Source organism: Pseudomonas sp. B15(2017) (assembly GCF_002113215.1).
Taxonomy (GTDB): domain Bacteria; phylum Pseudomonadota; class Gammaproteobacteria; order Pseudomonadales; family Pseudomonadaceae; genus Aquipseudomonas.
This window is the reverse complement of the sequence record NZ_NEJZ01000009.1, coordinates 57,672-170,674: the sequence shown is the minus strand read 5'-3', so window position 1 is coordinate 170,674 and position 113,003 is coordinate 57,672. Positions and strand designations below refer to the sequence as shown.

The 113,003-nt window shown below is 61.1% G+C and carries 107 protein-coding genes and 1 pseudogene (2 of these 108 cut by a window edge); 54 read left to right on the top strand and 54 right to left on the bottom strand.

Going from position 1 to position 113,003, the window contains the following annotated elements:
* Window positions 1–464, bottom strand: the 5' portion of a protein-coding gene (gene murJ, locus CAF73_RS15385) for a murein biosynthesis integral membrane protein MurJ (protein WP_085697534.1). The gene continues 1,075 nt to the left of window position 1, outside the view; the window shows 464 of its 1,539 coding nt (coding positions 1–464); it begins with the start codon at window positions 462–464; the stop codon falls past the left edge of the window.
* 252 nt (window positions 465–716) lie between these two features.
* Between murJ and rpsT the strand changes: the two genes are divergently transcribed.
* Window positions 717–989, top strand: coding sequence for a 30S ribosomal protein S20 (rpsT, locus tag CAF73_RS15375; protein WP_003228351.1), 273 nt, complete (start codon window positions 717–719; stop codon window positions 987–989).
* A 123-nt stretch (window positions 990–1,112) separates the two neighbouring features.
* Here rpsT and CAF73_RS15370 read toward each other — a convergent pair whose 3' ends face one another.
* The 5 genes from CAF73_RS15370 to rplU form a co-directional block, all read right to left on the bottom strand.
* Entirely contained in the window at window positions 1,113–1,577 is a 465-nt protein-coding gene (locus CAF73_RS15370; protein WP_085703158.1) for a CreA family protein, read from the bottom strand.
* Window positions 1,578–1,587: 10 nt separating this feature from the next.
* On the bottom strand, window positions 1,588–2,706 hold the full coding sequence (gene proB / locus CAF73_RS15365; protein ID WP_045121906.1) for a glutamate 5-kinase: 1,119 nt from the start codon (window positions 2,704–2,706) through the stop codon (window positions 1,588–1,590).
* A 137-nt stretch (window positions 2,707–2,843) separates the two neighbouring features.
* Complete coding sequence (gene cgtA, locus CAF73_RS15360) at window positions 2,844–4,067, bottom strand: Obg family GTPase CgtA (RefSeq protein ID WP_085697536.1); 1,224 nt, start codon at window positions 4,065–4,067, stop codon at window positions 2,844–2,846.
* Between the two features lie 193 nt (window positions 4,068–4,260).
* Window positions 4,261–4,518, bottom strand: a complete 258-nt coding sequence (gene rpmA, locus CAF73_RS15355) for a 50S ribosomal protein L27 (protein WP_003228360.1) — start codon at window positions 4,516–4,518, stop codon at window positions 4,261–4,263.
* A gap of 34 nt (window positions 4,519–4,552) precedes the next feature.
* Window positions 4,553–4,864, bottom strand: coding sequence for a 50S ribosomal protein L21 (gene rplU, locus CAF73_RS15350; RefSeq protein WP_003228361.1), 312 nt, complete (start codon window positions 4,862–4,864; stop codon window positions 4,553–4,555).
* 241 nt (window positions 4,865–5,105) lie between these two features.
* On the opposite strand from rplU, the gene CAF73_RS15345 reads away from it, so the two are divergent.
* The 3 genes from CAF73_RS15345 to CAF73_RS15335 all read left to right on the top strand — a co-directional run bounded on the left by CAF73_RS15345 (window position 5,106) and on the right by CAF73_RS15335 (window position 7,006).
* Window positions 5,106–6,074, top strand: coding sequence for a polyprenyl synthetase family protein (locus CAF73_RS15345; RefSeq protein ID WP_085703157.1), 969 nt, complete (start codon window positions 5,106–5,108; stop codon window positions 6,072–6,074).
* A gap of 125 nt (window positions 6,075–6,199) precedes the next feature.
* A complete protein-coding gene (locus tag CAF73_RS15340; RefSeq protein ID WP_007950963.1) occupies window positions 6,200–6,541 on the top strand; it encodes a zinc ribbon domain-containing protein YjdM in 342 nt (113 codons plus the stop codon).
* 207 nt (window positions 6,542–6,748) lie between these two features.
* On the top strand, window positions 6,749–7,006 hold the full coding sequence (locus tag CAF73_RS15335) for a hypothetical protein (RefSeq protein ID WP_085697537.1): 258 nt from the start codon (window positions 6,749–6,751) through the stop codon (window positions 7,004–7,006).
* A gap of 50 nt (window positions 7,007–7,056) precedes the next feature.
* Here the strand turns inward: CAF73_RS15335 and CAF73_RS15330 are convergent, their stop codons facing one another.
* The 3 genes from CAF73_RS15330 to CAF73_RS15320 form a co-directional block, all read right to left on the bottom strand.
* Complete coding sequence (locus CAF73_RS15330) at window positions 7,057–7,674, bottom strand: FKBP-type peptidyl-prolyl cis-trans isomerase (RefSeq protein WP_085689724.1); 618 nt, start codon at window positions 7,672–7,674, stop codon at window positions 7,057–7,059.
* A 126-nt stretch (window positions 7,675–7,800) separates the two neighbouring features.
* Window positions 7,801–8,106 carry a DUF6482 family protein gene (locus CAF73_RS15325; protein WP_085689722.1) on the bottom strand — a complete coding sequence of 102 codons (306 nt, stop codon included), beginning with the start codon at window positions 8,104–8,106 and terminating at the stop codon, window positions 7,801–7,803.
* Between the two features lie 135 nt (window positions 8,107–8,241).
* Entirely contained in the window at window positions 8,242–8,730 is a 489-nt protein-coding gene (locus CAF73_RS15320) for a TIGR00645 family protein (RefSeq protein WP_085689720.1), read from the bottom strand.
* A gap of 163 nt (window positions 8,731–8,893) precedes the next feature.
* On the opposite strand from CAF73_RS15320, the gene CAF73_RS15315 reads away from it, so the two are divergent.
* Window positions 8,894–10,723, top strand: a complete 1,830-nt coding sequence (locus CAF73_RS15315) for a hypothetical protein (protein ID WP_085703156.1) — start codon at window positions 8,894–8,896, stop codon at window positions 10,721–10,723.
* A 19-nt stretch (window positions 10,724–10,742) separates the two neighbouring features.
* Here CAF73_RS15315 and CAF73_RS15310 read toward each other — a convergent pair whose 3' ends face one another.
* Both CAF73_RS15310 and CAF73_RS15305 read right to left on the bottom strand, forming a co-directional pair.
* The gene (locus CAF73_RS15310; protein ID WP_007950969.1) at window positions 10,743–11,072 is read right to left on the bottom strand and encodes a hypothetical protein; all 330 of its coding nucleotides are present in this window, start codon (window positions 11,070–11,072) and stop codon (window positions 10,743–10,745) included.
* Between the two features lie 243 nt (window positions 11,073–11,315).
* The gene (locus tag CAF73_RS15305; RefSeq protein ID WP_085697539.1) at window positions 11,316–13,754 is read right to left on the bottom strand and encodes a Lon protease family protein; all 2,439 of its coding nucleotides are present in this window, start codon (window positions 13,752–13,754) and stop codon (window positions 11,316–11,318) included.
* Between the two features lie 300 nt (window positions 13,755–14,054).
* Between CAF73_RS15305 and CAF73_RS15300 the strand changes: the two genes are divergently transcribed.
* From CAF73_RS15300 to CAF73_RS15285, 4 genes are all read left to right on the top strand, one after another.
* Window positions 14,055–14,543, top strand: coding sequence for a DUF3015 domain-containing protein (locus tag CAF73_RS15300; protein ID WP_007950971.1), 489 nt, complete (start codon window positions 14,055–14,057; stop codon window positions 14,541–14,543).
* Window positions 14,544–14,635: 92 nt separating this feature from the next.
* Window positions 14,636–16,489, top strand: coding sequence for a DUF4105 domain-containing protein (locus tag CAF73_RS15295; RefSeq protein WP_085703155.1), 1,854 nt, complete (start codon window positions 14,636–14,638; stop codon window positions 16,487–16,489).
* A gap of 217 nt (window positions 16,490–16,706) precedes the next feature.
* Window positions 16,707–17,063 carry a hypothetical protein gene (locus tag CAF73_RS15290; protein WP_007950973.1) on the top strand — a complete coding sequence of 119 codons (357 nt, stop codon included), beginning with the start codon at window positions 16,707–16,709 and terminating at the stop codon, window positions 17,061–17,063.
* A 70-nt stretch (window positions 17,064–17,133) separates the two neighbouring features.
* The gene (locus CAF73_RS15285) at window positions 17,134–17,628 is read left to right on the top strand and encodes a GreA/GreB family elongation factor (RefSeq protein ID WP_085703154.1); all 495 of its coding nucleotides are present in this window, start codon (window positions 17,134–17,136) and stop codon (window positions 17,626–17,628) included.
* Window positions 17,629–17,638: 10 nt separating this feature from the next.
* Here the strand turns inward: CAF73_RS15285 and gdhA are convergent, their stop codons facing one another.
* Both gdhA and ettA read right to left on the bottom strand, forming a co-directional pair.
* Entirely contained in the window at window positions 17,639–18,976 is a 1,338-nt protein-coding gene (gene gdhA, locus CAF73_RS15280) for an NADP-specific glutamate dehydrogenase (protein ID WP_085703153.1), read from the bottom strand.
* A 193-nt stretch (window positions 18,977–19,169) separates the two neighbouring features.
* Window positions 19,170–20,834: an energy-dependent translational throttle protein EttA gene (gene ettA, locus CAF73_RS15275; protein WP_085697543.1), complete on the bottom strand. Its 1,665-nt coding sequence runs from the start codon at window positions 20,832–20,834 to the stop codon at window positions 19,170–19,172.
* A gap of 434 nt (window positions 20,835–21,268) precedes the next feature.
* Between ettA and morA the strand changes: the two genes are divergently transcribed.
* The 5 genes from morA (at window position 21,269) to CAF73_RS15250 (ending at window position 29,690) form a co-directional block, all read left to right on the top strand.
* The gene (gene morA, locus CAF73_RS15270; protein ID WP_085697544.1) at window positions 21,269–25,117 is read left to right on the top strand and encodes a cyclic di-GMP receptor MorA; all 3,849 of its coding nucleotides are present in this window, start codon (window positions 21,269–21,271) and stop codon (window positions 25,115–25,117) included.
* Window positions 25,118–25,357: 240 nt separating this feature from the next.
* Complete coding sequence (gene glyA / locus CAF73_RS15265; RefSeq protein WP_085697545.1) at window positions 25,358–26,611, top strand: serine hydroxymethyltransferase; 1,254 nt, start codon at window positions 25,358–25,360, stop codon at window positions 26,609–26,611.
* Window positions 26,612–26,887: 276 nt separating this feature from the next.
* Complete coding sequence (locus tag CAF73_RS15260) at window positions 26,888–28,201, top strand: C4-dicarboxylate transporter DctA (RefSeq protein WP_085608708.1); 1,314 nt, start codon at window positions 26,888–26,890, stop codon at window positions 28,199–28,201.
* Between the two features lie 49 nt (window positions 28,202–28,250).
* Window positions 28,251–28,955, top strand: coding sequence for a FadR/GntR family transcriptional regulator (locus CAF73_RS15255; RefSeq protein ID WP_085697546.1), 705 nt, complete (start codon window positions 28,251–28,253; stop codon window positions 28,953–28,955).
* Between the two features lie 24 nt (window positions 28,956–28,979).
* Window positions 28,980–29,690 carry a GntR family transcriptional regulator gene (locus CAF73_RS15250; protein ID WP_085703152.1) on the top strand — a complete coding sequence of 237 codons (711 nt, stop codon included), beginning with the start codon at window positions 28,980–28,982 and terminating at the stop codon, window positions 29,688–29,690.
* A gap of 122 nt (window positions 29,691–29,812) precedes the next feature.
* On the opposite strand, the gene yjiA is transcribed toward CAF73_RS15250, so the two are convergent.
* From yjiA to CAF73_RS15235, 3 genes are all read right to left on the bottom strand, one after another.
* Complete coding sequence (gene yjiA / locus CAF73_RS15245; RefSeq protein ID WP_176247737.1) at window positions 29,813–30,787, bottom strand: GTPase; 975 nt, start codon at window positions 30,785–30,787, stop codon at window positions 29,813–29,815.
* Between the two features lie 161 nt (window positions 30,788–30,948).
* Window positions 30,949–31,146 (bottom strand): YbdD/YjiX family protein, encoded by a 198-nt coding sequence (locus CAF73_RS15240; RefSeq protein ID WP_003228401.1) that lies wholly within the window; start codon window positions 31,144–31,146, stop codon window positions 30,949–30,951.
* Window positions 31,147–31,161: 15 nt separating this feature from the next.
* A complete protein-coding gene (locus tag CAF73_RS15235) occupies window positions 31,162–33,228 on the bottom strand; it encodes a carbon starvation CstA family protein (RefSeq protein WP_085697548.1) in 2,067 nt (688 codons plus the stop codon).
* Window positions 33,229–33,387: 159 nt separating this feature from the next.
* Here CAF73_RS15235 and CAF73_RS15230 point away from each other — a divergent pair, with 159 nt between their 5' ends.
* Window positions 33,388–33,744: a PilZ domain-containing protein gene (locus tag CAF73_RS15230; protein WP_085697549.1), complete on the top strand. Its 357-nt coding sequence runs from the start codon at window positions 33,388–33,390 to the stop codon at window positions 33,742–33,744.
* Here CAF73_RS15230 and radA read toward each other — a convergent pair whose 3' ends face one another.
* Both radA and CAF73_RS15220 read right to left on the bottom strand, forming a co-directional pair.
* Window positions 33,745–35,112, bottom strand: coding sequence for a DNA repair protein RadA (radA, locus tag CAF73_RS15225; RefSeq protein WP_085689697.1), 1,368 nt, complete (start codon window positions 35,110–35,112; stop codon window positions 33,745–33,747).
* 146 nt (window positions 35,113–35,258) lie between these two features.
* Window positions 35,259–35,586, bottom strand: a pseudogene (locus CAF73_RS15220) (catalase); the annotation flags it as partial.
* Between the two features lie 399 nt (window positions 35,587–35,985).
* On the opposite strand from CAF73_RS15220, the gene mscL reads away from it, so the two are divergent.
* Complete coding sequence (gene mscL / locus CAF73_RS15215) at window positions 35,986–36,399, top strand: large-conductance mechanosensitive channel protein MscL (RefSeq protein ID WP_085703151.1); 414 nt, start codon at window positions 35,986–35,988, stop codon at window positions 36,397–36,399.
* A gap of 32 nt (window positions 36,400–36,431) precedes the next feature.
* Here the strand turns inward: mscL and CAF73_RS15210 are convergent, their stop codons facing one another.
* Window positions 36,432–37,208, bottom strand: a complete 777-nt coding sequence (locus CAF73_RS15210; RefSeq protein WP_085703150.1) for a ferredoxin--NADP reductase — start codon at window positions 37,206–37,208, stop codon at window positions 36,432–36,434.
* A gap of 295 nt (window positions 37,209–37,503) precedes the next feature.
* Between CAF73_RS15210 and CAF73_RS15205 the strand changes: the two genes are divergently transcribed.
* Window positions 37,504–38,211, top strand: coding sequence for an autoinducer binding domain-containing protein (locus tag CAF73_RS15205; RefSeq protein ID WP_085703149.1), 708 nt, complete (start codon window positions 37,504–37,506; stop codon window positions 38,209–38,211).
* A 176-nt stretch (window positions 38,212–38,387) separates the two neighbouring features.
* Window positions 38,388–39,512: a class I SAM-dependent methyltransferase gene (locus tag CAF73_RS15200; RefSeq protein WP_085703148.1), complete on the top strand. Its 1,125-nt coding sequence runs from the start codon at window positions 38,388–38,390 to the stop codon at window positions 39,510–39,512.
* 69 nt (window positions 39,513–39,581) lie between these two features.
* On the opposite strand, the gene CAF73_RS15195 is transcribed toward CAF73_RS15200, so the two are convergent.
* From CAF73_RS15195 to CAF73_RS15185, 3 genes are read right to left on the bottom strand one after another with little or no spacing between them, the layout of a single operon-like run.
* Window positions 39,582–39,749 (bottom strand): DUF2474 domain-containing protein, encoded by a 168-nt coding sequence (locus tag CAF73_RS15195; protein WP_007950992.1) that lies wholly within the window; start codon window positions 39,747–39,749, stop codon window positions 39,582–39,584.
* A 58-nt stretch (window positions 39,750–39,807) separates the two neighbouring features.
* Window positions 39,808–40,815 carry a cytochrome d ubiquinol oxidase subunit II gene (cydB, locus tag CAF73_RS15190; RefSeq protein WP_085697554.1) on the bottom strand — a complete coding sequence of 336 codons (1,008 nt, stop codon included), beginning with the start codon at window positions 40,813–40,815 and terminating at the stop codon, window positions 39,808–39,810.
* Window positions 40,816–40,818: 3 nt separating this feature from the next.
* On the bottom strand, window positions 40,819–42,255 hold the full coding sequence (locus tag CAF73_RS15185; RefSeq protein ID WP_085697555.1) for a cytochrome ubiquinol oxidase subunit I: 1,437 nt from the start codon (window positions 42,253–42,255) through the stop codon (window positions 40,819–40,821).
* Between the two features lie 389 nt (window positions 42,256–42,644).
* On the opposite strand from CAF73_RS15185, the gene CAF73_RS15180 reads away from it, so the two are divergent.
* The 3 genes from CAF73_RS15180 (at window position 42,645) to CAF73_RS15170 (ending at window position 44,571) form a co-directional block, all read left to right on the top strand.
* The gene (locus tag CAF73_RS15180; protein WP_085703147.1) at window positions 42,645–43,883 is read left to right on the top strand and encodes an MFS transporter; all 1,239 of its coding nucleotides are present in this window, start codon (window positions 42,645–42,647) and stop codon (window positions 43,881–43,883) included.
* Between the two features lie 107 nt (window positions 43,884–43,990).
* On the top strand, window positions 43,991–44,269 hold the full coding sequence (locus CAF73_RS15175; RefSeq protein ID WP_085697557.1) for a type II toxin-antitoxin system RelE/ParE family toxin: 279 nt from the start codon (window positions 43,991–43,993) through the stop codon (window positions 44,267–44,269).
* A 14-nt stretch (window positions 44,270–44,283) separates the two neighbouring features.
* Window positions 44,284–44,571, top strand: a complete 288-nt coding sequence (locus CAF73_RS15170) for a HigA family addiction module antitoxin (protein ID WP_045121630.1) — start codon at window positions 44,284–44,286, stop codon at window positions 44,569–44,571.
* A 5-nt stretch (window positions 44,572–44,576) separates the two neighbouring features.
* Here CAF73_RS15170 and CAF73_RS15165 read toward each other — a convergent pair whose 3' ends face one another.
* Together CAF73_RS15165 and CAF73_RS15160 are read right to left on the bottom strand one after the other, a co-directional pair.
* A complete protein-coding gene (locus CAF73_RS15165) occupies window positions 44,577–45,128 on the bottom strand; it encodes a DJ-1 family glyoxalase III (RefSeq protein WP_085703196.1) in 552 nt (183 codons plus the stop codon).
* A gap of 67 nt (window positions 45,129–45,195) precedes the next feature.
* Complete coding sequence (locus CAF73_RS15160; RefSeq protein ID WP_085703146.1) at window positions 45,196–45,645, bottom strand: DUF4879 domain-containing protein; 450 nt, start codon at window positions 45,643–45,645, stop codon at window positions 45,196–45,198.
* Window positions 45,646–45,865: 220 nt separating this feature from the next.
* Between CAF73_RS15160 and CAF73_RS15155 the strand changes: the two genes are divergently transcribed.
* Complete coding sequence (locus tag CAF73_RS15155; protein ID WP_085697559.1) at window positions 45,866–47,161, top strand: NCS2 family permease; 1,296 nt, start codon at window positions 45,866–45,868, stop codon at window positions 47,159–47,161.
* On the top strand, window positions 47,158–48,237 hold the full coding sequence (gene trmA, locus CAF73_RS15150) for a tRNA (uridine(54)-C5)-methyltransferase TrmA (protein WP_085703145.1): 1,080 nt from the start codon (window positions 47,158–47,160) through the stop codon (window positions 48,235–48,237). Before CAF73_RS15155 ends, trmA begins: the two co-directional genes overlap by 4 nt.
* A 55-nt stretch (window positions 48,238–48,292) precedes the next feature.
* Here trmA and CAF73_RS15145 read toward each other — a convergent pair whose 3' ends face one another.
* Window positions 48,293–48,739, bottom strand: coding sequence for a hypothetical protein (locus CAF73_RS15145; protein WP_085703144.1), 447 nt, complete (start codon window positions 48,737–48,739; stop codon window positions 48,293–48,295).
* Entirely contained in the window at window positions 48,736–49,164 is a 429-nt protein-coding gene (locus CAF73_RS15140; RefSeq protein WP_085703143.1) for a DUF4160 domain-containing protein, read from the bottom strand. The genes CAF73_RS15145 and CAF73_RS15140 overlap by 4 nt, the downstream gene beginning before the upstream one ends.
* 203 nt (window positions 49,165–49,367) lie before the next feature.
* On the opposite strand from CAF73_RS15140, the gene CAF73_RS15135 reads away from it, so the two are divergent.
* The 3 genes from CAF73_RS15135 (at window position 49,368) to CAF73_RS15125 (ending at window position 51,719) form a co-directional block, all read left to right on the top strand.
* Window positions 49,368–50,279 carry a LysR family transcriptional regulator gene (locus CAF73_RS15135; RefSeq protein WP_085703142.1) on the top strand — a complete coding sequence of 304 codons (912 nt, stop codon included), beginning with the start codon at window positions 49,368–49,370 and terminating at the stop codon, window positions 50,277–50,279.
* Window positions 50,280–50,418: 139 nt separating this feature from the next.
* Window positions 50,419–50,868: a type II 3-dehydroquinate dehydratase gene (gene aroQ / locus CAF73_RS15130; RefSeq protein ID WP_064382130.1), complete on the top strand. Its 450-nt coding sequence runs from the start codon at window positions 50,419–50,421 to the stop codon at window positions 50,866–50,868.
* Window positions 50,865–51,719, top strand: coding sequence for a shikimate dehydrogenase (locus tag CAF73_RS15125; protein ID WP_085703141.1), 855 nt, complete (start codon window positions 50,865–50,867; stop codon window positions 51,717–51,719). The genes aroQ and CAF73_RS15125 overlap by 4 nt, the downstream gene beginning before the upstream one ends.
* 117 nt (window positions 51,720–51,836) lie before the next feature.
* Here CAF73_RS15125 and CAF73_RS15120 read toward each other — a convergent pair whose 3' ends face one another.
* A complete protein-coding gene (locus CAF73_RS15120) occupies window positions 51,837–52,514 on the bottom strand; it encodes a TetR family transcriptional regulator (RefSeq protein ID WP_085703140.1) in 678 nt (225 codons plus the stop codon).
* 102 nt (window positions 52,515–52,616) lie between these two features.
* A complete protein-coding gene (quiC, locus tag CAF73_RS15115; protein WP_085703139.1) occupies window positions 52,617–54,518 on the bottom strand; it encodes a 3-dehydroshikimate dehydratase QuiC in 1,902 nt (633 codons plus the stop codon).
* Window positions 54,519–54,791: 273 nt separating this feature from the next.
* On the opposite strand from quiC, the gene CAF73_RS15110 reads away from it, so the two are divergent.
* The gene (locus CAF73_RS15110; protein ID WP_085687864.1) at window positions 54,792–56,129 is read left to right on the top strand and encodes an MFS transporter; all 1,338 of its coding nucleotides are present in this window, start codon (window positions 54,792–54,794) and stop codon (window positions 56,127–56,129) included.
* Window positions 56,130–56,238: 109 nt separating this feature from the next.
* Here the strand turns inward: CAF73_RS15110 and CAF73_RS15105 are convergent, their stop codons facing one another.
* The 3 genes from CAF73_RS15105 to CAF73_RS15095 all read right to left on the bottom strand — a co-directional run bounded on the left by CAF73_RS15105 (window position 56,239) and on the right by CAF73_RS15095 (window position 58,957).
* Window positions 56,239–57,117, bottom strand: coding sequence for a DMT family transporter (locus CAF73_RS15105; RefSeq protein WP_085703138.1), 879 nt, complete (start codon window positions 57,115–57,117; stop codon window positions 56,239–56,241).
* Between the two features lie 66 nt (window positions 57,118–57,183).
* Window positions 57,184–57,999, bottom strand: coding sequence for a sugar phosphate isomerase/epimerase (locus tag CAF73_RS15100; RefSeq protein WP_085703137.1), 816 nt, complete (start codon window positions 57,997–57,999; stop codon window positions 57,184–57,186).
* A 181-nt stretch (window positions 58,000–58,180) separates the two neighbouring features.
* Entirely contained in the window at window positions 58,181–58,957 is a 777-nt protein-coding gene (locus tag CAF73_RS15095) for an IclR family transcriptional regulator (RefSeq protein WP_085703136.1), read from the bottom strand.
* Window positions 58,958–59,134: 177 nt separating this feature from the next.
* Between CAF73_RS15095 and CAF73_RS15090 the strand changes: the two genes are divergently transcribed.
* From CAF73_RS15090 to CAF73_RS15080, 3 genes are all read left to right on the top strand, one after another.
* Window positions 59,135–60,832 carry an FAD-dependent oxidoreductase gene (locus CAF73_RS15090; protein ID WP_085703135.1) on the top strand — a complete coding sequence of 566 codons (1,698 nt, stop codon included), beginning with the start codon at window positions 59,135–59,137 and terminating at the stop codon, window positions 60,830–60,832.
* Window positions 60,833–61,015: 183 nt separating this feature from the next.
* Window positions 61,016–61,903, top strand: a complete 888-nt coding sequence (locus tag CAF73_RS15085) for a neutral zinc metallopeptidase (RefSeq protein ID WP_085697571.1) — start codon at window positions 61,016–61,018, stop codon at window positions 61,901–61,903.
* The gene (locus CAF73_RS15080; RefSeq protein WP_085703134.1) at window positions 61,904–62,857 is read left to right on the top strand and encodes a hypothetical protein; all 954 of its coding nucleotides are present in this window, start codon (window positions 61,904–61,906) and stop codon (window positions 62,855–62,857) included.
* Window positions 62,858–62,926: 69 nt separating this feature from the next.
* Here the strand turns inward: CAF73_RS15080 and CAF73_RS15075 are convergent, their stop codons facing one another.
* The 3 genes from CAF73_RS15075 to CAF73_RS15065 all read right to left on the bottom strand — a co-directional run bounded on the left by CAF73_RS15075 (window position 62,927) and on the right by CAF73_RS15065 (window position 65,065).
* Window positions 62,927–63,520 (bottom strand): HAD family hydrolase, encoded by a 594-nt coding sequence (locus CAF73_RS15075; protein WP_085703133.1) that lies wholly within the window; start codon window positions 63,518–63,520, stop codon window positions 62,927–62,929.
* Window positions 63,517–64,386, bottom strand: coding sequence for an acyl-CoA thioesterase II (gene tesB, locus CAF73_RS15070; RefSeq protein ID WP_039771793.1), 870 nt, complete (start codon window positions 64,384–64,386; stop codon window positions 63,517–63,519). The genes CAF73_RS15075 and tesB overlap by 4 nt, the downstream gene beginning before the upstream one ends.
* Window positions 64,387–64,495: 109 nt before the next feature.
* Window positions 64,496–65,065 carry a GNAT family N-acetyltransferase gene (locus CAF73_RS15065; protein ID WP_085703132.1) on the bottom strand — a complete coding sequence of 190 codons (570 nt, stop codon included), beginning with the start codon at window positions 65,063–65,065 and terminating at the stop codon, window positions 64,496–64,498.
* An 82-nt stretch (window positions 65,066–65,147) separates the two neighbouring features.
* Here CAF73_RS15065 and CAF73_RS15060 point away from each other — a divergent pair, with 82 nt between their 5' ends.
* Window positions 65,148–66,068: a histone deacetylase gene (locus CAF73_RS15060; RefSeq protein ID WP_085703131.1), complete on the top strand. Its 921-nt coding sequence runs from the start codon at window positions 65,148–65,150 to the stop codon at window positions 66,066–66,068.
* Between the two features lie 280 nt (window positions 66,069–66,348).
* The gene (locus tag CAF73_RS15055; protein ID WP_085703130.1) at window positions 66,349–67,590 is read left to right on the top strand and encodes a TIGR03862 family flavoprotein; all 1,242 of its coding nucleotides are present in this window, start codon (window positions 66,349–66,351) and stop codon (window positions 67,588–67,590) included.
* Window positions 67,591–67,628: 38 nt separating this feature from the next.
* Here CAF73_RS15055 and CAF73_RS15050 read toward each other — a convergent pair whose 3' ends face one another.
* Together CAF73_RS15050 and yedA are read right to left on the bottom strand one after the other, a co-directional pair.
* Window positions 67,629–68,969, bottom strand: coding sequence for a DEAD/DEAH box helicase (locus tag CAF73_RS15050; protein WP_085697577.1), 1,341 nt, complete (start codon window positions 68,967–68,969; stop codon window positions 67,629–67,631).
* Between the two features lie 65 nt (window positions 68,970–69,034).
* Window positions 69,035–69,985, bottom strand: a complete 951-nt coding sequence (yedA, locus tag CAF73_RS15045) for a drug/metabolite exporter YedA (RefSeq protein WP_085703129.1) — start codon at window positions 69,983–69,985, stop codon at window positions 69,035–69,037.
* A gap of 163 nt (window positions 69,986–70,148) precedes the next feature.
* Between yedA and CAF73_RS15040 the strand changes: the two genes are divergently transcribed.
* Entirely contained in the window at window positions 70,149–70,601 is a 453-nt protein-coding gene (locus CAF73_RS15040) for an Lrp/AsnC family transcriptional regulator (protein WP_085703128.1), read from the top strand.
* Window positions 70,602–70,750: 149 nt separating this feature from the next.
* Here CAF73_RS15040 and CAF73_RS15035 read toward each other — a convergent pair whose 3' ends face one another.
* The 3 genes from CAF73_RS15035 to CAF73_RS15025 form a co-directional block, all read right to left on the bottom strand.
* On the bottom strand, window positions 70,751–71,356 hold the full coding sequence (locus tag CAF73_RS15035) for a PolC-type DNA polymerase III (RefSeq protein ID WP_085703127.1): 606 nt from the start codon (window positions 71,354–71,356) through the stop codon (window positions 70,751–70,753).
* A 40-nt stretch (window positions 71,357–71,396) separates the two neighbouring features.
* Window positions 71,397–71,876, bottom strand: a complete 480-nt coding sequence (locus CAF73_RS15030; RefSeq protein WP_007958730.1) for an NYN domain-containing protein — start codon at window positions 71,874–71,876, stop codon at window positions 71,397–71,399.
* Window positions 71,877–72,142: 266 nt separating this feature from the next.
* Complete coding sequence (locus CAF73_RS15025) at window positions 72,143–72,901, bottom strand: DUF2076 domain-containing protein (RefSeq protein ID WP_085697581.1); 759 nt, start codon at window positions 72,899–72,901, stop codon at window positions 72,143–72,145.
* Between the two features lie 178 nt (window positions 72,902–73,079).
* On the opposite strand from CAF73_RS15025, the gene CAF73_RS15020 reads away from it, so the two are divergent.
* Both CAF73_RS15020 and CAF73_RS15015 read left to right on the top strand, forming a co-directional pair.
* Window positions 73,080–73,754, top strand: coding sequence for a YciC family protein (locus CAF73_RS15020; protein ID WP_085697582.1), 675 nt, complete (start codon window positions 73,080–73,082; stop codon window positions 73,752–73,754).
* Window positions 73,755–73,828: 74 nt separating this feature from the next.
* A complete protein-coding gene (locus tag CAF73_RS15015; protein WP_085703126.1) occupies window positions 73,829–74,905 on the top strand; it encodes an endonuclease/exonuclease/phosphatase family protein in 1,077 nt (358 codons plus the stop codon).
* A gap of 2 nt (window positions 74,906–74,907) precedes the next feature.
* Here CAF73_RS15015 and CAF73_RS15010 read toward each other — a convergent pair whose 3' ends face one another.
* The 5 genes from CAF73_RS15010 to CAF73_RS14985 all read right to left on the bottom strand — a co-directional run bounded on the left by CAF73_RS15010 (window position 74,908) and on the right by CAF73_RS14985 (window position 80,822).
* The gene (locus CAF73_RS15010) at window positions 74,908–75,744 is read right to left on the bottom strand and encodes an ABC transporter ATP-binding protein (protein WP_085703125.1); all 837 of its coding nucleotides are present in this window, start codon (window positions 75,742–75,744) and stop codon (window positions 74,908–74,910) included.
* Window positions 75,732–76,535, bottom strand: coding sequence for an ABC transporter permease (locus CAF73_RS15005; protein WP_007958721.1), 804 nt, complete (start codon window positions 76,533–76,535; stop codon window positions 75,732–75,734). Before CAF73_RS15005 ends, CAF73_RS15010 begins: the two co-directional genes overlap by 13 nt.
* Window positions 76,536–76,545: 10 nt before the next feature.
* The gene (locus CAF73_RS15000) at window positions 76,546–77,523 is read right to left on the bottom strand and encodes an ABC transporter substrate-binding protein (protein WP_085703124.1); all 978 of its coding nucleotides are present in this window, start codon (window positions 77,521–77,523) and stop codon (window positions 76,546–76,548) included.
* Window positions 77,524–77,925: 402 nt separating this feature from the next.
* Window positions 77,926–79,296 (bottom strand): aspartate aminotransferase family protein, encoded by a 1,371-nt coding sequence (locus CAF73_RS14990; protein ID WP_085703122.1) that lies wholly within the window; start codon window positions 79,294–79,296, stop codon window positions 77,926–77,928.
* Window positions 79,297–79,328: 32 nt separating this feature from the next.
* Window positions 79,329–80,822: an aldehyde dehydrogenase gene (locus CAF73_RS14985; protein ID WP_085697588.1), complete on the bottom strand. Its 1,494-nt coding sequence runs from the start codon at window positions 80,820–80,822 to the stop codon at window positions 79,329–79,331.
* Between the two features lie 240 nt (window positions 80,823–81,062).
* Between CAF73_RS14985 and CAF73_RS14980 the strand changes: the two genes are divergently transcribed.
* Window positions 81,063–81,977 carry a LysR family transcriptional regulator gene (locus CAF73_RS14980; RefSeq protein ID WP_085697589.1) on the top strand — a complete coding sequence of 305 codons (915 nt, stop codon included), beginning with the start codon at window positions 81,063–81,065 and terminating at the stop codon, window positions 81,975–81,977.
* A 3-nt stretch (window positions 81,978–81,980) separates the two neighbouring features.
* Here the strand turns inward: CAF73_RS14980 and hrpB are convergent, their stop codons facing one another.
* Window positions 81,981–84,500: an ATP-dependent helicase HrpB gene (gene hrpB / locus CAF73_RS14975; protein ID WP_085703121.1), complete on the bottom strand. Its 2,520-nt coding sequence runs from the start codon at window positions 84,498–84,500 to the stop codon at window positions 81,981–81,983.
* Between the two features lie 108 nt (window positions 84,501–84,608).
* On the opposite strand from hrpB, the gene CAF73_RS14970 reads away from it, so the two are divergent.
* Both CAF73_RS14970 and CAF73_RS14965 read left to right on the top strand, forming a co-directional pair.
* Window positions 84,609–85,028 (top strand): polyribonucleotide nucleotidyltransferase, encoded by a 420-nt coding sequence (locus CAF73_RS14970; protein ID WP_085703120.1) that lies wholly within the window; start codon window positions 84,609–84,611, stop codon window positions 85,026–85,028.
* 15 nt (window positions 85,029–85,043) lie between these two features.
* Window positions 85,044–85,940 (top strand): cation diffusion facilitator family transporter, encoded by an 897-nt coding sequence (locus CAF73_RS14965; RefSeq protein WP_085703119.1) that lies wholly within the window; start codon window positions 85,044–85,046, stop codon window positions 85,938–85,940.
* Here the strand turns inward: CAF73_RS14965 and CAF73_RS14960 are convergent.
* Window positions 85,934–86,974: a DUF6515 family protein gene (locus tag CAF73_RS14960; RefSeq protein ID WP_085703118.1), complete on the bottom strand. Its 1,041-nt coding sequence runs from the start codon at window positions 86,972–86,974 to the stop codon at window positions 85,934–85,936. The genes CAF73_RS14965 and CAF73_RS14960 overlap by 7 nt on opposite strands.
* Window positions 86,975–87,428: 454 nt before the next feature.
* On the opposite strand from CAF73_RS14960, the gene CAF73_RS14955 reads away from it, so the two are divergent.
* Together CAF73_RS14955 and CAF73_RS14950 are read left to right on the top strand one after the other, a co-directional pair.
* Window positions 87,429–87,908: an Lrp/AsnC family transcriptional regulator gene (locus CAF73_RS14955; RefSeq protein ID WP_007909658.1), complete on the top strand. Its 480-nt coding sequence runs from the start codon at window positions 87,429–87,431 to the stop codon at window positions 87,906–87,908.
* A gap of 107 nt (window positions 87,909–88,015) precedes the next feature.
* A complete protein-coding gene (locus CAF73_RS14950) occupies window positions 88,016–88,225 on the top strand; it encodes a DUF2788 domain-containing protein (protein ID WP_003228500.1) in 210 nt (69 codons plus the stop codon).
* Here CAF73_RS14950 and CAF73_RS14945 read toward each other — a convergent pair.
* The 4 genes from CAF73_RS14945 to CAF73_RS14925 form a co-directional block, all read right to left on the bottom strand.
* On the bottom strand, window positions 88,220–88,786 hold the full coding sequence (locus CAF73_RS14945; RefSeq protein ID WP_170929720.1) for a pseudouridine synthase: 567 nt from the start codon (window positions 88,784–88,786) through the stop codon (window positions 88,220–88,222). The genes CAF73_RS14950 and CAF73_RS14945 overlap by 6 nt on opposite strands.
* Before the next feature lie 141 nt (window positions 88,787–88,927).
* Window positions 88,928–90,427 carry an AMP nucleosidase gene (gene amn / locus CAF73_RS14940; protein ID WP_162130486.1) on the bottom strand — a complete coding sequence of 500 codons (1,500 nt, stop codon included), beginning with the start codon at window positions 90,425–90,427 and terminating at the stop codon, window positions 88,928–88,930.
* A 170-nt stretch (window positions 90,428–90,597) separates the two neighbouring features.
* The gene (locus CAF73_RS14930) at window positions 90,598–92,247 is read right to left on the bottom strand and encodes an acyl-CoA dehydrogenase family protein (protein ID WP_085697595.1); all 1,650 of its coding nucleotides are present in this window, start codon (window positions 92,245–92,247) and stop codon (window positions 90,598–90,600) included.
* Between the two features lie 95 nt (window positions 92,248–92,342).
* Window positions 92,343–94,691, bottom strand: coding sequence for a hybrid sensor histidine kinase/response regulator (locus tag CAF73_RS14925; RefSeq protein WP_085697596.1), 2,349 nt, complete (start codon window positions 94,689–94,691; stop codon window positions 92,343–92,345).
* Window positions 94,692–94,995: 304 nt separating this feature from the next.
* On the opposite strand from CAF73_RS14925, the gene CAF73_RS14920 reads away from it, so the two are divergent.
* The 4 genes from CAF73_RS14920 to CAF73_RS14905 all read left to right on the top strand — a co-directional run bounded on the left by CAF73_RS14920 (window position 94,996) and on the right by CAF73_RS14905 (window position 98,516).
* Window positions 94,996–95,793 (top strand): hydroxymethylpyrimidine/phosphomethylpyrimidine kinase, encoded by a 798-nt coding sequence (locus CAF73_RS14920; RefSeq protein ID WP_085697597.1) that lies wholly within the window; start codon window positions 94,996–94,998, stop codon window positions 95,791–95,793.
* 24 nt (window positions 95,794–95,817) lie between these two features.
* A complete protein-coding gene (gene thiE / locus CAF73_RS14915) occupies window positions 95,818–96,441 on the top strand; it encodes a thiamine phosphate synthase (protein ID WP_085697598.1) in 624 nt (207 codons plus the stop codon).
* A 10-nt stretch (window positions 96,442–96,451) separates the two neighbouring features.
* The gene (gene hemL, locus CAF73_RS14910; RefSeq protein WP_085697599.1) at window positions 96,452–97,735 is read left to right on the top strand and encodes a glutamate-1-semialdehyde 2,1-aminomutase; all 1,284 of its coding nucleotides are present in this window, start codon (window positions 96,452–96,454) and stop codon (window positions 97,733–97,735) included.
* Window positions 97,736–97,961: 226 nt separating this feature from the next.
* Window positions 97,962–98,516, top strand: a complete 555-nt coding sequence (locus CAF73_RS14905) for a tetratricopeptide repeat protein (protein ID WP_085703115.1) — start codon at window positions 97,962–97,964, stop codon at window positions 98,514–98,516.
* A 111-nt stretch (window positions 98,517–98,627) separates the two neighbouring features.
* Here CAF73_RS14905 and CAF73_RS14900 read toward each other — a convergent pair whose 3' ends face one another.
* Window positions 98,628–98,957 carry a DUF1820 family protein gene (locus tag CAF73_RS14900; protein WP_085697601.1) on the bottom strand — a complete coding sequence of 110 codons (330 nt, stop codon included), beginning with the start codon at window positions 98,955–98,957 and terminating at the stop codon, window positions 98,628–98,630.
* A 132-nt stretch (window positions 98,958–99,089) separates the two neighbouring features.
* On the opposite strand from CAF73_RS14900, the gene miaB reads away from it, so the two are divergent.
* From miaB to lnt, 5 genes are all read left to right on the top strand, one after another.
* A complete protein-coding gene (gene miaB / locus CAF73_RS14895; RefSeq protein ID WP_085697602.1) occupies window positions 99,090–100,418 on the top strand; it encodes a tRNA (N6-isopentenyl adenosine(37)-C2)-methylthiotransferase MiaB in 1,329 nt (442 codons plus the stop codon).
* A gap of 123 nt (window positions 100,419–100,541) precedes the next feature.
* Window positions 100,542–101,546 (top strand): PhoH family protein, encoded by a 1,005-nt coding sequence (locus CAF73_RS14890; protein ID WP_085703114.1) that lies wholly within the window; start codon window positions 100,542–100,544, stop codon window positions 101,544–101,546.
* Complete coding sequence (ybeY, locus tag CAF73_RS14885; RefSeq protein ID WP_085697604.1) at window positions 101,539–102,033, top strand: rRNA maturation RNase YbeY; 495 nt, start codon at window positions 101,539–101,541, stop codon at window positions 102,031–102,033. Before CAF73_RS14890 ends, ybeY begins: the two co-directional genes overlap by 8 nt.
* 5 nt (window positions 102,034–102,038) lie before the next feature.
* Window positions 102,039–102,878: an HlyC/CorC family transporter gene (locus tag CAF73_RS14880; protein ID WP_007909641.1), complete on the top strand. Its 840-nt coding sequence runs from the start codon at window positions 102,039–102,041 to the stop codon at window positions 102,876–102,878.
* A gap of 14 nt (window positions 102,879–102,892) precedes the next feature.
* Window positions 102,893–104,416: an apolipoprotein N-acyltransferase gene (gene lnt, locus CAF73_RS14875; RefSeq protein WP_085697605.1), complete on the top strand. Its 1,524-nt coding sequence runs from the start codon at window positions 102,893–102,895 to the stop codon at window positions 104,414–104,416.
* 74 nt (window positions 104,417–104,490) lie between these two features.
* Here lnt and CAF73_RS14870 read toward each other — a convergent pair whose 3' ends face one another.
* A complete protein-coding gene (locus tag CAF73_RS14870; RefSeq protein ID WP_085697606.1) occupies window positions 104,491–105,270 on the bottom strand; it encodes a YdcF family protein in 780 nt (259 codons plus the stop codon).
* 105 nt (window positions 105,271–105,375) lie between these two features.
* A complete protein-coding gene (locus CAF73_RS14865; RefSeq protein ID WP_011336088.1) occupies window positions 105,376–105,699 on the bottom strand; it encodes a hypothetical protein in 324 nt (107 codons plus the stop codon).
* Window positions 105,700–105,953: 254 nt separating this feature from the next.
* Between CAF73_RS14865 and leuS the strand changes: the two genes are divergently transcribed.
* From leuS to CAF73_RS14840, 5 genes are all read left to right on the top strand, one after another.
* Window positions 105,954–108,560, top strand: a complete 2,607-nt coding sequence (leuS, locus tag CAF73_RS14860; protein ID WP_085703113.1) for a leucine--tRNA ligase — start codon at window positions 105,954–105,956, stop codon at window positions 108,558–108,560.
* 87 nt (window positions 108,561–108,647) lie between these two features.
* Entirely contained in the window at window positions 108,648–109,253 is a 606-nt protein-coding gene (gene lptE / locus CAF73_RS14855; protein WP_085697608.1) for an LPS assembly lipoprotein LptE, read from the top strand.
* Window positions 109,254–109,292: 39 nt separating this feature from the next.
* Entirely contained in the window at window positions 109,293–110,330 is a 1,038-nt protein-coding gene (holA, locus tag CAF73_RS14850; protein ID WP_085703112.1) for a DNA polymerase III subunit delta, read from the top strand.
* Window positions 110,331–110,468: 138 nt separating this feature from the next.
* A complete protein-coding gene (arfA, locus tag CAF73_RS14845) occupies window positions 110,469–110,633 on the top strand; it encodes an alternative ribosome rescue factor ArfA (RefSeq protein ID WP_007958672.1) in 165 nt (54 codons plus the stop codon).
* 61 nt (window positions 110,634–110,694) lie between these two features.
* Window positions 110,695–112,017, top strand: coding sequence for a lytic murein transglycosylase (locus CAF73_RS14840; protein WP_085697609.1), 1,323 nt, complete (start codon window positions 110,695–110,697; stop codon window positions 112,015–112,017).
* A gap of 117 nt (window positions 112,018–112,134) precedes the next feature.
* On the opposite strand, the gene CAF73_RS14835 is transcribed toward CAF73_RS14840, so the two are convergent.
* On the bottom strand, window positions 112,135–113,003 hold the 3' portion of the coding sequence (locus CAF73_RS14835) for an LD-carboxypeptidase (RefSeq protein WP_085703111.1). 82 nt of this gene lie beyond the right edge of the window; only the last 869 of its 951 coding nucleotides appear in the window; its start codon lies beyond the right edge, outside the window; the stop codon is at window positions 112,135–112,137.

Genomic DNA, 113,003 nt, shown 5'->3' with positions numbered 1-113,003 from the left:
TTCCAGGTATTGAGGATCGCCCCCGCCAGCGAAGACAGGGAGATCAGCAATATATAAGGGAAGGTCACTCGCAGCAGGTCGGAGGTCAGCTGGAATTTCTCCGGTGTATCGGTGAAACCCGGCGCCGTGGCCCAGATCACCCAGGGCGCGGCAATCATGCCCAGCGCGGTGACCAGCGCCAGTACGAGTGTCAGCAGGCCGGAAACGTAAGCAATAAAGGTGCGGGTCGCCTCTTCGCCCTTCTGGCTTTTGTATTCGGCCAGGATCGGCACAAAAGCCTGGGAAAACGCCCCCTCGGCGAAAATCCTGCGCAGCAGATTGGGCAGTTTGAAGGCGATGAAGAAGGCATCGGTCGCCATTCCGGCGCCGAAGGTGCGGGCGATGAGCGTGTCGCGAACAAACCCGAGAATCCGGGAAAGCATCGTGATAGAGCTGACGGCGGCCAACGATTTGAGCAGATTCATTGAAGGAATGTGTGCCTGTCGATAAACAGCAGGCGAATAACGCGCCCACTTGTGCGATACTCCGCGCCGCAACAGCACAGAGCCAAAGCTCGCGAGTTTACAGGTCACACGCCGGAAAGAAATATCCCGTCGCACCACGCCTACCACTTAGCGGAACGTTTCAAGCGCCCTTGACAAGACTTCAACTCATCGGCATGATTCGCGGCCTATTTTGTTTGCTATTTCCTAAAAAGTCTTTCGAGGAGCTCGACGGTGGCCAACTCACCTTCCGCCAAAAAACGTGCAAAACAGGCTGAGAAGCGTCGCAGCCACAACGCCAGCCTGCGTTCCATGGTTCGTACCTACATCAAGAATGTAGTTAAAGCCATCGACGCAAAAGACGCTGAAAAAGCTCAAGCTGCATACGTTCTGGCTGTGCCAGTTATCGACCGCATGGCCGATAAAGGCATCATCCACAAGAACAAGGCTGCTCGTCATAAGAGCCGTCTGAATGGCCACGTCAAGGCACTGAAAGAAGCTGCCTAAGCGACGTAGTCATTAAAAAACCGACCTCAGGGTCGGTTTTTTATTGCCTGCGATTTGCCCCCACTCCAGCAAAACACAGGCAAAAAAAGAGGAGCCAGCCGGCTCCTCTTTGTTTACGCGCGATTAATGAGCCGCCGCCCACGGCAGAATCGGGATCGCCGTCACCGCATTCTGCGGACTGCCTTCGATCAGACGATCGCTGTAGACCAGATACACCAGCGTGTTGCGCTTCTTGTCGAGGAAACGCACCACCTGCATGGTCTTGAACACCAGCGAAGTGCGCTCCTTGAACACCTCTTCACCATCCTTCAACTCACCCTTGAAGTTGATCGGACCGACCTGACGGCAGGCAATGGACGCCTCGGCACGATCCTCGGCCAGACCCAACCCACCCTTCACACCACCGGTCTTGGCGCGCGACAGGTAGCAGGTCACACCCTCAACCTTCGGATCATCGAATGCCTCGACCACGATCCGGTCGTTCGGCCCGACAAATTTGAACACCGTCGACACCTGACCGATTTCCTCGGCCGAGGCCAGCAATGGCAGCACCATCAACAAGCCCAACAATCCTTTTGCCATGCGCATCGCGTTTTCCTTACACCAGAATCAGATTGTCACGGTGAACCAGTTCCGGCTCAGCCATGTAACCCAGCAAACCGACAATCGCATCCGACGACTGACCGATGATTTTTTGTGCTTCCAGCGCGCTGTAGTTGGCCAGGCCACGGGCAATCTCACGCCCGTCCGGCGCCACGCAAACCACCATTTCGCCACGACGGAAGCTGCCCTGAACCAGCTTGACACCGACCGGCAGCAAACTTTTATTGCCTTGGGACAAAGCGGAAACCGCGCCATCATCCAGCACCAGCGTGCCGCGGGTTTGCAGATGACCGGCCAGCCACTGCTTGCGCGCCGCGAGCATGCCGCGCTCGGGCGACAGCAACGTACCAATCCGCTCACCCGCCTTCAGACGGTCAAGCACACGCTCCAGACGCCCGCCAACAATGATGGTGTGTGCCCCGGAACGCGCCGCCAGCCGCGCCGCACGCAGCTTGGTCTGCATGCCGCCACGACCCAGCGCACCGCCAGTGCCGCCCGCCACTGCATCCAGCGTCGGATCATCGGCGCGCGCTTCGTAGATCAGCTGGGCGTCCGGATTATTGCGCGGATCGGCGTCAAACATGCCGTCGCGATCCGTCAGGATCACCAGCAGATCAGCCTCGACCAGGTTTGCCACCAGCGCTGCGAGCGTGTCGTTATCACCGAAGCGAATTTCATCGGTAACCACGGTGTCGTTCTCGTTGATCACCGGAATGACTTTCAGCTCGACCAGCGCACGCAAGGTGCTGCGGGCGTTCAGGTAGCGCTTGCGATCGGACAGGTCGTCGTGAGTCAGGAGAATCTGCGCAGTGTGCCGACCATGCTCGGCAAAGCTCGACTCCCAGGCCTGCACCAGACCCATCTGACCGATGGCTGCAGCAGCCTGGAGCTCGTGCATCGCACTGGGTCGAGCGGTCCAGCCGAGGCGACTCATGCCCGCCGCCACAGCCCCGGAGGACACCAGCACCAGTTCGACGCCAGCCTCATGCAGAGCCACCATCTGCTCGACCCAGACACCCATTGCTGCGCGATCCAGCCCCTTGCCATCCGCCGTCAGCAAAGCGCTGCCGATCTTCACGACCCAACGCTGCGCACCTGTCACCTTGCTCCGCATCATCTTCAACCTTAGCTTGAGGGCAGCGCGACCTGACACTGCCCGTAACGTTATTCGTGGTTCTTCGTGACCAACAATCGATTTCCGGATACTAAAACGCCGCTCGATTGAGCGGCGCTTAAGTTTACTGCAACGAATCAGTCACGCACGTAAATGATTTCCGGACCGTCTTCGTCATCCACATCTTCTTCGTCCCAATCATCCTCGCCGATGTCATGGACCGACTTCACGCCGCTGCGACGCAGGGCACGCTTGTCATCCAGCGCCTGCAACTGGGCACGGGCCTCGTCTTCGATGCGCTGATCGAGATCAGCCAGCTCTTCCTTGTAGGCCGGGTCATTGGCCAGGCGATCGGCACGATCTTCCAGGTAACGCATGATGTCGCGCGTCAGGCGCTCGGTGCCTTCTTTGGCGATGGCCGAGATCACGTAGACCGGACCTTCCCATTGCAGGCGCTCAACGATTTCCTTGACGCGCTCTTCGTGCTCCTCCTCGAGGATCTGGTCGCACTTGTTCAGCACCAGCCAGCGATCACGCTCCGCCAGGGACGGGCTGAACTTGATCAGCTCGTTGACGATCACTTCAGCAGCGTCCGGCGCACTGCTTTCATCCAGCGGAGCCATGTCCACGAGATGCAGCAACAGACGGGTACGCGCCAGGTGCTTGAGGAAACGGATCCCCAGGCCGGCACCATCGGAAGCGCCTTCGATCAGCCCCGGGATATCGGCGATGACGAAGCTTTTCCAGCGATCGACACTGACCACACCCAGGTTTGGCACCAGCGTAGTGAACGGGTAATCGGCAACTTTCGGCTTGGCAGCCGAAACCGAACGGATAAAGGTACTTTTACCGGCATTCGGCAGACCCAGCAGGCCGACGTCAGCCAGAACTTTCATTTCCAGTTTCAGGTCGCGCTGCTCGCCCGGCTTGCCCGGGGTCGTCTGACGCGGCGCACGGTTGGTACTGGATTTGAAACGGGTATTGCCCAGACCGTGCCAGCCACCCTGAACCACCATCAGCTTCTGACCGGATTTGGTCAGGTCGCCGATGACTTCCTGGGTAGCCGAGTCGATGATCGTGGTGCCAACCGGCACGCGCAGGATCAGGTCTTCGCCCTTCTTGCCGGTGCAGTCGGTGCTGCCACCGTTGGAACCGCGCTCAGCCTCGAAGTGACGGGTGTAACGGTAATCCACCAAGGTGTTGAGGTTTTCGTCGGCCATCATGAAGATGGAACCGCCGTCGCCACCGTCACCACCGTTCGGGCCACCATTTTCAATGAATTTTTCCCGACGGAAACTCATGCAACCATTGCCGCCGTCGCCAGCCTTTACGCGGATCGATACTTCATCAACAAACTTCATAACCAACGCCTCTCGCCGCACGGACGAGCCGAAAAACAATCAAGACATAAGACTCTTGCAAAAATGAGCGCAGCGACCCCAAACCACGACCTGCATCGCACGCCGGCAGCCCATACAAACAGCTTTGCAAGAGACTCACCCCACAAACGAAAAAGCCCCGTCGCAAGACAGGGCTTCTCCAGCACTCTCGCAGTTAGGCTGCGACAACGCTCACGTAACGACGACCGAAGGCGCCTTTTACTTCAAACTTGATCACGCCTTCGATTTTCGCGAAGAGGGTGTGATCTTTACCCATGCCAACGCCGTAGCCAGCGTGGAATTGGGTGCCGCGCTGACGAACGATGATGTTGCCGGCCTTGATGACCTGGCCGCCATACATCTTCACGCCAAGGCGTTTGGCTTCTGAGTCGCGACCGTTACGGGTACTACCACCAGCTTTTTTGTGTGCCATGAGTTCAATTCTCCTAGTGAGGAATTAGGCTGTATTAAGCCTGAATACCGGTGATTTTGATCTCGGTGAACCACTGGCGGTGGCCCATACGCTTCATGTGGTGCTTACGGCGACGGAACTTGATGATGCGGACTTTATCGTGACGACCTTGGGAGATCACTTCAGCCTTGACGGTTGCGCCAGCAACAACAGGTGCGCCGATGTTCACGTCGTCGCCATTGGCGACCAACAGAACGCGGTCAAAAGTCACGGATTCGCCAGTAGCGACTTCCAGTTTTTCGATCTTCAGGTATTCACCTTCAGCGACCTTGTATTGCTTACCGCCGGTAACGATTACTGCGTACATGGTATTTCTCCGATAATCCTGCTCACCCAGCTCTTTATAAGAAGAGGTATTGGCTGGCATGGCTGCATGGGGCTGGAACGGCCCAAGTGCAATTGCGTAAGGCAGGTGCTGCCCAGGAAGTTCAGGGTGCGCGATTGTACGCAAGCCTTCGAAGTCATGCAAGGGGCCGTCCATCGCGCCTTGACAGGCCCGGACGTGGGTCCTAGCATGCCGCGCAACCCTTCTGGAGCACCTGTCGCTGATGCAACCCCAAGCTTTCTACCGCGCGGTGGCGGACGATTTTAGCGCCGTCGACGGCATCATCAAGAAGCAGCTGACTTCCCGAGTGCCGCTGGTATCGAAAATCGGCGATTACATCACGTCGGCCGGCGGCAAACGCCTGCGTCCTTTATTGGTGCTGCTGTGTGGCAAGGCCCTGGGTCGCGAAGGCGACGACATGCGCCTGCTGGCTGCCACCATTGAATTCCTGCACACCGCCACCCTGCTGCATGACGACGTGGTCGACATGTCCGGCATGCGCCGTGGCCGCTCCACCGCCAACGCCATGTGGGGCAACGCCCCGAGCGTACTGGTCGGCGACTTCCTGTACTCGCGCTCGTTCGAAATGATGGTCGAACTGGGCTCGATGCCGGTGATGAAGATCCTGTCCCAGGCCACGCGCATCATCGCCGAAGGCGAAGTGCTGCAGCTGTCCAAGGTTCGCGATGCCAGCACCACCGAAGAAACCTACATGGAAGTCATCCGCGGCAAGACCGCGATGCTCTTCGAAGCCTCGACCCACAGCGCCGCGGCGCTGGCAGGTGCCACCGCCGAGCAGAGCGAAGCCCTGCGCACCTTCGGCGATCACCTGGGCGTGGCGTTCCAGCTGGTAGATGACCTGCTCGACTACAAGGGCGACGCCGAAACCCTGGGCAAGAACGTCGGTGACGATCTGGCGGAAGGCAAGCCGACCCTGCCGCTGATCTACACCATGCGCGAAGGCACGCCAGAGCAAGCCGCACTGGTACGCCAGGCGATCCAGAAAGGTGGGATCGAAGACCTGGAAAGCATCCGCATCGCCGTGGAAGCGTCCGGTTCGCTGGAATACACCGCGCAACTGGCCCGCGATTACGTGGCCCGTGCGATCAAGTGCCTCGACGCGCTGCCGGCCAGCGAATACCGCGATGCACTGGTTGAACTGAGCGAGTTCTCGGTCGCCCGCACGCACTGATCAGCATCGCGTCATCAAAAAACCGCAGCCTCCGATGGAGCCTGCGGTTTTTTGTTGCCTGCCATCGGCGGCTAAAACCCTATACAATGTGCGACTTTTAGCGATCCCCTCTCCAAGGAGCCTTAGTGAGCACGTTGCCACCCTGCCCGAAATGCAATTCCGAATACACCTACGAAGACGGCACCCAACTGGTGTGCCCGGAGTGCGCCCACGAGTGGTCTGCCGGCGGTGAAGCCGAAGTGGCGTCCGATGATGCCGTGAAGAAAGATTCGGTCGGTAACGTCCTGCAGGACGGCGACACCATCACCGTGATCAAGGACCTGAAGGTCAAGGGTACCTCCCTGGTGGTCAAGGTCGGCACCAAGGTCAAGAACATCCGCCTGTGCGATGGCGATCACGACATCGACTGCAAGATCGACGGCATCGGCCCGATGAAACTCAAATCCGAGTTTGTCAGAAAAGTCTGAGTCTGCTGTCTTCCATCCCGCGCCCGCCGTGGGATGGAGCTTCACCCTCCCCCACGATCCCCAACAAATCCTCGCAACAGCCAAACGCCAGCCGTTTTGACCTTACGCAATCTTTACCCGCAAAAAATCACAAACCGCCAATAGGCGCTTGCTATTTGACGAATAAGAATTATTCTCATTGAAACCTTTTCAATGGAGATGAGACCCATGACTTATTTGATCGACGCCTGGCTGGATCGCCCGCACCCGTACCTCAGGATCCTGCATAGGGAAACCGGTGAGGTCTGCGCCGTACTGGAAGAAGAAGCCCTGCACGAATTGCAGGATCAAGGGGATCTGGACGTCAACGGCCTGAGTTCCAGCGAGCCATTGGTGCTCAAGGAGCTGGTGCGCAATCTGTTCCTGTTCTGCTATGCCCGGGCCTTGCGCCCGACCAGTGAACTGCACAACAAGATCGAAGTATGAGAACGGCGAAGCAACCCTGCACAAGCCACGCTTGTGCAGGGTAACGGGGGTTACAGAACGTCGAGCAGCTCGACGTCGAACACCAGAACGCTGTGCGGCGGGATGCTGCCAACGCCTTGAGCGCCGTAAGCCAGTTCGCTCGGCACGTACAGACGCCATTTGCTGCCGGCATTCATCAGTTGCAGGGCTTCGGTCCAGCCAGCGATAACGCCACCCACCGGGAATTCAGCCGGCTGGCCACGCTCGTAGGAGCTGTCGAACACAGTGCCGTCGATCAGCGTGCCGTGGTAGTGAGTACGTACGGTGTCTTCACGGGATGGCTTGGCGCCTTCGCCCTGAGTCAGCACTTCGAATTGCAGACCGGAAGCCAGCGTGGTGATGCCGTCTTTCTTGGCGTTTTCAGCCAGGAACGCACGGCCTTCACCAGCGGCGGCTTCAGCCTTGGCAGCGGCTTCGGCTTGCATGATCTCGCGGATCACTTTGAAGCTGGCGGACAGCTCTTCCTGACCCACGCGGCTTGGCTTGCCGGCGAAGGCGTCAGTCAGACCGGCCAGGATGGCGTCCAGGCTGACACCCGGTGGCGGGTTGTCGCGCAGCTGGTCACCCAGTTGACGGCCGATGCCGTAGCTGACGCGGGTTTCGTCGGTGGACAGATTTACTTCGGACATGACACTGCTCCGCTGTGCGGACGGCCTCAGGACATGCCGTGCGTACACAGCGCGTCCCGGCGCGCCCGGAACCAAAAGGGCGAGCAGACTAGCACAGATGTTCCGGCATTGATCAGGCCCCAGGGCCTACAGCGCGGATCGCCAGGCCAGCGGCACCTTCAGGCTTTCTTCGGCACTGGCGCCAAGACCGCACATTTCATCGTGCACCGAGGTGTGCACCAGGTTGAACGGCAGCACCGGCAAGTCATGCAGCACATCCCGGGCATGCTCGACCGAACGCAGCGTCAGCATTTTCCCCTGTGCATCGCTCAGCGGGTACGCCGCGCCATGCATCCGGGCTTCGAGCAGATAGATTCCGCCTTCCATGGAGATCAGATTCAGTTCGTCGACCTTTCTGGCGACGGCAAACGCATTCAACTCTTGCAGGTTCATGAACGCACCTCACGCGGTGGCGAGCCTTGAGACCTACAGGGATATGCCTCGGCGCCACAAAGCACAAGCCACAAACGACACCGCCCGTCTGTTTCGCAACAAACGGGCGGTTTTGTTACAGCAATCGTCAGCTCATCAGTGCTTGGTGAGCTTGTCCAGGTAACCCATGGCAAACGCCGAGACCACGAAGGTCATGTGGATGATCACGTACCACATCAGGTGCTCGGGATCGACGTTCTTGGCGTCCATGAAGATCCGCAGCAGGTGGATCGAGGAGATTGCCACGATCGACGCCGCCACTTTCATCTTCAGCGACGAGGAGTCCATGGTGCCCAGCCAGCTGAGCTTCTCTTTGCCTTCATCGATGTTCAGTTCGGAGACGAAGTTCTCGTAGCCGGAAATCATCACCATCACCAGCAAGCCGCCGACCAGCGCCATGTCGATCAACGACAGCAGCACCAGAATCAGCTCGGACTCGGCCATGGAGAAAACGTTGGGAATGACATGAAACACTTCCTGGAAGAATTTCAATGCCAGCGCCAGCAGCCCGAGGGACAGCCCGATGTAGATCGGCGCCAGCAGCCAGCGCGTGGCGTACATTGCATTTTCGATAAAGCGTTCCATTGACTCTCACACAAGAAGGGTTGAAATCGGCGGCGAGTATACCAGCCGCCCATGACAGCCAGAAACCGCCCGGAAATCCGCCACCTGCGTGTGTGTGTCAAAGTTTTTCTGCTAGTGTCCAAACCATTGACAGCCCAGCGACAGTGGACAGGACGACTGGAAAATGGATGTGCGATTGCCGATAACGACTGCCGGAATTTGCTTCGCCCTGTGGCTTGGCGGATGTTCGCCCGGCGATGAAAAGCATGCCGTCAGCCTTGAAGAAAAGACCGCCCGGTTCGAGCAATCGCTGGACGCTATCACCGATCCGAAACTCAAGGATGCCGTGACCGAACTCGGCGGTTCGCTGTTGCTGCTCGAACGCGCGCAACAGAAGCTCGACAACAAACCGCCCCGGACCGAATACGGCGAAGACGCCCTCGGCGTACTCCGGCACTACCCGACACCCCAGGCACTGGTCGACACGTTCATCAATGGCCTGTTTGTGTTGCACAAGGATTCCAGCTCCGATTACCTCACCGATCTGCAACCGGTGTTCCCTTTCGTGCTCAACATCCCCGGCGGCTTTCTGTTCCCCCATGGCGTGGAATGGCAATCGGTAACCCTGAGCAACAAACGGGTCATTGCCTATCAGCCGGAATGGTCGGAAACCGATCCTGGCATTCAGCTGAGCCCATCCAGCTCCAACGTCACCAACCCCGATGACCTGACCGTTACCTACCCGTTTATCGAAGGGTTGAATGTCGACAAGAAGAATCTGCCGCGCCCGGTCAGCCTGCAAGGCCAGGTGGAAGTCATCGCCCCGAAACGCCTGCACAGTTTCAATCTGGATAAAAAGGACGTCGGCCAGACCCGCTCCGACGGCAACCTCAGCGTGACCTTGCTGAAACTTGACACGCACTACGCCGAACTGGAGTTCAGCAACCAGTTGCCGCTCGCCCCGGAAGTCGCCAACACCCGGCTCAATCCGTTGATCGTCCAGGCCCGCGACTCGACGGGCCAGTATCTGGTGCGTGCCGGCGCCATCAACGAAAACCCCGAACAGGTGGCGTTCTATCAAAAGCAGCTGGCTTATCTGCAACAGCAGAAAGCCTGGAGCGAGGCGCTGGAAAAAAAACTGGACGATGAACAACGGGCCTTTGAGCAACAGCACCCGCGCCACTACAACAAGGTGTACTTCAACGGCCCGATCGACACCCTTGAAGTCAGCCTGCTGGATTTTTCCGAAGCGACCGTCACCCGCAAGGCGCTGGATCTGCCCGTGCGCGAGTTCGATCCGCACACCACGGAAAAAACCGTGCAGCCACTAGACCTGCCGATCACCGTCTACGACGACCAGGCGCCCGACTGGCTCAAGGGCGCATCCCTGACAGAAGAACAGCTGAAAAGCGGCGTTCATATCCGCCAATCGGTCGAAGAACCAAGCGCCGCGCGCATCGAGTTCGACCACCGCAAAACCTTCAATGATGAAATGCTCGGCGACGACTTCAGCCCCGGCGAAAGCCCGGTGACGTTTTTCACTGAAAAACACAACGGCAAACTCGACGAGCCCATCGAACTGCCGCCCGAGGCATACCAGGTCGATCCGCTACAGGCGACCATCACCTACGACCTGAATCTGTTCCCGGAAACCCCGGCGATTGCCGTCGGCTCGATGCCGTTGTTCCTGGCCACAGTGGACAAAAAGGCTTATGAAGCCAAGGCCCTGCCCAAAGGTCTGGAAATCAGGAGCAACGCCTTGGTGGTGGATTTGAAGCGATTCCCCGCCAACGAATGGCGATTCTTCGTCAAGGACGACAGCGGACATTACCTGAAGCAGATTCTGTCGGTCAGTCACGACGCGAGCGCGGAAGGGCCGGCGTTATTCGGCGTGCATTATTTCTACGGCCATCCGACGCACGTGGAAACCTACCAGCGAACCGACCTCACCACCGTGCAATACGGCTTCGAGGTCAAACTCGACAAAGCGCAGACCCAGGGCGCAGCGCCCTGATCGGCACCGTTGATCGACGCTAATGGTCGAAAGTGCCGATGCTGCGTCCGCGTCCACCATTGATCTGTCGCAACTGCGCCTGCAGATGCAACGACCAGATCTGTGGATCATTGGCCAGTTCATAGCCGTGCATCGTCAGGCTTTCAACGATGGTGTCGAGAATCGACTCGGCGGCGATCGGCCCGTGAAACGGGCCCTGAGCCTTGATGGCGGAAGGTTGTTCACCGGCCATGCCGGCGGCGAAGAGCAGCGTCCACATGCCGTTATCGCCGGCCAACGGCTTGATGGCGCATTCGATACGGGTCACAAGACCCAGGCATTGACGGGTGAGGCAGAGGTTGCGCGACATGGCGGCGACCCTCGGTAAAGCCGGTGTTCAGCCCTTGCTGAAGAGCTGTTTCGATCCAGTGATACTGTCGATGTCCTTGAGCAGAGAATAGAAGAAAAGTCCGGCGCGCAAGCCGCACAGAACCAGAAGGCGCCGAATGGTCATTGTGTGAATATTGACGCCAGAGTGATGGCACTTTTGCCGACGTTCGCGACAAAACAAAAACGGGAGCACAAGGCTCCCGTTTTATGATCGCCGCCTGACTCAAGCCGGTTTGGCCTCAGCCAGCGCCTCCTGCGCCAGTTCCTTCTCGGCCTCTTTCAAATCGTCTTCGCTGATCATCTCGGCAATCACTCGCAGGCGCTCCACCACCCGCGCATTGACGCTGCCTTCGGGGAATTCGCCTTCCTCGTTCGGCTCACCGGCCGGCTCGCCCACCAGCAGGCTCAACGCTTCATCGGCCTGACGCACCGCGTAAACGTGGAACTGCCCGGCACGCACTGCCGCCAACACCTTCTCGTCGAGCATCAGCGTGGCGACGTTGGCCTGCGGAATGATCGCACCCTGCTCGCCCGTCAAACCGCGCGCTTCGCAGAGACGGAAGAAGCCTTCGATCTTCTCGTTGACCCCGCCCACCGCCTGCACCTCACCGAACTGGTTGATCGACCCGGTGATCGCGAAGCACTGCTTGAGCGGGGTTTTCGACAACGCCGAAATCAGCGTACACGCCTCGCCCAGCGACGCACTGTCGCCATCGACGTAGCCGTAGGATTGCTCCAGCGCGATGCTCGCGGAAATCGCCAGCGGGAATTCCTGTGCATAACGGCTGCCCAGATACCCGGTGAGAATCATCACGCCCTTGGAGTGGATCGGCTGACCGAGGTTGACCTCGCGCTCGATGTCGACGATGCCGCTGCCGCCCGGGTACACCGTGGCGGAAATCCGCGCCGGCACACCGAACGCCGAGTCGCCGACTTCAAGCACAGTCAAACCGTTGCATTTGCCGACCGCCGCGCCGTCGGTGTCGATCAGAATGATCCCCGCCAGCATGTCGTCGAGAATCCGCGCCGAGACACGACCGGTGCGGGTGGCCTTGGCCTTGAGCGCACGCTCGATGTGGCCGGCGTCGGTCATTTCATCGTTGGCCAGATGCCGGATGAAATCCGCCTCGCTGACCAGCTGGAACAGATCGCCGATCCGCGCCGACAAACGCCCCTGATGCTCGGCCAGGCGCGCACTGTAGGTCGCCAGACGCGCCACCGCGTCGGCGGTCAGCGGCGCCATGCCTTCTTCCGAAGTACGGGTTTTCAGCAACTGGGCGAACTGCTCCAGGCTTTCGTCGACCATCGGGATGTCTTCGTCGAAGTCCACCAGAACGCGGAACATCTCCTGGAAGTCCGGATCGAGGTCTTGCAGCGTGTAATACAGCTGGCGCGCACCGATGATGATCACTTTGACCTGCAACGGAATGTGCTGCGGGTTGAGCGTCATGGTGGCGAAACGGCCCATTTCGCCCAGCGGCGACTCCATCTTCAGCTTGCGCGATTGCAGGGCGCGCTTGAGCGCATCCCATACGAACGGCTCGCCGAGCATTTTTTCTGCTTCAAGGATCAGGAAACCGCCATTGGCGCGGTGCAACGCACCCGGACGCAACTGGCGATAGGTGGTGTAGAGCGCGCCCTGATCGGTGGTGTATTCGATGCGACCGAACAGGTTTTCGTAGGTCGGATGCGGTTCGAACACCACCGGCGCACCGCCGCTGGCCGGATGACCGACCACCAGACTCGGCGCGTATTGCTCTTCCAGCAGCTTGCGCGCGACCGCGTCGGTCTTGCTGTCATCGACCAGTTGCTCGACCACGGTTTTCAGCAGATACACCTGCATCGCTTGCAGGTAACCACAGACGGCAGCGTTTTCCGCGTACTTTTCCGACAGCGGTGCGAGCAAGGGCTGCAAGGCCAGGGTGATGGTTTCTTCGTTGAGCTGACGCAGCTGGTTGTTCGACTCGCGCTTCCATTGCGGCAGGCTGGCGAGTTCTTCGTTCAGACGCTCTTCAAGGCTGGAAATATCATCGTGAAAGCGTTCGCGCTCGGCTTCCGGCAACTGGGCGAATTCAGCTTCATCCAGCGCCTTGCCTTCGAGCATCGGGGTAAAGGCGATGTTGCTGCTGTCGCGATACAGGGCGACGTCTTTTTCCAGGGCCAGGCGCTCGATGACGTCCAGTGCCTTGTCGTAGCGCTGGTTGAAGGCGCGATCGATGGCGCTCTTCTTCTGCTGGTAGGACGGGTGCTCGAAAACCGCAGGAAAGGTCGCCAGCAGGTTGTCGATCAGGCCGTTGATATCGCCGATGAACGCAGCGGCGCTGCCGGACGGCAACTCCAGGGCGCGAGGTTCGCGCGGCTCATCGAAATTGTTGACGTAGACCCAGTCCGCCGGGGTCTGCAGGCGTTTGCCTTCGGCTTTCAGGTAGCGTTTGACGAACGAGAAACGGCCGGTGCCGGGCTCGCCCATGACGAATACGTTGTAACCGGGGCGTGGCATGGCCACACCGAACTGCAAGGCTTCGACCGCACGTTCCTGGCCAAGCACACCGCGAAAGGGCTCCAGATCATTGGTGGTAGTGAAGCTGAACTGTTCAGCGGAAAACGGACGGGTCAGCGCTTCGGGCGCTAGACGCAAGCTGGCAGCAACAGGATCAGGCATCGGGCTTCCTTAACAATCAGGCGGGGCAGATAGCGGCATTCTGGCGCTGCCCGTGCCCCACTGGCAAGGCGCGCCACACCACAAAGCATAGACAACCGGCCTGCCTGCACTCGGGCCCCGCCAAACCGGGGTTTATTCCAAATATTGTGCAAAAACTCACGGAACCCTCGGAACGTGCCTAAACTCCAAACTGCGCGGCTGGAACTAATACCGGCCCACTGGCTTCGTCTGGATCTGTTTCGTACAGAGCTTGGGGGCCAGAACCCTGTCCATTGGTATGCACATAAAGAGAACAAAGCTATGAAACGGATTCTTCTCGGTACTCTCTTCACCGCTGTATCCATCAACGCGATGGCGCAAGCTCCAGGGGGCCCGGATTGCGGTTGGGGCAACATGCTGTTCGAAGGTCAGCGTGGCACCCCGGCTCACTTCCTGGCATCCACCACCAACGGCACCTCCGGCAATGCCACCTTCGGCATGACGTCCGGCACCAACGGTTGCTCCACCAACGCTTCGCTGACCTACGGCGGCAAATCCTGGTTTGCCATGAATGGCATGATGAACGAGCTGTCCGAAGACATGGCAAAAGGCAACGGCGAAGCGCTGACGACCTATGCCGTGGTACTGGGCGTGGCGCCGGAAGACCGTGCGCACTTCGCCGCCGTCACTCACGAGCACTTCCAGCAGATCTTCAGCAAGGCTGACGTGACCGCCGAAGACGTGCATACCAACACCCTGGCCGTCCTGAAGGCAGACCCACGTCTGGCCAAGTACGCGACTCAGGCTTAAGCTCGACCCACCCGCTTCCTTCGGGAAGCGGGTTTTATTTTTTCGGCCCGCCCTCCTTGGGTCTTTGTTTCTTTCGACTTAAGTTGCCATTTATGCTCAAACGCCTTGCCTGGCTGGCGCTGTGTGTCTGCGCCCCGCTGTCCGCCGCGCCCCACATCGACCCTCAACGTTTGCAGCAACTGGCCAACGACCGTTTCTGGATTTCCCTCGGTCATTACGAAACCGCCAAACTCGGTGGCTGGCGCAGCTACGTCAGCGACAAAAAATTCTTCCTCGCCCCCGATGGCAACAAACACCCCGACCATGAACTGGCGGCCACCGTACAAGCGCTGTACGCCCCCGCCAGTCTCGGTGAGCAACACGCCCAGTGCATCTACCCGGCGCGCACGCGCTGGCTGAAAGACCAGCTCAACCTGACCGACCTGCCGACGCCGGACTGCGCCGAATTCAAGAAGTGGTTCAAGGACGTCTCGCCCCACAGCGCGGTGATGATTTTCCCGGCGGCCTACCTCAACAGCCCGTCGTCGATGTTCGGCCACACCCTGCTGCGCATCGACCAGGCCGACGTGCAAAGCGACAAGACCTCGCTGCTCAGCTACGCGATCAACTTCGGCGCCTACATCGAAGGCTCGGACAACAGCATTCTTTACGCCTGGAAAGGCTTGATGGGTGGTTATCCGGGACTGTTCGCGCTGGTGCCCTATCAGGAAAAACTCTCGGAATACCGCAGCCTGGAAAACCGCGATCTGTGGGAATACCGGCTCAATCTGACGCAAGCCGAAACCGCGCGGATGGTCGAACACGTGTGGGAGTTGAAGCAGATCCAGTTCGACTATTTCTTCTTCGATGAAAACTGCTCGTATCGCCTGCTCGAACTGTTGCAGGTGGCGCGCCCGAGTCTGCGCCTGACCGAACAATTCCCGCTGACCGCGATCCCCACCGACACCGTCAAAGCGGTGAAGGAAGCCGGGCTGGTCGAGCACATCGAATATCGTCCGTCCCGCGAGCGCGAACTGCTCAGCCGTGCCGCCCCCCTGAGCGGCGAGGAACAGGAATGGGTGCTGAAAGTCAGCGCCGATCAACAGCAATTGCAGGATCCGACCTTCAAGGCCCTGCCCCGGGATCGCCAAGCGCTGATCATCGACGCGGCGTATCGGCTGGAACGCTACCGCGCCAACGGCCAGGAACGTGATCCGCAGCGGGCGCAGCGCAGTTTCGAATTGCTGCGGGCGATCAACAAAAACCCGGCGCCGGAGCTGCAAATTCCGCAACCGGGCCTGCCCGAAGACGGCCACGAATCGCGCACCTGGCAGGCAGGTCTCGGCACTCGCGGTGACCGCGCGTTCGGCGAGTACGGCTTGCGCATGGCCTATCACGACCTCAACGACAACGCCGAGAGTTTCCCCCTTGGCGCGCAGATCGAAATCCTGCAAATGAAGCTGCGCCAGTACGAAGGCAATCACTGGCAATTCCAGCAACTGGATCTGGCGACCATCCGCTCACTGACGCCGCGCAACGCGCTGTTGCAGCCGCTGTCGTGGCAAGTCACCGGGGGTCTTGAACGTGTGCCGGGCAAGCATGACGACGAAACCCTGGTCAGCCACGTCAACGGTGGCGGTGGCGGAACCTGGGCGCTGGGTGACGATGTGCTGGGGTTCGCCCTCGGCACCGTGCGCGTCGAACACAACAATGATTTCGCCGAGTTCGTTTCTCCCGCAGGCGGTTTCAATACCGGCGTGTTGTGGAAGAACCCGCTGGGCAATCTCAGCGTGGAGGCCAAAGGCGATTACTTCTTCAATGGTGAAGTGCGCCGTAGCCTGAGTCTGAATCAGCAATGGGAGTTGTCGCGCAACCTCGGCCTGCGCCTGAGTGCCCAGCGTGAATTCAGCCACCTGGCCACACCGGAGACCGAGGTGATGCTGGAAGTGAAGTGGTATCACTACTGATCCCGAACATTTCCCTGAACCTGTGGGAGCGGGCTTGCCCGCGATAGCGAATGATCAGTCAACAGAGATGTTGAGTCTGATGGCCTCATCGCGGGCAAGCCCGCTCCCACAGGGATCTCCACTGGTTAACGAATTACTTACAGGCCTTTCACCAAAGCCCGACGAATCATCTTCTAGACTTTCCCCATAAGCCGGAAAACCGGCCCGGGAGAGTGTGATGTGGCGGTGTGCGGTTTTTGCGGGTGTATTGCTGTTGTTGGGTGGCTGTCAGAGCACCCACGAAGATTTGATTGCCAAGGGTTATCCACCGGCGTTCGCCGACGGTTTCGATGACGGTTGCATCAGCGGTCGTCAGGCGGCCGGTTCGATCAGCGGCGAGTTTCGCAAGAACGTGCCGCGTTATCTCAAGGACAAGCAATACGCCGAAGGCTGGAGCGACGGCTTCCGGCAGTGTCAGGCAATGCTGGAAAACAAGGATCGCGAACAGTATCGCAACGAGCACTGGGACGAACGCGAGCGCGCCTGGCAGCAGGAAAAGGATCAGGGTGCCGCGCGGGCTTATCGTTCGCAGTAGGTCGTTTCCAGACATCCGGCGAAACCTTTTGCCTGCGACCATGGCCCAACGGCTATAACAGGAGCCCATCATGAGTCGCGCTTTCGTCAACGAAGAGAACGCCGCTGCGCAAGCCGATCAGCCGGTCGAACGGCAGGTCAGCACCCAGCCCAATTACGTCACGCCGCAAGGGTTTGCCCAGTTGCAGGCCAAGGTCGCCGAACTGCAAACCCTGCACGCCGAAGAGGCCGCCAGGGGCGAACAGGCCGACAAGCAGCGACTGGCCGACCTCGAACGGGATTTGCGTTATTTCAATCAACGGGTCGCCAGCGCACAGGTCGCGGCCGTTCCGACCTCGACCGACAAAGTGCAGATCGGCAGTTGGGTGACCTACGCCGACGAACATAACACCGAGCGTCGGGTGCAATTGGTCGGCGAAGATCAGGCCGATGCGGCCAACGGCCTGATCAACTGGGCCTCACCGCTGGGCCGTGCGTTGCTTGGCGCGCGGCTCAACGACGAAGTGCTGTGGCAGCGCCCGGCCGGCGATCAACTGATTGAAGTGATCCGCATCGAGCGCTCGTGAACCCCGTTGCTTAAACCACGCCCTGGGCGAGCATCGCGTCGGCGACTTTGACGAAGCCGGCGATGTTCGCGCCTTTGACGTAGTTGATCCGGCCGTTTTCCTCACCGTAATGCACGCAGGCGTGGTGGATCGACTGCATGATCCCGTGCAGTTTGCTGTCCACCTCGCCGCCCGTCCACAGCAGGCGCATGGCGTTCTGCGACATTTCCAGCCCACTGACCGCCACGCCGCCGGCATTGGAGGCCTTGCCCGGCGCGAACAGAATGCCGGCCTCGATAAAGATATCCACAGCCTCAAGAGTGGTCGGCATGTTCGCGCCCTCGGCCACGCAGGTGCAGCCGTTACGCAACAAAGTGCGGGCGGATTCGGCGTCGAGTTCGTTCTGAGTCGCGCATGGCAGCGCGATGTCGCACGGCAACGACCATGGCAGCTGACGCGCACGGAACTCCAGGCCGAAGGCGCAAGCCAGTTCGCTGATCCGCCCGCGCTTGACGTTCTTCAGTTCCAGCAGCGCCAGCCATTGCTCTTCGCTCAGGCCGGCCTCGCAATACAGCGTGCCCTCGGAGTCGGACAGGGAAATCACCTTGCCGCCCAGATCCATCACTTTGCGAGCCGCGTACTGCGCAACGTTGCCGGAACCGGAGATCGCCACGCGCTTGCCTTCAACGGCCTGCTCGCGGCGCTTGAGCATTTCCTCGGCGAAGTACACGCAACCGAAACCGGTGGCTTGCGGGCGAATCAGGCTTCCGCCATAGGTCATGCCCTTGCCGGTCAGCACGCTGGTGAACTGATTGCTCAGGCGCTTGTACTGACCGAACAGGAAACCGATCTCCCGCGCACCGACACCGATGTCGCCGGCCGGCACGTCCACGTCGGCACCGATGTGGCGATACAGCTCGCTCATGAACGCCTGGCAAAAACGCATGACCTCGGCGTCGCTTTTGCCCTTCGGATCGAAGTCCGAACCGCCCTTGCCACCACCCATCGGCAGCGAGGTCAGGGAGTTCTTGAAGGTCTGTTCGAAGGCGAGGAATTTCAGTACGCCCAGGTTCACCGAAGGATGGAAGCGCAAGCCGCCCTTATACGGGCCGATGGCGCTGTTCATCTGGATGCGGAAACCGCGATTGACCTGGACCTTGCCTTGATCGTCGACCCACGACACCCGGAATACCACCGCCCGCTCCGGCTCGCAGATGCGCTCCAGAATCCCCGAGGTCAGATAGTGCGGATTGGCTTCGAGAAACGGCCACAGGCTGCGCAGGACTTCTTCGACAGCCTGGTGGAATTCGGGTTGATCCGGATCGCGTTTTTTCAGACGGGCGAGGAAGGATTCGACGGATTCGATCATGGGAAAAGTCTCGGCAAATTTGTTGTCGTTGGAGGAGATTGAGCCGGACTGTAACAAACGACATGTACACAGCAACAGACAAAAATGTCGCATTTATGAAAACAAATAGTACACACGCTATAAAACAGTCTGCATTGCAGGCAAAAAAAAGCGGAGCCCGAAGGCTCCGCTTTTTCATGCAACCAACCTGTAATCAGGCCAGTTTCTTGTGGCGTACCCGGTGTGGCTGGGCCGCTGCTTCGCCGAGGCGCTTTTTGCGATCGGCTTCGTACTCGGTGTAGTTGCCTTCGAAGAACACCGCTTGCGAGTCGTCTTCGTACGCCAGGATGTGAGTCGCGACGCGGTCAAGGAACCACCGATCGTGAGAGATCACAATGGCGGCGCCCGGGAAGTCCAGCAGGGCTTCTTCCAGGGAACGCAGGGTTTCAACGTCGAGGTCGTTGGACGGTTCGTCGAGCAGCAGGACGTTGCCGCCCTCCTTCAGGGTCAGCGCCAGGTGCAGACGACCGCGCTCACCACCGGACAGGTCCTTGACGAACTTCTGCTGGTCGCCGCCCTTGAAGTTGAAGCGACCGACGTAAGTACGCGACGGGATCTCGTAGTTTCCGATGCGAATCTGGTCGGAACCGTCGGAGATCTGCTGGAACACGGTCTTGCTGCCATCCAGGTCTTCGCGACTCTGATCCACGCAGGCCAGTTGTACGGTTTCGCCGATCTCGATGCTGCCGGAGTCCGGCGTTTCCTTGCCCATCAGCATGCGGAACAGGGTCGACTTACCGGCACCGTTACCGCCGATCACGCCGACGATGGCGCCTTTGGGCATCGAAAACGACAGGTTGTCGATCAACACGCGATCGCCGTAGCCCTTGGTGACGTTCTTGAATTCGATGACCTTGTCACCCAGGCGCGGACCGGCAGGGATGTAGATCTCGTTGGTTTCCGAACGCTTCTGGAATTCCTGCGACTGCATTTCTTCGAAGCGTTGCAGACGAGCCTTGGATTTGGACTGACGGGCCTTGGCGCCTTTGCGCACCCACTCCAGTTCTTCCTTCATGGCTTTTTCGTGAGCCGATTGCTGCTTGGATTCCTGGGCCAGACGCTCGGACTTGGCTTCCAGCCAACCCGAGTAGTTGCCCTCGTAAGGAATGCCCGCGCCGCGGTCGAGTTCCAGAATCCAGCCGGCGACGTTGTCCAGGAAGTAACGGTCGTGCGTGATCGCGACCACAGTGCCCGGGAAGTCGTGCAGGAAGTGTTCGAGCCACGCAACGGAGTCGGCATCCAGGTGGTTGGTCGGTTCGTCGAGCAGCAGCATGTCCGGAGCGGACAGCAGCAGACGGCACAGGGCCACACGACGCTTTTCACCACCGGACAGGTGCTCGACCCTGGCGTCCCAGGCCGGCAGACGCAGCGCATCGGCGGCGACTTCCAGTTGACGCTCCAGGTTGTGACCATCGCTGGCCTGCAGGATCGCTTCGAGCTTGGCCTGTTCGGCGGCCAGCTTGTCGAAGTCGGCATCCGGGTCGGCGTAGGCAGCGTAGACCTCGTCCAGACGCGCTTGCGCATCCTTGATCACGCTGACCGCTTCCTCGACCACTTCACGTACGGTCTTGGTCGGATCCAGTTGCGGCTCTTGCGGCAGGTAACCGATGTTCAGTTCCGGCATCGGGCGCGCTTCGCCTTCGAACTCGGTGTCGACGCCGGCCATGATTTTCAGCAGCGTGGATTTACCCGAACCGTTGAGGCCGAGTACGCCGATCTTGGCGCCGGGGAAGAAAGACAGCGAAATGTTTTTCAGGATTTCCCGCTTCGGCGGAACAACTTTGCCCAGCCGATGCATGGTGAAGACGTATTGAGCCATGGAGAACCTTGGGTCAGTGACTGATGAATGATTGGAGCGCAGGCGATGCCCGGCCAGACCGATGCGCGTCGTTCACTTGACCACTTGATGGCCATCAATGCGTGCGCGCGGAAAAAGTCTGAGTCTAGGAGCTGGGCCAGACGCTGTTAAAACGTAACGAGCGAAGGAAAGACAAGGCGGAAACAGGCGAGGACGCGGAGTTTACGGGTTGTAAATGAGCAGTCCGAGCCTGTTTTCAACGCAGTATTTCCGAGCGCAGTAGTTTTAACAGTGTCTGGGCTCCCGCGTAACCGGCAAAGCTACCTTAATGACAGAAGGCAGTCCAGCCGAGTGGGGCTGGCACTTCGCCACAACTCAAGGCATGCTAGCCGCCCCTTGGGCGTCCGGCTTATAGTGCACGTCGCGCCAGTCCAGCCAGACCGCAGGATTACAGTTTGTCCAACGTCACTCCGCCAGCCTCTGTGAGCAGCACCCAACCGGCGCCCGGCTCGCCCCTGCGCGGAACATTGAAAGGCGCGCTGGCGACACTGGTGCTGATGCTGCTGGCGCTGCTGTTCTGGCAGTTGCTCGATCAACTGCACGAAACCCAGAAAAACCAGCGCCAGTACACCATCGACTACACCGCCGACCTCGCCGCTCAGGTCAGCCTGAACATGGCGCTGAACGCGCAGATCGCCCTCAATCTGCTACCGATCGTCGAACAGCCCCAGTCGGCCGACGAACAGCAGGCGCTGCTGCGCAAGCTTCAGCAATCGTTGCCCGACCTGCGCAGCCTCGCGCTGCTCACCCCGTCCGGAAAAATCCTCAGCGACAGTGCCACCGACAGCCACGACGCAGATTACCTAAGCGATCTGGTGCGCCGCAGCCGCGCTCAAGCCCATTATTTCAGTAACGCCGACGACGGTTCGGTAGTGCATCTGTTACTGCATCAGGCCAGCGGCAGCACGCGCGGTTACTGGGCGCTGCGCCTGACGCCGACCTTCTTCGACGCGCTGACCAAACAGGGCGACAGCGGTATCCGCCCGTTGTGGCTGGTGGAAAACCGCGTCAATCATCAGATCATCAGCCGTGACAAAGCCCTGCCGTCCACCAAGACCAGCACCCTGACCCCGGACGATCTGGCCAACAGCGTGCTGACCGTGCCGCTGAGCAGCAGCGACTGGCAACTGCGTGGCCTGTTCGACCGCCAGCATGTGCTCGAACAACTGCTGCCGGCGTTCATCGGCAAATGCCTGTTGGGCCTGGCGCTCTCGCTGCTGCCGTTTATCGCATTGCTCAACATGCGTCGCCGTCAGCGCCAGGTGCATGAAGGGCGTCGGCGTTATCAGGATATTTTCGAAGGCACCGGCGTGGCGTTGTGCGTGCTCGATCTTTCGGGGCTCAAGCAGGTTTTCGAGAAAGCCCAGATCCAGACCAGCGACCAGCTCAAGGCCTGGCTCGACCAGCCGGCGCAGCGCCAGCAATTGCTCCACGAATTGCGGGTCACCGAGGTCAACCAGGTCGCGTTGCAATTGCTCAACGTCAATTCTTGCGATCACGCCTGGCAACTGTTGATCGACGGCCAGCCGCACAGTCAGTGCGCCATCGGCAATCAGGTACTCGACGCCGTGCTTCAGCAGCAAAAGCAGCTGGAACTGGAAATCAAACTGCCGGACATCAATGGCCGCGACCAGCACCTGTGGCTGGTGCTGCGCCTGCCTGAGGAGCAGCACGATTACAAAGCCGTGATCCTGAGCATCAATGACATTACCAGCCGCAAGCTGATCGAGCTGTCGCTGCTGGAGCGCGAAGGTTTCTGGTCGGACGTGGTGCGCACCGTGCCGGATCATCTGTACGTGCAGGATGTGATCAGCCAGCGGATGATTTTCAGCAATCACCACCTCGGCCAGACCCTCGGTTACAACCGCACCGAACTGCATCAGATGGGCGAGTACTTCTGGGAAATCCTCCTGCACCCGGAAGACGCCGACTATTACCACCGCTCGCGGCAGATGCAGCGTCACGCCGGTTACAGCCAGTTGTTGCAATGCCAGCTGCGTTTCCGTCATCGCGACGGCAAGTGGCGGCGTTTCGACATTCGCGAACAGGCGCTGGCGCGGGACAAGCACGATCAGGTCACGCGGATCATCGGCGTGGCCAAGGACATCACCGAGCAGATCGAAGCCAGCGAATCGTTGCGCGACAGCGAGCAGCGCTACCGGATGCTCGCCGAAAGCATCAGCGACGTGATTTTCTCCACCGACAGCAAACTCTCGCTGAATTACGTCAGCCCGTCGGTGCAGGCGGTGCTGGGCTATGACGCCGAATGGATTTTCCAGAACGGCTGGCAATCGACCATCGCTAACCCGCAGCAATTGAGCGGCATCTATCTCCTGATGGATCGGGTCAGCAAAGCCTTGGGCAAACCCGAGCAACTGGTGATTTTGCGTAGCCAGGTGCAGACCCAGTTGTTCCTGTTCGACTGCCTGCGCGCCGATGGCCGCAAGATCCCGATCGAACTGCGTCTGGTGCTGGTGTGGGACGAGCACGGTGCGTTCGAAGGCGTGCTCGGGGTCGGTCGCGACATCAGCCAGCAGCGCCGTGCCGAAAAAGACCTGCGCATGGCGGCCACGGTATTCGAGCACTCGACCTCGGCGATCCTGATCACCGACCCGGCCGGCTATATCGTCCAGGCCAACGAGGCGTTCAGTCGGGTCAGCGGTTACGCGGTGAGCGAGGTGCTCGACCAGTTGCCGAACATGCTGACCGTCGACGAACAGCAGGACGCGCACCTGCGCTACGTGCTCAAGCAGTTGCATCAGCACAGCACCTGGGAAGGCGAAGTCTGGCTCAAGCGCCGCAACGGCGAGCATTACCCGGCATGGGTGGGCATCACCGCCGTGCTCGACGACGAGGGCGACCTGGCCAGTTACGTGTGCTTCTTCAGCGACATCAGCGAGCGCAAGGCCAGCGAGCAGCGGATTCACCGCCTCGCCTACTACGACGCCCTGACCCACCTGCCGAACCGCACGCTGTTCCAGGATCGGCTGCACACCGCGCTGCAATCGGCCGAACGGCAGAAGTCGTGGGTGGTGCTGATGTTCCTCGACCTCGACCGTTTCAAACCGATCAACGACTCCCTGGGTCACGCGGCCGGCGACCGCATGCTCAAGGACATGGCGACACGGTTGCTGGCCTGTGTCGACGATGACGACACCGTGGCGCGGATGGGTGGCGACGAATTCACCCTGCTGCTGCAACATCGCTCCAGCCGCGAGATGGCGCTGAACCGTGCAATCCACGTGGCCGAGCAGATTCTCGCGAGCCTCGTTCGGCCGTTCGTGCTCGAAGGTCGCGAGTTCTTCGTCACCGCCAGTATCGGCATCGCCCTGAGCCCGCAGGACGGCAACGAACTCAGCCAGCTCATGAAGAACGCCGACACCGCGATGTATCACGCCAAGGAGCGCGGCAAGAACAACTTCCAGTTCTATCAGGCCGACATGAACGCCAGTGCGCTGGAGCGTCTGGAACTGGAAAGCGATCTGCGCCACGCCCTCGAGCAAAACGAATTCGTGCTGTATTACCAGCCGCAGTTCAGCGGCGACGGCAAACGCCTGACCGGTGCCGAAGCCCTGCTGCGCTGGCGTCATCCGCGTCGCGGGCTGGTGCCGCCGGGAGATTTCATTCCGGTGCTCGAAGAACTCGGGCTGGTGGTGGACGTCGGCGACTGGGTGATCAGCGAGGCCTGCCGCCAGCTCAAGACCTGGCACCAGAGCCGCGTGCGCGTGCCGAAGGTCTCGGTGAACATTTCCGCCCGGCAGTTCTCCGACGGCCAGCTCGGTACGCGGATCGCCACGATTCTCAAGGAAACCGGCCTGCCGCCGGCGTGCCTTGAACTGGAGCTGACCGAAAGTATCCTGATGCGCGAAGTCAGCGAAGCGATGCAGATCCTTGCCGGTCTGAAGAACCTCGGCCTGAGCATCGCGGTCGACGACTTCGGCACCGGTTACTCGTCGCTGAACTACCTCAAGCAATTCCCGATCGACGTGCTGAAGATCGACCGTACCTTCGTCGACGGACTGCCGTCCGGCGAGCAGGACGCGCAGATTGCCCGGGCGATCATCGCCATGGCTCACAGCCTGAATCTGGCGGTGATCGCCGAGGGTGTGGAAACCCATGAACAACTGGACTTCCTGCGCGAGCATGGCTGCGACGAGGTTCAGGGCTATCTGTTCGGACGGCCGATGCCGGCGGGACGGTTCGAGGCGCAGTTCAGCAATGATGCGCTGTTCATGTTCGACTGAAGATCAGCGGCGCGATCTTCGCGAGCAAGCTCGCTTCCACAGGGATTGATGTCGATCACAAAATCGCGGGCCGGCCTCGGTTATTGTGCGACCCGGCTGGTCAGCGAAAAGGCCGGCACGGACGCCACATATCTGGTCATGAACGCCACTTGTCTGCGACATGATGTCGTTTCATATGCCATCCAAAACCCGTTGGGTTAGAATGCCCCCCTTTTCTGCCCCCGATCCTTGAGGACCGCCATGTTCAGCCGTGATTTGACTATTGCCAAGTACGACGCCGATCTTTTTGCCGCCATGGAGCAAGAAGCCCGGCGCCAGGAAGAACACATCGAGCTGATCGCTTCGGAGAACTACACCAGCCCAGCGGTGATGGAAGCTCAAGGCTCGGTTTTGACCAACAAATACGCCGAAGGCTACCCGGGCAAGCGCTACTACGGTGGTTGCGAGTACGTCGACGTTGTCGAGCAACTGGCCATCGACCGCGCCAAGGAACTGTTCGGCGCCGACTACGCCAACGTTCAGCCGCACGCGGGTTCCCAGGCCAACGCCGCTGTTTACCTGGCCCTGCTGTCGGCCGGTGACACCATCCTGGGCATGAGCCTGGCGCACGGCGGTCACCTGACCCACGGCGCCAGCGTTTCCTCCTCCGGCAAGCTGTACAACGCCATCCAGTACGGCATCGACGCCAACGGCCTGATCGACTACGACGAAGTCGAACGCCTGGCTGTAGAACACAAGCCAAAAATGATCGTGGCCGGTTTCTCTGCCTACTCCCAGGTTCTGGACTTCCCGCGCTTCCGCGCCATCGCCGACAAGGTTGGCGCCTACCTGTTCGTCGACATGGCTCACGTGGCCGGTCTGGTCGCCGCTGGCGTCTACCCGAACCCGGTTCCGTTCGCTGACGTCGTGACCACCACCACCCACAAGACCCTGCGCGGTCCACGTGGTGGCCTGATCCTGGCCAAGGCCAACGCCGACATCGAGAAGAAGCTGAACTCCGCGGTATTCCCGGGCGCCCAGGGTGGCCCGCTGGAGCACGTGATCGCCGCCAAAGCGATCTGCTTCAAGGAAGCACTGCAGCCTGAGTTCAAGGCTTACCAGCAACAAGTGGTGAAAAACGCCCAGGCCATGGCCGGCGTGTTCATCGAGCGCGGTTTCGACGTGGTTTCCGGTGGTACTGAAAACCACCTGTTCCTGCTGTCGCTGATCAAGCAGGAAATCTCCGGTAAAGACGCCGACGCCGCTCTGGGCAAAGCGTTCATCACCGTGAACAAGAACTCCGTGCCAAACGACCCACGCTCCCCGTTCGTCACTTCCGGCCTGCGCTTCGGTACTCCGGCTGTGACCACTCGCGGCTTCAAGGAAGCGGAGTGCAAAGAGCTGGCTGGCTGGATCTGCGACATCCTGGCTGACCTGAACAACGAAGCGGTGATCGACGCCGTTCGTGAGAAAGTCAAAGCCATCTGCAAGAAACTGCCGGTATACGGCGCTTAATCGCGACGTTAAACCCGCAGCATGAAAAACCGGCCATCACTGGCCGGTTTTTTTTCGTCTGCGAAAAAGTTTTCCACACCAAACGGCTCAAGGTCGGGGCCTGGCGCCTAACTGGTCAGACCGGTCATGCCAATTCGTCATTTTTCACTTGCGATCCGCAAAAAACAGCGCCTAGACTGCACCCGCACTGGACATACCGGTAAGACCACAATAATTAAGTCCTGAATCCGATGCGCCCCGCGCAAGGCAGCCAGGACACCGACCAGGATTCCTCCCATGCTCAGATGGTGCTCGCGTTCAATCTTCCTCCAAGTGGTTCTCGGACTGGTGCTCGGCATCGTCTGCGGGCTGACCCTCCCTGAATACTCGGCCCAGCTCAAACCGCTCGGCGACGGCTTTATCAAACTGATCAAGATGCTCATCGGCCTGATCGTGTTCTGCGTGGTGGTCAGTGGCATCAGCGGCGCCGGCGACCTGAAGAAGGTCGGGCGCATCGGCCTCAAGTCGGTCATCTACTTCGAAGTGCTGACCACCATCGCCCTGGTGATCGGTCTGGTGTTCGCCTTCAGCACCGGGATCGGCAGCGGCGCCAACATCCATCTGGAGCAACTTTCCGCCGCCGACATGGGCGACATCGCCGAGCGCGGCCAGCACATGCACACCACCACTCAGTTCCTGATGGACCTGATCCCGACTTCGGTGCTCGGCGCTTTCGCCGATAACAACATCCTGCAAGTGCTGCTGTTTTCGGTGCTGTTCGGCAGCGCGTTGAATCTGGTGGGCGAAGCGGCTTCCGGGATCTCGCGGCTGATCAACGAACTGAGCCATGTGATCTTCCGGATCATGGGCATGATCGTACGTCTGGCACCGATCGGCGTGTTCGGCGCCATCGCCTTCACCACCAGCAAATATGGCCTCGATTCGCTGCAACACCTGGGCAGTCTGGTCGGTTTGTTCTACCTGACCTGCATCGCCTTCGTCGCGTTGATTCTCGGTCTGGTGATGCGCCTGTCAGGCCTGCGCATGTGGCCGTTGCTCAAGTACCTGCGTGAAGAGTTGCTGATCGTCATGGGCACCGCGTCCTCCGACGCCGTGCTGCCGCAGATCATGCGCAAGCTTGAACATCTGGGCATCGGCAGCTCGACTGTCGGGCTGGTGATTCCTACCGGTTACTCGTTCAACCTCGACGGTTTTTCGATCTACCTGACCCTGGCCATCGTGTTCATTGCCAACGCCACCGGCACGCCGCTGGCCATGACCGACCTGCTGACGATTTTGCTGGTGTCGCTGATTACCTCCAAAGGCGCCCACGGCATTCCCGGTTCGGCGCTGGTGATTCTCGCCGCCACGCTGACGGCCATCCCGGCAATTCCGGTGGTCGGTCTGGTGCTGGTACTCGCCGTGGACTGGTTCATGGGTATCGGCCGGGCGCTGACCAATCTGATCGGCAACTGCGTCGCCACCGTGGCCATCGCCCGCTGGGAAAAGGACATCGACGTGCAACGGGCGAACAAGGTGCTCAACGGCGAGCAGGGCTATAACTTTCAGCCGAGAAAAACGGTCGCTCAAGCGGCGGCCAAAGAATTCTGAATGAGCGCCGTGCCTGCGCCAATGCAGGCACGGCTCATGGAGCGAACACGTGATTACTACATCAACCGTCGTCAACTCAGTGGTCGAAAAACTCCGGGCCGCCCTCGCCCGGGGTCAGTGGCGCTCCGGCGAGATGCTGCCGGGCCAGCGTGAACTGGCCGAACAACTGGGCATCAGCCGCCCGAGCCTGCGCGAAGCAGTGATCGTGCTGGAAACCCTCGGCCTGGTGCGCTCGATGCCGGGCAAAGGCGTGGTCGTGCTGGACGCTCAGGCCGGTGACAGTCAAAGCCACGACAGCGCTGTGGCCGGCGCCAGCCTCGAAGACGTGCTGCAACTGCGCTACACCCTTGAACCGTTCATTGTCGGTCTGGTGGCGCAGTCGATCAGCAGCAAGGAAGTCGGGCAATTGCGCCTGACCCTGATGGACATGCGCGAAGCCCTCGAAGCGGGCGACAGCGAAGCCGGGGTCAGTGCCTACATCGCCTTCCACGAAGAACTGTTCACCCTGACCTCGAACCCGATTTTCCAGAGCGTGGTGCAACAGACCAGCAACGCCCTCAAGCAAAGTGCCGAAGTGCTGCGCAATTCACCGGAGCACCTGGCCGAACGCCTTGAAGAAAACGAAGCCGTGGTGCGCGCGATCCGCAGCAAGAACAGCGCACAGGCCAGTGCCGAAATGCGCCGGCACATCCTGCGTGAAGGCCAGCGGATGGGCATCGCGCTGAATATTCCGGATGACAACCTGAGCCACTGAAACGCCTCACACTGGAGACCGGCCATGAACAGTCTTGCCACGCCGTCGCACCCTCGCCCGACCTCGGCGCCCCTGCCCTTCTCCCGCCTGCACGCGCCGGTGGACGATCTGTATCCGCGCCTGCTCGACGCGATCCTCGAACAGCGCCTCGATACCGCCAGCCGTTTCACCGAAGAAAGCCTGAAGCAGATGTTCGGTGTCAGCCGCGCTGATGTGCGTCGGGTGCTGACCCAGTTGTCCCACGAACAGATCATCGTGCTGCGGGCCAACCATCGACCGCGAGTGGCCGCGCCGGACGCCGAGCAGACACGTCAGGCGCTGCACGCCCGGCGTCTGACTGAAAACACGCTGGTGCGATTGGCTTGTCAGCATGCGCAGGCTGAAGACCTGAAACGCCTGCGCGCCCTGATCGAGCGTGAGCGCCAGGCTGTGGATAAAGATCGACGCGGTGCGGCGATTCGTCTGTCCGGGGAGTTCCATTTGCAACTGGCGAAGATGGCCGGGAATGCACCGCTGGCGCATTTTCTCGGCACACTGGTGCCGCTGACCTCACTGGCGATTGCGCGATGCGGTAAGCAGACGCACAGATGTTGCGCGTGGGAGGAACATCTGGCGTTGGTTGAGGCGGTGGAGCGCAGAGATCTTTCCAAAGCCGACAGGTTGATGAATCGACATCTGGATCATCTTGAGCAGACCTTACTAGGCTCATCCCTCGAACATTGTGTTGCCGGTTGAACCGCCATCGCTGGCAAGCCAGCTCCAACAGGGTTTGAGGCGACCAAAAACATTGTGCCCGCCGCTTGACCTGTGGGAGCGGGATTGCCCGCGATGACTGCATCACAGGCACCGAACAGCCTTCAGCCTGCCGCCACCCTGGCAAACCCCGCGCGGATTTTCTCTTCCGGCAAATCATCGGCGATAAACACGATCACGCTTTCCCGCGCCTCGCCCTCGGCCCACTCGGTGTCCCAGTCGAAGCCGTAGAGTTTCAGCACGCCCTGAAACACCAGCCGACGATCTTCGCCCGCTATGTTCAACACGCCTTTGTAGCGCAGCAATTGCTTGCCGTGCTCTTCCAGCAGTTCATTCATGAATTCGCTGAGCTGATCGATATCCAGCGGCTGATCGGTACGCAGCACCAGACTGGAAATCCGGTCGATGGACGGCGCCTTGCTCACCGGCCGCAGACTCACCCCGCCGCCGAGATCGGCATTCAGATTGAAACCGCGCACATCGAGCAATTCAGCCAGATCGATGTTGCCGTGTTCGACCACGCGAATCGGCGCACGACGGTTGATGCGGGTCAGGCGTTCGCTGAGCGCAGTGAACGCTGCCTCGTCCACCAGATCGGTCTTGCTCACCAGCAAGCGGTCGGCAAAACCGATCTGCGCCTGGGCGATGGTCTGGGTCAGGTGCAACTCGGCATGAGCTGCGTCGACGAGAGTGATGATGCCGTCGAGCAAATAGCGCTCGCGCAATTCTTCGTCGATGAAAAAGGTCTGCGCCACTGGCGCCGGGTCAGCCAGGCCGGTGCATTCAATGACCAGGCGATCGAAAGCGATTTCGCCGCTGTCCAGCCGTTCGAGCAGCAGGTACAGGGCCTTGGTCAGATCGGTGTGAATGGTGCAGCAGACGCAGCCGTTGGCCAGCGTCATGACTTGCACCGGCTCGTCGCCGAGCAATTGGGCGTCGATGCCGGCGTCGCTGAATTCGTTTTCGATCACGGCGATTTTCAGGCCGTGCTCGGCTTTCAACAGGTGGCGCAGCAAGGTGGTCTTGCCGGCGCCGAGGAAACCGCTGAGCACCGTTACAGGTATTGGAGAAGACAACATCGATCCCCTTCACAAAATTGATGAACAACACAAAACAAATGTGGGAGCGGGCTTGCTCGCGAAGGGGTCGTGTCAGTCGACATCATTGCTCAATGACACACCGCTTTCGCGGGCAAGCCCGCTCCCACAGTTGGGGACTACATCAACCGAAGGCTGTCAGATCAACAGCACTTCGGCCCACCCTTGCCACCGTAACGGGCTTCCTGACGTTCACGAAAGAACATCTCGTAGCTCATCACCGGCTTGTCCGGGTGTTTGGTCTGCATATGCTCGACGTAGGTGTCGTAGTCGGGCATGCCGACCATCAGGCGCGCGGCCTGACCGAGGTATTTACCGAGGCGACTCAGGTCATTGAACATGCTGCAATCCTCTGGTTACGCGTCCGGCAGGGCCTGGAATGGCGATTCTTTGTCCGTACGCTCTTTTTTGCCCCAGGCGGCGATGCCGACCTTGAGCGCATAGAACAGGATGCTGAATACCACGAACAGGAACAGCGCGGTCAGTGTTGCGTTGGTGTAGGCGTTGAAGATCACGTGCTGCATCTGCTCGACGCTCTTGGCTGGTGCGAGCACCTGGCCTGCGGCCAGCGCATCGTTGTACTTCTTGGCCAGCGACAGGAAGCCGATCGCCGGGTTGGCGTCGAACAGCTTGATGAAGCCCGCCGTCGTGGTGCAGATCAGCAGCCAGGTGGCCGGCAGCAGGGTGACCCAGATGTAGCGCTGGCGCTTCATCTTGATCAGAACCACGGTGCCGAGCATCAGCGCGATACCGGCCAGCATCTGATTGGAGATACCGAACAGCGGCCACAGGGTGTTGATACCACCCAGCGGATCGATCACCCCCTGATACAGCAACCAGCCCCACATCGCCACACAACCGGCGGTGGCGATCAGGTTGGCAGTCCAGGATTCGGTACGTTTCAGTGCGGGTACGAAGGAACCGAGCAGGTCCTGCAGCATGAAGCGACCGGCGCGGGTACCGGCATCGACAGCGGTCAGGATGAACAGCGCTTCGAACAGGATCGCGAAGTGGTACCAGAACGCCATGGTGTTTTCACCCGGCAGGACACTGTGCAGGATCTGCGCGATACCGACCGCCAGGGTCGGCGCACCACCGGCACGGGCCAGAATGGTGGTTTCGCCGATGTCATGCGCTACGGCTTGCAGGGCATCCGGGGTAATCGCGAAGCCCCAGTTGCTGACTGCAGTCGCTACAGCCACCACATCACCGCCGACCACGGCAGCCGGGCTGTTCATGGCAAAGTACACGCCTGGCTCGATCACCGAGGCCGCGACCATGGCCATGATGGCCACGAACGATTCCATCAGCATGCCGCCGTAACCGATGTAACGGGCGTTGGTTTCGTTATCCAGCAGCTTCGGCGTGGTGCCGGACGAGATCAGCGCGTGGAAACCCGATACCGCACCGCACGCGATGGTGATGAACAGGAACGGGAACAGGCCGCCCTTCCATACCGGGCCGGTGCCGTCGACGAACTGGGTCAGGGCCGGCATTTTCAGCTCGGGCATGGTCACCAGGATGCCGATCGCCAGGGCGACGATGGTACCGATCTTGAGGAAGGTGGAGAGGTAGTCACGCGGGGCAAGGATCAGCCACACCGGAAGAACGGCGGCGACGAAGCCATAACCGATCAGCATCCAGGTGATTTGCACGCCGGTGAAGCTGAAGGCCTTGGCCCAGACCGGATCGGCGGCAATCTGCCCGCCCAGCCAGATAGAACCGAGCAGCAGCAAAACGCCGATGACCGAAATCTCGCCGATGCGGCCCGGACGGATGTAGCGCATGTAGATGCCCATGAACATCGCGATAGGGATGGTCGCCATTACGGTGAAGATGCCCCACGGGCTCTCCGCCAAGGCTTTCACCACGATCAGCGCCAGCACCGCGAGGATGATGATCATGATCAGGAAGCAGCCGAACAGGGCGATGGTGCCGGGGATGCGGCCCATTTCTTCACGCACCATGTCGCCCAGGGAACGGCCGTTGCGACGGGTGGACATGAACAGGACCATGAAGTCCTGCACCGCGCCCGCCAGCACCACGCCGGCGATCAGCCACAGCGTACCGGGCAGATAGCCCATCTGCGCCGCCAGTACCGGGCCGACCAGCGGCCCCGCGCCGGCGATGGCCGCAAAGTGGTGACCGAAGAGAATGTGTTTGTTGGTCGGAACGTAGTCCAGACCGTCATTGTTGAGCACGGCGGGGGTGGCCCGACGCGGATCGAGTTGCATCACATTGTTAGCGATGAACAGACTGTAGTAACGATACGCAACCAGATAGATGGCCACGGCGGCGACCACAATCCACAAGGCGTTGATCGCCTCGCCTCGGCGCAATGCCACTACGCCCAGGGCGCACGCTCCTACGATTGCCAGCAGCAGCCAGGGTAAGTGGCGTAGCAGGCTATTATTATTTTTCATTTTATTATTCCAGCCAGGGTGGACAAGAAAGACAGCCACCCCGAGTTTAGCGCTACTGGCGGCAAAGGCCATACCCCGACATTGGTCTGACGCCCCGCCGTACTGGCAGCGCTCGATGAGGCGGGTCTATAGTCAGCGTACTTTCAAGAGGATTGCGCCATGAGCGAGCGTCGCCGCTTCAAACGTATTGCGTTCGATGCCAAGACCGAATTGAGCCAGGGCGAGTACATCTGGCCGGTGAAATTGATCGACCTGTCGCTCAAGGGCCTATTGATCGAAAAACCGGAACCGTGGCTGGGGGATGAAACGCAGGACTTTAACGTCGACATTCATTTGAGCAACGACATCGACATTCAGATGGATGTGCAACTGGCGCACGACGATCATGGCCAACTGGGTTTCCAGTGCCGGCACATCAGCCTGGAATCGATCCAGCGCCTGCGACGCCTGATCGAACTCAACCTCGGGGATGAGGCCGAGCTCGAACGGGAGCTTGGCGCGTTGATGGAACTCTGATTACTCGAACAACGAGTCCAGCGCCTGCTCCAGCCGCGTCACCGCTATGATCTGCAACCCTGCCGGCGCTTCCTTCGGCGCGTTGCCCTTTGGCACGATCGCGCGCTTGAAGCCGTGCTTGGCGGCCTCCTTCAGACGCTCCTGACCGCTCGGCACCGGGCGCACTTCGCCGGACAGACCGACTTCACCGAACACCAGCAAGTCGTGGGGCAGCGGACGATTACGCAGGCTCGACATGACGGCGGCCATCAACGCCAGGTCGGAGGCGGTTTCCAGTACTTTCACCCCGCCGACCACGTTGAGGAACACGTCCTGATCGTGGGTCGGAATGCCGCCATGACGATGCAGAACAGCCAACAACATCGCCAGACGATTCTGGTCCAGACCCAGGGTGACTCGACGCGGGTTGGCCAAGTGACTGTCATCCACCAGCGCCTGGACCTCCACCAGCATCGGCCGGGTGCCTTCCCACGTCGCCATGACCACGCTGCCCGGGACTTCTTCCTGAGCACGTGTGAGAAAAATCGCCGAAGGGTTGGAGACTTCTTTCAGGCCCTTGTCGGTCATGCCGAATACGCCGAGTTCATTGACCGCGCCGAAACGGTTTTTCACCGCCCGCAGCAAACGCAACCGACCGTCGGATTCGCCTTCGAAATACAGCACGGTGTCGACCATATGCTCCAGAACGCGCGGCCCTGCGAGCGCGCCTTCCTTGGTCACGTGGCCGACCAGGAAAATCGCCGTACCGCTTTGCTTGGCGTACCGCACCAGCAGTGCCGCACTTTCGCGCACCTGGGACACGCCACCCGGTGCCGATTGCAGTTGTTCGGTGAAGATCGTCTGGATCGAGTCGATCACCATCACCTTGGGCTTTTCCTGGCGGGCGGTGGCGATGATGGTTTCGATGCAGGTTTCGGTCATGACCCGCAATTGATCCTGGGGCAGGCCCAGGCGACGGGCGCGCATGGCAACCTGTTGTTGGGATTCTTCGCCAGTGACATACAGCGCCGGCATGTTCTTGGCGAGGTTGCACAGGGTCTGTAACAGAATCGTCGATTTGCCGATGCCAGGATCACCGCCGATCAGTACCACCGAACCGTCCACCAGGCCACCGCCGAGCACTCGGTCGAGTTCGCCGGAGGCTGTGGAAAAACGTGGAATTTCTTCGATGCTGACTTCGGCCAGGGTCTTGATCTGGGCCTGCTGCCCGGCCCAGCCGGTGCGCCCGCTCGGAGCGGCGGCACCGCCGCTCTCGACCATGGTTTCGGTCAGGGTATTCCAGGCGCCGCATTCGCCGCACTGCCCGGCCCACTTGGGAAAGGTTGCGCCGCACTCGGTGCAGCCGTACATGCGCTTGGCCTTGGCCATCTGAACCCCCGGCAAAAACCGCGATGATAACGCAGCCATCACCCATCAGCGCGGCGCATCGGGACAGATTTCTCCGCCGGCCAGACGCGCGACGGTGCTGCCGGTCAATTGCCGGAAATTGAAAGATCTCGCCGTCACTCGACCAACTCAAGAGAATCGAAATCAAACTTGGACAAATCTTGCGAATTCAAAACTTGAATGTACAAGTTCTATTTTAAAGTTTTCCTTGTAAATATTTGTTACCAATTGTCAGTCACACTTCTGTAATTCCGGCCCTCAACTTGCACAACTTGTTGCGGATGCCCTGCAAACTTTTCCAGTGAAACTTCAAATAGTGCAAATCACCTTTGTTATTGACCAATCTGTAGGCATGCACACTGTTCCCGTCCACCTCCCGATAACGGGCTGGTGCCCCTGAGTTGGAATACAACTGGATCAATGTGCGGGTGGTTTCGGTACATGGGAGAAGAAGTCGCCGACCGCCGGACCGTTGTCACGGGCAGCGGTGTAGCGTTCACGGAAAAGGTCAATAAGCTGGCGACCAATACACCAACGCTGCGCGGAATAAACCCCTGAATAAAGTGTGGAATTACTTCAGATTCCTTTGTTTTTGAGGCGCATCCAGGTGCGCCAGACACAGGCCAGGAGCTCGGTTCGCCACACCTGAGAAAGATCGCTACGCCGTGATTGAACGTTTTTTCTTCAGGATCAGCCGCTTGCAGCGTATTCCGCGCGCGATTGGTGGCACTTTGCAAACTAATCGAGAATTGATGTGTCGATAAAAACGGGCTTTGTAAGAAGGTGTTACGCGCAGGACGCGTTATGCTGATTTACACTGCGTACACCAAACTCATCTGTAACAAGGAAATAACTATGGGCGTGCTCAGCGAGTTCAAGGCCTTCGCGGTCAAAGGCAATGTGGTCGACATGGCCGTTGGTATCATCATCGGCGCAGCCTTTGGCAAGATCGTTTCGTCGTTCGTCGGCGATGTAATCATGCCGCCAATCGGCCTGCTGATCGGCGGGGTGGATTTCAGTGACCTGGCTATTACGCTGAAAGCCGCCGAGGGCAGTGCCCCTGCGGTGGTGCTGGCTTACGGTAAATTCATCCAGAGCGTTCTTGATTTCGTGATCGTCGCCTTCGCGATTTTCATGGGCGTCAAAGTCATCAATCGCTTGAAGCGCGAAGAAGCCGTGGCGCCTACCTTGCCGCCGGTACCGACCAAGGAAGAAGAACTGCTGGGCGAGATCCGCGATCTGCTGAAGGCCCGGAACAACCGGCCTTGAAGACTGAAACGGCGCCTGAGGGCGCCGTTTTCTTACCAGTAGTTTTCCACCGCTACCTGCCCCGGTCGCCGAGTCAGGCTCAAGGCCATGCCGCGTTGCTTGAGCAAGGCCCGGGTGTCATCGATCATCTGTGGATTACCGCAGAGCATGACTCGCGAATGCGCCGGCGTCAGCTCGACGCCTGCCATCCTCTCCAGCTCGCCATTTTCGATCAGCGTGGTGATGCGCCCGTTGAGAGCGCCGGCATACGGTTCACGGGTGACCACCGGAATAAACTGGAATTTATGAGCATATTCAGTCAGATAGTCGCGCTGCGTCAGCTCGGCAATCAGCTGCTGATAGGCCAGTTCCCGAGCTTCTCGCACGCTGTAGACCAGGATGATTCGTTCAAACTTCTCCCACACCTCAAAGTCCTGAAGGATCGACAGAAACGGCGCCACCCCCGTTCCTGTGGATAACAACCAGAAATCGCGGCCATCAATGAAGCGATCCAGCGTCAGATATCCAAAGGCCTGGCGCTCGATCAGCAAGCTGTCGCCCGCCTTCAGCCGGCTCAGTTCGCTGGTGAATTCGCCGCCTGGTACCACGATGGAGAAAAATTCAAGAAACTCGTCGTAAGGCGAAGACACCATCGAGTAGGCGCGCCACACCGTGCTGCCGTCCTCACGAGTGACTCCGATCCGCGCGAATTGCCCGGCGCGGAAACGGAAACCGACATCCCGCGTGGTACGAAGGGTAAACAGGTTCGGGGTCAGCGGTTGAACATCGAGCAATGTCTGACGGCTGTATTTTTCGCTGCTGGCTGTCATTGGGTCACTCCATCAACAAGGACCCGATTGTCACGCATTAATCAATATTGAAACACTGACAGTTTGTAATGGCATGCAATAGTGTCACTGCTCTAAAAAATCTAATTAACTCAAAAATCAAAGATGATTAAATGATTTCTGACATATAGATATTTTTTAGATATTCCAATTAGACACCCCGCCCAAGAACAAAAAAAACTAAACGGCTACGTAGGAAGCGTCCTACACTCCAATCCGTGCTGAATAAATTGGATCCAACAACCAGCACCCCAGCGTTTTTTGGAGAAGAGCCAAAATGGAAAGGTGGAAGGAATTTCAGATTGAACAAATGACGCGCGCGAAGGAAATCGAGAATGCTTTCCCGATTTTGAAAAATTTTGCCAACAATATTGGCTTCCAGTTTTGTGGCATTACAATATCGCGGCCTGCCTCTCAATCTTTTAAACCGTTTTGCATCAATAACTTCACGCCTGAATGGAACGCAGAATACGAAGAAATTTACAGCATTGATGATCCAATAACAGCATATTGCTATCAGTCTATGTTGCCATTTCTCTGGAGCAGAAAAGCGTTCTCAAAGGCACCCCTCATGTGGAGCGCGCTTCAAAATCATGGAATGGGACATGGCTGGTCGCAGTCGTATCACAACGAAGAACATGGCGTGTGCTGCACAATCAGCCTGGCAAGAACCCATTGCGAAATTTATGCCCTTGAGTTGTACAACGAATACGGAGTGTTGCAATACGTCTTGCAGCATTTGAGTGAGTTGTTCGTCACTGCCCTCCCGCCAATGCCGGCCAAACCACCACCCGTGCGATTGTCCATACGCGAGATCGAGATCGTCAGGCTGTGTGCCTTGGGCAAGACCGCCTGGGAAATCGGCCAGATTCTGAATGTAGCCGAACGAACCGTGAACTATCACATCAAAAACCTGATCATCAAGTTCAATACCTGCAACAAGATTTCAGCCGTCATCGCCGCCGCCAAGGCCGGATATCTCTAGATCAATCTCGAACACCGCCCTGAAATCAGACGAGTATTACCAACAAAAAAAACGTACCATTTGCAGCCTTCCTGAGTGATGTCGCAGGTCTTTCGCGCCGCTGTCCACTCGGTCGGTTCCGCCGCACGATACCCTGAGCCGCGGGACACCCCTCGATTACCCAGAGTCCCCGCCCCATGCCTTTGCTCGATACGCCCTTCGCCCAGCTTGATCTGATCCGCCAGCCCGAACAGCAGAACGAACCGCTGCAAGCTTTCGATGCGGCTGACGAATACCTGCTCAATCATCTGGCCGAACAGAATCTGCCGGCGGATACCCGAGTATTGGTGCTCAACGACAGTTTCGGCGCGCTGGCCATCAGCCTCGCAGGCAAAGTGCAGATCAGCACCAGCGGTGATTCGTTCCTGGCGTTTCAGGGGCTGGAAAAAAACCTGCTGCGCAATGGCCAGGTGTTTGATGCTCTCCGAGGCGTTCCCGCCAGCGAACCATTGGTCGGGCCGTTCGACCGGGTACTGATCCGCGTACCGAAAACCCTGGCGCTGCTGGAAGAGCAATTGATTCGCCTGCAAGGCCAATTGGCACCCGGTGCGCAAGTGGTAGCAGCGGCGATGGTCAAGCATTTGCCCCGCGCCGCCGGTGATCTTCTGGAGCGCTACATCGGGCCGGTCCAGGCTTCGCTGGCAGTGAAGAAGGCGCGCTTGCTGATTGCCACGCCCGAGGCCAAGGCACCCGCCGTCTCGCCCTACCCGACCCGTTATCGCCTCGACGAGCCGGCCATCGAACTGCTCAACCACGCCAACGTGTTCTGCCGTGAAGGGCTGGACATCGGCACCCGCGCCTTCCTTCCGCATCTGCCAAAAAACCTCGGCTCGGCACGAGTTGCCGACCTAGGCTGCGGCAACGGCGTACTGGCCATCGCCAGCGCCCTGCAAAACCCCGAGGCGCATTACACGCTGGTGGACGAATCGTTCATGGCCGTGCAATCCGCCGCCGAAAACTGGCGTGCGGCGCTGGGCGACCGTGAAGTGATCGTGCGCGCCGGCGACGGTCTGGCCGGGCAGCAAGCACAATCGCTGGACGTAGTACTGTGCAACCCGCCATTCCATCAGCAACAGGTGGTTGGCGACTTCCTCGCCTGGCGCATGTTCCAGCAGGCCCGCGAAGCGCTGGTGGTTGGCGGTGCGCTGTACATCGTCGGCAACCGTCATTTGGGTTATCACAACAAACTGGCGCGGCTGTTCCGGGGCGTCGAGCAAGTCGCGGCCACACCAAAGTTCGTGATTCTCAAGGCGCGCAAATAATCCGGGCAAAAAAAACCCTCCGGTCGGAGGGTCAAGAATCCGTGCCGCAAGGCAACGGGATGGGAAGTCTCAGTGCGTGGTCAGGCCTGCTGCATTCATGAACATGCGCATCAGGCTGGCGACGATGAACAATGCGCCGACGCTGCCGACCCAAATCATGGCCAACCAGCCAAGCCGCTGCCACAGCGGCTTTTTTTCGGCTTCTTCAATGTCGTGCAGGGAATGTTTGCCGGTCATGCTTGCATCCTCCGGTTGAGGGGAGATGGCGCCGCTCTCGGCGCCATCGTGATCACGCCTAGTGATAACCGTCTTCGTGGGTGACCTTGCCGCGGAACACGTAGTAGCTCCAGAAGGTGTAACCCAGGATGAACGGGATGATGAACAGCGTGCCCACCAGCATGAATCCCTGGCTTTGCGGCGGTGCGGCGGCGTCCCAGATCGAGATCGACGGCGGCACGATGTTCGGCCACAGGCTGATGCCCAGACCGCTGTAGCCGAGGAAGATCAGCACCAGGGTCAGCAGGAACGGCATGTAGTTGGCATTGCGTGCCACCGCGCGAATCAGACCGTACATCGTCACCAGCACCAGAATCGGCACCGGCATGAACCAGAACAGGTTCGGCATGCTGAACCAGCGCGTCGCAATTTCCGGGTGGGCCAGCGGCGTCCACAGACTGACGATGCCAATTACCGCCAACAGCACGAAGGCCAGCGGACGCGCCAGGTCATGCATCTGTTCCTGCAGCTTGCCTTCGGTCTTCATGATGAGCCAGGTGCAACCGAGCAACGCGTACGCCACCACCAGCGCGGCGCCGCAGAACAGCGTGAACGGCGTCAGCCAGTCCAGTGAGCCGCCGGCGTATTGCCGGTTGACCACGGGCAAGCCATCGATGAACGCGCCCAGCGCCACGCCCTGGAAGAACGTCGCCGCCACCGAACCACCGATGAATGCCTTGTCCCACAAATGACGCTTGTCGTCCTTGGCCTTGAAACGGAACTCGAACGCCACGCCGCGGAAAATCAGCCCGATCAGCATGAAGATCAGCGGCAGGTACAGCGCCGACAGCACCACCGAATAGGCCAGCGGGAACGCGCCGAACAACGCCGCGCCGCCCAGTACCAGCCAGGTTTCATTGCCGTCCCATACCGGGGCGACGGTGTTCATCATTACGTCCCGGTCGGTCTTGCCGGGGATGAACGGGAAGAGAATCCCGATCCCCAGGTCGAAACCGTCCATCACCACGTACATCATGATCCCGAAGATGATGATCACGGCCCAGATCAGCGGAAGATCAATACCCATGACTCAAATCTCCTTGGTCAGGCTGCGGTCGTGTTCGGCGCCATCGTCGTCGGCAGCGGACAACGGACGGGCCGGCGTGCGTTTCTGGCCAGGGCCACCTTCGTTGGTTTCCTTGCCTTCGTCGGTTTTCGGTCCTTTGCGCACGAGGCGCATCATGTAGCCCAGCCCCGCACCGAACAGCGCGAAATACACCACCACGAACATGATCAGCGTGATGCTCATCTGCATGAAGCTGTGGTTGGAGGACGCATCCGCCGTGCGCATCAGCCCGTAGACCACCCACGGCTGACGACCGATTTCAGTGGTGAACCAGCCCGCCAGGATCGCGATCAGGCCGGACGGCCCCATCCACAACGCCAGGTACAGGAACGGCCGCGACGTGTAGAGCGTGTCGCGCTTGCGCAGCCACAGGCTCCAGAGGCCGGTGAAGATCATCAGGAAACCGAGGCCGACCATGATCCGGAACGACCAGAACACGATGGTCGAATTCGGCCGGTCTTCAGGGGGGAATTCCTTGAGCGCCGGCACCTGCTTGTCCAGCGAGTGGGTCAGAATCAGGCTGCCGAGGTACGGGATCTCGACCGCGTATTTGGTTTTCTCTTCCTTCATGTCCGGCCAGCCGAACAGGATCAGCGGCGTCGCCTCGTTGCCGACGTTTTCCCAGTGGCCTTCGATCGCAGCGATTTTCGCCGGCTGGTGCTTAAGGGTGTTGAGGCCGTGGAAGTCACCGATGACCGCCTGGATCGGCGCAACGATCAACGCCATCCACATCGCCATCGACAACATGGTGCGAATCGCCGGGTTGTCCTTGCCGCGCAACAGGTGCCAGGCCGCCGAGGAGCCGACGAAGAACGCCGTGGCGACGAACGCGGCAGTCGCCATGTGCATCAGGCGATACGGGAACGAAGGGTTGAAAACGATTGCCAGCCAGTCGGTTGGAATGACCTGCCCGTTGACGATCTCGAAGCCCTGCGGGGTCTGCATCCAGCTGTTGGAAGCGAGAATCCAGAAGGTCGAAATCAACGTGCCGATGGCCACCATCACCGTGGAGAAAAAGTGCAGGCCGCGCCCGACCTTGTTCCAGCCGAACAGCATCACGCCGAGGAAACCGGCCTCGAGGAAGAACGCCGTGAGCACTTCATACGTCAGCAACGGCCCGGTAACGGAACCTGCGAAGTCCGAGAAGCGGCTCCAGTTGGTGCCGAACTGGTAGGCCATGACCAGGCCCGAGACCACGCCCATGCCGAAGTTGACGGCAAAGATCTTCGACCAGAAATGGTAGAGGTCACGGTAGGTGTCGTTGCGGGTTTTCAGCCACAGGCCTTCCAGCACCGCGAGATAGCTCGCAAGACCGATCGTGATCGCCGGGAACAGGATGTGGAACGAGATGGTGAACGCGAACTGAATTCGGGCGAGATCCAGGGCCTCTAAACCGAACATAAGCTTTCCTCTATCAGATAACGGTTCCAGGACTGGCGGCCTTGAACCACTGCCCCCACGGGTATGGAGTGCGGCGAACTCGGATTCGTTCTTCTTTTTACAGGCATCGCGACGCAGGGAGTCTGCCGACGGGTCCGCGATCATCTCCACGAAGGGTCTTGATCTGGATCAATCAACGTTGAAAGAGTAGTCCCATTTCCGACGGAGAACCGCGTGGTCTTTTGCCGCGTGACAAGTTGCCTCACAGCCCTGGCAACGCCGCGAAACATCCTTGGCCACGTACTCTCGGAAAAATCGATGTCTGGCTAACTAAATTTTCTGTCATAGCAACTTCCTGTTACAGACTGGTGATAATCTCGCGATTCCCCTCGATCAAGACCGGCCCGCAAATGCCCAGCCAAGAGCCCTTGCTGTTACGTCACCACCGTCCCTTTCTTGCTTTCTGGTTTGCCCGGATCTTCACCGCCAGCGGTTTTCAAATGCTCACCGTGGCGATCGGCTGGAACCTCTATCAACTGACCGGCAACGTGCTCGATCTGGGTCTGGTCGGGCTGGTGGAATTCGCTCCACGTGTATTGTTCATGCTGCACACCGGCCACGTTGCCGATCGCTACGACCGGCGCAAGGTCGCGGCGATCTGTCAGTCGTTGCAAGCCTTGATCGCTCTGGCACTGGCCATCGGCAGCGCCACCGACCATGTCACCCGGGAAATGATCTTTATCCTGGCGTTCCTGCTGGGCGCCGCGCGCTCCTTCGAAATGCCGACCACCCAGGCGCTGCTGCCGAGCATCGTGCCCGGCACGCTGTTCCCACGGGCCGTCGCCGCCGCGCAGTCGGCGCAGCAATCGGCCACCATCGTCGCCCCGGCGCTTGGCGGTCTGCTTTATGCCTTCGGCAGCGTTTGGGTCTATGGCCCCACCGTCGTTCTGTACGTCATCGCGTGTACCTTGATGCTCAACCTGCCCGCGCGGCAAACACCGCTGAACAAAGGCAAGGCGACACTGGATTCGTTGCTGGCGGGGATTCGCTTCATTCGCAGCCGCCCGGACATTCTCGGGGCGATTTCGCTGGACCTGTTCGCGGTGCTGCTCGGCGGTGCAACGGCCCTGTTGCCGGTGTTCGCCAAGGACATTCTGCTGACCGGGCCGTGGGGATTGGGATTGCTGCGCTCGGCGCCGGCGGTCGGGGCGTTGATGATGTCGTTGTTTCTGGCGCGGTTTGCCGTTGAACGCAACGTCGGTCGGGTGATGTTCACTGCCGTCGGCGTATTCGGTGTCGCCACCATCGCGTTCGGTCTGTCGACTTCGTTCTGGTTCTCGTTGACGGTGCTGGTGGTGCTCGGCGCGGCGGACATGATCAGCATGGTGATCCGCGCCTCGTTCGTGCAACTGGAAACCCCGGATGAAATGCGCGGCCGGGTCAGCGCCGTGAACGGCCTGTTCATCGGTGCCTCGAACCAACTGGGCGAATTCGAATCCGGCCTCACCGCCCACTGGTTCGGCACCGTACCGGCAGTGGTGATGGGCGGGATCGGTACGCTGGTGGTAACCGGGACCTGGATCAAACTGTTCCCGACCCTGGCCAACCGCGACCGAATGCATGTGCCGGTGGAAGAGGTGAAGGCTTAGCTGCACCGCTGCCACCTGCGGAATAAACCCGCCAAGCATAATCAGCTCGAAAAGATGCGGTACATAGATACCGCATTGAGTGTAATGTATCGCCTTACACTCGCTTCATGATCAAATCCTTTCAGCACAAAGGCCTTCGCGGCTTCTATGAAACCGGTTCGACTCGCGGGATTCGTGCCGATCACGCTAAACGGCTGTCGCGCATGCTGCAGTTCATGGATCGGGCCGCCGTTCCGGGGGATCTGGATCTTCCCGGTTGGCGTCTGCATCCACTGAAAGGGGAGCTTTGCGAATACTGGTCACTCAGTGTGTCCGGGAACTGGCGGGTTATCTTTCGATTTGCAGGGTCGGATATCGAACTGGTTGATTATCTGGATTACCACTGACAGGAGGCAGGCTCATGCCCATGCACAACCCGCCACACCCCGGTGAAACACTGCTGATGGATGTATTGCCGGAGCTTGGTATCAGCGTCACCGAATTGGCTCGGCATCTTGGATTCGCTCGTCCCCACCTTTCTCGTGTCCTGCACGGGCATGCGCCGATCAGCCCGGATCTGGCCGTCCGTCTGGAACGCGCGGGGATTGGCAAGGCTCGTATGTGGCTAGGCGTTCAAACCGATTACGACCTTTGGCAAGCCGAGCACCGTGAGCAGCCAGCCATTCAACCAATCGCTGCTCACGCCTGACGCTCTCAGGCCAATAACTCCCCCGCCACCTTCGCTCTGACGGCCTTGCCCGCCAGTTGCTCGACCAGTGTCAGGGCGAACGCCAGTGCTGCGCCGGAACCCTGGGCGGTGATGCAATTGCCGTCGACCACCACCGGTTGATCGACAAACGTGCAACCGGAGAGGTTATGGCTGGTGGCGGGCAGGCAGGTCATGCGGCGTTGACGCAATACACCGAAGCTTTGCAGCGCGATCGCCGGGGCTTCGGCGATCGCGGCGAACAGGCGTCCGGCGCTGGCTTGATCCTTGAGCAATTGTTGCAAGGGCTGGTGGGCGGCAAGGTGTTGTGCGCCGACCGCGCCACCGGGCAGGACGATCAGGTCGAAGGTCTGGGCCAGCACATCAATGAGCATGCCGTCGGCAGTCAGGCGCGTGCCTCGGGCACAGGTCAGCATGCGCCGGCCCTCGATGCTGGCCGCCACCACTTCGACGCCAGCGCGGCGCAGCACGTCGATCAGGGTTACGCATTGCAGATCATCGATGCCCTCGGCGAGGGTAATCAGGGCTCTAAAGGTCATGGGCGCCATCCGCTGGGTGATCTTTAAAGCGTAGTCAGCTTTGCCCTGCCTTGGTCGGCGACAGCCGTTACTTGATGTAAAGCTGGGTCGACATCGTGTTGCGCGGGGCGTTGATCGACGTGTTGCTGAAGGTAAAGGTGCCTTCCTGACGGGCTGCCAGATCGAAGGTGTACAGCGAACCGACGGTTTTCGCACCTGGCGTACATTCGGTCAGGTTGCCGTTATCAAAAGCACAGACCGGGCTCCGGGTGCCGTTCACTTCGAAACCGTCCAGCGCTGCCTGAGGCTGGCTCTGGCCGTAGCCGATTTCCAGCACATAGACCTTGATGCCCGGCGCGCTGTGATCGCAACGGGTCTGCACCTGGCCATCGGTAATGTCTTCGAGCCCGCAGGACAACGACTGAACCTTGATGACTTTCACCTCGCTCAATGGCGGCGCCGATGCCGCAAGTGCCGCCGATGCAGCGGCCAGCAGCAAGGCCATCAATCCAGCGCTCTTCATCCAACCCTTGGTCATGCGATCCATCCCCGAAAAAACAGCGCGCAGTATGGCGTACTTGGCCGTGGTGCAAAACTTCGCCGACGATCGACACCAACATCCGCCATCTTCCTCACGCTGCTGGTATGATGCGCGGCTTTTTCCGGCCCACCACAATTTTCCAGGCGCTTGCGACGGTCTGTGCTTTGCTGTTGAGGTCGATACATTCACGGCGCCACGCGCGCCACGGGGAGCAGACATGCTGGAAAGGCTGTTTCAACTCAAGGCACACAACACCAACGTGCGGACCGAGATTCTGGCGGGCGTCACGACCTTCCTGGCCATGGCCTACATTCTGTTCGTCAACCCGAGCATCCTCGGCGAGACCGGCATGGACAAAGGCGCGGTGTTCGTCGCCACGTGTCTGGCAGCCGCCATCGGCTCCACGGTCATGGGCCTGATCGCCAACTACCCGATCGCCCTTGCGCCAGGCATGGGTCTGAACGCCTTCTTTACCTACACCGTCGTGCTGCACATGGGCCATACCTGGCAAGTGGCGCTGGGCGCGGTGTTCATTTCGGCCGTGTGCTTCTTCCTGCTGTCGATCTTCCGCATCCGTGAATGGATCATCAACAGCATTCCGCTGCCTCTGCGTTCAGCGATTGCCGCCGGTATCGGCCTGTTCCTGGCGCTGATCGCCCTGCACAACGCCGGCATCGTGGTCGGCAACCCGGCGACCATGGTCGGCCTCGGTGACCTGAAACAACCGGCCCCGATCCTCGCCACCCTCGGTTTTGCCCTGATCGTTGCCCTTGAAGCGCTGAAAGTGCGCGGCGCGGTGCTGATCGGCATTCTGGTGGTGACCATCGTCTCGATCGTAATGGGCTTCACCCCGTTCGGCGGCGTGACTTCGATGCCACCTTCGCTGGCCCCGACGTTCCTGCAACTGGACATCAAGGGTGCGCTGGACATCGGTCTGGTCAGCGTGATTTTCGCCTTCCTGTTTGTCGACCTGTTCGACAACTCCGGCACCCTGATCGGTGTCGCCAAGCGCGCCGGCCTGATGGGCAAGGACGGCCACATGCCGAAGATGGGCCGTGCGCTGATCGCCGACAGTACCGCTGCGATGGCCGGCTCGCTGCTGGGCACCTCGACCACCACCAGCTACATCGAATCCGCTGCGGGCGTGAGTGCCGGCGGCCGCACCGGCCTGACTGCTATCGTCGTCGCGATCCTGTTCCTGCTGGCGCTGTTCTTCTCGCCACTGGCCGCCAGCGTACCGGCGTTTGCCACCGCGCCGGCGCTGCTGTTCGTCGCCGTGCTGATGACTTCGGGCCTGGCGGAAATAGACTGGGAAGACATCACCGTCGCCGCGCCGGTCGTGGTCACCGCCCTGGCGATGCCTTTCACCTATTCCATCGCCAACGGCATCGCCTTCGGCTTCATCGCCTGGACTGCGATCAAACTGCTGTCCGGCCGCGCCCGTGAGCTGAACCCGGCGCTGGTGATCCTGTCGATTCTGTTCGTGATCAAGCTGGGTTGGTTCAACGCATGACTTTTGATTCCCAGGCCTACGCCGCACAACTCGAAGACAAGGTCACGCGCCTGCGTGACCTGCTGGCCCCGTTCGATGCGCCGGAGCCAGCGGTGTTCGATTCGCCGCTGCAGAACTTCCGCCTGCGCGCCGAATTCCGCCTGTGGCGCGAGGGCGGTGAGCGGCATTACGCGATGTTTTCCCAGGACGACAAACGCACGCCGATCCTCATCGAAGAGTTCCCGATCGCCAGCCTGCGCATCAACCAGTTGATGCCGCAATTGAAAGCGGCCTGGCAGGCCAGTGCAGCGCTGAGCCACAAGCTGTTTCAGGTGGAGTTTCTGACCACCCTGGCCGGCGACGCGATGATCACCCTGTGCTACCACCGTCCACTGGACGAACACTGGCACGCGGCGGCCACCAAGCTGTCGGCAGACCTGGGCGTCAGTATCATCGGTCGCTCCAAGGGCAAGCGCGAAGTGCTCGGCCTCGATTACGTGGTCGAGAAACTCGACGTCGGCGGTCGCACGTTCAGCTATCGCCAGCCGGAAGGTGCGTTCACCCAGCCCAACGGCACCGTGAATCAGAAAATGCTCAACTGGGCATATGAAGCACTGGGCGATCGCAGCGACGATCTGCTGGAGCTATATTGCGGCAACGGCAACTTCACACTGCCGCTGGCAACACGCGTGCGCAAAGTGCTGGCCACCGAAATCAGCAAGACCTCGGTCAACGCTGCGTTGAGTAACCTGGCTGAAAACGCTGTGGACAACGTTACGCTGGTGCGCCTGTCCGCCGAAGAGCTGACCGAAGCCCTGAACGAAGTTCGTCCGTTCCGTCGCCTGCACGGCATCGACCTGAAAAGCTACGAGTTCGGCAGCGTGTTCGTCGACCCGCCACGGGCCGGCATGGATCCGGACACCTGCGAGCTGACCCGTCGCTTCGACAACATCCTGTACATCTCCTGCAACCCGGAGACCCTGGCGGCCAACATCGCCCAGTTGCACGACACGCACCGCATCACTCGCTGCGCGCTGTTCGACCAGTTCCCGTGGACCCACCACATGGAATCCGGCGTGCTGTTGACCCGGCGTTGATCGCAGGTGCCAGAAACAAGAAAGCCGTCCTGACCGACGGCTTTTTTGTGCCTGTTCATGGCACGGGATCGGCTTTGCGCGGGCGCCCGCCCTTCCTGCCGTTGGCCCGTGCGGCTTCAGCTTTCGCGGTGCTGCTCTGGCGGCCATTACGGGAGGCGATCACCGAGGCGGCCATGGCCATCAATGGCTGACTGGCGGAGATCATGCCGGCGATGGAAACCTGCAGGTCCTTGCCGTCGTGGCAAAGGGCGGTGCCGGCGAAGCCTACGTTCAACCCGCTGAAGTCTTCGGGTTCGAAATCATCGAATTCACGGTAGAGATTCACTGGCAGCAGCACGCCACTGTCGTCCTCGAAGCGAATCACCAGACACGGTTTCTCAAAGGCCACCGACACGGCTTGCAGGCTGCTGCGTCGGCGCACGCCACCACGGTCGACCGCTTCGTCCAGACGTTTTTCGGTGACGGGCCGATCCGCGTGCAGCGTGGCTTTGACTGTTTTCATAATTCTATTTCCACTCCTTCGTTGGCGCCGACCAGGGCCAACAGGGTTTTGTTGACCTCAGCCTCGTAATGCGCCGATCCGATCCTGAAACTCGTGCTGGTGACCTCCCGCAGCACCGCCACCTGATTCGACTGCCCGTCCCACCACTGATTGTCGAGGCAGGCGGTGCGCAATCGAGTCCACCAGATCCAGCGCGCCCGCCGCAGATGATCGGTTTCACGCAGCGACTGGCGCAGCCCTTCAAGCAGGCTGACCGGCGGTCGATGCGACAACGGCACCACATCCCACAGTTCAACGCCGTTGTGCCAGAAACTGAATTTGAAGCGGGCGCTCCAGGCGCCTGCATCCACATGTGCGTGGGGCGGACAATGTTCGTCACGCAACATGATCACCACTGACAGTCCTTTGTAACTGCATACCTTCATGCTAACCCATCCGTTAGGTTTAAAAGTTTCAACACTTGCCATTCCCTGGCAAATCCGACCACCGGCGCCCAGGCCTGCGGCAGCCACTACCTTTCGAGCCTAGTGCGGGAGCCGCAAAAGCCCCGCGCAAAATGGTAAGCAGTTCTTTCGCAGCGACCGCGTATTTGCTACATACGAAGACTCATTCCCCGGTGTAATCAATCATGCAGCGACACTTCGACGATCTTCAGCTGGGCAGCATCGAGTTGTTTTGCCTGGCCGCCGAGTGCGGCAGTTTCACCGGTGCGGCGCAGGCGGCTTCGGTGACGCCGGCAGCGGTGAGCCGCTCGGTATCACGCATGGAAGAACGCCTGGGCGTGCGGTTGTTCGCGCGCACCACCCGCAGCGTAAAACTGACCGACAGCGGCCGGCGCTATTACGAAGAATGCCGTCAGGCGCTGGCGCAACTGGTGGAGGCGCAACGGGAAGTCATGGGCCGACAGCAGGAACCGTCCGGCACCCTGCGTATCAGTATTCCTACGACCTATGCCCATCACCGGATCCTGCCGCTGCTGCCTGCCTTTCGTGCGCGATTCCCGCAGGTGAAAGTCGACATGCACATCAGCAATCGCAACATCGACTTCGTCGGCGAGGGTTACGACATGGCGATCCGTGTGCGTGCGATTCCAGACTCAGGCCTGATCGCCCGCCATCTGGAAGACGCGGCGCTGGTGATGGTCGCCAGCCCCGACTACCTGAAACGTGCCGGCACGCCGCAGACCCTCGAAGACCTCGAACAGCACGAGTGCATCCAGTACGAACTGCCCAGCAGCGGGCGGCGGATCACCTGGCTGTTTTACGACGAAGACGCGCCACGGGAAATCCTCGCCGAGGGCAATTTCTGCTGCTCGGACGATGTGCTCGGTGGCGTGACCCTGGCCAGGCACGGTGCCGGGTTGTTCCAGACCTATCGCTTTATCGTCGAAAAGGAACTGGCTGACGGCTCGCTGATTGAAGTGCTCAAACCCTACAGCGGACGCTCGCGCCCATTCACCTTGCTGTACCCGCAGAATCGCCACATGCCGCTGCGTGTCAGGGCTTTCATCGATTTTCTGGTCGAGCAGTTGCCGAACTGAATCTCGCCTGTGTGCGATCACCGCACACAAAACCGGGCTGTCGATGCAGAGCAATTGATTAAAGTAACCATCTAGTACAATTTAACTCCACAGGTCGAAAACTCGGCCCAAGCCAAAAACAATAAGTGGAGTTTGCCTCATGCCCCCTATCGTTCTGGTGCTCAACGGCCCGAACCTGAACCTGCTCGGCACCCGTGAACCGGCGACCTACGGTCACGAAACCCTGGCCGACATCTCAGCCCTGTGCGGGCGCGCCGCTGAAGAGTTCGGCCTGGCCGTGGAGTTTCGCCAGACCAACCACGAAGGCGAACTGCTCGACTGGATTCACGGCGCCCGCCAGCGCTGCGCCGGCATCGTCATCAACCCGGCCGCCTGGACACACACTTCGGTCGCGATCCGCGACGCCCTGGTTGCCAGCGAATTGCCGGTGATCGAAGTGCACCTGTCCAACGTCCACGCCCGCGAGCCGTTCCGTCATCACTCGTTCGTCTCGGCCATCGCCACGGCGGTGATGTGCGGCTTCGGCAGCCACGGCTATCGCCTGGCCCTGGAACATTTCAGCCAGCGGCTGAAGGGGCGATCCGCATGAATCGCAACAACGTGATACTCGCCGGACTGATCGGCGCCGGCATCCAGGCCTCCCGCACCCCGGCCCTGCATGAGCATGAGGGCGACGAACAGGGCCTGCGTTACCTGTACCGGCTGATCGATCTCGATCAACTGCAACTGGACAGCAACGCCCTGCCCGACCTGCTGCTGGCCGCCGAGCGGATGAACTACACCGGGCTGAACATCACCTTCCCTTGCAAGCAGGCAATCATCCCGCTGCTCGATGAATTGTCCCCGGAAGCCCGAGGCATCGGTGCCGTGAACACGGTGGTGCTGAAGGACGGCAAACGTGTCGGCCACAACACCGATTGCCTGGGTTTCGCCGAAGGTTTTCGTCGCGGACTGCCAGACGTCGCCCGCGAACGTGTAGTCCAGATGGGCGCTGGTGGCGCAGGCGCGGCAGTGGCTCACGCCTTGTTGAGCGAAGGCGTACAGCAACTGAGCATTTTTGATGTGGACATGGAGCGCGCCGAATGTCTGGCCGACAACCTCAACCAGCATTTGGGTGCCGGTCGGGCGGTTGCCGGGCTTGATCTGGCGAGCACGTTGAGTCGGGCCGACGGCCTGGTAAACACCACGCCGATGGGCATGGCCAAATTACCCGGCATGCCCGTGCCGGCGGCATTGTTGCGACCCGAGTTGTGGGTAGCGGAGATCGTGTATTTCCCGCTGGAAACCGAACTGCTGCGCAACGCCCGCGCCCTGGGTTGCCGAACCCTGGATGGCGGCAACATGGCGGTGTTTCAGGCAGTGAAGGCGTTTGAGTTGTTCAGCGGCAGGGTGCCGGATGCGCAACGGATGCTCGCGCATTTTCAAAGCATGAAAGGTTGAATCGCACCTCTGCTCCCTGTGGGAGCGAGCTTGCTCGCGAACGCTTACCGTCAGCCAATAAATGTGCTGTCTGACACACCGCTTTCGCGAGCAAGCTCGCTCCCACAAAGGGCGCCGTCACGCCTGCAAGTAGCGCAGTACCGATTCGCAAATCATCTCGCGATGACGCTGCTTGATGCTTTCGTCCGGCAGGTCGATCTGAAAGATCTCACCGAACGTGTGACGGTTCGACACGCGATAGAAGCAGAACGAACTGATCAACAGATGCACGTCCAGCGCGTCGAGCCCGGCGCGGAAAACCCCTTCTTCAGCACCACGGCGCAGAATCTCCCCCAGGGAATCGAGGATGGTGTTGTTCATCGCCTTGATCGCGTCGGAACGCTTCACGTACTCGGCGTTGTGGATGTTTTCGATGCTGACGATCCGCACGAAATCGACGTTGCGATCGTGGTGATCGAAGGTGAATTCCACCAGGCGCCGGATCGCCTCCACCGGCTGCAGCTCGGCCAAGTGCAGGCGGTTTTCGGTGTTGCGGATATCGCCGTAGAGCTTCTCCAGCACCTCGACATACAACTGCTCCTTGCTGCCGAAGTAGTAATAGATCATGCGTTTGGAGGTGTGGATGCGCTCGGCGATCGCGTCCACGCGAGCACCGGACAGCCCCTGCTGGACGAACTCGACGATCGCCTCCTGGAGGATGTTCTCGCGGGTTTTTTCCGGGTTGTTCTTGCGACTCTTGCGCGGCTCTACCGCTGATGAAACGGGGGCTGCGGAAAGTTCTGAAGTCATTGTCATTGCGGGCTCACGGCCATCACTGCACAGGCTGGCGATTATGGGCCGCGCGGCACAGTGAAGGAAGCCGCGCGACCCGGGTTTAATCCCGCGTTTACGAATTTCCTACAACTTCGCCTGGCGAACTGCGCCACTGCGTGATTTGGCCATCGCCGCCAACCGCACCGCAACGTTGGCCGCGCCGTAACCGGCATAACCGTTCTTGCGCTGGATGATCTCGAAGAAGAAGCGCCCTTCGAACGGCTCGGTATAGACGTGAAACAACTCGCCACCCTGAGCGTCGCGGTCATACAGCACGTTGTAGTACGCCAGCTCGCTGAGGAATTCGTCATCGAAATCGAAACGCGCCGCGAGGTCGTCGTAATAGTTCAGCGGGATGTCCAGCAGCGGCACCCCCGCCTCTTTCGCCCGGCTGACTTCGGCGAAGATATCGTCGCAATCGAAGGCGATGTGATGCACCCCGGAGCCGCGATAACTCGACAGCGCGTGTGAGATCGCCGTGTTGCGGTTCTCGGAAATGTTCAGCGGCAGACGGATCGAACTGTCGCGGCTGCGCAGCGCGCGACTCTTCACCAGCCCGTACGGATCCGGCAGCACCACTTCGTCATCGGCCTCGAAATCCAGCAGGCTCTTGTAGAACAGCACCCAACTGTCGAGGCTGTCTGCAGGCAGCGCCATGGCCATGTGATCGATGCGCTTGAGGCCGCCACGCGCCACTGCATCCGGCAGCAGATTGAAGTCGGTGCCATAGACATCCGCCTCCTGATCCACCAGATAAATCAGGCTGCCGTCCGGCGCACGCACCGCCGCCAGTTCCAGCTCGTTGGGGCCGACCAGTCCGCGATATGGCTGACCTTTATAGGCGACAGCGCGGGCCAGCGCGCTGGCGCTGTCCTTGACCCGCACGGCAGTGGCACACAGCGACGGGCCGTGGGCCTCGAAAAAACTGTGGCCGAACGAATAGGGTTCGGAGTTGAGGATCAGGTTGATATCGCCCTGACGCAACAGGCTGACGCTCTTGGAGCGATGCTGGCCGGCCTTGACGAAACCCAGCCGTTCCAGCCAGTTCGACAGCTTGGCGCCGAGGGCTTCGTCGACGGCGAACTCCAGAAACTCGATGCCGTTGTATTCGCTGGCCTTCGGCGTTTCGAAGAGGATTTCGCGGTTATCCACAGGACGGATTTCCTGCTCCAGACGCTGGCGGGTTTTCTCCTCCAGGTACAGCAGCGAACGCAGACCGTCGGCCGCATTGGCCCGAGGCGGCGCGGCACGGAAGCCGTCGTTGAAGATTTCCAGCGACAGCGGCCCGGTGTAGCCGCTCTGGATGATGGGTGCGAGGAAGCCCGGCAGATCAAACTCGCCCTGCCCCGGAAAGCAGCGGAAATGCCGGCTCCACTCCAGTACGTCCATCGCCAGGATCGGCGCGTCGGCCATTTGCACGAAGAAAATCCTGTTGCCGGGAATCTCGGCAATCGCCCGCGGATCGCCCTTGAGCGACAGTGTGTGGAAACTGTCGAGCAACACGCCGAGGGCCGGATGATCAGCCTGACGCACGATGTCCCAGACCTGTTGATAAGTGTTCACATGACGGCCCCAGGCCAGCGCTTCATAACCGATGCGCAGACCACGAGCGCCGGCGCGCTCGGCCAGCAGACGCAGGTCGTCGATGAGGATCTGTTGATCGCCGATACTGTCGGGGGAGGCATTGCTGCAGACCAGCACCAGGTCGGTGCCCAGTTCCTGCATCAGGTCGAACTTGCGCTCGGCCCGCTCCAGATTTCGCTCCAGACGATCGCGGCGGCAGCCTTCGAAATCGCGGAACGGCTGGAACAGGGTGATGGCGATTCCAAGGTCGGCGCACATCTGCCGGATTTCCCGGGGACTGCCGTCGTAATACAGAAGATCGTTCTCGAAAATCTCCACCCCGTCGAACCCGGCGGCGGCAATGGCTTCGAGCTTTTCCGGCAGGGTTCCGCTCAAGGAGACGGTGGCAATGGATCGCTGCATGTTTCAACTCCCGGTGGAGACGTCGGCTACGGAAATTGCGCCGCTTTTATAGAGTGAGCGAATTATTGGTCCCGGTTTTTCATTGAGCAATTTAAACTGTACTAGCCGGTTAGTTTTGCGTGCGATTATCGAACACAATGCCGGTTTGGCGAATTGACGATTTTTCGTCCACTGCCCAACATCCGTCTCACCTTGAGTCCGGAACTGAACCACCGGTCGCAGCGTGCACAACAAAAGCACACCAAATAACAAATCCAAAAACGGGTGGAACACATGATTCCTTCACAGACTTCCCGCATGGCTCCGGCCATGAGCACTGCCACGGGTGGCATCGGCGACAAGATCCGCGGCGCCATGGCCGTCGGCAAGACCCGTTGGGGCATGCTGGCGCTGGTGTTTTTCGCCACCACCCTGAACTACATCGACCGCGCCGCCCTCGGCGTCATGCAGCCGATCCTCGCCAAGGAAATGAGCTGGACGGCGATGGACTACGCCAACATCAACTTCTGGTTTCAGGTCGGCTACGCGATCGGCTTCGTGCTGCAGGGAAGGCTGATCGACCGGGTCGGCGTCAAACGCGTGTTCTTCTGCGCGGTGCTGCTCTGGAGCCTGGCCACCGGCGCCCATGGTCTGGCGACCTCGGCGGTGGGCTTCATGGTCTGCCGGTTCATCCTAGGCCTGACCGAAGCGGCCAACTACCCGGCCTGCGTGAAGACCACGCGCCTGTGGTTCCCGGCCGGCGAGCGCGCCGTGGCCACCGGCATCTTCAACGCCGGTACCAACGTCGGCGCGATGTTCACCCCGATGCTGCTGCCGCTGATCCTTCACGTGTGGGGCTGGCAGGCCGCGTTCCTGTGCATGTCGGCACTGGGCGGGATCTGGCTGCTGTTCTGGGGCCTGAAGTATTTCAACCCTGAAGATCACCCGAGCGTGAAGCAGTCGGAGCTGGACTACATTCAGAAAGAAGTCGAACCGGAACAGGCCCGCGTACCGTTCTCGCGAATCCTGCGCATGCGCGGCACCTGGGCCTTCGCCCTCGCCTACGCGCTGACCGCGCCGGTGTTCTGGTTCTACCTGTACTGGCTGCCGCCATTTCTCAATCAGCAATACAACCTGGGCATCAACGTCACCCAGATGGGCATTCCGCTGATCATCATTTACGTCACCGCTGACTTCGGCAGCGTGGGCGGCGGGATTCTGTCTTCGTTCCTGATCGGTCGCGGCATGAACTCGATCAAGGCGCGGCTGCTGTCGATGTTCCTGTTCGCCTGCTGCATCATCGGCGTGGTGATGGCTGCCGGATCCGCCAACCTGTGGATCGCCGTCGCCGCCATCTCCCTGGCCATCGGCGCGCATCAGGCCTGGACTGCCAACATCTGGAGCCTGGTGATGGACTACACGCCCAAGCACATGATGAGCACCGTCTTCGGTTTCGGCGGCATGTGCGCGGCGATCGGCGGGATGTTCATGACCCAGATCGTCGGCCACATCCTGACCGTCACCAACAACAACTACACCGTGTTGTTCACCCTGATCCCGGCGATGTACTTCATTGCCCTGACCTGGATGTACTTCGTGGCACCGCGCAAGATTCCTACCGTTACCGAGTAACCTGCCCTTCCTTGTGGGAGCGAGCTTGCTCGCGAATGCGGACTGACATTCAGCACTGACGTTGAATGACACACCGCCTTCGTGAGCAAGCTCACTCCCACAGTGTTTTTCAGCGCCGGCTCTGCTGCCACGCTGCCGCCAGTCCGCTGCAACAGATCACCGCAATCCCGATCACCGTCATCAGGGTCGGCGTGTGCGCAAACAGCAACCAGCCCAACAACCCCGCGAACACGATCTGGCAATAACCGAACGGTGCCAGCAACGCCGGCGCGGCATGGCGGAACGCCTGGGTCAGAAACAGGTGTGCGGTCATCCCGCAACTGCCCAGCGCCAGCATCAACAATCCGTGCCCCAGGCTTGGCACCTGCCAGAAGAACGGCACCAGCGCACTCATCACCAGCGTGTTGCACAACCCGGCGAAAAAATTACTGGTGGTCGGGCTGTCGACTTCCGAGAGTTTGCGGGTGAGCAACTGATAGAAGCAGAAAAACAGCGCCGAACAGAACGGCAAGAGAATCGCCGGAGTAAACAAGTCACCGCCCGGATGGACGATGATCAGCACACCGATGAACCCGCACACCACCGCGATCCACTGACCGCCCGTCACCCGTTCCTTGAGCAGCGGTACCGACAGCGCCGTCACCAGCACCGGCGCAAGAAAGTTGACTGCCGTAGCCTCGGCCAGCGGGATGTACAGCAACGCCGTGGTGAAAAACAGGCTGGTGCCCAACAGGCACAACGCCCGCGCCAACTGCCATAACGGGCGTTTGGTGCGCAGCACACGCAGCCCGGACTGCGGCAGGAAAATTCCCGCCATCAGCAGCGTGTGCACCAGATACCGCGCCCACACCACCATGACGATCGGATAAAAACCCGAAAGGTATTTCGACAGCGCGTCGTGGCTGGAGAACAGGAAGGTTGCCACGACAATCAGCAAGATCCCCTTGAAGGGTTGGTTGACACCGGAAAGCGGAGTGCTGACGGTCATTGGCTCTCTCTGAATAAAAAATAAACGGTGACGAGGACGCAGTTGCCCTCGCCCCTTGAAGCAGACTTAAAGCCGGGCCAACAATTCCCGCGTCCGGTCGATTGCCATTTGCGCCCGCTGCAAACCACTCACGCCTTGCTCCAGCAATTTGACCGTAGGAATTTCCAGGCTCAGGGGAAGGTTAGCCGCAAGACTGTGCAACAAGCCGATCAAGTCACAATCGCCCTCGCCGGGAAACCGTCGTTCATGGCGGGCCTGACGCAAGATCTCGGCCATGTCCGTCGGCCTCGGCCCGGCCACATCGCACAACTGTGCATAGCGCAGCCGCGAGACCGGCACACCGGCCAGATCTTCCAGCCGCGATCCGGAACGGTCGAAGTGAAACGCATCGATCAGCACCGCCCCATTTTCGCGCCCGGCATTGTCGACGATGCGCAACGCCTGTTCGAGATTGCGCGTATCGGTCCAGGGCATGAACTCCAGATGCGGATGCAAACCGTACGGCGCCGCCAGATCGCAGAGTGCCGCAAAATGATCGGTGAGCCGTTGTTCGTCGGGATCGTTGCCGGCGACCAGCAACTCGCTGGCACCGAACTCCGCGCCGACGCTGAGCAGCTTCTCGAAATCCGCGACCACTGTCTGCGGTTTCAAACGCAGGATTTCCACGTCGAGCACGCCAATTCCGGTGTCACGCAAACGCGCCAGCGTCTGACGCCGCAAATCGCCGTCGGCTACCAGCGCGAAGTGATATTCCTCTGGCGTCGCCGGCTCCAGACGCAGACCGACATGGCTGTACCCGGCACGGGCGGCGACCTCGACCATCTCGGGTGGCGAGAGCTCCAGCACGGTCAGGCTGGCCAGGGACAGAATTCGCTCGCTCATGGCCGCGCCTCGGCCAACTCGGGTGACGTAGCGGAGCGAATGCCGATTCGAAGGGGCGAGTTCAAGGGGCGATCCTCTTGTGATTGTTGTGGGAAAAGTCACTCCCGCAACAATTTAGAACCCGGTTCCAGATTCTCCCACCCGCCCGACTGAAAAGTGGGCGAACAGCGCACAACATTGTTTAAACGAACAACTCCGACGCCAGGCTGGCCGCCGACAACTCCTCGGTAAACGTCAGCAACAGCGGCGCCAGTTCATGCAACCGCGCCCCCGGCATTCGGGCGCTCGGCCCGGCGATACTGAGCACGCCAATCACCCGGCCATCGGCGGGATGTTTCACCACGGCGGCAATTGCCGAAGTGCCCACCGCCGAACTTTCCTCTACACAGGCATAGCCCTGTTCCCGGGCGACGCGCAGGCGTTCGAGCAGTTCAATATTGGAGCGCGGCGCATTGGGCCCGATATCCGCCGGCACTTCCGCACCCTGGCGCTCGACCAGCGACAACGCTTCGGCGTCGCTCATGCACGCCAGCCATGCATGGCCCGACGCGGTGTAAAACAGCGGCGCATCGCGGCCCATGTCCGGGTCGTAACGCAGGCCGATACGGGCGCCCTGGGCCTTGGCGATCCAGGTCTGGCGCTCGCCGTCGATCACCCCCAGGCGCACCAGTTCACCGGTTTCCTGAGCCAGGCGATCGAGCACTGGTTGCACAATGTCGGCCCCGCTGCTGGACAGGTACTGAAAGCCCATCGCAACCAGTTTGGTCGACAGGTGATAACGCAACGTCTCCTGGTTCTGCCGCACGTAACCCAGACGGATCAGCTCGGCGAGCAGGCGGTGCGTCGCGCTCTTCGGAATGTCCAGTTGATCGGCCAGTGCCTGCATCGGCAACCCGCGCGGATCACTGGTAAGGCTTTCCAGCACGCTGAAAACCCGTTCGATTTGACTGCCGGCCATGGTGCGCTCTCGGTGAAATTTCGCCGATTCTAGAAGACATCCCGAGGAATGCGAAATCTGGAACCCGGCGTCCGATAACCGCCCACTTTGCGCGTCAGTCGGTTGATCTGCTTCGCCCGCGCTGGTTATTTTCTGGAACCTGATTCTAAAAATAATTGATTACTGGAGCCTTTCCTGATGCCTGCCCTTCCCGATATCGACTGCGACGTTCTGGTGGTTGGCTCCGGCGCCGCCGGTTTGTCGGCCGCCGTGACCGCCGCCTGGCATGGCTTGAAGGTCATCGTGGTGGAAAAGGATCCGGTGTTCGGCGGCGCCACCGCGTGGTCTGGCGGCTGGGCGTGGGTGCCGTGCAATCCGCTGGCCCGTCGCGCCGGGATCGTGGAAGACGTGGAATTGCCGCGCACTTACCTACGCCACGAACTCGGCGAGCACTACGACCCGGCCATGATCGACGCCTTCCTTGAAGCCGGCCCACGCATGGTGGCGTTCTTCGAACAGCACACCGCGCTGCAATTCGCCGACGGCAACGCCATCGCCGACATCCACGGCGAAACTCCGGGCGCCGGTACCGGTGGACGTTCGGTAATTGCGGCACCCTATGACGGACGAAAGGCCGGACGCCTGCTCAAGCGTCTTCGTACAACGATGCGCGAAACTTCGTTCATGGGCATGCCGATCATGGCGGGGGCGGATCTGTCGGCGTTTCTCAATCTGACTCGCTCGTTGTCGGCGGCCTGGCACGTGACCCGACGCTTCACCCGCCATCTGCTGGACCTGGCGCTGCACGGCCGGGCGATGCAATTGGTCAACGGCGTGGCGCTGGTGGCGCGGCTGGCGAAATCCGCCGAAGACCTCGGCGTACTGCTGTGGGAATCGGCGCCGGTAACCGAACTGCTGCGCGACGAATCACGCATCACCGGCGCTCGTGTGAACACCGCGAAAGGCCCGGTCAATGTCCATACCCGCAAAGCCGTGGTGCTCGCCGCGGGCGGATTTGCCAATGACGTCGAGCGGCGCAAAGCGCTGTTTCCCCGCACGCCCACCGGCCATGAACATTGGGCGTTGCCTCCGCTGGCAGTCAATGGCGATGGCCTGCGACTGGGTGAAACCGTCGGAGGCCGGGTCAACACCGATGTGGCCTCACCAGTGGCCTGGGCGCCCGTCTCGCAAGTGCCGCATTCCGACGGCAGCATCGGCCATTTCCCACACATCATCGAACGCGGCAAACCGGGGATCATCGGCGTACTGCGCAACGGCCAGCGCTTCGTCAACGAAGCCAACGGCTATTACGACTATGTCAGCGCCATGGTCGCCGCCGCCCCCGAAGGTGAAGAGGTTGCGTCCTGGCTGATCTGCACCCGCGCCTTCCAGCGTCGCTACGGGCTCGGCATGTCTCGGCCGTTTCCGGTTCCGGTGTCAGGCTTTATCCGCAGCGGCTATCTGAAAACCGGAAATACCCTTGACGAATTGGCCACTGCTTGCGGCATCGATCCGGATGGATTACGCGCCACTCTCCATGACTACAACCACCATGCCCGTCACGGCGAAGATCCGCTGTTCGGTCGCGGTTCGACCCCGTACAACCGCAAACAGGGCGACCTGGCGCAAAAACCCAACCCGTGCGTGGCGCCTATCGAACAAGGCCCGTTCTACGCGGTGAAGGTGCAGCCGGGCTGCTTCGGCACCTTCGCCGGGCTCAAGATCAATCCGCACGCGCAAGTGCTCGACGCCAATGACCAACCTATCGCGGGGCTTTACGCGGCGGGTGGCGACATGGCCAGCATCATGGGCGGGCATTACCCGGCGGGCGGGATCAACCTCGGCCCGGCCCTGACTTTCGGTTACGTCGCAGCCCGGCACATGGCGGGCACCTGACCCGGCGAAAGAAAACCGCCGGCGAATTGAATTCCCGGCGCCCGCGCTCGTCAATAACAGGCCCGACCTCGTCACCCCGAGGCCGGGCCTTTGTGCGTGTGTGCGAATAGACGGACGACCGGACTGGCGCCACACTCACACACCAGCAACACTCATCACCACGATCAGACAGAGGATTCCCACATGCTATGGAAAAAAGGCCGACGCAGTGACAACGTCGTCGATGCCCGTGGCGATGACATGGGCGGTGGCGGCGGCATGCGCTTCGGCGGTGGCAAGGGGCTGAGCCTCGGGGCGATTCTGCTGATCGTCGGTATCGGCTGGATCACCGGGCAAGACCCGCTGCAGATCCTCGGCCAGCTCACCGGGCAGATGACCGAACAATCGGCCCCCACTTCGCAAACCCGTCAGGCACCGCCGGCCAACGATGAACAGGCCGAATTCGTGCGCTCGATCCTCGGCGACACCGAAGACACCTGGGGCGCGATCTTCCAGCAGGCTGGCCGGCAATATAAGGACCCGACTCTGGTGCTGTTCAGCAACCGGGTCAATTCCGCCTGTGGTCTGGCGACCTCGGCCACTGGCCCGTTCTATTGCCCGGCGGACCAGAAGGTCTATCTGGACATGACGTTCTTCCAGGAGATGGCCCAGCGCTTCAAGGCCGCCGGCGACTTCGCCCAGGCCTACGTGATCGCTCACGAAGTCGGACACCATGTGCAGACGCTTCTCGGCGTCTCGGCAAAAATTCAGACAGCCCGCCAGCAAGGTCGGCAGATGGAAGGTGACGGCGGTCTGCTGGTCCGTCAGGAACTGCAGGCCGATTGCCTGGCCGGAGTCTGGGCCTACAACGCTCAAAAGCGTTTGAACTGGCTGGAACCGGGCGACATCGAAGAGGCCTTGAACGCGGCGAACGCCATCGGTGATGATCGCCTGCAGCAACAGGGTCAGGGCCGTGTGGTGCCGGACTCGTTTACTCACGGTACGTCGGCGCAAAGGGTGCGCTGGTTCAAAACCGGATTCGCCCAGGGCCAGGTCGGCCAGTGCGATACCTTTGCGGCGAAAAACCTGTAAATGCATAAATGGCTGTTGGCTTTACTGTTCATCGGCGGCACCGCCCAGGCGGCCGGCGTCGACGCAATCAGTCCCGGGCGCCTGCAATTGCAGGCCGGCGAAATGGCGGTGGGCATCGGCCCGGCGCCGGCCAAAATCGAGCGCGTGCTGATCGTCATTCATGGCCGTCTGCGCAACGCCGAGACCTATCGCAAAAGCGGTGAAATCGCGGCGGAACTGGCCGGGCAAACCGCCAACACCCTGGTAATCGCCCCGCAGTTTCTCAACGAAAGCGATGTGTCGCTCTACTCGTTACCCGCCAGCGTGCTGCGCTGGCAAGGCAACGACTGGATGGGCGGCGGATTATCCACAGGGCCGAAACCGCTGAGCTCCTACGCTGCACTGGACGAAATCGTCGGGCGGCTGAGCGATCGCAAGCAGTTTCCGGACGTGAAGCAGATCGTGATCTTCGGTCATTCCGGTGGCGCGCAGGTGGTGCAGCGTTATGCACTGCTGGCCCAGGAACAACCGGCGCTCAAGGCCGAAGGCATTCGCTTGCGTTACGTGGTGGCCAACCCGTCGTCTTACGCGTACTTCAATGAGCAACGCCCGGTGGCCTTCGATCATGCGAAGTGTCCGGGTTTCAACCGCTGGAAGTACGGTCTGATGGATCCGCCGATCTATTCGGGTGGGCAAACGCCCGCGCAGCTTGAAGGCCGTTACGTCAAACGCGAGGTGATTTATCTGCTGGGCCAGCAGGACACCGACCCGCAACACCCGGCGCTGGACAAAAGCTGCGCCGCCAAAGCCCAGGGGGCTTATCGACTGGAGCGCGGCAAGCTGTTTTTCGGTTACTTGCTGCGTCGTCACCCTGAAGGGGTCAATCAGCGCCTGATCGAAGTGCCCGGCGTCGGGCATGACGGCAACGGCATGCTGACCTCGCCGGAAGGCCAGAAAGCCCTATTCGAGCAATAGTCTGGTGTGGCTTGATCTGGCCCCATCGCCGGCAAGCCAGCGATGGGACCCGCTCCGACAATCCATGAATCAAGCGAACAACATCCGCCGCAACTCGACACAATCCTTCGCATGCCAGTCCGTCAACTCCGGCCACGGATTGTCCGGCAGGTTCACCAGCACCGTGTGGGTGCCCGCCGCCCGGCCGCAATCAAGATCAAACCGGTAATCACCGACCATCACCATCTCGCTCGCCGACACTTGCCAGGCATCGGCCAGTTTCAGCAGGCCCTCGGGATGCGGTTTTGGCTGTGCTTCATCGCGGCCGAGCACATCCTCCACCGCGAAGCAGTCGGCCAGGCCGATGGCCTCCAGCGTCACATGGGCCAGCTCCCGCGCATTGCGGGTCAGGACGCCGAGACGATAACCGCGCGCGTGCAGGTCGCGCACCAGTTCCACCGCACCGTCTGCCGGGGTCGAGCCGAGCGCCAGATCGCGCTCATGTTCCAGCAGCCAAGCGTGTTTCGCCGCCGCTTCATCGGCGGGCAGCGCCGCGAGGTGGGTGAGGATGTCGTCCTCCGGCGGGATCGAAAGCGCCACGCGGATCGCCGCGAAGTCGTGCACGGCGACGGTCAGGGTGCCGTCCATGTCGAACACCCAGTGCCGCACATCCGCCAGGTTCATGCCCAGTCCTTGCGATGACGGATCAGGCCTTCCTGCGTCACCGACGCCACCAGTTGCCCGGCGCGGTTGAACACGCTGCCACGGGAGAACCCGCGAGAGTTGCCGGCCCACGGGCTGTCCATGGCGTAGAGCAACCAGTCATCGGCACGCAGATCATTGTGGAACCACAGCGCGTGGTCGAGGCTGGCGACCTGCATGTCTTTCTGCCAGACCGATTTGCCGTGGGGCAGCATCGAGGTGGTCAGCAGACCGAAGTCCGAGGCATAAGCCAGCAAATATTTGTGCAGCGCCGGGATGTCGGCCAATGCGCCGTCGGCACGGAACCACACGTATTTGATCGGATCCGCCGGTTGCGGGTTGTACGGATCTTTTTCGGTGACCGGGCGCACTTCGATCGGTTTCGGGCACAGCAGCTTTTCGCGCATGTGCTCCGGGATCAGGTGCGCGCGTTGCTGGGTCAGTTCCAGCTCCGACGGCAGGTTTTCCGGGCCGACCACTTGCGGCATCTGGCTCTGGTGTTCAAAGCCTTCTTCGTCGTACTGGAACGACGCGCTGCAGGTGAAAATCGGGTGGCCCTTCTGGATCGCGGTCACCCGGCGGGTGCTGAAACTGCCGCCGTCACGCACGCGGTCAACCGAGTAGACCACCGGCAACTTGGCATCGCCCGGACGCAGGAAATAACCGTGCATCGAATGCACATGACGCGCTTCTTCAACGGTCTGACTGGCCGCCGACAGCGACTGGCCGAGCACCTGGCCGCCGAACAACTGGCGAAAGCCCAGATCCTGGCTGCGACCACGGAACAGATTTTCCTCGATCGGTTCGAGGGTCAGCAGATCCACCAGATCTTCCAACACTTGGCTCATTCAGACTCTCCTCACACAAAGCAATGCCGCGCAGTCTTGGCTGCGGCGGGGGATTCAGGTTCTGGCCCGGCCCCTCAGGGTGCCGGCCATTGTAAACGTCCGCGCCTGCTTATCCATGCAAGGTTTCCAGCCACTGCTCCCTCGTGATGCGGTACAACACATGCCGCCGTAACGGGTGACCGTCCGCGAGACGCGGGTGGTCGAAATCATCCTGCGGGGCGTGGTGCATGCCGATCGCCTGCATGACTTTCTGCGACGGCAGATTGGTCTCGCTGGTGAACGACACCACTTCATCCAGCGCCACCCGGTCAAAGCCGCAACGCAGAGCGGTCCAGGCCGCTTCGCTGGCATAACCCAGGCCCCAGTGTTCCTTGGCCAGGCGCCAGCCGATTTCCACCGCCGGGGTGAACGGCGCATCGAAGCCGACCACGCCGAGCCCGGTAAAACCGATGAACTCGCCAGTGTCCTTGCGCTCCAGCGCCCACAGGCCATAACCGTGTTCGGCAAAATGCCCGCGCACCCGACCGATCAGCGCGGCGCTTTCCAGCCGGCTCAAGGGCGCGGGGAAGTAGCGCATCACCTGCGGGTCGGCGCACATCGCCGCAAACGCCGGCAAATCCTCGTCCTGCCATTGGCGCATCAACAGCCTTGCGCTTTCCAGCTCCAGTATCGGTTCCATCCTGCCCCTCCGCTTGATGCCGCCAGTCTACATCGCTGTTAGGCTTTGCACTCTTTCCTGCAGCCTCTATGAATAGTCCACCATGCCGTTGCCGCTGATCTACCACGAAGACTACAGCCCGGAATTTCCGGCGGATCACCGCTTCCCCATGGACAAGTTCCGCCTGCTGCGCGATCACCTGGTGGACAGCGGCCTCACCCGCGATGAAGACCTGCTGCGCCCTGAACTGTGCCCGGCCGACATTCTCGCCCTGGCCCATGACCGCAGTTATATCGAACGCTACATGAGCGGCGAGTTGTCTCGCGAGGACCAGCGGCGCCTCGGCCTGCCATGGAACGAAGCCCTGGCCCGACGCACGGTGCGGGCCGTCGGCGGTTCGATTCTGGCGGCCGAGAAAGCGCTGGAACATGGTCTGGCCTGTCACCTGGCCGGCGGCACCCATCACGCCCATTACGACTACCCCGCCGGCTTCTGCATCTTCAATGACCTGGCGATCATCAGCCACTACCTGCTGCAAAGCGGCCGGGTGAACCGGGTGCTGATCTTCGACTGCGACGTGCATCAGGGCGACGGCACTGCGCGGATTCTGCACGACACCCCGGAAGCGATCACCGTTTCCCTGCATTGCGAAAAGAACTTTCCTGCACGCAAGGCCGAAAGCGACTGGGACATTCCGCTGCCCAACGGCATGGGCGACGCCGATTACCTGAAAGTGGTCGACGATGCGCTCAACTACCTGCTGCCGCTGTATCAACCGGATCTGGTGCTGTATGACGCCGGCGTCGACGTGCACAAGGACGACGCCCTCGGTTACCTGCAACTGACCGACGAAGGCGTTGCCGCCCGCGATGAAAGCGTGATGCGCCATTGCCTGGGCCGCGACATCCCGGTGGTCGGAGTGATCGGCGGCGGTTACAGCAAGGATCGCCACGCCCTGGCCCGCCGCCACGGCATCCTGCATCACAGTGCGCAGCGCGTCTGGCAGTCATCGGGTTGTCATTGAGTTGTGCTGCGTTACCCACAATGGCTGTGGAACGGCCTGTGGATAACCTGAGCGAAAGGGACTACAGCCCAAGCTGAACATGGCCTGCAGCGCGCTGGTTGTTTTTTGATCAGGCCTTTCGATCATCACAAATCCCTGTGGGAGCGAGCTTGCTCGCGATGGCGTCAGTACATTCAACATTTAACTGAATGACTCACCGCTTTCGCGAGCAAGCTCGCTCCCACCCGGTTTCTGCGCTGTTAGAATGCGCGCCATATTTCGTCAGACCGCAGCGCACGCCATGACCCAGATTCACGCCACCTATCCCGCTCACGTCGCCATCATCGGCGGTGGTCCCGCCGGCCTGATGGCCGCCGAAGTGCTGAGCCAGGCCGGAGTCCGCGTCGATCTGTACGACGGCATGCCCTCGGTGGGCCGCAAGTTCCTGCTGGCCGGGGTTGGCGGCATGAACATCACCCATTCCGAAACCTACCCGGCGTTCCTCTCGCGCTACGCCGAACGTGCCCCGAACATCGCCCCGCTGCTGCGCGCCTTCGACGCCGACGCACTGTGCCGGTGGATTCAGGAGCTGGGCATCGAAACCTTCATCGGCAGCTCCGGCCGGGTGTTCCCCACCGACATGAAAGCCGCGCCGCTGCTGCGCGCCTGGCTCAAGCGCCTGCGCGACAGCGGCGTGGTTATCCACACCCGCCACCGCTGGCTCGGCTGGGATGAAAACGGCGCGCTGCGCATCGACAGCCCGGAAGGCGAGAAAACCCTCAACCCCGACGCCACCCTGCTCGCCCTCGGCGGTGGCAGTTGGTCGCGACTGGGCTCCGACGGCGCGTGGATGCTGGCGCTGGAGCAACGCGGCGTAGGACTGGCGCCATTGCAGCCAAGCAATTGTGGCTTCGAGGTGCAGGCCTGGAGCGAAGTGATGGTCAGCAAATTCGCCGGCGCACCGCTGAAAAATATCGCCATCGGTTTGAACGATGATGTTCCTCGCCTTGGCGAATGCGTGATTACCGCGACCGGCATCGAAGGCAGTCTGATCTATGCGCTGTCGGCACCGATTCGTGAAGCGATCAATGTGCACGGTGCAGCGACTGTTCACATCGACCTGCTGCCCGGCCGGCCTGTGGATAAATTGCAGGCGGCGTTGAGCAAACCGCGGGGTTCGCGCTCGATGGCCAAGCATCTGCATAGTCAGGTCGGAATTGATGGGGTGAAAGCGGCGTTGTTGCGCGAGCTCACTGATGCTGCGACGTTTGCCGATCCGGCGCTGTTGGCCAGGGCGATCAAGGCGTTGCCGCTGATGCTGGTGAAAACCCGACCGCTGGACGAGGCGATCAGCAGTGCTGGTGGCGTGACATTCGAGGCGATGGATGAGCGCTTGATGCTCAAGGCGTTGCCGGGGGTGTTTTGTGCGGGGGAAATGCTGGATTGGGAAGCGCCGACTGGGGGGTATCTGCTGACGGCGTGTTTTGCCAGTGGCCGGGCGGCCGGAGCTGGAATGCTGGACTGGTTGAAACAGCGTAACTGATCGTTCCCGCATGGCGCGGGAACGATCCGATCTGACGCTTAAGGCTTACGCTTGCGCGGCCCGGTGTTGAACACCGGCACCTTGCGCACAGGCTTGATCGAAGGCTCCGGCGCCTGAGTCTCGCCGCTGTCCACCCACTTGCCCAGATTGCGCTTGCCACCGCCGCCACCGGAAGCTTTCGGCTTCTTCGGTTTTTTCGGCTTCTTGATCACCTGGCCACTGGCATCGGTGTCCGGCACACGGTGCTCGGGCACGAAATCTGGCTCGACCTCACGCTTCAACGTACTGCGGGTCAGCATCTCGATCGCCGACAACATGTTCACTTCATCGGCACACACCAGCGAGATCGCCTGACCAGTCGAACCCGCGCGGCCAGTGCGGCCGATACGGTGAATGTAATCCTCGGCAACGATCGGCAGATCGAAGTTGACCACCAATGGCAGGTCTTCGATATCCAGACCACGGGCCGCCACGTCGGTGGCCACCAGAATCTGCACTTCGCTCATTTTGAAACGGTCCAGCGCCCGCTGCCGGGTCGCCTGCGGCTTGTCGCCGTGGATGCCGTCGGCGTTAACGCCCAGACCTTGAAGTTTTTCGACCAACGCATCCACACCGTTGCGAGTCTTGGCGAACACCAGCACCTGCTTCCACTTGTTCTTGCGCATCAGGTGCACGAACAGTTCCGGCTTGCGCTTCTTGTCCACCGTGACAATCCACTGCTTGACGGTATTGGCGGCCACGTTGCGCGGGCTGACTTCGATGCTCAGCGGATCGTTGAGCATCTGCCCGGCCAGCAGGCGGATGTCATCGGAGAAGGTCGCGGAGAACAGCAGCGTCTGACGTTTTTTCGGCAACGCGCGGTAAATGTTCGCCAGCTCTTCGGAAAAGCCCAGGTCGAGCATGCGGTCGGCTTCGTCCAGCACCAGGGTCTGCAACTGGTTGAACTTGAGCGCGTTCTGACGGAACAGGTCGAGCAGACGGCCCGGAGTGGCGACCAGCAGATCGACGCCGCCGCGCAGCTTCATCATCTGCGGGTTGATGCTGACGCCGCCGTACACCGCATAAGTGCGCAATGGCAGGTTTTCAGCGTACTGGCGCACGGCTTCGTGGACTTGTTCGGCCAGTTCGCGGGTCGGCACCAGAATCAGCGCGCGAACCGAGTTGGCAGCGACTTTCGGCCCTTCCATCGCCAGCAATTGCAGCAGCGGCAAGGCAAAACCGGCGGTCTTGCCGGTCCCGGTCTGGGCCGCGGCCATCAGGTCGCGACCGGCCAGCACCGCCGGAATGGCTTGCGCCTGCACCGGCGTCGGGGTCTGGTAGCCGAGCTTCTCGAGGGAGCGCAGCAAGGGTTCGATCAGGCCAAGGTTGGCGAAAGTCATGGGAGTACCGTAGGAAAAATCAGAGCGGTTGTGCAAAACAAGTATGCGATGACGCGCAGTTTACCCTAATTCCCACGCTGCTCCGTCGCTATGGCCGTCGTTGGGGCAGCCGGCTCGCTGACCACCGGCAACTGCCGAGGACGCCGCCACTGCGGCAGACCGATCAGCACCACCGCGCCGATGATCACCAGCATCGCCAGCGCCTCTTCGATGCCGATGGTCTCGCCGACAAACACAATCCCCAGCAACACCGCCACCGCCGGGTTCACATAGGCATAACTGGTGGCCGCCGCCGGGCGAACGTTTTTCAACAGATACATGTAGGCGTTGAAGGCGATGATCGAGCCGAAGAAGATCAGGTACGCCAGCGCCAGCCAGCCTTCCAGCGGCGGCATGGCTTGCAGGTGTTCGCCGCTGGCCGCGCTGCCGATCAGCAGCACCGCACCGCCCACCAGCATTTCCACGGCACTGGCCATCGCGCCCTGGGGCAATGGCAGGTGTTTGCTCCACACCGAGCCGAACGCCCAGCTCGCCGCGGCAAAAATCAGCAGCGCTGCGCCCAGCGGGCTCGATTGCAGGTTGGAGCCCATGTTGAGCATCGCGATGCCGATAATCCCCATCACCACCCCGGCCCACTCCAGACGGGTGTTGCGCGCCCCCCAGAAATAACCGCAGAGCAAAGTGAACAGCGGCACCGTCGCCACCGCCAGCGCAGCAACGCCCGATGCCACGCCGCTGTGTTCAGCCAGCGTCACCGCGCCGTTACCGAAACTCAGCAACAGAATCCCGATGATCCCCGCCGCTTTCCACTGCGCCCAGGTCGGCGCCGGTGCCCCGCGCCAGCGCAGGAAGGCGTACATCAGGCTGCCGGCAATCACGAAGCGCACACCGCCGAGCATCAGCGGCGGCCAGTATTCGACACCGATGCGGATCACCAGATAGGTCGATCCCCAAATCACGTACAACGCAAAAAACGCAGCGATCAACGGCAAGGAAAAACGGCGCAGGGCAGACATGGGCAACTCGAAAGTCAGATTCAGGGGATTGGTTATTCTAGAAAGGCCAACCGCTAAAAATAAGTTACAAAACCTGTTTATAGCGCCGGTACACTTTTGAAAACACGGAGATCGACGGCCGAAACCGCGATTTCGAAAGTCTGCCATTTTCAGGAGTCCGACCTTGGACAAATACGACCGCATGCTGCTCAGCGCCCTGCTCGAAAACGGTCGCGCGTCCTACGCCGACCTCGCCCGCAAAGTGAACCTCTCCGCCCCCGCCGTCGCCGAGCGCGTGGCCAAACTCGAGGCCAGCGGCGTCATCACCGGCTACTCGGCCAAAGTCGACATGGCCAGGCTCGGCCTGCCGATCCAGTGCGTCATCGAACTGCGCCTGAACCAGCACGGCAATCCGAAGGTGTACGAGGAGCTGATCAGTATCCCGCAACTGACCGAATGCCACCGCGTCACCGGCGACCCGTGCGTGATCATGCAGGCCGCCGTGGGCTCGATGACCGAGCTGGAAGAGCTGATCAATCGGGTGGCGAAATTCGGGTTCAGCAAGACGTCGATCGTGTTGTCGAGTGCGATAGAGAAGCGGGTGCCGCTGGGGCATATCGAGGGCAACGGAAAGTAACCTTCCCGTCCCGCTCGTTCCCACGCTCTGCGTGGGAATGCCTCAACGGACGCTCTGCGTTCGGCTTTGGAAGGGACGCGGAGCGTCCCGGGCTGCATTCCCACGCGGAGCGTGGGAACGATCAACAGGGAAATGTGTTTGCCTGAAAATCAGCGATAGCGCTGGAGGTGTTCGCCGACTTTAGCGGCCGGCACTTTCTGCAATTTGCACAGCAGGTCGTGCGATAGCTCCCGCACGCCGTGCTTGTGCCGCAACTCATCCGCCAGATGCGCCAGCAAGTTCGCCGCCATCTCCGCATCCGCCATCGCCCGGTGCGCCTGGCCGGTGTGCGGCAATTGGGCAAACGTGGTGAGCGTGCCGAGCTTGTGGTTCGGCGCCGCCGGCATCAGGCGGCGGGCCAGCAGCAGCGAGCAGGCAAAGTTCTGCAAACGGGTGCGTTTGATCCGGCCCAGTTCGAAGTCCCAGAACTTCTGGTCGAACGCGGCGTTGTGCGCCAACAGCGGGGTGCAGCCGACGAATTCGTTGACTTCGTTCATCACCTGTTCGGCCGACGGCGCGGTGCGCAGCATGGCGTTGCTGATGCCGGTGAGTTGTTCGATAAAGGCCGGGACGCGTACGCCGGCGTTCATCAGGCTCTGGTAACGCTCGACGATGCGGCCGTTTTCCAGCATGACCACGGCGATTTCCGTGGCCCGGCAACTGCTGCTCGGCGAGATGCCGGTGGTTTCAAAGTCGATGACTGCAATGCGTTCCAAACCGGGTGGTACTCCGTCCAGATCAATTCTTGAGCAGGGCTCAGTTTTTCAACAGCAGCGCGCCTTCGATCGGCACGTAACGGCTGGCGGCGCGGATCAGCGAGTTGGCGGTCAGGCCGGGAACGCCGTAGGCCACCGCTTGCACGCCGTGTTTGTTGATGATGCGTTCGAGCAGCATGTCGAAATCGCCGTCACCGGAAGCCAGGACGATTTCGTCGACGTGGTCGGCGGCGTCCATGATGTCGAGGGTGATGCCCACGTCCCAGTCGCCCTTGGCCGAGCCGTCGCTGCGCTGGATGTAGGGTTTGAGTTTCACGGTGAAACCGAGGTTGCGCAGGATCTGCTGGAACTGCTGCTGTTTGCTGTCGCCCCGGTCGATGGCATAGGCGTAGGCCTCGACGATCTGCCCGTGCTGGCTGACATCCGCCCACAGCGCCGCGTAGTTGAAGTGGCAACCGTAGGCCTGGCGGACGGTGTAGTAGAGGTTCTGCACATCGGCGAACACTGCGATTTTTTTCACCGGAGTTCCTGTGAGCGCTGACGCGCATGAGCCGGATCAGGCACCAGGCCCGAAAAAGGCGCTCAGTATGCCAGCCCGAAGGAAGGTTCCGCGAATAATCGGCCCGGGGCGCTCAGGCGCCCCGGACGAATGGTGAGAAGACTTGTCCCTGTGGGAGCGAGCTTGCTCGCGATAGCAACGCTTCAGTCGCCGAAAACATCGGCTGAACGGACGCCATCGCGAGCAAGCTCGCTCCCACAGGTCAATGTCACGCCCTGGAAGACGGATCAGACGAAGGAATCGTCGTCATCGAAGAACGATGAGTTGTCATCGCTGTAGTCGGTGTCGGCAAAGCCGCCCTGGTCATTACCCCAGGAGTCGTTGTTGGCCATGCGCTGGTCATCGCCCCAGCCATTGCTGCTCTGGTCATTGACCTGAGCCGGCTCTTCCTTGATGACTTCGACGATTTCCTGCGGCTGCTGGTTGTGATGGAACAGGCTGCTGATACCTTGTGCCAGCATCACGCCACCCGCCACGCCGGCAGCGGTTTTCAGGGCGCCGCCGAGAAAGCTGCTGCCGGCCGCCGGGGCTGCTTGCTGCTGGCCATAACCCGGTGGTGGCGCGCCGAAGTTCTGTTGCGGCGCGGGCGCACCGAAGTTCTGCTGCGGTGCCGGCTCACGCCAGCCGCCGGAGGACGTCGGGGCGCTCTGGGTCGGCGCCGGGCGCGAGCTGCTGCCACCGAAGATGCTCGACAGGAAGCCACCGCCGCTGGAGGCCGGCGGCGCGCTCTGCGCCTTGGCCGATTGCAGTTCGGCCTGCAATTGCTTGACCTGTTGAGTCAGTTGCTTGTTTTGTTCGTCGAGGCTCTTGAGGGCAGCCTCCTGCACCAGAATCGCCTGGGTCATGAAATAACCTGCGGCCGGCTGGCGCGTCAGGTGTTCCTTGATCCGCGCCTCAGCCTGGGCGTCGCGCGGGGCTGCCTCCGTTTCGGCCTGCTGCAGCCGGGAAAACAGTCCATCGATCAGGGTTTGTTCTTCGCTGTTCATGGCGACCTCGTAGATTGCCGGGGATAACGTTGCCCTCGTCCACGTCGGAGGAGGCGCCCCTCTGTAATGGAGGCAGCAACAGAATGTTTCAATAACCTTTACCGAACGTTTACGTTTGCGCAGCGAAACGGATCATCGGTTAAAGTGAGCCACTGTTTTTGACCTGCGATACCGACTGATGAATGCCTTCGATGTGCTGCGCGACTCCCTGTATTTCTTCAAACGCAATCTGGGCCGGATCGTCCAGTTGTGTCTGCCGCTGGTGATTTTCGAAGCCGCGCTGCAACAGGTGGTCGACCATGCCAGCGACCCGGACGGTTACTCGGCCATCAGCGTGATCGTCGGCCTGCTGGTGTATCCGTTGTACACCGCCGCGCTGATCCTGTTTCTCGATGCCCGCACCCGCGGCGAATCCCCGCAAACCCGCGATTTGCTGGCGATGGCCGCTCGCCTGTGGCCGCGCTTTGCCGTTCTTACCGCGCTGAACACGTTGCTGATCCTGCTCGGACTGTCGCTGTATTTCCTGCCGGGGCTGTGGCTGATGGTCACTCTGGCTTTCGGTGAATACCTGCTGGTGCTGCGCGGCTATGGTCCGTTGCAGGCGATGAAGGAAAGCCTGCGTCTGAGCCGTGGGCATTTTCTGCGGATTCTGGTGTGCATCCTGTGTGTGATGGGGCCGCTGTGGTTGCTCAAAGGCCTGACTTTGCAGGTCTATCCCGATCCGCAGAATCCGTTGATCGCGGTGCTGATCGACAGTGGCCACAGCTTCCTGCAACTGTTCACCAGCGTGGTGCTGTTCCGCCTGTTCATGCTGATCAGCGAATTGCCCGACAAACGTGACGGAATGGTCTGACCGCTCGGCGCTTGGGTGACGCGGCAGGTCTCGGGTATGCTCGGGACCACTTCCGTATCGCTACAAGCCGAGCCATGACCCGTCTACTGCGCTACATCCTGTTGCCCCTATTGCTCGCCTTCGCCCTGATCGGCACGCTGATCTACAGCCTGACCTGGCGCCCGGACGCCCGGGAAACCCTGCCGGTCAGCTGCACCGGGCAACCGCCGACGCTGGTGCCCGGCCAGGCTTTGAAGGTCATGACCTGGAACGTGCAATACCTGGCCGGCAAGCGCTACGTGTTCTGGAATGATCTGGCGCAAGGCGACGACGAAGCCCCGACCCCGGAAGACATGGCGTTCAGCCTCGATGAAGTGGCGCGGGTGATCCGCGACGAACAGCCCGACGTGGTGCTGTTGCAGGAACTCGATGACGGCGCCAAGGCCAGCGACTATCAGAACCAGCTCAAGCTGCTGCAGGAGCGTCTGACAGACCTCTACCCGTGCAGCGCTCACGCCTTTGACTGGAAGGCCGATTTCGTCCCGGATCCGCACATTTTCGGCAGCGTCGGCCGGCAACTCGCCACCCTCAGCCGCTACCGCATCGAACACGCCGAACGCCTGCAATTGCCGATGCAGCCGGCGAACATCATCAGCCGTCAGTTCAAGCCGAAAGACGCCTTGCTCGCCACCACTCTGCCGCTCAGCGATGGCGGGCAACTGGTGGTGTTCAACACCCATCTGGATCGCGCCACGCAGCCGGACGACACCTTGCAGGCACAGGTGACAGCGGTGGCCAAGGTCCTCGACAAACACGAAAGCCACGGCACGCCGTGGCTGATCGGTGGCGACTTCAACCTGTTGCCGCTCGGCCAGTACCGGCGTCTGCCGGTCGAACAGCGCACGCCCTACGCCGTGGACAGTGCGCTGCACCTGTTGTGGGACAGATACCCGATGATCCCGACCAACAACGAAGCCGGCGGCATCGACCGAGCCAAATGGTTGACCCACTACCCCAACGATCCCGGCCTGAATGGTCCGGATCGCACGGTCGATTACCTGTTCTACAGCCCGAAGATCAAGCGGGTCGAAGCCACGGTGCGGCAGGACGATACCTTGCGCATTTCCGATCATTTGCCGGTGATTGCGAAGTTCCTCCTGCCACCCAACTGACCTCAATGAGCCTCTTCGAGATCGTCGTGCAACAACCCGAAGATCTGCCGTTTCATGTCGATGAACGAGCGCTCCATCACCATGTCCAGCGTGCGCGGACGTTCGATCGGCACATCGAGAATCTGCTTGATCCGCCCAGGCCAGGCGCCCATCACATACACCCGGTCGCCCAGCAGGATCGCTTCGTCGATGTCGTGGGTGACGAACAGCACGGTCTTCTTGCTGTTGCCCCACACCCGCAATAACAGTTGCTGCATTTGCAGACGGGTCTGGCTGTCGAGGGCACCGAAGGGTTCGTCCATCAGCAGGATCTGCGGGTCGTTGGCCAGAGCCCGGGCAATCGCCACCCGCTGCATCATGCCGCCGGACAGCTGTTTGGCGTAGTTGTCGGCAAATCCCGACAGGCCGACTTCGTGCACATAGTGATCGACGATCTCCTTGCGTTTCGCTGCCGGCATGCCCCGGCGCTTGAGGCCGAACTCGACGTTCTGCCGCACGGTCAGCCACGGGAACAGCGTGTAGCTCTGGAACACCATCCCGCGATCCGCGCCGGGGCCCTGCACTTGCTGACCGCCGACGTAAATATCGCCGGACGTCGGCTCGGCCAGGCCGGCGGTGAGGTACAGCAGGCTCGACTTGCCGCAGCCCGATGGCCCGACCAGCACCGCGAACTGCTGATCCGGCACTTCGAACGACACTTCTTCAAGCGCGGTGAAGGTTCCGCCGCCGGGCTTGGTGTAGCGCAGGCTGACCTTGTCCACCTGCAACCTTGGCGCAGCGTGTGCCGGTACAGCGACCGGCTCGATGAAACGACGGTTGGCAGCGGTTACTGAGCCCATGCGGCAATCCTCAAACGCAAGAAGCGAAACAGTTGATCGGTGACCAGGCCGAGCAGGCCGATGATCGCGATGGCGAGAAAAATCACATCCACCTGAAAGCCGCGCATGGCCTTGAGGCTCAAGTAACCAAGGCCGCTGGACGCGGCGACCAGTTCGGCGACCACCAGATACGTCCAGGCCCAGCCCATGGTCACCCGCAAGGTGTCGAGCACGCCGGGCAACGACGCCGGGGCGATCACATGCAGCACCGCGTCACGCCGGTTGGAGCCGAGGGTGTAGGAGGCGTTGATCAAGTCCTTGGAGATGCCTTTGGACACGTCGGCGATCATCACCAGTTGCTGGAAGAACACGCCGAAGATGATCACCGACACCCGTTGCTCCAGACCGATGCCGATCCACAGAATGAACAGCGGCACGAACGAGGTCACCGGCAGGTAGCGGATGAAGTTGACCAGCGGTTCGAGGAAAGCCTGGACGATACGGAAGCTGCCCATCAGCAAGCCCAGCGGCACCGCCACCAGCGACGACACGATGAAACCGACCATCACCACTTCGACACTGGCCCAGACATGCTGGCCAAGAGTGCCGTCGCGGCTGAGGCGCACGGCGGCCTCAACCACCGCGCCGGGCGTGGGCAGGAACATCCCCGGCACGATGCCGCCGTAGGACAACCCGGCCCACAGGCCGACCAGCAACACCCAGGCCAGACCGCTGGCGCTCCACACCACCGGCACCGGCAATCCGGTCTTCGGCGTGATGCAGCGGCTCAGCCATGAATTGCGCTTGAACATGACTAGTCTCCTAGAGCGGGCTGACGAAACGGTTATCCACCAGATCGTCGTTGCTGACGTTGTAGGGCTTGCCCTGCAATTCGCTGGCGGTTTCGTTGGCCAGTTTGATCAGCGGTGCGCTGTCACCCGGCGCGCCCGGTTTGCCCAGCAACTTCTCGCTCATGGCCTGATCGTAGAAGCGCACGCCTTGCGCGGCGGCGGCCAGTTCCTTCGGATCGGACAGGTAACCACCGACGCCCTTGGCCATGATTTCGTAGGCTTTCTGTGGATGATCCTTGGTGTACTGCACGGCTTTGTAGAGACCGGCGACCAGCGCCTTGACGTCCTCCGGCTGCTTCTCGATCACCGTGCAGTTGAGCGCCACCACATCGACGATCACGCCCGGCGTACTGCTGCTGTCGATCAGCACCTTGCCCTGCTGCTTGTCGCGCACCATCGACAGATGCGGCTCCCAGGTCACGGCGGCCGGCACGCGACCGGCGATGAATGCGGTGGCGGCATCGTCGGCGGTCATGTTCTGCACGGTGATGTCGCTCATGCTCATGCCGTTCTTTTTCAGCAGGTACGAGAGCCAGAACTGCGAGGTCGACCCTTCGTTGACGGCCACGGCCTGGCCCTTGAGCTCTTGCAGGCTCTTCACGTTTTTACCCACCAGCACGCCATCGCCGCCATGACTGTCATCCAGCGCCGCCACGGCCTTGAAGCAGAACTGCGGACGGTACTTGAGCACTTCATCAATGGTAGAAGCCGAGCCGGACAATTGCCCGGACGCCTGGGCGGCCATGTACATCGACGCCTCTTCGACCACTGGCAATTCGACGGTCAGGCCGTTTTCCTTGAAGTAGCCCAGATCCTGGGCCAGGTACAGAGTGCCGTAACCGACCCACGTGGTATGGCCGATCGACAAGGTGCCGGCCTGAGCGGCGGTGACACAGAGGGCGGAAATCGCCAGAGGACATGCAAGACGGGTAAACAAGGACTTGTTCATGGAGCACTCCCAACGCTGTTGATTTAGTTGTCATGGGCAGTACGGCCAGCCGGGGTGTCGCGATTGCACGCTGCGGTCTCTGTCGGACTCTGGCGGGCAATGCCCTGGCTGGCGAAATCGATGTTGACCCAGGCTTGGCGTCAGGAAAACGAGGAAATAGTTAGACGCGAACGATGAAAAAACTGGGTAGTGCGCACCGCGAAAGGGCGCGTCGGGCGGGGATGCCCGAGGTGGGTGCAGATTGGGAAAAAGTCTGGCGAAGATCGTTCCCACGCTCTGCGTGGGAACGCAGCCCAGGACGCTCTGCGTCCCATTCGAGAGCTGGAACGCGGAGCGTCCCTTGAGGCATTCCCACGCAGAGCGTGGGAACGATCAGGACACGGAACGAGCGATCCGGGGGGGTTAGAGCCGGCCGTATTCCTGCGCCGTACGATCCAGCGCTTTCAAGGTCTTGCCCACCAGCTCGTCAATCTCTTCACGGCTGGCAATCAACGCCGGCGCCATGATCATCCGCCCCAGGGTCGAGCGAATGATCACTCCCTCTTCAAACCCGATCGTGCGGCAGCGCCAGGCGATGTCGTTTTCATTGGCAAAGCGTTTGCGCGTGGCCTTGTCTTCCGCCAGTTGCAGCGCCGCGACCATGCCCGTGCCCTGAATGTCACCTACCAGCGGATGATTGCCGAACACCTCGCGCAGGCACTGCTGCAGGTACGGGCCGATGTCATCCTTGACCCGCGTCACCACGCCTTCATCGCGCAAGGCCTTGAGGTTGGCAATCGCCACCGCCGCCGCCACCGGGTGCCCGGAATAGGTCAGGCCGTGGGCGAACACGCCGCCCTGCTCCACCAGCACGTCGGCCATTTTCTTCGACAGGATCAGGCCACCCATCGGAATGTAACCGGAGGTCAAACCCTTGGCGATGGACAGGGTGTCCGGCTCGAAACCGAAATATTCGTGAGCGAACCATTCGCCGGTACGACCGAAGCCGCCGATCACTTCATCGGCGCACAACAGCACGTCGTACTTGCGGCAGATGCGCTGGATTTCCGGCCAGTAGCTTTCCGGCGGGAAGATCATCCCGCCCGCGCCCTGGAACGGTTCGGCGATGAAGCCGGCGACCTTGTCGGCGCCCAGTTCGAGGATCTTCGCTTCCAGCTGCTGCGCCGCCCGCAGGCCGAATTCCGCCGGGGTCAGGTTGCCTTCGTGGGCGAAGAAGTACGGCTCGTCGATGTGCGCGATGTCGGGAATCATCCCGCCCATTTCGTGCATGAACTTCATGCCGCCGAGGGCCGTCGCCGCGAGGGTCGAACCGTGGTAGCCGTTCCAGCGGCCGATCATGATTTTCTTCTCGGGCTTGCCCAGCACCTGCCAGTAACGGCGCACGGTACGGATCAGCACCTCGTTGGCCTCGGAGCCGGAGTTGGTGTAGATCGCGTGGCTGTAGTGCCCCGGCAGCAGGCTGAACAACAGCTCGGAGAGCTCGATCACCTGCGGGTGGGTGGTGTGGAAAAACATGTTGTAGTACGGCAACTGCTCCAGCTGCCGGCTCGCCGCCGCGTTCAGGTCTTTTCGCCCGTAACCGAGGTTGGTGCACCACAGCCCGGACATGCCGTCGAGGTAGCGCCGACCGTCGTTGTCCCACAGGTGCAGGCGATCACCGCGCACCATCACCCGTGGGCCTTCGTCGTTGAGGGCCTTCTGGTCGACGAACGCATGAATGTGGTGCGCTGCATCGGCGGCCTGGTAGTCGCGGGTTTCACGTGAGGTGGTCATCGCCGGATCTCCTTTTTTGTTGTGAGCGGCTGTCATGAGCGCAGTTGAAACCAGGTGGTTTTCAACTGGGTGTATTTGTCGAACGAGTGCAGCGACAGATCGCGGCCGAAACCGGATTGTTTGCCGCCGCCGAACGGCACGGTCACGTCCAGCGCATCGACGCTGTTGACCGACACCGTACCGGCTCGCAATTGCCGCGCCACTCGATGGGCGCGGTGCAGATCGTCAGTCCACAGCGACGCCGCCAGACCGTAGACGCTGTCGTTGGCCAGTTGCAAGGCGTGGGCCTCGTCATCGAACGCAGTCACCGCCAGCACCGGGCCGAACACTTCTTCGCGAAACAGGCTCATGTGCGGCTGCACGTCGGTGAAAATCGTCGGCTGAACGAAGTTGTCCGAGCCGTTGAAACTCAGCTGCCGCCCGCCGCAGACGCGGGTCGCGCCTTCACGCTCGGCCTGATGAATGAAGCGCAGAATGCTTTCGGTCTGACGGGTATCGACGATCGCCCCGGCCGCACTCGCCGGGTCCAGCGGATCGCCCGGCTGCCAGCGCTCGGCCTGAGCCTTCAGTCGCTCGACGAACTCATCGTGAATCGAGCGCTCCACCAGCAACCGCGAGTTGGCCGAGCAGACTTCGCCCTGATTGAAGAAGATCCCGAACGCGGCTTTCTGCGCCGCCAGATCCAGATCCTTGCAGTCGGCAAACACCAGGTTGGCACTCTTGCCGCCGCACTCCAGCCACACCTGCTTGAGATTCGACTGCGCGGAGTACTGCATGAAATATTTGCCGACCTGAGTCGAGCCGGTGAACACCAGACAATCCACATCCGGGTGCAGGCCCAACGCTTTGCCGGCCTGTTCGCCGAGACCCGGCAGCACGTTCAATACGCCGGCCGGTAGCCCGGCTTCCAGCGCCAGCTCGGCCAGACGCAAGGCGGAGAACGGCGATTGCTCGGCAGGTTTGAGGATCACCGAGTTGCCCGCCGCCAGCGCCGGTGCAAGTTTCCACGCGGCCATGTCCAGCGGGAAATTCCAAGGCACTACCGCAGCGACCACGCCCAGCGCCTCGCGGGTGATGGTCGCCAGCACGTTCGACGCACTGGGAGCGACCTGATCGTAGAGTTTGTCGAGGCTTTCGGCGTACCAGCGGAACACCCCGGCGGCGCCCGGCACGTCGATGTTGTAAGCGTCCGTCACCGGTTTGCCCATGTTCAGCGAATCGAGCAGGGCCAGCTCTTCGCGATGGGCCAGAATCAGATCCGCCAGCCGCAGCAGCACCTGCTTGCGCTCGGTCGGTGAACGCCCGGCCCACGTGCCAGCTTCGAACACCTGTCGCGCATTCTGCACCGCCGAGTCGACATCCTTTTCACCGCACGCGGCGACGTCTGCCAGAAACTGGCCGGTGGCCGGGTTGATCGCGGCAAAGGTCTGCCCCGATTGCGCCGCACGCAGTTTGCCGTCGATCACGGCCTGGTACGGATAGCTCAACGCAGCGGCCTTGCGCTGCCAGTCTGCAAGCTCGAACACGGTGGTTGCTCCTTGGACTTTTGTTCTTTTGTAAACAGTGCGGGATCGATAGTCGCTCAGGCCCGCGCGCGCTAAAACCAGTAAAAATGTCTTCGCAGACAATAAAAAAGGTAACCAGCCGACAGCCCCTTCGCGCGCGTATGGGGCTATTGTTCAGGGACAAAAAAAACCGCTGACAGAACGGAGGCCGGCGGCTTACAAATTGCTTGGATGTGAAATCCGTTCGCTTTGAGGTTCACCGTGGCCGCTTACAACCTGCGTCAGTTGAAATACTTCATCACTACCGTCGAATGCGGCAGCGTCGCCGAAGCGTCGCGCAAGCTGTACATCGCGCAACCGGCGATTTCCACGGCAATCAAGGGGCTGGAAGACAGCTTCGGCGTGCAACTGCTGATCCGCCATCACGCTCAGGGCGTGTCTCTGACACCGAGCGGCGCGCGTTTTTTCCGCAAGGCCCAGGAACTGCTGCGCATGGCCAAGGAGTTCGAACAGAACGCCCTCGCCGACAACGATGTGGTGGCCGGGCAGATCGATATCGGCTGTTTTGAAACGGTGGCGCCGCTGTATTTGCCGCAACTGATTGCCGGCTTCTCGGCGCTCTATCCGGGGGTGAAAATCCGCATCCGCGACGGCGAACAACAGGAACTGGTCCAGGGCCTGACCTCGGGCACCTTCGACCTGGCAATCCTGTACAAGCACGACCTCGACGCCACCATCGAAACCGAGCCCTTGATGCCGGCCCAGCGGCCTTACGCGCTGCTCCCGGCAGATCACCGCTTCGCCCAGCTCAAGCAGGTTTCGCTGCGGGACTTGTGCCTGGAACCGATGATCCTGCTCGACGTACAACCGAGCCGCACCTACTTCGTCAGCCTGTTCGAAGAACTAGGCCTGTCGCCACGCATCGAGTTCAGTTCGCCCTCGATCGAAATGGTGCGCGGCATGGTCGGCCAGGGCTTCGGCTTCTCGATCCTGGTCACCCGCCCGCATTCGGAATGCACCTACGACGGCAAGAAAGTCGTGTGCGTGGACATCGTCGAAGACGTCACCGGTTCAGGCCTCGTGGCGGCGTGGCTCAAGCGCGGACAACTGACCAAACCGGCGCAGTTGTTTGCCGATTATTGTCGGGAACAGCTGACGGCGAAGGCTGGTCGCTGACCCTCACGTACCGCGCGGTTTGGCTCGTGCAGTGGCTTCGGCCACCAATGGGTCATCCGGCCAATAGTGTTTTGGATACCGCCCCTTCAGATCCTTCTTCACCTCGGCATAGGTGCTGCGCCAGAAGTTGGCCAGATCCTGCGTCACCTGAACCGGGCGCCGAGCCGGGGATAGCAGGTGCAGTTTGACCACCTGCCGACCGCCGGCAATGCGCGGTGTGTCGGCGAGGCCGAACAACTCCTGCAAGCGCACGGCGAGAATCGGTGGTTGTTCGCTGTAGTCGAGGCGAATCGACGAACCCGACGGCACACTCAGGTGATGCGGTGCCTGTTCGTCGAGTTGTTGCGGCAGTGGCCATGGCAGCAGATTACGCACGATGCTCGACAGGTCGAGGTTGGCGAAATGGCTGAGGCGCGAGACTTTGCCCAGATAAGGCATCAGCCAGTCTTCGAGGGTTTTCAGCAGCGTCGCGTCGCTGACATCCGGCCATTGACTGTCGCCCCTGGCGTCCAGATCGAGCTGGCGCAACAGCGCGACTCGCGCCTGCCATTGGCGCAGTTCCGGGGTCCACGGCAGCAGTTCCAGCCCCTTGCGCCGCACCAGATTGACCAGCGCCTGGCTGCGGGCGTTTTCGTCGAGACCGGTCAGTGGTTCGCGGCTGAGGATCAGTTCGCCAACCTTGCGCTGACGCTCGGCGCGCAACACGCCTTCGCGTTCGTCCCAGTCCAGTTGATCGACGGTGTGCACCTGTTCGGCCAGCACCGAATCGAACAGCGTCGGATCGAAATCCGCCGCCAGATAAATCCGTTCTTCACGTTGACCTTGGCGGCTGCCGAGGTCGGCGATGACGATCCACGGCTCCTTCATAAGGCTGTCGGCTTCGGCGAACAACGCCGCGCGGCCGTTGGCCAGACGATATTCGGCACCTCCGGCACGCCGCTGCTGGGCGACGCGATCCGGGTAGGCCAGTGCCAGCAAGGCGCCGAGCCAGCGTGGATGATCGGGATCGCTGACCGGTTCGCTCGGTTGCCCGCGCAGGTAGCCGCGATATTGCCGCGCCAGTTGCCGGGCGCGCTGCACGCCGCCCTGGGCACCGCGCGCCGCACGTTCTTCGCCGGACAGCAGCGCCAGACGACTGTGCAGATCCGCTCCGGCGCCGCGCAAAATGTCGCGCTCACCGAGCAACGCGGCAACGTCGCACGCCATGTCCGCCAGCCCCAGCGCCTGACCGCGCAATAGCAAATGGGCGATGCGCGGATGGGCCGGCAATTCAGCCATGGCCTGACCATGACGGTTGAGACTTTCACCGTCCAGCGCACCGAGGCGCTGCAACAAATCCTGAGCCTGTGCATACGCGGCGGCTGGCGGTACGTCGAGCCAGATCAGATCACTCGGCGCCACGCCCCAGCGTCCGAGTTGCAAGGCCAGCCCGGCCAGATCCGCCGAGAGGATTTCCGCACTGCCATAAGCCGCCAGTTGTTCGTGCTGATCCTGCGACCACAGGCGATAACACACGCCCGGCTCCAGACGCCCGGCCCGGCCCGCGCGCTGGGTGGCACTGGCTTTGGAGATACGTTGAGTGTCGAGGCGAGTCATGCCGCTGCCCGGATCGAAACGCGGCACCCGCGCCAGCCCGGCGTCGATCACCACGCGCACGCCGTTGATGGTCAGGCTGGTCTCGGCGATGTTGGTGGCCAGCACCACTTTGCGCTGGCCTGCGGGCGCCGGGTCGATGGCAGCGCGTTGCGCATTCAGGTCGAGTTCGCCGTGCAACGGACAGAGCAGGATGTCGCTGCCTTCACCGATGGCGTCCGACAGTTGCTGATGAACACGCCGGATTTCCGCCTGCCCCGGCAGGAACACCAACAGGCTGCCGGTTTCATCGTGCAGGGCTTCGAGTACCGTTTGCGTGACGCGTTGATCGATGTATTCGCCGGGCTGGAACGGCCGGCCCCAGCGCATCGTCACCGGGAACATCCGGCCTTCGCTGCGCAGGATCGGCGCGTCGTCGAGCAAGCCGGCCAGACGTTCGCCCTCAAGGGTGGCGGACATCAGCAAAATCTTCAGCGGCTGTTCAGCTCGAAACAGCTCGCGACCGTTCAGACTGAGGGCCAACGCCAGATCGGCGTCGAGGCTGCGCTCGTGGAATTCGTCGAAGATCAGCAGACCCACGCCTTCCAGCGCCGGGTCGTCCTGCAAGCGCCGGGTGAGGATGCCTTCGGTGACCACTTCGATGCGCGTGGCGGGACCGACCTTGCTGTCGAGGCGGATGCGATAACCGACGGTTTCACCGACCTTCTCGCCCAGCTCGCTGGCCAGCCGTTCCGCCGCTGCGCGGGCGGCCAGCCGACGCGGTTCGAGCATCAGAATGGTCTGCCCGTTCAGCCACGCTTCATTGAGCAGGGCCAAAGGCACGCGGGTGGTTTTACCGGCGCCGGGCGGTGCTTCGAGCACGGCTTCATGGCGTGTCGCGAGGGCTTCACGCAGGGCGGGTAAAACATCGTCGATTGGCAAAAAATTCATGCTGGCTCCAAAACAGAGGGCCGAGTATAACGGCGAACTGCCAGGCGTTCGTCAGGGTCTTAACTTCACACGACGACGCTTCGTCAACAGATGACTCAGGAGATTCCCATGCGCTTACCTTTTCGCCTGATCGGCGGTGTACTGGTTGCCACCCTGCTCACTCAGATCACCGCGTGCGGTTCGATTTTCTATCCCGACCGGCGCGGCCAGATCGACGGCAAGATCGACCCGGCGATTGCCGTGCTCGATGCCGTGGGCCTGTTGTTCTATATCCTTCCCGGCGTGATCGCGTTTGCCGTGGACTTCACCACCGGCGCGATCTATTTCGAACCGGGCCGCACGGCGCAAGTCGATCCGGCCAAGCTCAAACAAGCCATCGGCCCGGACGGTCAAGTCGATAACCTCAAGTTGCAGGCTATTCTCGAAACAGAACTGGGCCGCAACCTGCCGCTGGATGACCCGCGCCTGATCCGGCACAAGGGCAGCACCCAGCAACTGGCGATGTTTGGCCTGCAACCTGCCGCATAAGGAATAGACGTACCCATGACCTCCAGCCCCGAACACGCCCGCCTGCTGCGGCTGGCGACCCGCGCCTCGGTGGCGGTGGCCTGTACGCTGATCATCGCCAAAGCCATCGCCTGGTGGCTGAGCGGTTCGGTGAGCATGCTCGCCGGCCTCACCGACTCGGCCCTCGATGGCGTCACCTCGTTGCTCAACCTGCTGGCGGTGCACTACGCGTTGCGCCCGGCGGATGACGATCACCGTTATGGTCACGGCAAGGCCGAATCCCTGGCGGGCATGGCGCAGGCGCTGTTCATTGGCGGCAGTGCGCTGCTGATTGCGTTTCAGGCTTATGAGCGCATCCAGCAACCGGAACCGCTCGGCGCGCCCTGGATAAGCATCGGCGTGATCGTGTTTTCGCTGCTGCTGACAGCGGCGCTGTTGATGTTGCAGCACCGGGTGATCAAACAGACCGGCTCCAATGCCGTGCGCGCGGACTCGCTGCATTACCGTTCGGACATGCTGCTCAACGGCAGCATCCTGATCGCCCTGATCCTGGCGGGTCTGGGCTTTCATCAACTGGATGCCTGGTTCGGTCTGGGGATTGCCGTGTACATCCTGTGGAGCGCAATCCAGATCGCCCGAGAGAGTTTTTCGGTGCTGATGGATGAAGAGCTGCCGGTGAATGTCAGTCAGCACATGCTCGAGCTGGCGTGCGGTGTGCCGGGCGTTTTGGGCGCACATGATCTGCGCACACGGATTTCCGGCAACCACTGGTTCGTCCAGTTGCACCTGGAATTGCCGGGGGAGCTGACGCTGTCAGTCGCTCACGGCATCAGCGATCAGGCCGCCGATGCGATTCACAAAGCCTACCCGCGGGCCGAAGTGCTGGTGCACGCCGACCCGCAGGAAGTGGTCAAGGCCGCCCAGGCTCAGTAGTTGACCTGATAACCACGACTGCTCAGGCAATTGCCCTGGGCCTGGCGGTAGGCCTGCACCACTTCGGGCGCCGGTTGATAAGTCGCGGTGCGCGGGTTGAAGCCGCTCTGCTGCACCGCGTATTGATAACACTCGTAGCCATCGCGCTGAACCTGCTCCGGTGACTGGCCGTTGGCCGGATACGCCTCCACGTCATAACCATTGCCGGTCGGCTGCGGTGGCTGCTGTACCGGCGGCTCGACCACCACGTAATCCTGGGTCGCTTCCTGATAGGCATAGTACGAGCCGGCAGCGAGGAACAGCAGCGAACCGCCGATCCATACCTCACGGGCGTAATCCGGCAGGTACTGAATGCGAATCCCGCGCGGCGGCTGAACCACGATGTAGCGCGGACCTTGCGGGCGATACCAGTAGCCGCCGGAGTAGAAATAGTCCTGGCCGCGATACGGCACGCGGTATTCACGATCCGGGAAACGGTCGATCACATGGCCCGGCCGGTATTGCGGGCCCGGCCCCCAGCCATTGCCATGCCCGTCGGGGCGACCCGGCCAGCGATTGTCATTGGGGCGGCCGGTCTGCCAGTTCTGGTGATAGCCGTTCTGCGGGCGCTCGTCGCGGTAGTAGCCCTGACGGGGTTCCTGGGTCTGGCGCACGGTGTCGGGACGCGGCTGAATCGGCAGGTCATTGGCCGGCAGTTGCGGCGGCGGTGGCGGCTGGCGTACCGGGTTGGGATTGTAGGCCGGACGTGGCTGATTCTGCCACTGGCCATTGTTCGGTTGGCCGTGGTTCTGCTGGCCGTTGTGCTCGAACTGGCGGCTGTTGTCGCTACGAATAATGTCGTTGTTCTGCCGCTGCGGATTGTTCTGACCGTGCGGCTGATTGCCGCCGCCATGTCCCTGATAATTGCCCTGATGCTCCGGCCCGCGTCCGCCGCCGTCGGGGCCGCGATTCTGCGGCTCATCCGCCAGCGCTTGCGCACCGACACTCACACACAGCAAACCAACACTGGCCAGACGCCAGATGCGCGACTTCATGAAATTCCTCACTGCGGGCCAGAGCCTGTAATAGAAGGTCTTGTAGCTAAGACCGGGGACGAGCACACCGGGTTCTGCTACAGGTTATCAGTCACGTCATTTATTTATTGAGCGAGATGGGCCAAATCGCGGGCAAGAAAAAAGGGAGACCCGTCGGCCTCCCTTTCAGAGAACTTCGTCCTGGCTCGACGCTTTTGACGTCGGCTCACCTCACGCCGTCTTCTGGACAGTGTGCAGCTCGGGGGCCGGCACAACCCCGGTGGGGGTCGCGGCCGCGGCGGGCCGGATTGGGCGGGCCGCAGTGGACTGTGTTACCGAGCAGTGATTCTGGTGATAAGGATAGGCGCGGAGCCGCGACAGATGATTGCGAAGATTGCTCAAATAAACACCACTTGCGCAATTTTTAACCCTGGATAGATAATCCGCCGCAATAGTTAAGACAAAGGACCGTTTGATGAGCAAACTCGACCGTTACGACCTCAGTATTTTGGCGGAATTGCAGCGCGACGCCCGCATCTCCAACCAGGAACTGGCCGAGCGCATCGGTCTGTCGCCCTCCCCGTGCTCGCGCCGGGTCAAGCAACTGGAGGACGACGGCTACATCTCCCGTCAGGTCGCTCTGCTCGATCGCAAGATGCTCGGCTTGAGCCTGACCGCCTACGTGCTGATCGGCATGGACCGGCACACGCCGGAGCGTTTCGAGAACTTCGAAGCGGCGATCCGCACCTTGCCGCAAGTGCTGGAATGCAGCCTGGTGACTGGCGTGGATGCCGACTATCAGCTGAAAGTGGTGGTGCCGGACATGGATCACTATCAGAAACTGCTGCTGGGGCACCTGACACGGATCGAAGGCGTGACCAGTGTTCGGTCGAGTTTTGTGCTGAATCAGGTGCTCAACAGTACCGAATTGCCGCTGACTCATCTGCGCAGCTGAAATCGACGAATGACTGCGGCACACCGACGCAGGTCAATGCTGCGTCGTTCGCCGCTGACGTATACTCCCGGCCGCCCTTTTAGCCGCATGCGTGCCGGAGATGCCCGATGGATCCAGCAGTATTTGAAGAGTGGATGATGACCGGACTGGTCAGCATCCTGATCATTTTCATGGGTTTCATCGTCTGGGATCTGGCGAAGAAGTCCAAGGCCGGGCGTTTCGGCTCGTTCATTCTGTTCTTCGTGCTGGGCCTGGGCGTGGCCGCGTTCATCATCAAGAGCGTGGTGATCGGCCTGATCGAATCCGGCGCCTTATAAGCGCGCCGGCACTTCTTTCCATTGGCCCTGATCGAGCCCTTCGATCGTCCAGTCACCAATCCTGACCCGCACCAGCCGCAACGTCGGCAACCCGACCGCCGCCGTCATCCGCCGCACCTGGCGGTTGCGCCCTTCGCGAATCACCAGTTCCAGCCACGTTGTGGGGATGGTCGCGCGAAAGCGTACCGGTGGGTTGCGCGGCCACAGCTCAGGCTCATCCAGTTGCCGCGCTTCGGCGGGCAAGGTCATGCCGTCATTCAATTCGACGCCGTCACGCAGGCGCTGCAACTGCTCGGCCGTCGGCACGCCTTCGACTTGCACCCAATAGGTTTTCGCCAGTTTGTGCCTGGGGTCGGCGATCCGCGCCTGCAACTGGCCGTCGTTGGTCAACAGCAGCAAACCTTCGCTGTCACGATCCAGCCGTCCTGCCGGGTAAATGCCCGGAATATCGATGTAATCCTTGAGCGTCGCCCGCCCATCTGCGTCGCTGAATTGCGTCAGCACATCGAACGGTTTGTTGAACAGGATCAGCTTCGGCTCGGCGGGCGGTGCCTTGGCCACACGGCGCGGGGCTGAATAGGACGGCTTCGCGCCGGGACGGCGGGAAGGTGGACGCGGGGGACGGGACATAAGTGAGAAGACATTTAGCGATCAGGGCTGACAATGCTAGTGCCCCGACCGCCAAATGACCACGACAAACCGTTAGCGGAACGGCGGCTCGTCGAAGCTGCGCAGTTTGCGCGAGTGCAGCGAGTTGAGTTCGGTGCGTAGCAGGTCCACCGCTTCGATGCCGATCTTCAAGTGCTGGCTGACCGCACGCTCGTAGAACGCGTTGGCCGAACCCGGCAGCTTGATTTCACTGTGCAGCGGTTTGTCCGAAACGCACAGCAACGTGCCGTACGGCACCCGCAGACGATAACCCTGGGCGGCAATGGTGCCGCTTTCCATGTCCACCGCCACGGCGCGGGACAGGTTGATCAGCGGTCGCTCCTGTGCCCAGCGCAATTCCCAGTTACGGTCGTCGTAGGTCAGCACGGTGCCGGTGCGCAGACGCTTTTTCAGCTCCTCGCCTTTTTCGCCGGTGATGTTGGCCGCCGCTTGCTGCAACGCCAGCTGCACCTCGGCCAGGGCCGGGATCGGAATGTTCGGCGGCACCACCCGGTCGAGAATCCCGTCGCGACGCATGTAGGCGTGAGCCAGCACATAGTCGCCGATGGTCTGCGACTGACGCAGGCCGCCGCAATGCCCGATCATCAGCCAGCAATGCGGGCGCAGCACGGCCAGATGGTCGGTGATGTTCTTGGCGTTGGACGGACCGACGCCGATGTTGACCAGGGTCACGCCGTGGCCATCGCTGGCGATCAGGTGATAGGCCGGCATCTGGTAGCGGTGCCAGACCACACCGGCGGCAATGGCCGAGGCTTCGCCATGATCCATGCCTTTTTCGATGATCACGTTGCCCGGCAACACCATGCGTACAAAACGCGGGTCACGGCGCAGTTGCTCCAGACCGTGGACGATGAACTGGTCGACATAACGGTGGTAGTTGGTCAGCAGGATCCACGGCTGCACATGGCGCCAGTCGCTGCCGGTGTAGTGCACCAGACGACGCAGCGAGAAGTCGACGCGGGCCGCATCGAACAGCGCCAATGGCAACGGATCGGTGTTTTCCCAGTCGTAGAGCCCGTCGGCGATGCCATCGGTGGCGGCAGACAGGTCGGTACTCGGGAACACTCGCGCCAGCACGGCAGCGGTGACACCGGAGCCGGCCAGCTCATCGCCCTGCTCGACCACGTACGGATAGGGAATGTTCTGCTCGCTGACCCCGACTTCCACCGTCACGGTGAAGTCGTGCATCAGCGGCGTGAGCTGTTCCAGAAGGTATTTGCGAAACGCCGCCGGGTGGGTGACGGTCACGCTGTAGGTGCCCGGCAACTGCACCTTGGCGTAGGCGCGGGTGGTCTGCGGGACTTCGCCCTGGCAGTGGTAGGTCAGACGCAGTTCGGGATAACGGAACAGGGCACGTTGCTCGGCGTCGGGCTCGACGCGATCCTTGAGGTAACGCTTGAGGGCCGAGTTCAGCGCCGTGGTGGCCCGCTCATGCAGCTCGGCGAGACGATCCACGGCCTGTTCGGCGGTTTGAACGACAATAAACGCTTCGGTCACGATCAGCTTCCTGTGTTCTGACTTGCAGAGCTTCATCTTGCCTGCATCGTGGCGTCACGGAAACAGTGGCGTTGTGGCAATTCATCAATCTGACAGGTACAGGCGGGCCTGTGGGAGCGGGCTTGCCCGCGAAGGCGTCAGCACAGCCAGCATTAATGTTGAATGTACCGGTTCCTTCGCGAGCAAGCCCGCTCCCACAGGGTGTTTCAGAAACCTTGCGGCGTCGAGCGGGCAACAATGGCTTCGACATCCAGCCCACGGGGCAACGCGCCGTAGACCCGCCCGCCTCCGCTCAGACGACTGGCAATGAACGCATCGCTGACCGCCGAATTCCCGGCCTCCAGCAGCAACTTCGCTTGCAGCCCGAGGGCAATGTCTTCGGTCAGTTGCCGCGCGCGGTACTGAATGTCGCTGGTGTCCTTGAACTGCGCCTGCAATTGCTGAATGTGCGCAGCCAGTCGCTTGTCGCCATGGCCGTCGCCCAACTCGCTGAACAACACATCAAGCACGCCCGGCTCTTTCGACAACGCCCGCAGCACATCGAGGCATTGCACGTTGCCAGAGCCTTCCCACGTCGAGTTCACCGGTGCCTCGCGGTACAGCCGCGGCAGGATGCTCTCCTCGACATACCCGGCGCCCCCCATGCATTCGGCGGCTTCGTTGATCATTCCCGGCGCACGTTTGCAGATCCAGTATTTGCCCACCGCCGTCACCAGCCGGGCGAACTGCGCTTCATGGCGATCATTCAGATGATCCAGCGCCTTGCCCATGCGCAGGCTCAACGCCAGCGCGGCTTCGCTTTCCAGCGCCAGATCGGCCAGCACGTTCTGCATCAGCGGTTGCTCGCTGAGCAGCTTGCCGCCGACTTTGCGGTGGGCGCAGTGATGGCTGGCCTGGGTCAGCGCCTGCCGCATCAGCGAGCTGGAGCCGACCATGCAGTCAAAACGGGTCATCGCCACCATCTCGATGATCGTCGGCACGCCGCGCCCTTCCTCACCGACCATCCACGCCAGTGCGCCTCGGAATTCCACTTCGCTGGAGGCGTTGGACTGGTTGCCGAGCTTGTTTTTCAGGCGCTGGATATAGAACTGATTGCGCGTGTCATCCGGGCGATGGCGCGGCAGCAGGAAGCAGGTCAGGCCCTTGTCGGTCTGCGCCAGCGTGAGGAATGCATCGCACATCGGCGCCGAACAGAACCACTTGTGGCCCACCAGTTCATAAGCCTGACCGGGGCCGCTGGCGCCAACTGGATAAGCCTTGGTGGTGTTGGCCCGCACATCGGTGCCACCCTGTTTCTCGGTCATCGCCATGCCGATGGTGACACCGGCCTTATGGGCCATGCCGACATTGCGCGGATCGTATTCGGTGGCGAGGATTTTCGGCAGCCATTGCTCGGCCAGATTCGGTTGTAAACGCATCGCCGGCACGCTGGCGAAAGTCATGGTCAACGGACAGCCACTGCCGGCTTCGGCCTGGCTGTGCAGGTAGGTCATGGAAGCGCGGGCAACATGGGCACCGTCCTGTGGATGAGCCCAGGGCAACGACGTCAGGCCATGTTCGATGGCGGTGCGCATCAGCTCGTGATACGCCGGATGAAATTCCACCAGATCGATGCGATGACCGTAGCGGTCATGGCTGGCGAACACCGGTTTGTTCTGATTGGCGAGGAACCCGGCCTCCATCAGCGGCCCGCCGGCCAGCGCGCCGTAGGCGTCGATCCGCGACTCGGCCCAGCCGGCGCCGAACCGCCGCGACCACTCCTGCAACGGCAGGTCGATGCGGTACAGGTTGGTGCCGTCCAGCGACGGTGGCTGGTTGGTGACTTCGTGGGTTTCGGCGAACTGATGCAGGTTCATGACGGGGCTCCTTGATCGGCCAGAGCTTCAGTTAAGCACCGCCCCCGAATCGATCAAAGTGTCATATCGGCCTAAATGCCGGCGCTTTCACCCTATCAGCAACTCAATACCCGTCGCTGCATTGCGACCTGCAGATCCTCGAATTTCACCGGTTTGTTCAGATAATCGATCGTGCCACCCGACGCGCAATGCTCTCGATCCGCCCCCAGCGCGATCATGAACACCGGCAGATGGGCGCATCCCGGCAGGTCACGAATCTGGCAGCACAGCGATGCTCCGTCGAGCGGCGGTAGCTGGCAATCGATCAACACTGCATCGAAGCGCTCGCGCTGCAAACAGTCTAGTGCCGCCACGCCGTGGTCGGCAGTGCGCACCCGGAAACCGAGCTTGAGCAACATGCCGCGCATCACCAATTGGTTGACACTGTTGTCGTCCACCAGCAGCACGGTGCAATCCTGCGGCGCGCGCTCGGTGTCACGACTGAACGCAGGCACGGCTTCCACTTCCGGCAACTCAAACTCGACATCCAGCTGAAAACGGCTGCCGCGCCCCGGTTCGGAGCGGTGTGTGAGCTTGCCACCGAGCAGTTCCACCAATTGACGGCAAATCGCCAGACCGACGCCCAGCCCGCCGTATTCGCGGGTCATCGAACCATCGAGCTGGAAGAATCGCTGATACAGCGTGGCCTCGCCCAGATCGGTAAAACCGATACCGGTGTCGATCACCGCGAAGGACAGCGCCAGGCGATTGTCCGTCGACGGTTTGCCGGTGACCCGCAAGGCCAGCCCGCCGACGCGGGTGAACTTGATCGCGTTGTCCAGCAGGCACTCCAGGCATTGCGCGAGTTTGGCACTGTCGCCGTGCAGGCGGTCCGGCAGTGTCGGCAGCACGTCGACCTTGAAGTCCAGCGATTTGCTCGCCGCGTTGCCATCGAACTGAATCCGCAACGCCTCGACCACCCCGCGCAGGCTGAAACTGCCCGGCGTCGCCTTGAGCTTGCCGGCCTGCAATTCGGTCAGGGTGAGGATGCCGTTGACCATGCGCATCATGTCCCGCGCGGAACCGGCGGCAGTCTGCTGGTATTGCTCCAGTTCCGGATCGAGCTCGACGGTCTGCATCAGCTCCAGCGAACCGATCACCCCGTTCATCGGTGTGCGCAGTTCGTGGGTCAGGGTCGCGAGAAATTCGTCCTTGAGCTTGTTGCTGTGGGCCAGTTGCTGGTTCAGCACTTCGAGCTTCTGGCCGGCGTCGAACAGGGTCTGCGCCTGTTGTTCGCGCATCGCGTTGATGCGGTCGGCCAGGGCCAGCGACAGCAGCGCCACTTCAATGGCCGAACCGATCTGACTGGCGTACATGGTCAGGAACACATTCGGCAGCAGGCCCAGGACCATCATGGTGTTGACGATGCCGCCGATCAGGAACGCCGACCAGGCAATGATGAAATAACGCGCCACCCGCAGGCCGCGCCACCAGGCGAGGATCCCGGCGGCGAAGATCACCACGGTAAAGGTCAGGGCCAGGGTCGTCGCCAGACGCAGGGCCAGGCCATAACTGGTCATCAACGACAGACCGATCACTACGGCACCGAACGCGATCAGGGCGATCAGCAGGCGATCGAGCCAGCGGCTGTGGTTCTTCGTCTGCAGGAAACTGCGGGCGAACTGGCTGCCGAACAGCCCCGCGCAACCAATGAAGAACGGCGTGGCGGCGTTGGCCCACCAAGGGTTGTCCGGCCAGAAATACTCGACCGCCGCACCGTTGACCGACAGCTGATAGAGGCCGAACGAGGCGATATAGAAGATGTAATAGAGGTAACTGGTGTCGCGCACGCTGAGATAGATGAACAGGTTGTAGACCAGCATCCCCAGCAGCACGCCATAAATGATCCCCAACACGTACAGGCGCACTGGCTGATCTTCGAGGTACGCGGTGCTCGACCACAATGTCACCGGCGCCTGGATCGAGCCTTCGCTGGACAACCGCAGATAAACGGTGCGTTGCTGATCCGGCTTGAATGCCAGGTCGAACAGGTAATTGTTCTGGCGGATCTCGCGACTGGCGAACGGCAAGGCGTCGCCGGTCTGCCGCACCAGACGATAGTCACCGGCCGCATCGGGCAAATACAGATCAAGATGATCGAGCGGCGGATACGCCAGCTCCAGCAACCAGCTGCGCTGCGCCGACGCATTGGTCGGGCGGTAATGCAGGTCGATCTTCAGCCAGAACGCCGAGCGCGAATAACCGGCATTGAGCGTGGCTTTGTCATGGGGTTTGAAGTTTCCGGCGGCGGCTTGCGCGCGGACGTCGGCAATGCTCGCCTGACCGCTCGGGTCTTCGAACACTTGCAGGGATCGACCCAGCGGGAGGCTCTGGGTGAACTCATCGAACTCGACGGCGCTTGCCAGGAGGGGCAAGCAGAACAGCAACATCAACAAATAGCGCATTGAAGCCCCAGCGTGGCTTGTCCGGTTGTGTCAGGAAGCCCCCCATTCCCTTTGAGATGACGTAAAACCGGTATTACCTGTTATTGGTTTGGATCCACTCTAGCATAGCCGTTGATGGCCATTGAGCACCATGGAAATTTTTCCTACAAAGGCTCTAGAACGGGCGTTCCAGAGCAGAGCGCCGGGCTAGAGCTGTTTGCTCGGTCAGATTGCGCCAAACGTTACCGATCCCGCTACCCGCGTTATCGGCCGGGCGCTGCGCCACAACACCCGAAAAACAGGTTTGGTGGTAAGCTCGCGCACCATGAATATCTACAGCTCACGCCCCGTTGTCCTCTGTCTCTCCGGCCACGACCCCAGTGGTGGCGCCGGCTTGCAGGCAGATATCGAAGCCCTGCTCGCTCAGGGTTGCCATGCGGCTCCGGCCGTCACCGCCCTGACCGTGCAAGACACCGTCAACGTCACTGACTTTCGCGTCCTCGACCGTGAGTGGGTACTGGCCCAGGCCAATGCCGTGCTCAACGATTCCGAAGTCGCGGCAGTGAAACTGGGCATGCTCGGTTCCCTGGAAATGGTCGACACCGTCGTCGAACTGCTCCAGGCGCACCCGCACTTGCCGGTGGTCTGCGACCCGGTGCTGCGCGCCGGCGGCGGTGGACGCCTGGGCAAGGACGAAGTCGGCTACGCCATGCGCGAACGCCTGCTGCCGCTGTCGATCATCGCCACCCCCAACCTTCCCGAAGCCCGGATCCTCGCCGAACTGCCAGAAGGCACCGCGGACGAGTGCGCTGAAAAACTGTTGCCGTACATCAAGAACCTGCTGATCACCGGCGGTCACGGCGACGAAACCGAAATCCACAATCGCCTGTACAGCCGCGACGGCCTGCGCGAAACCTTCAAGTGCCAGCGTCTGCCGGGCAGCTATCACGGCTCCGGCTGCACCTTGGCCAGCACCCTCGCCGGCCGACTGGCTCAGGGCGAAAACCTTGCCAGCGCCGTGCGTACTGCGCTGGATTACACCTGGCGCACCCTGCGCGATGCCGAACAGCTGGGCAAAGGCCAGTTCGTGCCGCGTCGCCTGCCGCTGGATTTCTGTTCCTGATGTTTCGAGCCTGAGGTCTGCGCGATGAAACTACGTGGCCTGTATGCCATCACCGACAGCCAGTTGCTGGCCGGCAAGTTTCTGTCCTACGTGGAGGCGGCGCTGGAAGGCGGCGTCACCCTGCTGCAATACCGCGACAAAAGCAGCGACGAGGCCCGCCGCCTGCGTGAGGCCGAAGCCCTGCGCGATCTGTGCGAACGCTACAAGACGCAACTGATTATCAACGATGACGCCGAACTGGCCGCACGCCTGAACGTCGGCGTGCACCTGGGCCAGACCGACGGCCCGTTGTCGCCGACCCGCGCCCTGCTCGGTTCCAGGGCCATCATCGGTTCGACCTGCCACGCGCAACTTGAACTCGCCGAACAAGCCGCCAAAGAGGGTGCGAGTTACGTCGCCTTCGGTCGCTTCTTCAATTCCAGTACCAAACCCGGTGCACCGAGTTGCAGCCTCGATCTGCTCGACGAGGCCAAACGCACCCTGCACCTGCCGATCTGCGCGATCGGCGGCATCACCCTCGACAACGCTGCGCCGCTGGTGGCCCACGGCGTCGATCTGCTGGCCGTGGTCCATGGCCTGTTCGGCGCCGACAGCACCGCCGAAGTGACCCGCCGCGCCCGCGCCTTCAATGAATTATTAAAAGTCTGAGAGCCCGATCATGTCTCGTTCCGAAACCCTGTTTGCCAACGCCCAGAAACACATTCCCGGTGGCGTGAACTCGCCGGTGCGCGCGTTCAAGAGCGTTGGTGGCACGCCGCTGTTCTTCAAGCACGCCGAAGGCGCCTACGTCACTGACGAAGACAACAAGCGTTATGTGGATTACGTGGGTTCCTGGGGCCCGATGATCCTTGGCCACAGCCACCCGGACGTACTGGACGCGGTGCGCAACCAGTTGCAGCACGGCCTGTCCTACGGCGCGCCGACCGCGATGGAAACCGAGATGGCCGATCTGGTCTGCTCGCTGGTGCCATCGATGGAGATGGTGCGCATGGTCAGCTCCGGCACCGAAGCGACCATGAGCGCGATCCGTCTGGCCCGTGGTTTCACCGGCCGCGACAGCATCATCAAGTTCGAAGGCTGCTACCACGGTCACTCCGACAGCCTGCTGGTCAAGGCCGGTTCCGGCGCACTGACCCAAGGCGTACCGAGCTCGGCCGGCGTGCCGGCAGCATTCGCCAAACACACTTTGACCCTGCCGTTCAACGACATCGACGCGGTTGAAAAAATGCTCGCTGAAGTCGGTCAGGACGTCGCGTGCATCATCGTCGAGCCAGTGGCCGGCAACATGAACTGCGTACCGCCGGCGCCGGGTTTCCTCGAAGGCCTGCGCAACCTGTGCGACAAGCACGGCGTGGTGCTGATTTTCGACGAAGTGATGACCGGTTTCCGCGTCGCCCTCGGCGGTGCCCAGGCTTACTACGGCGTGACCCCGGATCTGACCACCTTCGGCAAGATCATCGGTGGCGGCATGCCGGTCGGCTGCTTCGGGGGCAAGCGCTCGATCATGGAGCGCATCGCACCGCTGGGCCCGGTCTATCAGGCGGGCACCTTGTCCGGTAACCCGCTGGCGATGGCTGCCGGCCTGACCACCCTGCGCCTGATCAGCCGTCCGGGTTTCCACGCCGAGCTGACCGACTACACCACGCGCCTGCTCGACGGCCTGCAACAGCGCGCCGATGCCGCCGGCATTCCGTTCGTGACCACCCAGGCGGGCGGCATGTTCGGTCTGTACTTCAGTGGTGCCGACGACATTGTTACTTTTGAAGACGTGATGGCCAGCGATGCAGCGCTGTTCGGCCGCTTCTTCCACTTGATGCTGGAAGGTGGCGTGTACCTGGCGCCGAGCGCCTTCGAAGCCGGCTTCACCTCGATCGCCCATGGCGAGGCTGAGCTGAAAATCACCCTCGACGCCGCCGAACGCGCCTTCGCCAAGTTGAAGTAAAACGCTTCGCCGCTGACGTTGGCCATTGCCAGCGTCAGCGTTCTCCTACATCCGCGCGCTTTTTCCGACACTCCTGCCAAAAATCTCCCATAAAGTGGGCGATATATTTCCCGCGCAGCAGAAAATCGAGTAAAGACTTTGTAAGGATGGCCCTGCTTATTTCATAATGCGCGCTTATTGGATCCCTAGACGGGTCCGCGCGCCCTTCAGAGGTAAGTCGATTCCCATGAACCGCACCGGCCGCACCCTTGCCTTGGGCTGCCTGTTGCTCCTTCAGCCGCTGCTCGCACATGCACAAGCAGGCGGCAACTCGTTGTTGATACCGGCGATGGGTCGCTGCACCCTCAATACTCAGCCGCAAGATGTCACGCAGGCCCTCGCCGCCTGCCAAAAGGCAGCGGATGAAGGGGATGCGCAAGCGCAATACGAGTTGGGTGAGTTCTACTACGACGGCAAGAACGCGCCGCGCGACCTCAATCAAGCCCTGAGCTATTTCGAAAAGGCCTCGCTGCAAGGCCACGCCCAGGCGCAATTCAAGCTCGGCACCATGTTCTTCCGCGGCGAAGGCGTGCAGGCCAACAACATTCAGGCGTACATCGTGCTGAAGATGGCGGCGGTCAATGGCGCTGAAGACGCGCTCGACACCGCCGACGAAGTGTCCGAAAAAATGTCCCGCGAAGAACTGGAAACCGCAACCCAGGTGCTCGGGCAAATTTTCCGTAAATACCTGATGGAACTGCAGAGCGCCGACGGGCGTACGCCGTTCTCGCCCCTTCCCTGATTTCTCTATAGATTTTTCTGGCCTCTTCGCGAGCAAGTTCGCTCCCACATTGGAATGCATTCCCCTGTGGGAGCGAGCTTGCTCGCGAATGAGGCGACTCGATCTTACGGTTTACTTCTCGGGCATCGGCACCGGGAACGGCATCACGTTGCCGACGCCGCCACGGGCTTCGGTGATCTTCGGTGTCCCCAGCCGCTCCACTTCATCGATGCGCACGATCGAATGCATCGGCACAAAGCTGCGCACCACGCCTTCGAACTGCGCCTTGAGCTTTTCTTCGCTCGGGTCGACGACCACTTGCGTGCGCTCGCCAAAGACGAACTCTTCCACTTCCAGGAAACCCCACAGATCACTTTGATAGATCTGCTTGGCGTACATTTCGAACACCTGGCCCTGGTTGAGGAAAATCACCTTGTAGATTGGAGCTTCGCGTTTGGTCATGGCGGGCGGACAACATCGGGGTAAAAATGAGGGCGCGAACTATAGCATAGCCACCGGACGCACAGCGGTAGGAACCTGGGGACATGTTCCCTATAATGCGCGGTTCTTTGAACCACGTGACGACCCTATTCCATGGCCAAGAAGCTTTACATCGAAACCCACGGTTGCCAGATGAACGAGTACGACAGCTCGCGCATGGTCGATCTGCTGGGCGAACACCAGGCCCTGGAAGTCACGGCGCGCGCCGAAGATGCCGACGTGATTCTGCTCAACACCTGCTCGATCCGCGAACGTGCCCAGGACCGGGTGTATTCTCAGCTCGGCCGCTGGCGCGAACTGAAACTGGCCAACCCGGACATGGTGATTGCCGTCGGCGGTTGCGTGGCCAGCCAGGAAGGCGCGGCGATCCGTGATCGCGCCCCGTACGTCGACGTGGTTTTCGGTCCGCAGACCCTGCACCGTCTGCCGGAAATGATCGACGCCGCGCGTATCAGCAAGCTGCCGCAAGTCGACGTCTCGTTCCCGGAAATCGAAAAGTTCGACCACCTGCCCGAGCCGCGCATCGACGGCCCGAGCGCCTATGTGTCGGTGATGGAAGGCTGCAGCAAGTACTGCACGTTCTGCGTGGTGCCTTACACCCGCGGCGAAGAAGTCAGCCGGCCGTTCGACGACGTGATCGCCGAGATCATTCATTTGGCCGAAAACGGCGTGCGTGAAGTGACCCTGCTGGGCCAAAACGTCAACGGTTATCGCGGGCTGACCCACGACGGTCGCCTGGCCGACCTGGCCGAACTGATCCGCGTGGTCGCGGCAGTCGACGGTATCGACCGCATCCGCTACACCACCTCGCACCCGCTGGAATTCTCCGACAGCCTGATCCAGGCACACGCCGAAGTGCCGGAACTGGTGAAGCACCTGCACTTGCCGGTGCAGTCGGGCTCGGACCGGATCCTGGCCGCGATGAAACGCAATCACACCGCGCTTGAGTACAAATCCAAGCTGCGCAAACTGCGCGCCGCCGTGCCGGGCATCTGCATCAGCTCGGACTTCATCGTCGGCTTCCCGGGGGAAACCGAGAAAGATTTCGAACAGACCATGAAGCTGATTGCCGACGTCGGTTTCGATTTTTCCTACTCGTTCGTCTACAGCCAGCGCCCAGGCACCCCGGCCGCCGATCTGCCCGACGACACCCCGGAAGAACTGAAGAAAGAACGCCTGAACGCCTTGCAGCACCGTTTAAATCAGCAAGGCTTCGAGATCAGCCGACAAATGGTCGGTTCGGTCCAGCGGATTCTGGTGACCGACTATTCGAAGAAAGACCCCGGCGAGTTGCAAGGGCGCACCGAGAATAACCGTATCGTCAACTTCCGCTGCGATAATCCGACCCTGATCGGCCAGTTCGCCGACGTCCACATCGACGCGGCGCAACCGCACTCGCTGCGCGGCTCGCTGATCCAGTAACAGCGCAAGGAGACCGCGCCAGAGGGCTGAATCGGTGCCAGGCTTTTTAAGAGCTTTCGCACCCACGCCGCTGGCGTTATCCTTGATTTCATCCCAATTGCCCCAGGGCGGCTAAATACGACCTTGAACGCACCCATAGAACCTCATCGTTTCATCCTCGAGCCCTTTGAGGCTCGCCGCTTCGCCAATCTGTGCGGGCAGTTCGACGAGCACCTGCGGCTGATCGAACAGCGCCTGGCCATCGAGATCCGCAACCGCGGCAATCAGTTCGAGCTGATCGGCGAACCCAAGCACACCACTTCCGCGGAAAACCTGATTCGCCGCCTGTACCGTGAAACCAAGGGTTCAGAGCTGTCGCCGGATATGGTTCACCTGTTCCTCCAGGAATCGGCCGTCGAGCAACTGGACAACCCCGCCCCCGCCGAAGCCTCCGTCGCCCTGCGCACCAAGAAAGGCATGATTCGCCCACGCGGCTTGAATCAATTGCGCTACGTGAAGGAAATCCTCGGCAACGACATCAACTTCGGCATCGGCCCGGCCGGTACCGGCAAGACCTATCTTGCCGTCGCCTGCGCCGTTGATGCGCTGGAGCGCGAGCAGATCCGCCGCATCCTGCTGGTGCGTCCGGCGGTCGAAGCGGGTGAAAAACTCGGCTTCCTGCCCGGCGACCTGTCGCAGAAGATCGACCCGTACCTGCGCCCGCTCTACGACGCACTCTACGAAATGCTCGGCTTCGAATACGTGGCCAAGCTGATCGAACGTCAGGTGATCGAAGTCGCACCGCTGGCCTACATGCGCGGTCGCACGCTGAACAACAGCTTCATCATCCTCGACGAAAGTCAGAACACCACCGTCGAACAGATGAAGATGTTCCTGACCCGGATCGGTTTCGGCTCCACGGCCGTGATCACCGGCGACATTACCCAGGTCGACCTGCCACGCGGCACCAAGTCCGGACTTCATCACGTCATCGAAGTCCTGAAAGATGTGCCGGGCATCAGCTTCACCCACTTCCAGCCCAAAGACGTGGTGCGCCATCCGTTGGTGCAACGCATCGTCGAAGCCTACGAGCGATTCGAGACGCGACTGGCCGATGAAGCGCCAAAGGACACTCGCCACGATGCTTGAGCTTGATCTGCAAATCGCGACCCAAGCGTCTGCGCCGACCGAAGAAGAATTCCGCCAATGGTGCGAACTGGCCCTGCGCCAGCGCACTGCCGACTCGGAAATGACCATTCGTCTGGTCGACGAAGAAGAAGGTCGCGAGCTGAATCACACCTGGCGCCACAAGGATTACGCGACCAACGTCCTGTCCTTCCCCGCCGAAGTGCCCGACGAGTTTCTCGACATCCCGCTGCTGGGCGATCTGGTGATCTGCGTGGCGGTGGTCGAACGCGAAGCCGCCGAGCAAGGCAAGGAACTGAAGGCCCACTGGGCACATCTGGTCATTCACGGCTGCTTGCATCTGCTGGGTTACGACCATATAGATGACGAGGAAGCCGAGGAAATGGAAGCACTGGAACGCGAGTTGCTTGCCGAATTGGGTTATCCCGATCCGTACGCGGACGACGAAACCGAAACATCCCCTACTGTTACAACAAAGGATTCAGAGTAATCGCTATGAGCGAAGATCGATCGAGCAACGGGCAAAAGTCATGGCTGGGTAAACTGACCCAGGCTTTTGCTCACGAGCCGAAGAACCGCCAGGAGCTGCTTGAGCTGCTGCGCGATGCACATCAGAACAAACTGCTGGACAGCGAAGCGCTGGCCATCGTCGAAGGGGCCATCCAGGTGGCTGACCTGCAGGTACGCGACATCATGGTGCCGCGCTCGCAGATGATCAGCATCAAGGCGACCCAGACACCCCGCGAATTTCTCCCTGCCGTGGTCGACTCGGCCCACTCGCGCTACCCGGTCATCGGCGAAAGCCATGACGACGTGATGGGCGTGCTGCTGGCCAAGGATCTGCTGCCGCTGATCCTCAAGGAGAATGGCGACAGCTTCAACATCAAGGACCTGCTGCGCCCGGCCACGTTCGTGCCGGAGTCCAAGCGTCTGAACGTGTTGCTGCGTGAGTTCCGCGCCAACCACAACCACATGGCCATCGTCATCGACGAGTACGGCGGCGTGGCCGGTCTGGTGACCATCGAAGACGTGCTGGAGCAAATCGTCGGCGATATCGAAGACGAGCACGACGTCGAAGAAGACAGCTACATCAAGCCGCTGCCCAGCGGTGATTTCCTGATCAAGGCCCTGACGCCGATCGAGAACTTCAACGAGTTCTTCGATAGCGAATTCTCCGACGACGAGTTCGACACCGTCGGCGGGCTGGTGATGAGCGCGTTCGGGCACTTGCCAAAACGCAACGAAATCACTGAAATCGGCGCCTATCGTTTCCGCATCCTGAACGCCGACAGTCGTCGGATTCATTTGCTGCGACTGACGCCAATCGCTCGTTAATTCTAAGGACTGAAATGCGCTGGACAACCCGCCCCGGCTGGCCCGGTAACCTGCTGGCCGTGGCGGCCGGTGCAATCACCACCTTCGCGCTGGCCCCGTTCGATCTCTGGCCGCTGGCCCTGCTGGCGGTCGGCCTGTTCTATGCAGGGCTGCGAGAGCTGAGCCCGCGCCAGGCCTTGGGTCGCGGCTGGTGCTTCGGTTTCGGCCTGTTCGGCGCCGGCACCAGCTGGATCTACTACAGCATCCACCACTTCGGCGGCGCTTCGGTGCTGCTGGCCGGGTTCCTGATGCTGATCTTCACGGCGGCCATTGCCTGGTTCTTCGCCCTGCCCGCCTGGCTCTGGGCGCGCTGGTTGCGGCGTAACGAAGCGCCGGTGGCCGATGCCCTGGCCTTTGCGGCGCTGTGGGTGGGTCAGGAAGCGTTTCGTGGCTGGTTCCTCACCGGTTTCCCGTGGCTGTACTCCGGTTACAGCCAGCTCAATGGTCCGCTGGCCGGGCTCGCGCCGGTGGGCGGCATATGGCTGGTATCGTTTGTCCTGGCGCTGACCGCTGCACTGATCTACAACGCACCGCGCCTGCTGCAAACCCGCCGCAAAGCCTTCATTGCTGCCGGCGTGGTATTGCTGATCGGGCCATGGGCGGTGGGCATTGCCTTGAAAGGCCACGCCTGGACCAGTCCGTCAGGCGCACCGCTGAGCGTTGCCGCCATTCAGGGCAACGTCGCGCAAAGCATGAAATGGGATCCGGCCGAGCTCAACGCGCAACTGGCGCTGTACCGCGACCTGAGTTTCCGCTCCAAACCGGTGGACCTGCTGATCTGGCCGGAAACCGCCGTGCCAGTGCTCAAGGAGTCCGCCGAGGGCTACCTGAACATGATGGGCACCTTCGCCGCCGAGCGTAAATCGGCGCTGATCACCGGCGTACCGATCCGCGAGATGGTCCGTCACGAAAAACGCTTCTTCAACGGCATCACCGTGGTCGGCGAAGGCGATGGCACTTATCTGAAACAGAAACTGGTGCCGTTCGGCGAATACGTACCGTTGCAGGACATCCTGCGCGGGCTGATCGCGTTCTTCGACCTGCCGATGTCCGACTTCGCCCGCGGCCCTGCCGATCAGGCCCTGTTGCAGGCCAAGGGATATCAGATTGCACCGTTCATCTGCTACGAAGTGGTGTATCCGGAATTCGCCGCTGGCCTGGCGGCACGCAGCGATTTGCTGCTGACGATCAGCAACGACACCTGGTTCGGTACGTCGATCGGCCCGTTGCAGCATCTGCAAATGGCGCAGATGCGCGCGCTTGAAGCCGGACGCTGGATGATCCGCGCGACCAACAACGGCGTGACCGGGCTGATCAACCCGTTCGGGCAGATCACCGAACGCATTCCACAATTCGAACAGGGCGTGCTCTACGGCGAAGTGGTGCCGATGCACAACCTGACGCCGTATCTGCAATGGCGCTCGTGGCCGCTGATCGTCCTGTGCGTGGTGCTGTTCGGCTGGGCGCTGATGACCAACCGGATGTCCAAGACTCTCTGAGAGATCCCCCCGCTCCCACAGGTGAACGCTGTGGGAGCGGGCTTGCTCGCGAAGGCGCCGTCAAGGACACCCCATCAATCGGCGGCGCCACGCCCTCGGTAGAACAGCGAGTAACCGATCTGCCCCACCGCCTCGTTCATCAACTGCCCGCTCTGCCAGATCGACTTGAATTCCGGCAGCCAGCCGCCAAACGGTCGCGCATTGTCAGTGCCAAGGAAACCGACCGGCGCCGGTACCACTTCAAATCCAGCCTGTTGATAACTCCACACCGCTCGCGGCATGTGCCAGGCCTGGGTCACCAGCACGATACGTTTGACGCCTTCCGGCAACAGCATCCTGGCGCTGAATTCGGCGTTTTCCCACGTAGTGCGGCTCTCCCCTTCCTGCCAGCGCACTGTCACACCGAAATCATCGCGCAACGAATCGGCCATCAATTTCGCTTCGGTCGGCGGCGTACCGTAATGCAGGCCACCGCTGGTCAGAATCGGAAGTCCGGACGCCTTGGCCAGTCGCGCCGCGTAACGCTGCCGTTCAAGCCCGACACCGGTCGGCTGATCTTCGCCCCAGGCCACATCGCCGCGCTCGCGACCGGAACCCAGCACCACAATCGCATCGGCGCGCTGTGCCAGATCTGCCCAAGCTTCGCGGGCCAGCGGCGGCTCGCGCTCCAGAGCCTTGGCGCCCCATTGCACGACCACCGGCAGACTCATCAGCAAAAACCCGCCAAAACCCAGGGCAAAACACAGCCCGGCCAGCCGCGGCCGCGAACGTCGCAGCCACCAGGCCGCCAGCAACAGCAGCAAAAGAAGGCCGGGCGGCAACAGCAGTTGTTTAATGAAATAACGAAAAGGCATCGAGCATCTCCAAAGATGCCCGAAGCCTAAGTGGGTTGATACAGCGCGACAACCAGTAGGGTCGGATCCTGTTGAAAAAGATCCGCTTTTTGACCTGCCATGCGTTTACTTGGCCTGCAGAGTCCGAACCTTGACGGCGTCTCTGCCGGGCGCCTTGTCCTTGAGCCAGATGACTTTGGCCGTATGGGCTGCATCGAGTTGTTTCACTGCTTGTGACAGGTATCCATGGGTTTCACGCTCACTGCGATCCAGATAGGCCTTGACCAGTTTGAACTCGGCGGGACTCAAGCCACGCAATTCCAGCTCCAGGGGGCGCTCGTCGCGCAGCCTTCCTGCGGTTTTTGCTGCGTCCAGGGCCATCCCCAGACGATCGATCAACCGCTCGTACAACTCGGGTTTGGTAACGTTTTTTTGCTGTGACTCCACCATCCCTCACCTCATTGAAGATAAGACTCACTCCCCAGTTAGAGCTTAGCTTCGCTGCACAAACCGGCTGCACGCCGCGACCAACGGCCCTCGCCGCGATTTGAGCCGGTCAAACGGCTGCAATCAGGGTTTCCCTAGGCCAAGCGCGGTCATGTATGCTACGGCGCTTCCTGTAACTCCACTTCCAGCTCGTCCGGCACGCCCCGAACGTCGCATTGAAGAGGATTAGGCCACCCCTATCCAGTACAAAAGTAGCCATGCACGAACAATATCAACCCCGTGAAATCGAAGCCGCCGCCCAGTCGTTCTGGGACGAGCAAAAGTCCTTTGAAGTCAGTGAACAGCCAGGCAAGGAGACTTACTACTGCCTGTCGATGTTCCCTTACCCCAGCGGCAAGCTACACATGGGGCACGTGCGCAACTACACCATCGGCGACGTGATCTCCCGCTACCAGCGCATGCTCGGCAAGAACGTTCTGCAACCGATGGGTTGGGACGCCTTCGGCATGCCGGCGGAAAACGCCGCGATGAAGAACAACGTGGCCCCGGCCAAGTGGACCTACGAAAACATCGCCTACATGAAATCCCAGCTGCGCAGCCTGGGCCTGGCGGTGGACTGGTCGCGCGAAGTCACCACCTGCAAACCGGATTACTACCGCTGGGAACAATGGCTGTTCACTCGCCTGTTCGAAAAAGGCGTGATCTACCGCAAGAACGGCACCGTGAACTGGGACCCGATCGACCAGACCGTTCTGGCCAACGAGCAGGTGATCGACGGTCGCGGCTGGCGTTCCGGCGCGCTGATCGAAAAGCGCGAAATCCCGATGTACTACTTCAAGATCACCGCCTACGCGGATGAGCTGCTGGAGAGTCTCGACGAACTGACCGGCTGGCCCGAGCAGGTCAAGACCATGCAGCGCAACTGGATCGGCAAGTCGCGCGGCATGGAAGTGCAGTTCCCGTACAACGTCGAATCGATCGGCGAAAGCGGCACCCTGAAAGTCTTCACCACCCGTCCGGACACCCTGATGGGCGCAACCTACGTTGCCGTGGCAGCCGAACACCACCTGGCGGCTCTCGCCGCGAAGAACAACCCTGAGCTGCAAGCGTTCATCGCCGAATGCAAGGGCGGCAGCGTCGCTGAAGCCGACGTCGCCACTCAAGAGAAGAAAGGCCTGCCGACCGGTCTGTTCGTCGAGCACCCGCTGACGGGCGAAAAACTGCCGGTGTGGGTCGCCAACTACGTGCTGATGCACTACGGCGATGGCGCGGTCATGGCTGTTCCGGCGCACGACGAGCGCGATTTCGAATTCGCCCACAAGTACAACCTGCCGGTCAAATCCGTGGTCCGCACCAGCTCCGGTGAAACCAACCCGGCGCCATGGCAAGACGCCTACGGCGAGCACGGCACGCTGATCAACTCCGGCGAATTCGACGGTCTGGACTTCGCTGGCGCGTTCGACGCCATGGAAGTCGCCCTGATCAAGAAAAACCTCGGCGCCTCGCGCACCCAGTTCCGCCTGCGCGACTGGGGCATCAGCCGTCAACGCTACTGGGGCTGCCCGATCCCGATCATCCACTGCGATGCCTGCGGTGACGTGCCGGTGCCGGAAGATCAACTGCCGGTCGTCCTGCCGGAGGACGTGGTGCCGGACGGCGCCGGTTCGCCGCTGGCGCGCATGCCCGAATTCTACGAGTGCACCTGCCCGAAATGCGGCCAGCCTGCCAAGCGTGAAACCGACACCATGGACACCTTCGTCGAGTCGTCCTGGTATTACGCCCGTTACGCCTCGCCGCACTTCGAAGGCGGTCTGGTGGAAAAATCCGCGGCCGACCACTGGCTGCCGGTAGATCAGTACATCGGCGGTATCGAGCACGCCATTCTTCACCTGCTCTACGCGCGTTTCTTCCACAAGCTGATGCGCGACGAAGGCCTGGTGAGCTCCAACGAGCCGTTCAAGAACCTGCTGACCCAGGGCATGGTGGTCGCCGAGACTTACTATCGTCGCGAAGCCAACGGCGCCTACACCTGGTTCAACCCGGCTGACGTGGAACTCGAGCGCGACAGCAAGGCCAAGGTCATCAGCGCCAGGCTGATTGCCGACGGCCTGCCGGTGGAAATCGGCGGCACCGAGAAGATGGCCAAGTCGAAGAACAACGGCGTCGACCCTCAGTCGATGATCGATCAGTTCGGTGCCGATACCTGCCGTCTGTTCATGATGTTCGCCTCGCCACCTGACATGAGCGCTGAATGGTCCGACTCCGGCGTGGAAGGTTCACACCGTTTCCTCAAGCGCGTATGGCGTCTGGCTCAGGCCCACGTCACTCAGGGCCTGCCGGGCAAACTGGACATCGCCAGCCTGAATGACGAGCAGAAAGTCATTCGTCGCGCGATCCACCAGGCGATCAAGCAGGCCAGCCATGACGTCGGCCAGAACCACAAATTCAACACCGCCATCGCTCAGGTGATGACGCTGATGAACGTGCTGGAAAAAGCCGCGCAAGCGACCGAGCAGGATCGCGCACTGGTTCAGGAAGGTCTGGAAACCGTGACGCTGCTGCTGGCTCCGATCACACCGCATATCAGCCACGAGTTGTGGAACCGCCTGGGCCACGCCGATCCGGTGATCGACGCCGCCTGGCCGGTGCTGGACGAAAGTGCGCTGGTGCAGGACAGCCTGACTCTGGTGATCCAGGTCAACGGCAAGCTGCGTGGCCAGATCGAAATGCCGGCCGCCGCCACCCGTGAAGAAATCGAAGCGGCAGCCCGCGCCAACGAAAACGTGCTGCGTTTCGTTGACGGCCTGACGATTCGCAAAGTGATCGTAGTGCCCGGGAAACTGGTCAATATCGTCGCCAGCTAATTGGATCGGGCGTCAGGTGAGCCTGACGCCCAGTAAAACCTTTCGGGCCACAGAGTCGGCCCACATGGTTTCAAGGGGAGCAACACAATGATCAAACGCAATCTGCTGGTGATGGGCCTCGCCGTCCTGTTGAGCGCCTGCGGTTTCCAGCTGCGTGGTACCGGCACCAACGAACTGTCGATCAAGGAGCTCGATCTGAGCGCCCGCAACGCCTACGGCGAAACCGTGACGCAACTGCGTCAGGTGCTGGAGGCCAGCGGCGTCAAGATCGTTTCCGGCGCACCGTACAAGCTGTTCCTGGCCGATGAGCAGGAAAACCAGCGCATCCTCAGCTACGCCGGTGCCGGTCGTACTGGTGAGTACCAGGTGAGTACCGTGCTCTCATACGACATCCGTGGCGAAAACAACCTGCTGCTCAAAAGCGACAAGCTTGAAGTGCAGAAAGTGTTCATTCACGACGGCAACAACCTCGTGGGTTCCGACCAGGAAGCCAACGATGCCCGCCGTGAAACCCGTCGCGAGCTGGTACAGCGCATGATGCTGCGTCTGCAACAACTGACGCCGGCTCAGCTCGACGCTCTGCAGCAAACCGCCAACGCGCGGGCCAAGGCCGAAGCCGACGCCCTCGAAGCGGCGCAGAAGGCTGAAGCGGAAACCCCGCGTCAGTCGCCGCTCGAACTGCCGCAGCAGTAAGACGTTCGGGGCGCTCAGGCGCCCCGTTCGCCCTCTCTTATGAAACTCGCTCCCGCCCAACTCGGCAAACACCTGCAAGGCGCCCTTGCGCCGGTCTACATCATCAGCGGCGATGACCCGCTGCTGTGCCAGGAAGCTGCCGACGCCATTCGTTCCGCTGCCCGCCAGCAAGGATTCGACGAACGTCAGGTCTTCGCCGCCGACGCCAATTTTGATTGGGGGACGCTGCTGCAGGCCGGCGCCAGCATGTCGCTGTTCGCCGAAAAACGCCTGCTGGAACTGCGCTTGCCTTCCGGCAAGCCTGGTGACAAGGGCGCCGCCGCACTGATCGAATACTGCTCGCGCCCCGCAGAGGACACGGTGCTGTTGATCAGCTTGCCCAAGCTGGACGGCAGCGCGCAGAAGACCAAGTGGGGCAAGGCGCTGGTGGAAGGTCAGCAGACCCAGTTCGTGCAGATCTGGCCGGTGGACGCCAACGAGCTGCCGAGCTGGATTCGTCAGCGTCTGTCTCAGGCCGGCTTGTCTGCCAGCCAGGATGCGGTGGAACTGATTGCCGCGCGGGTCGAAGGCAACCTGCTGGCCGCTGCGCAAGAGATCGAAAAGCTCAAGCTGATGGCCGAGGGCGGGCAAATCACCGTCGAAACCGTGCAGGCGGCCGTCGCCGACAGTGCGCGCTTCGACGTGTTCGGCCTGACCGACGCAGTGCTCAACGGCGAACCGGCTCACGCCCTGCGCATGCTCGAAGGGCTGCGCGGTGAAGGGGTCGAGCCGCCGGTGATCCTTTGGGCTCTGGCCCGGGAATTGCGCCTGCTGGCCAACATCTCGTTGCAATACAGCCAGGGAACGCCGCTGGACAAGTGCTTCAGCCAGGCCAAGCCGCCCGTCTGGGACAAGCGCAAACCGCTGATGAGCAAGGCCCTGCAACGCTATTCGGCGCAACGCTGGGCGCAATTGCTGCTCGAAGCACAGCGCATCGATGCGCAGATCAAGGGGCAGGCAGCCGGTTCGCCGTGGATGAGCCTGAGCCGGTTGGCGCTGCTGATGGCCGGTCAGCGCCTGACATTGCCTGCCGAATGAAATCCGGGATCGCGCTGCGATCCCGTTTTTTATCAAGTCCGTTTCCTACAGAACATTGCGCCCTCGGTCCTATAGACAGACGCCCGAGATCGGCAGATTATCTGCCGCGCATAACCTCACTCAATCGAGAGCATCCTCATGAGCAAAAAGCCATCGAAACATGGCCACAACAAGGCCAAATCCATCGTCGCCCAACCCCTGTTCCGCAGCCGCCAGGAACGACCCACCAAGGGTAAAGGCAGCTACCGCCGCGAAGCCTTCCAGTCTGACAGCTGGGAGGCTTCTTACTTTCTGGCCGCTTGAAGCGCAGCACCCCTTCCTCATGTTAAGGTCTGCACCTGATTCGTATTCCCTGGACCTGTGCATGCCCCTCAGTCTTTCCCGTCGTTGGCCCTTGCGCCAACTGATCGCTGCCTCCAGCTTCGTACTGCTTGTCGCCTGCGCGGAAAAACCTACCGCCGCCGACGCTCAACCGCTTCAGACCGCTCCCGTTGCCACAGCCCCAGCGGTCATCCCGCCGGTAGTGCCGTCCGGTGACAACCTCGACCTGCAACCGACCCAGACCTTTGCCGAATGGCAAGCGGGTTTCCGCAAGGACGCGCTGGCCGCCGGCATCCGTCCAGACCTGTTCGACCGCGCCTTCGCCAATGTCAGCTTCGACGCCAGCGTGATTCGTGCCGACCGCAGCCAGCCGGAATTCGCCCGGCCGGTCTGGGAGTACCTGGATGGCGCGCTTTCGCCCTTGCGCGTACGCAAAGGCCAGGCGCTGATCAGCCAGTACGCCGACATCCTGCAAAGCATCGAACAGCGTTATGGCGTCGATCGTCAGGCGCTGGTGTCGGTGTGGGGGATGGAAAGTAATTTCGGCCAGTTCCAGGGCAGCAAATCGGTGATCAACTCGCTGGCCACCCTGGCCTATGAAGGTCGCCGTCCGGGCTTTGCCCATGCGCAGCTGATCGCGGCACTGCAGATCCTGCAGCAGGGCGACATCACCCCGGAGAAAATGCTCGGTTCCTGGGCTGGTGCCATGGGCCAGACCCAGTTCATCCCGACCACCTACAACACCCACGCCGTGGATTTCGACGGTGACGGTCGCCGCGATATCTGGGGCAGCCCGGCCGACGCCCTGGCCTCCACCGCGCATTACCTGCAAAGCTCCGGCTGGCAGCGTGGCCAGCCGTGGGGCTTCGAAGTGCAACTGCCGAGTGGTTTCAACTACACCCTGGCCGACGGCGCGATTCGTAAAAGCGTCGCCGAATGGCGGCAACTGGGCGTGATCCTGCCGAACGGCGGCCAGGTGCCGGCCGGCGCCGAGCAACTGTCCGCTGCCCTGCTGCTGCCGGCCGGCTATCGTGGCCCGGCGTTCCTGATCCTCGATAACTTCCGGGCGATCCTCAAGTACAACAATTCGTCGTCCTATGCCTTGGCCGTCAGTCTGTTGTCCGAGCGCTTCAACGGCGCCGGCCTGATCAATGGCACCTGGCCAAAGGATGACCTGCCGTTGAGCCGCACCGAGCGGATCGAACTGCAAAACCTGCTGACCGCGCGCAACTACGACGCCGGTGCGGCGGACGGGATCATCGGCGCCAATACGCGCAAGGCTATCCGCAGTGCGCAGCAGTCATTCGGCTGGCCGGCGGATGGTTACCCGACGCACAAGCTGCTGGAAAGCCTGCGCAACCAGTAAAAGCATCGCGGGCAAGCCCGCTCCCACAGGTTTAGAGGGGTTCGCAGTATCTGCGTACGACCTGAAAACTGTGGGAACGGGCTTGCCCGCGATGACTGACTATCAGGCGATTAATCCCTACGCCTTGATCACCACATCCTGCTCCAGCATCAACTCCTTCTTCCCGGCATCCAGTCGAACCAGCGCCCCCAGTGGCAACGTCAGGTTCGGATCGCAGTGCCCGCTACGCCAGCCGGACAGCACCGGAATCCGCAGTGGTTCAAAGGTCTGCTTGAGCAAGCGGTTCAAGGCCTCGACATCCACGCCCGCCACGTCCCCGACCAGCACGCCACGCAATCTGGCCAACTTGCCTGCCAGACGCATTTGCGTCAGCAAACGGTCGATCCGGTACAACGGCTCGTTGATGTCCTCGATGAGCAGAATCACCCCTTCGACGTCGATTTCGTAAGGCGTGCCCAGAGTCGCGGCGATCATCGCCAGATTGCCGCCCTGCAAACGTCCGTGGGCAATGCCCGGCGCCACGGTGGTCAATGGATAGGCCGCCGGATGACTCAGTACACTGCCGGCCTTCAACTGACCGCGCAGCATGGCGAAGAACGACGTCACCGTCGGCGGTTCTTTGTCCCCCAGCAGATCGGCATTCAACAACGGCCCGTGAAAGGTCACGAACCCGGCGTAGCGACTGATGGCCAGGTGCAGCGCGGTGATGTCGCTGTAACCGACGAAGGGCTTGGCATGACGGCTCAACAGATCGTAGTCGATCCGGTCCAGCAACCTTGGCGTGCCATACCCACCGCGCAGGCAAATGATTGCATCGACCTCTTCGTCAGCAAACGCCGCATGCAGATCATTGAGCCGCACCTCGTCGCTGCCGGCCAGATAACCGTCCTTCTCGTAAACGCCGGGGAACACCCGCAAACCGTAACCCCGGGCGCGCATCCACTGAACGGCCTTTTCGGTATCGAGCGTGCCGGGGCCGGCGGGCG

What these genes read in the sequence shown, in the direction of transcription:
- CAF73_RS15370 (WP_085703158.1), bottom strand. Translation starts at nt 1,577, where the DNA reads ATGCGCATGGCAAAAGGATTGTTGGGCTTGTTGATGGTGCTGCCATTG.
- proB (WP_045121906.1), bottom strand. Translation starts at nt 2,706, where the DNA reads ATGCGGAGCAAGGTGACAGGTGCGCAGCGTTGGGTCGTGAAGATCGGC.
- cgtA (WP_085697536.1), bottom strand. Translation starts at nt 4,067, where the DNA reads ATGAAGTTTGTTGATGAAGTATCGATCCGCGTAAAGGCTGGCGACGGC.
- rpmA (WP_003228360.1), bottom strand. Translation starts at nt 4,518, where the DNA reads ATGGCACACAAAAAAGCTGGTGGTAGTACCCGTAACGGTCGCGACTCA.
- rplU (WP_003228361.1), bottom strand. Translation starts at nt 4,864, where the DNA reads ATGTACGCAGTAATCGTTACCGGCGGTAAGCAATACAAGGTCGCTGAA.
- CAF73_RS15345 (WP_085703157.1), top strand. Translation starts at nt 5,106, where the DNA reads ATGCAACCCCAAGCTTTCTACCGCGCGGTGGCGGACGATTTTAGCGCC.
- CAF73_RS15335 (WP_085697537.1), top strand. Translation starts at nt 6,749, where the DNA reads ATGACTTATTTGATCGACGCCTGGCTGGATCGCCCGCACCCGTACCTC.
- CAF73_RS15330 (WP_085689724.1), bottom strand. Translation starts at nt 7,674, where the DNA reads ATGTCCGAAGTAAATCTGTCCACCGACGAAACCCGCGTCAGCTACGGC.
- CAF73_RS15325 (WP_085689722.1), bottom strand. Translation starts at nt 8,106, where the DNA reads ATGAACCTGCAAGAGTTGAATGCGTTTGCCGTCGCCAGAAAGGTCGAC.
- CAF73_RS15320 (WP_085689720.1), bottom strand. Translation starts at nt 8,730, where the DNA reads ATGGAACGCTTTATCGAAAATGCAATGTACGCCACGCGCTGGCTGCTG.
- CAF73_RS15315 (WP_085703156.1), top strand. Translation starts at nt 8,894, where the DNA reads ATGGATGTGCGATTGCCGATAACGACTGCCGGAATTTGCTTCGCCCTG.
- CAF73_RS15310 (WP_007950969.1), bottom strand. Translation starts at nt 11,072, where the DNA reads ATGTCGCGCAACCTCTGCCTCACCCGTCAATGCCTGGGTCTTGTGACC.
- CAF73_RS15305 (WP_085697539.1), bottom strand. Translation starts at nt 13,754, where the DNA reads ATGCCTGATCCTGTTGCTGCCAGCTTGCGTCTAGCGCCCGAAGCGCTG.
- CAF73_RS15300 (WP_007950971.1), top strand. Translation starts at nt 14,055, where the DNA reads ATGAAACGGATTCTTCTCGGTACTCTCTTCACCGCTGTATCCATCAAC.
- CAF73_RS15295 (WP_085703155.1), top strand. Translation starts at nt 14,636, where the DNA reads ATGCTCAAACGCCTTGCCTGGCTGGCGCTGTGTGTCTGCGCCCCGCTG.
- CAF73_RS15290 (WP_007950973.1), top strand. Translation starts at nt 16,707, where the DNA reads ATGTGGCGGTGTGCGGTTTTTGCGGGTGTATTGCTGTTGTTGGGTGGC.
- CAF73_RS15285 (WP_085703154.1), top strand. Translation starts at nt 17,134, where the DNA reads ATGAGTCGCGCTTTCGTCAACGAAGAGAACGCCGCTGCGCAAGCCGAT.
- gdhA (WP_085703153.1), bottom strand. Translation starts at nt 18,976, where the DNA reads ATGATCGAATCCGTCGAATCCTTCCTCGCCCGTCTGAAAAAACGCGAT.
- ettA (WP_085697543.1), bottom strand. Translation starts at nt 20,834, where the DNA reads ATGGCTCAATACGTCTTCACCATGCATCGGCTGGGCAAAGTTGTTCCG.
- glyA (WP_085697545.1), top strand. Translation starts at nt 25,358, where the DNA reads ATGTTCAGCCGTGATTTGACTATTGCCAAGTACGACGCCGATCTTTTT.
- CAF73_RS15260 (WP_085608708.1), top strand. Translation starts at nt 26,888, where the DNA reads ATGCTCAGATGGTGCTCGCGTTCAATCTTCCTCCAAGTGGTTCTCGGA.
- CAF73_RS15250 (WP_085703152.1), top strand. Translation starts at nt 28,980, where the DNA reads ATGAACAGTCTTGCCACGCCGTCGCACCCTCGCCCGACCTCGGCGCCC.
- yjiA (WP_176247737.1), bottom strand. Translation starts at nt 30,787, where the DNA reads ATGTTGTCTTCTCCAATACCTGTAACGGTGCTCAGCGGTTTCCTCGGC.
- CAF73_RS15240 (WP_003228401.1), bottom strand. Translation starts at nt 31,146, where the DNA reads ATGTTCAATGACCTGAGTCGCCTCGGTAAATACCTCGGTCAGGCCGCG.
- CAF73_RS15235 (WP_085697548.1), bottom strand. Translation starts at nt 33,228, where the DNA reads ATGAAAAATAATAATAGCCTGCTACGCCACTTACCCTGGCTGCTGCTG.
- CAF73_RS15230 (WP_085697549.1), top strand. Translation starts at nt 33,388, where the DNA reads ATGAGCGAGCGTCGCCGCTTCAAACGTATTGCGTTCGATGCCAAGACC.
- radA (WP_085689697.1), bottom strand. Translation starts at nt 35,112, where the DNA reads ATGGCCAAGGCCAAGCGCATGTACGGCTGCACCGAGTGCGGCGCAACC.
- mscL (WP_085703151.1), top strand. Translation starts at nt 35,986, where the DNA reads ATGGGCGTGCTCAGCGAGTTCAAGGCCTTCGCGGTCAAAGGCAATGTG.
- CAF73_RS15210 (WP_085703150.1), bottom strand. Translation starts at nt 37,208, where the DNA reads ATGACAGCCAGCAGCGAAAAATACAGCCGTCAGACATTGCTCGATGTT.
- CAF73_RS15205 (WP_085703149.1), top strand. Translation starts at nt 37,504, where the DNA reads ATGGAAAGGTGGAAGGAATTTCAGATTGAACAAATGACGCGCGCGAAG.
- CAF73_RS15200 (WP_085703148.1), top strand. Translation starts at nt 38,388, where the DNA reads ATGCCTTTGCTCGATACGCCCTTCGCCCAGCTTGATCTGATCCGCCAG.
- CAF73_RS15195 (WP_007950992.1), bottom strand. Translation starts at nt 39,749, where the DNA reads ATGACCGGCAAACATTCCCTGCACGACATTGAAGAAGCCGAAAAAAAG.
- cydB (WP_085697554.1), bottom strand. Translation starts at nt 40,815, where the DNA reads ATGGGTATTGATCTTCCGCTGATCTGGGCCGTGATCATCATCTTCGGG.
- CAF73_RS15185 (WP_085697555.1), bottom strand. Translation starts at nt 42,255, where the DNA reads ATGTTCGGTTTAGAGGCCCTGGATCTCGCCCGAATTCAGTTCGCGTTC.
- CAF73_RS15180 (WP_085703147.1), top strand. Translation starts at nt 42,645, where the DNA reads ATGCCCAGCCAAGAGCCCTTGCTGTTACGTCACCACCGTCCCTTTCTT.
- CAF73_RS15175 (WP_085697557.1), top strand. Translation starts at nt 43,991, where the DNA reads ATGATCAAATCCTTTCAGCACAAAGGCCTTCGCGGCTTCTATGAAACC.
- CAF73_RS15170 (WP_045121630.1), top strand. Translation starts at nt 44,284, where the DNA reads ATGCCCATGCACAACCCGCCACACCCCGGTGAAACACTGCTGATGGAT.
- CAF73_RS15165 (WP_085703196.1), bottom strand. Translation starts at nt 45,128, where the DNA reads ATGACCTTTAGAGCCCTGATTACCCTCGCCGAGGGCATCGATGATCTG.
- CAF73_RS15160 (WP_085703146.1), bottom strand. Translation starts at nt 45,645, where the DNA reads ATGACCAAGGGTTGGATGAAGAGCGCTGGATTGATGGCCTTGCTGCTG.
- CAF73_RS15155 (WP_085697559.1), top strand. Translation starts at nt 45,866, where the DNA reads ATGCTGGAAAGGCTGTTTCAACTCAAGGCACACAACACCAACGTGCGG.
- trmA (WP_085703145.1), top strand. Translation starts at nt 47,158, where the DNA reads ATGACTTTTGATTCCCAGGCCTACGCCGCACAACTCGAAGACAAGGTC.
- CAF73_RS15145 (WP_085703144.1), bottom strand. Translation starts at nt 48,739, where the DNA reads ATGAAAACAGTCAAAGCCACGCTGCACGCGGATCGGCCCGTCACCGAA.
- CAF73_RS15140 (WP_085703143.1), bottom strand. Translation starts at nt 49,164, where the DNA reads ATGAAGGTATGCAGTTACAAAGGACTGTCAGTGGTGATCATGTTGCGT.
- CAF73_RS15135 (WP_085703142.1), top strand. Translation starts at nt 49,368, where the DNA reads ATGCAGCGACACTTCGACGATCTTCAGCTGGGCAGCATCGAGTTGTTT.
- aroQ (WP_064382130.1), top strand. Translation starts at nt 50,419, where the DNA reads ATGCCCCCTATCGTTCTGGTGCTCAACGGCCCGAACCTGAACCTGCTC.
- CAF73_RS15125 (WP_085703141.1), top strand. Translation starts at nt 50,865, where the DNA reads ATGAATCGCAACAACGTGATACTCGCCGGACTGATCGGCGCCGGCATC.
- CAF73_RS15120 (WP_085703140.1), bottom strand. Translation starts at nt 52,514, where the DNA reads ATGACAATGACTTCAGAACTTTCCGCAGCCCCCGTTTCATCAGCGGTA.
- quiC (WP_085703139.1), bottom strand. Translation starts at nt 54,518, where the DNA reads ATGCAGCGATCCATTGCCACCGTCTCCTTGAGCGGAACCCTGCCGGAA.
- CAF73_RS15110 (WP_085687864.1), top strand. Translation starts at nt 54,792, where the DNA reads ATGATTCCTTCACAGACTTCCCGCATGGCTCCGGCCATGAGCACTGCC.
- CAF73_RS15105 (WP_085703138.1), bottom strand. Translation starts at nt 57,117, where the DNA reads ATGACCGTCAGCACTCCGCTTTCCGGTGTCAACCAACCCTTCAAGGGG.
- CAF73_RS15100 (WP_085703137.1), bottom strand. Translation starts at nt 57,999, where the DNA reads ATGAGCGAGCGAATTCTGTCCCTGGCCAGCCTGACCGTGCTGGAGCTC.
- CAF73_RS15095 (WP_085703136.1), bottom strand. Translation starts at nt 58,957, where the DNA reads ATGGCCGGCAGTCAAATCGAACGGGTTTTCAGCGTGCTGGAAAGCCTT.
- CAF73_RS15090 (WP_085703135.1), top strand. Translation starts at nt 59,135, where the DNA reads ATGCCTGCCCTTCCCGATATCGACTGCGACGTTCTGGTGGTTGGCTCC.
- CAF73_RS15085 (WP_085697571.1), top strand. Translation starts at nt 61,016, where the DNA reads ATGCTATGGAAAAAAGGCCGACGCAGTGACAACGTCGTCGATGCCCGT.
- CAF73_RS15080 (WP_085703134.1), top strand. Translation starts at nt 61,904, where the DNA reads ATGCATAAATGGCTGTTGGCTTTACTGTTCATCGGCGGCACCGCCCAG.
- CAF73_RS15075 (WP_085703133.1), bottom strand. Translation starts at nt 63,520, where the DNA reads ATGAACCTGGCGGATGTGCGGCACTGGGTGTTCGACATGGACGGCACC.
- tesB (WP_039771793.1), bottom strand. Translation starts at nt 64,386, where the DNA reads ATGAGCCAAGTGTTGGAAGATCTGGTGGATCTGCTGACCCTCGAACCG.
- CAF73_RS15065 (WP_085703132.1), bottom strand. Translation starts at nt 65,065, where the DNA reads ATGGAACCGATACTGGAGCTGGAAAGCGCAAGGCTGTTGATGCGCCAA.
- CAF73_RS15060 (WP_085703131.1), top strand. Translation starts at nt 65,148, where the DNA reads ATGCCGTTGCCGCTGATCTACCACGAAGACTACAGCCCGGAATTTCCG.
- CAF73_RS15055 (WP_085703130.1), top strand. Translation starts at nt 66,349, where the DNA reads ATGACCCAGATTCACGCCACCTATCCCGCTCACGTCGCCATCATCGGC.
- CAF73_RS15050 (WP_085697577.1), bottom strand. Translation starts at nt 68,969, where the DNA reads ATGACTTTCGCCAACCTTGGCCTGATCGAACCCTTGCTGCGCTCCCTC.
- yedA (WP_085703129.1), bottom strand. Translation starts at nt 69,985, where the DNA reads ATGTCTGCCCTGCGCCGTTTTTCCTTGCCGTTGATCGCTGCGTTTTTT.
- CAF73_RS15025 (WP_085697581.1), bottom strand. Translation starts at nt 72,901, where the DNA reads ATGAACAGCGAAGAACAAACCCTGATCGATGGACTGTTTTCCCGGCTG.
- CAF73_RS15020 (WP_085697582.1), top strand. Translation starts at nt 73,080, where the DNA reads ATGAATGCCTTCGATGTGCTGCGCGACTCCCTGTATTTCTTCAAACGC.
- CAF73_RS15015 (WP_085703126.1), top strand. Translation starts at nt 73,829, where the DNA reads ATGACCCGTCTACTGCGCTACATCCTGTTGCCCCTATTGCTCGCCTTC.
- CAF73_RS15010 (WP_085703125.1), bottom strand. Translation starts at nt 75,744, where the DNA reads ATGGGCTCAGTAACCGCTGCCAACCGTCGTTTCATCGAGCCGGTCGCT.
- CAF73_RS15005 (WP_007958721.1), bottom strand. Translation starts at nt 76,535, where the DNA reads ATGTTCAAGCGCAATTCATGGCTGAGCCGCTGCATCACGCCGAAGACC.
- CAF73_RS15000 (WP_085703124.1), bottom strand. Translation starts at nt 77,523, where the DNA reads ATGAACAAGTCCTTGTTTACCCGTCTTGCATGTCCTCTGGCGATTTCC.
- CAF73_RS14990 (WP_085703122.1), bottom strand. Translation starts at nt 79,296, where the DNA reads ATGACCACCTCACGTGAAACCCGCGACTACCAGGCCGCCGATGCAGCG.
- hrpB (WP_085703121.1), bottom strand. Translation starts at nt 84,500, where the DNA reads ATGAATTTTTTGCCAATCGACGATGTTTTACCCGCCCTGCGTGAAGCC.
- CAF73_RS14970 (WP_085703120.1), top strand. Translation starts at nt 84,609, where the DNA reads ATGCGCTTACCTTTTCGCCTGATCGGCGGTGTACTGGTTGCCACCCTG.
- CAF73_RS14965 (WP_085703119.1), top strand. Translation starts at nt 85,044, where the DNA reads ATGACCTCCAGCCCCGAACACGCCCGCCTGCTGCGGCTGGCGACCCGC.
- CAF73_RS14960 (WP_085703118.1), bottom strand. Translation starts at nt 86,974, where the DNA reads ATGAAGTCGCGCATCTGGCGTCTGGCCAGTGTTGGTTTGCTGTGTGTG.
- CAF73_RS14955 (WP_007909658.1), top strand. Translation starts at nt 87,429, where the DNA reads ATGAGCAAACTCGACCGTTACGACCTCAGTATTTTGGCGGAATTGCAG.
- CAF73_RS14950 (WP_003228500.1), top strand. Translation starts at nt 88,016, where the DNA reads ATGGATCCAGCAGTATTTGAAGAGTGGATGATGACCGGACTGGTCAGC.
- amn (WP_162130486.1), bottom strand. Translation starts at nt 90,427, where the DNA reads ATGAAGCTCTGCAAGTCAGAACACAGGAAGCTGATCGTGACCGAAGCG.
- CAF73_RS14930 (WP_085697595.1), bottom strand. Translation starts at nt 92,247, where the DNA reads ATGAACCTGCATCAGTTCGCCGAAACCCACGAAGTCACCAACCAGCCA.
- CAF73_RS14925 (WP_085697596.1), bottom strand. Translation starts at nt 94,691, where the DNA reads ATGCGCTATTTGTTGATGTTGCTGTTCTGCTTGCCCCTCCTGGCAAGC.
- CAF73_RS14920 (WP_085697597.1), top strand. Translation starts at nt 94,996, where the DNA reads ATGAATATCTACAGCTCACGCCCCGTTGTCCTCTGTCTCTCCGGCCAC.
- thiE (WP_085697598.1), top strand. Translation starts at nt 95,818, where the DNA reads ATGAAACTACGTGGCCTGTATGCCATCACCGACAGCCAGTTGCTGGCC.
- hemL (WP_085697599.1), top strand. Translation starts at nt 96,452, where the DNA reads ATGTCTCGTTCCGAAACCCTGTTTGCCAACGCCCAGAAACACATTCCC.
- CAF73_RS14905 (WP_085703115.1), top strand. Translation starts at nt 97,962, where the DNA reads ATGAACCGCACCGGCCGCACCCTTGCCTTGGGCTGCCTGTTGCTCCTT.
- CAF73_RS14900 (WP_085697601.1), bottom strand. Translation starts at nt 98,957, where the DNA reads ATGACCAAACGCGAAGCTCCAATCTACAAGGTGATTTTCCTCAACCAG.
- miaB (WP_085697602.1), top strand. Translation starts at nt 99,090, where the DNA reads ATGGCCAAGAAGCTTTACATCGAAACCCACGGTTGCCAGATGAACGAG.
- ybeY (WP_085697604.1), top strand. Translation starts at nt 101,539, where the DNA reads ATGCTTGAGCTTGATCTGCAAATCGCGACCCAAGCGTCTGCGCCGACC.
- CAF73_RS14880 (WP_007909641.1), top strand. Translation starts at nt 102,039, where the DNA reads ATGAGCGAAGATCGATCGAGCAACGGGCAAAAGTCATGGCTGGGTAAA.
- lnt (WP_085697605.1), top strand. Translation starts at nt 102,893, where the DNA reads ATGCGCTGGACAACCCGCCCCGGCTGGCCCGGTAACCTGCTGGCCGTG.
- CAF73_RS14870 (WP_085697606.1), bottom strand. Translation starts at nt 105,270, where the DNA reads ATGCCTTTTCGTTATTTCATTAAACAACTGCTGTTGCCGCCCGGCCTT.
- CAF73_RS14865 (WP_011336088.1), bottom strand. Translation starts at nt 105,699, where the DNA reads ATGGTGGAGTCACAGCAAAAAAACGTTACCAAACCCGAGTTGTACGAG.
- leuS (WP_085703113.1), top strand. Translation starts at nt 105,954, where the DNA reads ATGCACGAACAATATCAACCCCGTGAAATCGAAGCCGCCGCCCAGTCG.
- lptE (WP_085697608.1), top strand. Translation starts at nt 108,648, where the DNA reads ATGATCAAACGCAATCTGCTGGTGATGGGCCTCGCCGTCCTGTTGAGC.
- holA (WP_085703112.1), top strand. Translation starts at nt 109,293, where the DNA reads ATGAAACTCGCTCCCGCCCAACTCGGCAAACACCTGCAAGGCGCCCTT.
- arfA (WP_007958672.1), top strand. Translation starts at nt 110,469, where the DNA reads ATGAGCAAAAAGCCATCGAAACATGGCCACAACAAGGCCAAATCCATC.
- CAF73_RS14840 (WP_085697609.1), top strand. Translation starts at nt 110,695, where the DNA reads ATGCCCCTCAGTCTTTCCCGTCGTTGGCCCTTGCGCCAACTGATCGCT.